Below are 113,349 nucleotides of genomic sequence, written 5' to 3'. Positions count from 1 at the left end.
CCCGTTCCAGGCTGACCTCAACGCCCCGCGCACCCGTGACGTCGCTGAATTGCTGGGCGCTCAGGTGATCAACGCCGGTGACTACGAACAGCGGCGCATGTCGAAAATCATCATCTGCGCCCGCACCGTGCTAAACACGCTGCAACTGCTGAAACCCGGCGTGCTGGTGGTCACACCCGGCGACCGCGACGACATCATTCTCGCCGTGAGCATGGCGACCATGAACGGCGTACCGCTGGCCGGTTTGCTGCTGACCAGCGACACCCGCCCCGATCCGCGCCTGATGGAGCTGTGCGCTGGCGCCCTGCAAGCCGGCCTGCCGGTGTTGTCGGTCAGCACCGGCTCGTACGACACCGCTAACCAGCTCAACGGGTTGAACAAGGAAATCCCCATTGACGACCGCGAACGTGCGGAAATCATCACCGATTTCGTCGCCAGCCACCTGGACGCCAACTGGCTGCATCAGCGCTGCGGTACGCCTCGGGAGATGCGCCTGTCGCCCGCCGTGTTCCGCTATCAACTGATCCAGCGGGCTCAAGCGGCCAACAAGCGCATCGTGCTGCCGGAAGGCGCCGACCCGCTCACTGTCCAGGCGGCCGCGATCTGTCAGGCCCGTGGCATCGCCCGTTGTGTACTGCTCGCCAAACCTGATGAGGTGCTGGCCGTGGCGCGCGCTCAGGGCATTGAATTGCCAATGGGTCTGGAAATTCTCGACCCGGATGACATTCGTGAGCGCTACGTCGGGCCGATGGTCGACCGGCGCAAGAACAAGAGCCTCAATGCGCCGATGGCCGAGCAGCAATTGGAAGACCCGGTCGTGATCGGCACCATGATGCTGGCGCTGGACGAAGTGGACGGCCTGGTCTCGGGCGTCGTGCATTCCACTGCCAACACCATCCGCCCTGCCCTGCAACTGATCAAAACCGCACCGGGCTGCACGCTGGTGTCGTCGGTGTTCTTCATGCTGTTTCCCGAGCAGGTGCTGGTGTACGGCGACTGCATCATGAACCCGCACCCGACCGCAGAAGAACTGGCGGAAATCGCGGTGCAAAGCGCGGATTCTGCCGTTGCCTTCGGCCTGTCGCCGCGCGTGGCGATGATCAGCTATTCCAGCGGCAACTCGGCCAGTGGAGAGGAAGTGGAGAAAGTGCGCGAGGCCACGCAACTGGCGCAGGAAACCCGCCGAAGCCTGTTGATCGACGGTCCATTGCAATACGATGCGGCAGCCAACGAGAACGTGGCTAGGCAACTGGCGCCGGACAGCCCGGTCGCCGGTCGTGCCAACGTGTTCGTGTTCCCCGACCTCAACACCGGCAACACCACGTACAAGGCCGTGCAACGCAGTGCGGACTGCGTGAGCCTCGGGCCGATGCTGCAAGGGCTGCGCAAGCCAGTGAACGACTTGCCGCGCGGCGCTCAGGTGGATGACATCGTCTACACCATCGCCCTCACGGCCATTCAAGCGGCGAACCTGCCTCAATAACGCCGGTCTGCAATATCAGTCATTCACAATAACGCCGCCGGGAACTCACCGGCGGCTGTCTTACCTTCGGAGTTCGATCCCTCATGGATTTCTTGCCCGCCCCTTTGCGCGGTGTTCTCGCCTCGCTGCTGTTGGCGCTCAACACCATTGTCTGCTGCACGCCGCTGTTCATCGTCGCAATCTTCAAGCTGTGCCTGCCCTTTCCGGCGGCGCAGAAAGTCACCGACTGGCTGATGAGCCACATACACGAGGCCTGGATCAGCAACAACAACGCCTGGATCAACCTGCTTGGCCACACCCGCTGGCACCTGAGCGGGCTGGAAGGTCTGGACTATCAGCACTCGTATTTGGTGACCAGCAATCACCAGAGCTGGGTTGACATCATGGTCTTGCAGTACGTGCTCAACCGGCGCATTCGCCCGCTGAAGTTTTTCCTCAAACAGGAGCTGATCTGGGTGCCCGTGATTGGCCTGGCGTGGTGGGCGCTGGGCTTCCCGTTCATGAAACGCTACAGCAAGGCCTACTTGGCCAAACACCCGGAAAAGAAAGGCAAGGACCTGGAAACCACTCGCCGCACCTGCGCGAAGTTTCGCAATAACCCGGTAGGGATTTTCAACTTCGCCGAAGGCACACGGTTCACCAAGGGCAAGCACGCTCAACAACAATCGCCGTTCCGTTACCTGCTGAAACCAAAAGCCGGCGGCATCGCGTTTGTGCTGGATGCCATGGGCGAGCAACTGGAATCGTTGATCAACGTGACCATTCATTACCCGGTGGGCCAGCCGGGCTATTGGGATTTGCTGTGCGGCAACGTGCGCGAGGTGGTGGCGCACTTTGAAGAAGTGCAGATTCCGCAGCAGTTCATTGGCAAAAGCTACGACCAGGACGAAGCGTATCGCGCGGAATTTCAGCGGTGGATCAATCGGCTGTGGGAAGAGAAGGATGCATTGCTGGGGCAGATGCATGAGCGGTATTCCCGGTAAATAACACCCCCGCCGGCCCTCATCCTCGCGACGCCGCCCCCCCCCCCCTGTAGGAGCGAATTTATTCGCGAAAGGCCGGTACACTCGATACAGGTGTGCCGGCCGTACGGGCGCCTCGCGAATGAATTCGCTCCTACAGGGAGATTGCGTTCGCAGAGCGAGACCGCAGCGACATTGAGCGTCGCTGCTGATCAAGCCCCGCTTTACTGGCGCTCTACACTCGCATCAATCGATGAGCGGGAGAGCGCCATGAACATTGACCATCAAACCCTGCGTGCCGAGCTGGCCTGCGCTTTTCGCTGGACGGCGCGGCTGGGGATGCACGAATCCGTTGCCAATCACTTCAGCGTCGCGGTATCGGCCGATGGGCGGGAGTTTCTGATCAATCCCTATGGTCGGCATTTTTCCCGGCTCAAGGCCAGCGACCTGTTGGTGATCGACGCCGACGACCCCGCCAGCCTCGACCGCCCGGATGCGCCGGACATCACCGCGTCGGCCCTGCACGGCGCACTGCATCGCAATCAGCCCCACGCCCGCTGCATCTTGCACACCCATTCGAAATACGCCACGGCGCTGGCGTGTCTCGCCGACTCGCGCTTGCCGCCCATCGAGCAGAACTCGATGCGTTTTTTCGAACGCGTGGTGATCGACGAAGGGTTTGACGGAATGGGGTTGGGCGAGGAAGCAGAGCGAGTCAGCCGCTTGCTGGGCGACAAGCCGATTCTGTTGATGGGCAATCACGGACTGCTGGTCGCAGCATCCAGCGTCGCCCAGGCGTTCGATGACCTGTATTACTTCGAGCGCGCCTGCGAGGTCTACATCACGGCGCTTTCGACGGGTAAACCGCTGCGCATCGCCAGCGACGACATCGCCCGCAAGACCGCGCAGCAATGGCGGGACTATCCGGGATTCGCGCACAAGCATTTCAGTGCGCTAATGGCGATTCTGGATGAAGAAGAGCCTGATTTCAGAGACTAAAGGGCATGACCTTATACCTGCATCGATGCAGCCCTCGAATCCCGCTTCTGTGCGAAGGCCGTAGGAACTGGCTTGCCTGCTCCTACGGCCTGCGGCCAGAATCAAAAGCAGGACTGCGTGTCAGTGCAATTCTGTATCGATCTCAGACACCCGCCCCAACGGCTGGCGCATCACCGGAGCGGTCCACACCTGACTACGATCCTCGCTCGGTGCGCAGCCGAATTTCGCGCGGTAGGTGCGGGAGAAGTGTTCCAGCGAGCCAAACCCGGCGCACGCCGCCACTTGCGCGACGCTCAGGCGCGTTTGCTGTAACAGGCTGTGGGCCTTGGCCAGTCGCAATGTCATATAGAACTTCAGCGGCGACAGCCCGGTGTGCTGTTTGAATTGCCGCTCCAGTTGACGACGCGACAACCCCACCTGACCGGCAATCGCCTCGCAGTCCAACGGCTCCTCCAGCGCCTGCTCCATCAATTGCACGGCCCGGCGCATTTTGCCGCCGTACAACGTTGCGTTGTTCAGGCCGTTTTCGTGCTGGCTGTCGGCCGGTTCGCGGACGCGGCCCATCAATAAATGCAGCGCGATTTCTCTTGCCAGGTCACTGTCGACGCTCTGCTTCATCCAGCTCACCAGCATGTCCAGCGTCGAGGTGGCTCCCGCGCACGTCAGGCGTTGCCGCTCCAGGGTGTACAGCTGCGCTCGGGCTTTGACTCGGGGGTAGCTCTCGCGAAAGCCCTGCAAATTGTCCCAGTGCAGCCGCTTCGAAACCGTCGAGCACCCCGGCAGCCGCCAGCAGTTCAGTGCCGGTTTCCACGCCCATCAGCACCGCGCCGAACAACGCCTGCTTACGCAGCCAGCTTTTCAACGAAGCATTGGCGCTGTGTTTGTGCACGTCGAAACTGGCGATCACCACGCACACATCAAACGCTTGCTCCGCGCTGAGACTCGCCTGCGCCACGCTCATCAACCCGTTGCTCGCCTGCACCGGCTGGCCGTCGAGGGATAACAGCGTCCATTCGAACAACGTGCGCTGGCTCAACCAGTTGGCGATCGCCAGGGGCTCGATGACAGCCGCCAGTCCAAAGTTGGAAAACGACGGCAGTAACACGATGGCAATACGTCGCGGCGTTGTTGCGTCAGGGCATCGGTTGATCGGAGTCGGCTGCACAGTCGTCGGTGTCATGGTGGTTACCGTGAACAAAGCGGTGGATCTGAAATGGTCTTCGCAGGCGAGCGCGCCCCTACAGAAACCGGCTCATCGCTGCCGGATTTCCCACTGCGGATGAATCCACACTGGCACCTCTTCAGCGGGCAAGGGGTCGAGTCCGCGAATCATGTCGCTGGCTTTCTCCGCGATCATCACCGTCGGCGCATTGGTGTTGCCGCTGACGATGACCGGCATGATCGACGCGTCCACCACCCGCAGGCCGTCCAGCCCCAATACGCGCAGTTGTGGATCGACCACCGCTTCGGGATCGTCCGCCACACCCATCTTGCAGGTACCGCTGGCATGGTAGCCGGTTTCGGTCACCTGCCGTGCCCAGGCGTCCAGTTGCGCGTCGGTGCGCGCGGCGGGTCCGGGCACCAATTCTCCACCCTTGAACGCCGCCATGGCCGGTTGCGCAATAATCTCCCGAACGAGACGAGCGCCTGCGCGCATGTCCGCTCGATCCTGCTCCGTTTTGAGGTAGTTGAACAGGATGCGCGGCGCTTCGTAGGGATTGGCGCTTTTCAGCGTCACGCTGCCCAGACTCGTCGGGCGCATCAAGTCGATGTGCACCTGAAACGCATGGCTTGGCACCAGATCGACGCTGCCCGGCTGCACCGCCAGAGGCATGAATGTCAGTTGCAGATCGGGATGTTCAACGCCCTCCCGAGAACGGATGAACGCCCCCGCTTCGAAGTGATTGCTCGCCGCCAGCCCGTCGTGCCGGACGAACCAACGAGCACCGATCCACCATTTGCCCGGCGCGGTGGTCCAGCGATAAATCGACACCGGTTGCTCGCACAGATATTGCACAACGGCGTCCGGATGATCGTTGAGCCGCCGACCGACACCGGGTAAATCCCGTTTCACGTCGATGCCCAGATCGCGCAATTCAGCGGCGGGCCCGATACCGGACAACAGCAACAGCTGCGGCGAGTTGATGGCACCTGCTGTCAACAGCACTTCACGGCGCACCAACGCCGTATGGACCTGGTCATTGTGGGCATACTCGATCCCTGTCGCCCGGTTGCCGTCGAACAGAATCCGCAGCGCCCTTGCCTGAGTCACGACCGTCACGTTGCCCCGCGCCAACGCCTCGCTCAGATACCCCCGCGACGTGCTCCAGCGTCGGCCATTGCGGGTCGTGCGATCCACCGGGCCGAAGCCTTCCTGTTGATAACCGTTGAGGTCGTCGCTCAGGGGATAACCGGCCTCTGCGCCTGCCCTCACGAATGCCGCACACAATGGCGTTTTCACGTTGCCGGGCGTGACATGCAAGTGCCCTGATCCACCTCGGTATTGGTCGCCGCCTTCGGCGTGGGTCTGTGCGCGCTTGAAATACGGCAGCACCTGTTGATAACCCCAGCCGATGCAGCCCTGCTCGGCCCAGTTGTCGTAATCCCGCGCATGGCCCCGGATGTAGACCATGCCATTGATCGACGACGACCCACCCAGCGTTCGGCCTCTGGGCGTGCCAATCCGACGATTGTTCAGATACGGCTCAGGCTCGGAGCTGTAGCTCCAGTTGTAAACGGTGCCGCCAACGACGATGCCCACCGCCGAGGGCATGTCGATGGTCCAGCTGTTATCCACAGGCCCGGCTTCGAGCAACAGAATCCGAACGCTCGGGTCTTCGCCCAGCCGGTTCGCCAGCACGCAGCCTGCGGAACCCGCGCCCACGATCACATAGTCGAATCTTTGTTCGGACATGATCCGATGCCTCCATCCCAAAGGTGCTCGAAAGACAATCAGCGAGCGCGCTCGCCGTGAATCCCGTTGAACACCAATCGATGGAAGTGATGCACCAGGTGCTCGCTTTCGTTGCTGCGCTGGGGGTCGATCATGTAGCGGCCCTGGTCGTAGCCCAGCGAGTGCAGACCCTTTTGCACCGAAATGTTGAGCGCGATGTCTTCCGGCCCCAAGTCCTCGTTCATCCACTTCATGCAGGCTTTGGAAACTTCCGCCGTTTCGGGGTTGGCGGAGTAGTAACCGAAGCGCAGGAGCGAGCGTTCGGCGTCCAGCGGGATCATCATGAACGAGCCCAAAAACTCGGAGAACGGGAAGGTGTAAAAGGTGTTGTTCGGCCACATGCCAATGTTGAAGAAACACTCGTCGGGGTTGAGGTCTTCGCGCAACTTCACCCCATACGCCTCGTTCATTGACAGATTGGCGGGGGCGATGTAAGTCCACCATTTATCGCGTTTGGTCAGCGCGTAGCCTTTGAAGTCGATCAGCTTTGCGAGGTCAATGTGGCACGGCCCTGACAGTTTGAAGTGATAGCCCTCGATGGAGTTGTCCATGATCACTTTCCAGTTGGCTGGAACGATCACGTCCTGCTCGTCGATCAGACGCATCTGATCGAGATTCGGAAACACCCGACGCATCTCTGCGTCAGCGCCGGGAAACAGCTCACGCAATGAAGGGGCTTCGGCGTCGAAATTAAAATAGATAAACCCACCCATTTCTTCCGTGCGCAGTTGCGGGATGTTGAACTGTTGCAGGTCGAAATTCTTCATCCGGTCGCAGCGCGGCGCGCCTCTCAGGCTGCCATCCATTTCGTAGCACCACGAGTGATACGCGCAACGAACGACGCCGCCTGTCGTGCCTCTCCGATTTTCCAGCAAGCGATTGCCGCGATGCTGGCACACGTTGTGAAACGCCCGGATTTCGCCCTGGCGGTTTTTCGCGATCACCACGCTCTGGTCGAACAGGTCCACCACCACGTATTGCCCCGGCTCCGCAAACTCATTGACGTGCCCCGCCACATGCCAGGCGTGCATGAAGATGTTGTCGCGTTCGGCCTTGAAAAGCGTGTCGTCGAAGAAATAACGCGATGGCAGCGTGAACGCCTCTTCGGGATCTTGCTGATCCCAGCCTTCCACCGGACTTTGCTGCTTCAGGACATGAATGGGTTGCATGGCGCTCTCCTCAACAGTGACGACCGCTCGGCTTGGCGGCTTGTGCTGGGACTTAATCTAGGGCGATGGCGGAGGTGGGGATTGATGGAAAGCGACGAGTTACGTGTGAGATTCATCAACGGTTCGCAAGGGTGACGACCCATGAAAGCGAATTTATTCGCGAAAAATCGGACATCCGATAAAGAGCCTACGGATGCACCACCGCATCGCGAATAAACTCGCTCCTACAAGGAATCTCCGTCAATCAGAAACCAAAAACCCCGGCACTCACGCCGGGGTTTTGGGTGTTACGCGTTTAGCTTATTGCTGCTGATACTGCTGACCGGGAATCGGCTTGAGGTTGACCTCTACGCGACGGTTCTGGGCGCGGCCGTTGACATCGGCGTTGCTGGCAATCGGCGAATCAGGACCGGCACCGCGAACCGACAGGTGGGACGCATCCACACCCTGGGACGTCAGGTACGTCGCCACACTTTGAGCACGCTGTTGAGACAGGTCCATGTTGTGCTGACGGCTGCCGGTGCTGTCGGTGTAGCCCACGATTTCAATGACGTTCTGGTTGTACTGTTTCAGCGAACCGGCGAGGTTGTTCAGCGGCGAATAGAAGCTGCTGGCAATCGCAGAGGAGTCGGTGGCGAACGTGATGTTGCCCGGCATCACCAGTTTGATAGTGTCGCCCTGGCGCTGCACTTCGACACCGGTGTTGGCCATGCTCGCCCGCAAGGCGGCTTCCTGCTTGTCAGCGTAGTAACCGTAACCGGCCGCACCGGCACCCACGACAGCCGCGCCGATCAGCGCGCCCTTGCCACGGTGGTTATGATCGATGGCAGCACCGGCGACGGCACCGGCCAACGCCCCCAGACCGCCGTATTTGGCGGTTTTGCTCACACCACCGGAGTTTTGCGCCTGCCCCTGATTGTCGTAAGGATTCTGCGTCGCACAGCCCGAAAGGACAGCCAACGCGGTAGCAGCGATGATCAAACGGCGAAAGGTAAACATCAAGGAAAGCTCCTGTTTTGCATGTCTACGGCCAACCACAGAGGCCGACGATATGCGCGATTAGAGCATGGAGACCGTCAAAAATTCCTTAACGCGGCCTGAACGATTTACGCCCTGACGAAAGTGTTTTCGCGCATTTCATCCCCCAATCGAGTGTCTGGCCCGTGGCCCGTCACCACCGTCGCCGCCTCGTCCAGCGTGTACAACCGCTCCTTGATCGAACGCACGATGGTGGCCTGATCGCCACCCCACAAATCCGTCCGCCCCACACCACGCTTGAACAGGGTATCGCCCGCGATCAACAACTTCGCGTCCTCGAACCAGAAACTCATCGACCCGGGCGTATGCCCCGGTGTGTGCAACGCCACTCCGCACCCGCAGGCCAATTCTTCGTCGTGCTCCAGCCACCGATCAGGCGAAGGCACCGGCACATAGGGAACACGAAACACCTGACACTGGGTTTCGAGGTTGTCCCACAAGAACTGATCCTCCTTGTGCAGATGCAACGTCGCCCCGGTCTTCTCCTTCAACTGACCCGATGCGAGGAAATGATCGAGATGCGCGTGGGTATGAATGATGCTCACGCACTTCAGACCGTGCGCTTCCAGCTTCGCCAGAATCAACTCGTGATTGCCGCCGGGATCGACCACGATGGCCTGTTTCGTGACCGGATCGCCGATGATCGTGCAGTTGCACTGCAACGGGCCGACGGGGAAGGTTTCGCGGATGAGGGTGGGTGTTGGGGGTTGCATGATGACCTGATCGTATTGGGTGAGGTGCGGGGTATGCCCTCGCAGCCGATACGCAAGGTTCGCCCGAAAAGCCTGATGGTTCAACCCGCCTTCACCCTGTAAAGCGCCGAGCAGCTCAGGTCAATCCCATACTCACCAACACCCCTCCCAACAATCCCACATACGCCCACGCATGCAGCCGATCCGGGATGCGCCCCACCCAACGTGCAGCCAGCCACATGCCGAACCAGGCGCCGAGGGTCAGGAGTGCGAAGGCGATGAGGTTGACGTAGCCGATGTAGCCCGCGCCCAGCCGTGTGTTGTCCAATGCGCCGGTGACCATGTAGGTGGCCGTGCCGACGAGGGCGACGGGTAGACTCAGCGGGTTGGCCATGGCGGTGGCCTGGGTCATGCTCAGGCCGCAGCGCCTCAGAAGCGGGACAGTCATGACGCTGCCGCCGACGCCCAAGAATGTCGCAATGGCGCCGATGAGAATGCCGCCGGGGCCGCGCGTCATTGTGCTCAGTGGGCGTGGTTCATTTTCAGCAGCGCGTGAAACGAATCCGCGTCTGAGCAGGCAATCGGCGATGGTGATTGCCAGATAAGCCATAAACGCTACGCGCAATACCAAGCCGTTGACGAAGCCAGCCGCGACGGCGCCGATCAGCGAGCCAATGCCAATGAAGCCGGCCAGTGGCCACAGCCAATCCTTGAGCAGCGTGCCCGAGCGGGCGGAGCGGCGGGTGCTCAATGAGGCGTTGACGATCATCACGCAGGTTGAGGTCGCCACGGCCACGTGCATCGCAACGGGCGCGCTCAAGCCGCCGACAGCTTCGTTGTTCAAGACTCCGTACAGCACCGGCACGACCACAAAGCCGCCTCCGAACCCGAACAGCACGGTCGTCACCCCGGAAAGACCGCCGAACAGCGCCAGCAAGAGATACGTCATCGCCCTGAACCCTCGAAAAAGAGGTGTTCACAATAAGCAGGCTGATCACGTCGAACTTGAGGATTCGGGCCATTCATGTTTGTGTTTCGGCCAGACTCTGGAAAAACACCATGCGCAACGTCTCTATCGAAACGCTCGATAACACCCCCCGCCCGGTCGTGGCGATTGGCAATGATTACGCCGATGGCTACCTGCTGCGTCGTCATCACCACCGCCGTGCGCAATTGCTGTACGGCTCGACGGGGGTAATGAAAGTCTCGACCCCTCAGGGCGATTGGGTGGTGCCGCCTCAACAGGCGGTGTGGATTCCGCCGCAGATGGAACACGAAGTCCTGATGCTCGGGGTCAGCACCCGCAGCCTGTATATCGAACCCTCTGCGGTGCCCGTCTTCAGACAGACTTGCGAGGTCATCGGAATCTCGCCCCTGCTGCGCCAACTGCTGATCGAGGCGGTGGAGATGCCGTTGACGTACGCAGTCGACGGCCGCGATGGGGTGCTGATAACGCTGGCCCTGCTGGAAATCGGGCAGGCCAGAACGCTGCCGTTGCACATTCCCCTGCCCGATGATCACCGCCTGCTCGCCCGCTGCCAGGCCTTCTTGCGACACCCGGACATTCATCAATCGCCCCAGGACTGGGCCCAGGATTTGTTCGTCAGTGAGCGCTCGTTCAGCCGTCTGTTTCGTGAACAGACGCAGATGAGTTTCGGCCAATGGCGGCAACAGGCTTGCGTGGTGTTGGCGCTGTCGCGACTGTCGAGCGGTGAATCCATTACCCGCATTGCGCTGGAGCTGGGCTATGAAAGCCCGGGCGCTTTTTCGACCATGTTCCGTCGTCTAACGGGTCGTTCCCCCAGCCACTATGCCCGCGACTAAGGAGAATCTAAGCATGCAAAAGGTTGAACTAGCGCCGGTTTTTTCCATACGGTCCGACAGTCTTTCGTTCAGCCTCTACACTCACCCGAGTGGGTTTTAACGAGGGGGCAGGACAACTCATCCATTTATTTTTGTTGCTCAACTTTCGGGGGAAATGAGCAATTCACGCTAACTGCCTGTTTAGTATGAACAAAGTCCAAAATGCCCTGTTTTAAGGGGTTTGTTTAACTCATATATTTTTCAAAAACCCGCTCATATACTGGCACTGCGCGACCATTGGAATGTGTGGCGTTCGGGATGATAAGAAGTCGACCCGATGAACCCGCAAGGCAGCACAGACCCGAAGCGAAGAACGAGCAAGCTCCATGCTAAGAAAAATCGCGGTCTCCGACCTGACGCTGGGTATGTACATCCATGAGTTTTGCCGCCCTCGTGTTCACGATCCGTTCTGGACCATGCACGTGGAACGCGAACTGCGCGACGAAGCCGTGCTCCAGCGCATTCAGGAATCGACGCGCGAGGTGTGGATCGACACCCGGCGCGGCAAGATCCCCGATGAGCAGACGCCGATTCTGGCTGTCGCCTCGACACACGTTCCCGCGCCTGACACCACCGCGAGTTCTATAGAGAAAGAGCTGGCGCGCGCCAAGATGATTTGTGGCCGAGCCAAAGATGCGGTGATGACCATGTTCACCGACGCCCGGATTGGCCGTGCGATGAACGCCGAAGACGTCGATTTGCTGGTCGAAGAAATCTCGACGTCGATCATGCGCCACCCTCACGCGCTGATCAGTCTTTCGCGTTTGAAAACGTCTGACGAATACACCTACATGCACTCGGTGGCGGTCTGTGCGCTGATGGTGGCGCTCGCCCGTCAAATGAATCTGAGCGAAGACCAGGTGCGCGATGCGGGCGTTGCGGGCTTGATGCATGACGTCGGCAAGATGATGATTTCCCCCGCCATTCTCAACAAACCCGACCGCCTGACCTTCGATGAATACGAAGCGATGAAGCATCACCCGCAGGCCGGGCTGGAAATCCTGCAAAATTGCCAGCAGGTCACCAACGCCGTGCGCGACGTGTGCCTGCACCACCATGAAAAGGTCGATGGCAGCGGCTACCCCCACGGCCTCAAAGGCGAAGAGATCAGCATCTTCGCCAAAATGGGCGCGATCTGTGACGTCTACGATGCGGTCACTTCAAATCGGCCTTACAAACGAGGCTGGGACGCGGCGCAGTCCATCCGCGAAATGGCGTCGTGGAAAGGCCACTTCGACGAGAAAATCTTCCAGCACTTCGTCAAGACGGTCGGCATCTACCCCATTGGCGCACTGGTCCGCCTGAAAAGCGAACGGCTGGGCGTGGTTATCGAGCAAGGCGAAAAATCGCTGCTGCACCCCAAAGTGAAGGTGTTCATGTCCACTCGGACACGCGTGACCTTCGAGCCGGAAGTCATCAACCTGGGTGATCCCGGTGCGCAGGACAGCATCGTCAAATTCGAGCTCGCGGAGGCCTGGGGCCTCGGGGATGTGGACGCGATGTGGGCGGGTGATGCGGCCCCGTGATGCGTCTCTGAAGATTCGTTCAGTACGCACTCAACTGCGCCGCAGCGGGACGATGCCTACCTGCATACCGAAAGGCCTGAACACGGCGTTGAGTGTCTGAAACGTAGGGTTTCCATCATCCTGTTCAATCTGGCGCAGCGTACGCAGGGATATTTTGCACATGGCGGCGAATTGCTCCTGGCGCAGCCCCGTCACATCCGTGCGCAAACGCTTTACAGCGCCTCCGATGCTGATAGTGCCCGCCGTCAATTGATCGCGAAGTTCATCCAGAAGGATGCCGCGCTGACGTATTTCGTCCTTCACATAAGCCCCCATGAAATGAACGTGCGCTCAAGCCGAGAGAGGGTAATCCTCGGATGCCTGAACGTTTGCTGAGGCAGGCCAATGTCGCTGAGAACATCGGGGAGCGCGATAAGTTTTCGAGCGTCAAGTTTGAGTCCTTCGAAAAGCCGATCGGGATCTACCCACTGCGACAATGATCGACAGGCGCCGAGCCAGTCGACCTCGCCCGCCCTTTCGATGGGTTCGGGCCATTTGGTTGTGCGCGTCACCCCTTCTTCATCCATGACCATGGGCGCCAAATCGTAGATAGGGGCGAGCGTCAGCCTGTGCGGATCTCGCAGAATGGCCGTGTTGCGCCCATGATTGTCACTGTTTCCCAACACCTGATTGATCAGATCGCGACGCAGGTATTCAGCCACCAAGTGAGGAATCTCGTCCTGCTGACCGTTGGCTGTCCAGGCATCGGCGAGCGCGGTCAGCGCCTGAACATGAGACATGTAGCTGCCGGGTCGTGTGATGTCTGCCAACGAATAAACCGACTCGACCGCCAGCCGAACAACAGCTTGCCCGTCCACCCTGCGGTCAAAACGCTTCATCCACAGGCTGGGCTTTCGCGCCTCCTCCAGACTCATGCCATCACAGGACACAACATTGAAGCCAAGCTGCTCCAGCGCCTGTTAATAGCAGAACTCACTCCTGAGAATCGTGCGGTCCGTCTCGTTACCCTTGTTCCGGGAGAACTTCACGAACCAATGCTGGCGTACATCCCGATCAAGCAGAGTTGCATCAGGATGCATCCTTCCTTGGGCATCCTCGGCCAACAACAGCTTGGGCGCTTCACCACCCGCCCCCGTCGCCCCACCTACTGCAGCACCCTGTTCATAGGCGTATTCGAGAAACCGGCTGTCGCGGGCGATGACCTCGTTCCTGTCAAACCCAATGCTGTGTCCCTGCGCGAGCGCTTCGACCGACTCTTTGATCCTGAGGTGCCCTATCGGCGCTGGCGTGCACCGTTGCAACAGCACCAGATCAGCGGCTTCGTCTGCGCCCTTGGGCATAGTAAGTCGCGCCAACAAAAAACGGCGTGCCGCACCAGCAGGCAAGATATCGAGCAGGAACGCCGGGACAGTGGAGGTTCGGTGAAGATCCCAGGTGACGGGAATTTTGGCGCTGACCGACTGTGCAGTGGTCGCCCCCAATGCGTCGAGATGGGCGAGCAAATAGGGTTGGTTATAAGCAAAGCTACAAGGGCTGGCTTGACCCTGCTCTGGCTTCTCGAACTCCAGACCCATAACGTCCTGCCACTCGCCAGCGGCGTAAAGTTGTAGGGTCAGATGCATGGTTTGGACTCGGCAATTTAATGCCTAAACCATAGAGGCAAATCAGAAAAAAGGCAATTTAATGCCTAAAATAGCACTCCACTTGAAATAATCAGCATTATAATGCCGATCACCCCAACAATCCCAATTCCTGCGCCCGCGCCACGGCCTGGGTTCTACGCTCGACGCCCAGCTTGCTGTTGATATGGCTGGCGTGGGTTTTGACCGTGTGCAGCGAGATGAACAGCCGTTCGCTGATTTCCTGATTGGAACAGCCTTGGGCAATCAACTGAAGCACTCCGAGTTCGCGGGCGCTGAGCGCGTCGGCACCGGGGCATGGGGCGGTGTCGTTGATGTCCCGCGCGCAGGGCAGGTCTTTGCTGACATGGGGCGACAGTTGATTAAGCAGGTAATCGACGAGTCGGCAACGGGGGCGTTTCAGCAATTGCTCGCTCAGCCAGTCCGGGTGTTGGCGAATGACGGGCAGCAGGGGCAGGATCGCACCACCGGTGGCGTTTTGAAGACTGCGGCCGAGCAACGTTTGTGCATGGGTTTTGTCTGCGGTGTCGAGCGCCAAAGTGAGCCACTGGCTCGTGGCGCTCAAGCCGAGTAGACCGGCGCCGATCTGTTGCGCATAAGTTTCCAGGCCCATCAGACGTTCGACGGATGCCTCCGTGCGGCCTTGTATCTGATCCAGCATGGCGCGCAGCAATTCGATGTGTTGCGGCATGAGCGGCATGCATTCCGGCGCGGCGGCGGGATGGTCACCGCCATAGGTTTGCCCCAGACGCAAAAGCCAGGCGTCGGCGAGGTCGATTCTTCCCTGCGCCAGCCATAGCTCGCATTTCGCCAGCGTGATCATCGCCAGGTAATACACGGGCGGCACGTCCCAGATGTGCATCAGCCGCTCGGCTTCGGCCAACTCCGCGAAAGCTTCGGCGAACCGCCCTTCCCGCCCCTCCATCCCGGCGATCACGCAATGACCGATCAGCACGCTGATGTCCCGGCACGCGCGCGCTTCGACCAGCCCGCTATTCAGTCGTTTGCGCCCGGCGTCGAACTGCAGGCATTGAACGAGCAAGTAGCCTTCATACAGCGTCAGCCGCGCACGAACCGCGTAAATACGTTGCGAGGACAAACCGTTCAAACGACGTAATCCCTGACGCACCTCTTCCAGAGAACGTAACGCTTCCCCCCTGGCCAAAAGCGTGCGCGCCCGGTCGTAGTGGGCCAGCGCCTCGAAGAGGGGATTGGCGACGCGTTGCGCCAGTTCCAGCGCATCGCGGTTCAACGCCCGTGCGCGCCATAAGTCTCCGTCGGCAATGGCAAGATTGGCCAGGGTGGACAGGCATAACAGCCGCTGGCCGTAGCGCTTTTGAGGAAGGCTCACGAGCGCCTCGCTGCAATAACGCTGCGCGGTGTCGCTGTCGCCGCGGCCACGGGCAATGATGCCGCTGAGGGCCAGCCACTGCGCCAGCATGGATTTCTGGGCAGTGGCCGAGGGTGCAGGCAGAAAGCGACTGAGGTGATTGCCCAACTCCTCGGCAGCATCGAGCTGACAGGCCAGGCCCAACGCCCACGCGTACAGCACGATCAAACGCGGCGTGCTGATCAGCAGGCTGTCAGGCAGGTCCATTTTCCAACGCAGCAACATGCCGACGTTTTGCTCGGCCAACAACTGCTCTTCGGACAGGTTCTGGACCAGATTGGCGGCGACATCGTGATGACCTGCGCGTAACGCTTGTTCGATGGCTTCGTCCAGCAGGCCTTGCTCGCTGAACCAGCGGCAGGCGTTCAAATGCAGACGTCTTTGTTGCGGCGCGACAGTGTTGCCCGCTCGGGCGCGCAGGAGATCGGAAAACAGGTGGTGATAACGGAACCAGCGCCCGTTCTCGTCCAACGGCACCAGAAAAACCTGATGTGCTTGCAAGAAAGCGATGATCTCCGTGCTGTCGTGACTGTCCCGCGCCGCGTCGCACAAGGGGCTGCAAAAGCGCTCCAGACAGGCAGTTTCATAGAGGAAGGCCTGGACGTCAGCAGGCAGGCAGTCGATAACCTCTTCGAGCAGGTAATCGCGGATCAGCCCTTCGCCGCCGTTCACCCCTTGAGTCAGGGTGTTACTGCCCGCCTCTGTCGCGGCGAGCAACCAGAAACGCAAACCGGCCACCCACCCTTCGCTGCGCTGCAGCAAATTGTGTAACGCTTCATCGGTCAACGAACTGCTGTGCTGATCCAGCACGGCCATCGATTCGTCGTCGGTCAGCCGCAGGTCGTTTTCGGAGAGTTCGAGTAATTGCCGAGACAACCGCAACCGCGCCAGGTGCCAGTCCGGGCGCTGTCGGCTGGTGACCATGACGATCAGGCCCGCAGGTAGGTGATTGAGCAGAAATTGCAGGCAGCGGTCGAGCACCGGGCCTTGCACAAGGTGGTAGTCGTCGAGCACCAGCAGCAGCGGTTTGCTCAACATCAGGTGCATCGCCAGTTCGTCCAGCAAACCGTCGAGCCACTCTTCAAAGGCAAAGGGCTGATGCCGCTGGCGCATTTTCAGCAGACCCAGCGCCTGATTGCCCAATTGAGGGAAGAATTGTTGAAGGCCTGACAGAAGACGTTCGAGGAAGCGACCGGGATCGCTGTCACGCTGGCTCAAGCCCAGCCAGAGGTTTTGCCATTGACCAGGAAGACTCTCGCAAAACTCCACTGCCAGCGAACTTTTGCCAAATCCGGCAGGCGCGCTGACCAGTAACAGCCGTCCTGACAACCCCGCACTCAGCCGCTCGCACAACCTGGGCCTGGGCACATAGCCTTCAGGCAGGGGTGGGCGGAAGAAACGTCCTTCCAACGCAGTGACTGCGTGATTTGCGATTCCTTGCAAACGCGACAGATCAGTCATGGCCGGCTCTTGTTAGAGGTGCTTGTTATTCGGCGTTCAGATGTCGGGAGACTAGCGGCTAAGTCAGCGCTTTTGAAGAATGTTCGACGAAAGACTGTAAGAAAACGTATCCCATCAACAGGGCGAATGTTGCTTTATATGTTTGGGGAGGGGGGGCCTTACGTTAATGCGATTCTGCACAAGAATTCAGATTTGGGTCATGCCCCCAGGCGAATCCGGATCATGCGGAGCGCCTGAAGCTTCGTGGCCGGTTGGTTTTGCTGCCGGTTCCCGGCAGATCGCAGGCAAGCCAGCTCCTACGGCCTGCGGCCAGAATCAAGAGCCAGAGTGCGCTGTACGACTGCTTCTGCCGAAGGCGTAGGAGCTGCCGGGGTGGCGCTCCACCTTGCCTGCGATCTGTTGCGCAGCGACAGCAAATCGGCTGTACGCGCTCCCGAACGTCCTGACGCCCGAATCCAAAGTAGCCTCAACCACACTCATTCGTCGCACAAAAAAACACCCCGAAAATTCGGGGTGTTTTTACGTGCAACCACGGGGTTCAGCCGTAGGGTAAAGCGGCGCAGGACAGCCCGTGCTCTGTAGCTGTGATCAACAATGCACGGCTCTGCGCCCATTCGTTTGCCTGATCAGCGCACGCCTTCCTGACGCAGCGCGTTAGGCTGGAAGTCGCTGATGGTGGCGGTGAAGCCGAAATCGTAGGCCTTTTTCTCTTCGTTCTTCATGCCCAGCGCCAGGTAGCGGCCGGATTGCAGGTCGTAGAGGGCTTCGAGGGCGTACCACGGCACTTGCTTGTCGTAGTAGTTCTCGGCATGGGCTTCAGCGACACGCCACAGTTGGCCGCGACCGTCGTAGTGGTCGATGACAGCGGCTTGCCAGGTGTCTTCGTCGATGAAGAAGTCACGCTTGGCGTAGATGTGGCGTTGGCCTTCTTTCAGGGTGGCGGTCACGTGCCAGACGCGACGCAGCTCGTAGCGCGCCAGGTCCTGGTTGATGTGGCCTGCCTTGATGATGTCGGCGTACTTGAGCTTCGGATCGTCGAGTTTGTAGCTGTCGGACGCAATGTACAGCTCTTGTTTACCGATCAGTTTCCAGTCGTAGCGATCCGGTGCGCCGTTGTACATGTCAAGGTTGTCGGAGGTGCGCAGACCGTCGGCGGCGGTACCTGGGCCGTCATAGGACACTTGCGGCGCACGACGCACGCGGCGCTGACCGGCGTTGTACACCCACGCTGCACGCGGCTCTTTCACTTGGTCGAGGGTTTCATGCACCAGCAGCACAGTGCCCGCCAGACGTGCCGGGGCGGTTACTTCTTGCTTGAAGTAGAACAGGATGTTGCCGGGATTCTTCGGATCGTAGTCCTTCATCTTGTCGCGGAAGACGAACTCGTCGTGGAAATACACTGGGTTGAACGAGCCGTTGGTTTGCGGCGTGGCTTGGGTGACCAGACGCGACACACTGCCGCCGCGATAGCGGGTGATGTGGTTCCAGATCACTTCCAGGCCATCTTTGGGAATCGGGAACGGCACCGCGGTTTCGAAGTTTTCCAGACCGTTGCCGCCACCGACCAGCTTGGTGTTGGTGGCGTTTTTCTTGATGGAAGCAAAGACATCGGCGGGCACGGTCGCGCCACGATGCGACGGGTAAACCGGCATTTTGAAGGTGTCCGGGTACCGTTTGAACATCGCGTACTGACCCGGTGCGAGCTTGTCCTTGTACTGATCGACGTTCTGCGCGGTGATGGTGAACAGCGGTTTTTCATTGGCGTACGGGTTGGCGAGGAAGCCTTTGTCATCCACCGCGCCCGCGCTGGTCGCCATCGGGGTCCACGCCGGAATGGTGCCAGCCGCGTTGCCGGCCTTCTCGGCGCCCATCGGCGTCAGCGTCGTGCCCAGCTTGGCCGCCTCGTCTGCGGAAACCGCTGCCATCACCCCGGTCGCCAGCAATGACAGACCCAGTACGCCGACGTGCAGCAGCCCCTTCGTGATTTTCATGTTCATGGTCATTCCTTAGAAGTTCATACCGAAGCTGAGGGCCACGAAGTCGCGGTCATCCACTGTGGTGTACTTGCCGTCGAAGAAGTTGGTGTAGGAAAGGTTGGCGGTGTAGGTGTTCTGATATTCCGCCTCCAAGCCCAGGCTCACGGCCTTGCGACCTTCTTCGAAGTTGCCGCCAGGGCCTGGCGAATAACCTTTGACGTCGTGGGACCACGCCACGCTTGGCTTGAGGTTCACGCCGGCGAACACGCTGTTGTAATCCCAGATGGCGCGGGCACGGTAGCCCCACGAATCGGTGGTGGTGAAACCGTCGTTTTCGCAGTAGCGGCTGAGGTTGTTGAGCGGCGCGCCTGCCAGGGTGCTGGCGTTGAGCGCGGTACATTGACCATTCGGCAACGGGCCAGGGCCGTAGCTCGGGTCACGTCCGTAACGCAGTTTGGACGTGCTTTCCAGGCCGCCGACGTGAGTCCAGCCCACCTCGCCCACCATGGTCAGACGTTCGGCACCCATCACCTGATCGAAGAAGTGCGTGAAGGTGGTCTGCGCCTGGCTGACTTCCTTGCGGCGGTAGCCTTTCTGGTCAGCGCCCGGCGTGCCTTGCAGCAACGCAACGCTTGGGTTCAGCGGCGTCAGGCCGGAATACAGAATGTCGGTGGTGTTCAGCTGAACCGGCGCGTTCGGGCGGTAGCTCAGCTCGCCGCTCCACGCCGTACCGGTAGGCAGCGTGGTGGAGAAGCTCAGGCCGAACAGGTGAATGTCTTCGGGGTATTCGACGTAATAGCTGGAGTTGGCCGCGACCACGACCGGCAGCAGCGTCGGCGCGAGGCTGGTCGCCACACCCAACGGTACGCCGCGGCTCGCCAGACCACCCACCAGACCGGCCGCACTGTAGGCGCTGGCCGGGCCACCCTTGCCACTGAAGATCGGCGAGCGGCTGTGGTAATTCATGTAATAGGCGCCGAACTCGGTGTCCAGCGGCTCGAAGTTGTAGTGCATGGCCAGGCCGTATTGGCCGCTGTCGCGGGCATCGCGATCAGGCCCGCGGGCTACGATGGCACCCTCGTCAGGGTTGCCGAAGTTGACGCCACGCGCCGCCAGTGTCGCTTGAACCGGCCCACGCAACGCGGCCGGCAAGGCAGCGTTCAGGCTGTTGCGAGTGCGCAGTACCGCCAAGTTGTTTTGGCAACCGTCGGCGATCACGTCAGGCTGCGAGAAGAAGGTGCCGCAGTTGTCGACGACCGTCTGATCCCACTCCAGCTGATAGAAGCCTTCGGCCGAGAGGTTCTCGGTCAGGCTTTGCGACAGGTAAAACATGTTGACCGGAATCAGGCCTTCCTTGATTTCCGAGCCTGGACGGCGAAACGCCGACACATCGATAGGGTTGATGCTGTTGATGCCGCCGCCGATAAAGGTGCTCTCACCCCAACTCACCACCTGCTTACCGAAACGCACGGCGCCAGGTTGATCAGCAATGGAATAGTTGTGGTAAACGAACGCGTCGAGCAGCTGGAATCCTGAGGACTTCGCGCCTTCTTTGCGGCCTGAATCGCTGATGTCCTTGAACTCGCGGCCTTCATCCTTGAGTTCGAAGTCGTACCAGTACTTGCCCCGCAGGAATACGCCGGTGTCGCCGTATTTCAGCTCCAGATCGTGAATGCCCTTGAAGATCTTCGAAAAGGTTTCCCCACTTTTGAAGTTCAGGTGGCCGTCATCGGAGGTTTGCGAAAGACCGTGTCCGCCGTTGTTGGAACCGATGAGGTTCTTGTTGGCGTTCTGGGTAGACCAACTGGCGCCAATGGAGAGCGACGAGTCGAAATTACCTTCGATTTCACCGATGTTGAAACTGACGCCGAACGCAGGACCGGCGAGCGTGGAAGCGAGGCTGACGGCCAAGGGCAATCTTGCCCGGCGCCAGAACGGGTTTGCTGATGTCATCGACGCTACTCCATGTGCTTTTATTTTTATGGCAGTGGGTGCTTCCAGAAACGACTCAGGCAGACAGATCCGCGATGCCTGGGTGTCAACGCGTGTCGGGCAGCCCATGTAAAGCTGCGAAACGAGGCGGCGTTTTTCTCCGGTTCCTACCTACTGCCGACTATAGCCAGCAGGTACAACGGCTTGATCCCTCTAAAGTGTGATTTACAGCGTCGACGCCTCTGATCCGCCGATTTCGACGGACTCACGCGTGCGGCAAAGGGAGGATGGCTGAATTTAGGAATTTGGCAAGCAGGACGTCTAGACGGCGGCTTCGCGACACATCGCCCGGGTCAGGACCCGAGCGATGCATGCGAGCAAAATGACTCAGAGAGTCGAGAGGAAAGTACTGTTGGTGCTCTGCCATTCGAGGATGTCGAGGCGGATTTTCTTCTTGTCGAGCTTGCCGACACTGGTCTTGGGAATTTCAGTAACAAGGGCGATCTGGCTCGGAATCGCCCACTTGTTAATGTGCCCCTGTTCCACGAAAGGTTTCAGGTGTTCTTTCAAGGCCTTGGCGTCGACCACATGACCTTCGCGCACCACCAGTAACGCAAAGGGGCGTTCACCCCATTGCGGATCGGCGACCCCGACCACGGCCACTTCGCGCACACCGGGATGGCGGCTGCACAGGTCTTCGAGCTCCAGCGAAGACACCCATTCCCCGCCCGTCTTGATTACGTCCTTGATGCGATCGCGAATGTCGATGCCGCCCATGCTGTCGAGCGTCGCCACGTCGCCTGTGTGCAGCCAGCCACCGGCCCACAGCTCGGCGCCTTTTTGCGGTTCGCGGTAGTAGCTCTCGGTCAGCCAGGGCGCCCGTAACACCAACTCGCCTTGGGTCTCGCCATCGGACGGCAGGAAATTACCCTCGCTGTCGACAATCGCGGCCTCCACCAAAACACCGGGTGTGCCGGCCTTGATCCGGTACGTGATGCGCTCGTCTTCGCTGCCCGCCATCAGTTCGTCGTTAAGGTGCGCCACCGAGACGAGGGGCCCGGTTTCGGACATGCCATACGCACCGGTCAGTTGAATGCCCTTGGCCTTGGCCGCTTCGTAGAGCGAACGGTTGAGCGAGCTGCCGCCGATGATGATGTTCCAGCCGGTGAAATCCACGTCTTTCGCGGCCTTGGCGTTGAGCACCATTTGCATGATGGTCGGCACGCAGTGGGAGAACGTGACCTTCTCCTTGCGCCATAGCTCGACCAGCAATTCCGGGTCATAACGACCGGGGTAAACCTGCTTCACGCCGAGCATGGTGGCCGCGTACGGCACACCCCACGCGTGCACGTGAAACATCGGCGTGATCGGCATGTAGACCTTGTCGCTGCACAGCTGCCCTTCGACGCTGCCCATAATCGTCGCGACGGCCAGGGTGTGCAGCACCAACTGACGGTGAGTGAAATACACACCTTTAGGGTTGCCCGTGGTGCCGGTGGTGTAGAACGTCGTCGCCACTGAGTTCTCGTCGAAATCCTCGAAACGGTAATGCGGGCTGGCAGCCGCCAGCAGCGTTTCGTACTCACCCACGAGGTTCGGGAGGTCGGCGGTCTTGTCTGCCGTGTCGGTGAGCAACAGGGTTTTCTCGACCGTGGTCAGCTTGCTCGCGAAGCAGTTATAAAGGGGAACGAACTCGCTGTTGACCAGCACGAACTTGTCTTCGGCGTGATTCATGGTGAACAGAATCTGATCCGGCGACAGCCGCACGTTGATGGTGTGGATCACCGCGCCAATCATGGGAATGGCAAACATGCATTCCAGATACCGATGGCTGTCCCAATCCATGACGGCCACGGTATCACCCGCTTTCACCCCCGCCTCGGTCAGCACATTGGCCAGTCTGCAGATGCGCTCGTTGAGGGTCAGATACGAATAGCGTGATTGGTCCCGGTAAACGATTTCCCGCGATTTCTCGTAACGACTGCCCGACATCAGCAGACTTTTGATCAACAGGGGGTACTGGTACGCGCCATCGGCTGGCGGAATCACGCGAGTCTGCAGCATAGGAATCCCTTTTCAAAATGCATGGGCGGTGCTGAAAATATGCACTCTAGAGCCTTCACTCGCCAGCCAAATCAGCCAAAGGGATGATTCGATTGACGAGTGACCATGCAGGCATTGCGCCATTTGACAGGGTGAAACGGCCCTAAGCGAGCTGAGGCGAGGGGTTTTCAGCCGGGGTGCGTGGGAAAACGGCCGCCGCAAGGAAGGTCAATGCCGCGAAGCCCGCAAGAATGAGGTATAGCCCCGCCAGCCCCTGTCGTGGCTCAACGTAGGCAATCAGCGGAATCGCTGTGGCACTCGCGCCGAAGGACAAGAAGTAACGCAACGCGAATACCCGCGACTGCCATTGCGGCGCGACGAAGTTAGCGACCATCGCATCGTTAACCGTCACCTGACCAAACACCACGAACATGAAACCTGCCCCCAGCATTATCACCGGCCAGCTGTCGACGTAGGCCAGCGCGAACAGAAACGGTGCCTGGCAAACAGTCAGGATCACGAAAGGCCACTTCAGGCTGAATCGGTCGAGGAAACGGCCGATGGTCAATTGCGCAATCGCCCCGAAGGCATAGGCCAGGCTGACGATGAGACCCAGCGTTTGCGGCGAGGCGAACAGGTCGTGCAGACGATCCTGAAACAGCTTCGGATACGTCATGGTGGTGGCGTTGAACACCACGCCGCCGGTTGCCGTGGCGACGGCCAGCACGGTGAAGACCATGGTCATGGAAATCCGCTGGCCCGATTTGCCTTTTGGCGCGGCGTGCGGCCGCACCGGGATCGGCTCGTCCTTGATCTGCCAGGCGAACGCCAGTCCGATCAGAATCGACACGCTGCCCGGCAGGATGAACGCCGAGCGCCAGCCAAATTGCGCGACGAGAAAGCCCGTCAGCAGCGCGGAAAATGCCACGCCCAGGTTACCCCACATGCCATTGACGCCGATTTCGCGGCCACGGTTCTGCGCGTAGGCCACCAGCATCGCGGTGCCGACGGGGTGATAGATGGCGGCGAACACGCCCACCAGCGTCATGCCGACCGCCAGCATGGTCGTGCTGGTGCTCAGCCCGGTGATGATCGAAGCGGCGCCGATCCCGAAGAAGAACAGCAGCATCATGTGCCGCCGACTCCAGCGATCACCGAGCCAGCCCGCCGGTAGCGAGCAGGCCCCGAAAGCAATGAAGCCGCCGAGCGACAGGCCGATGAGCTGCGCGTAGTCCAGCGCAAAGGCTTGGGTCATGCCCAGCACGGCCGCGGGGAAGATCAGCATGAACATGTGATCGATGACGTGGGCAGCATTGATGAAATGGATCACCCGTTGGGGTGAGTTGGATCGTTGGGATTGACTCATGGCAGCGCATCCTGAGGCTTGCAGTGAAGGTGGATGCTCATGCTAAGTTGGCGACAATTCGCATTTCAGACAACAAAGTCATCGAATCCGCCATGTTGATCAATCATCTCCGCCACAGCCCCGTGACTGCTCACCCTGCTGACTACCCCGAAGGCGGCTATCACCCGTGGCACATTCATGCAGAGGCGCAATTGCTCTATGCGGTCAGCGGCATGATGCGCCTGGTGACCAAAACCGGCGCCTGGGTGATTCCGCCGACGCGCGCCGTATGGATTCCGCCGATGGTAGAGCATGAGACGTTCATGTCCGGCGAGGTGTTGATGCGCTCGTTGTTCATTGCGGGCGAACACTGCCCACCGGGGTTGAATCAGTGCTGCGTACTGGCCGTTACGCCGCTGTTGCGCGAGTTGATCGTGCGGGCCACTCAAGGTGACGAGCATGCGGCCAATCCGCTGATTCAGCAGCTGATGCTGGAAGAAGTCGCCGGGCTGAAAAACCTGCCGCTGCACATCCCGATGCCCCGCGACCGGCGTCTGCACAGCATTTGTATGTCCGTGCTCAAGGCCCCGGATCACGGCAACACGCTGGAGGATTGGGCGCAGGAAGTCGGCGCCAGCTCACGCACACTGACGCGGCTGTTCAAACAGGAATTGGACCTGAGTTTCAACGCGTGGCGTCAGCAAGTGCGCTTGATGGAAGCGTTGCCGAGGCTGCTCGATGGCGAGAGTGTGCAGCGAGTGGCGAATGATCTGGGGTATGGCAGCGCACGCGCGTTCAGCGCGATGTTCAGCCGCCTCTTGGGAGAGAGCCCCCGGGAGTATCTGGGGGCGTTGCGGCAGTTGAGCCAGCTGAAGCGGTGATCCGATATGGAGGCCCAGGCGGGATAAACCTGTAGGAGCGAATTCATTCGCGATGCGGCTTTTCGGACGAAAAATGTGTATCGATTGTCCCGGCCAATCGCGAATGAATTCGCTCCTACAGAGGGTTCACCCTCCGGCTTCAGGAGGGGTTTTATCAATGCATCTCGGTCAGCGCGAGCTTCAGCCCCAGCGCCACCAACACCCCGCCCATCGCCCGATCGAACCAATGCCCCATGCGGGCGAAACCGGCCCGAACACGCTCCTGACTGAACAGACGCGCCACCAGACAAAACCAGACGCCGGTCGCGACGGCCAGATAAACGCCGTAACCCGCCTGAACCAGCAGCGGCGTATGTGGGTTGATCACGACAGTGAACAGCGACAGGAAAAACAGTGTCGCTTTCGGATTCAAACCGTTGGTGACGAAACCGGCGGTAAAGGCGCCTCGCGCCGTTCGCTCGCCCTTGGCAAGATCAACCGGTGCGTCCGATGCGTTCGCCGGTTTGGCGCGCAGGGCCTTGATGCCGATGTACAGCAGGTACGCCGCAGCGGCCCACTTCAACGCGTTAAACAGCACGATGGACTGCGACACGATCAGCCCGATGCCCAGCAGCGAATAGCCAACGTGCAGGAAAATCGCAGTTCCCACGCCCATGGCGGTGTAAGTCCCAGCCTTGCGACCGTGGGTCACGCTCTCGCGCACGACCACCGCGAAGTCCGGGCCGGGGCTGGCCACAGCGAGCAGGTGAATGAGGGCTACGGTGAAAAATTCCGTCCAGTACATCGAAGGGTCTCCAAGGCGCTTTGGCCAATGACATGCGCTGTTACGTTCGCTACCTTACGCTTCCTATCCAACGGACAAAAGGTACAGCTGATGTCGAGTCAACGCAGAGCAGTTTTCCTGGATCACACCTCACTGGATCTCGGCGATCTGGACCTGAATCCTTGGCGTGAAACCTTTGGTGAACTGGTCCTGCATTCCAGCACGACGGCTGATCAGGTGATTGAACGCCTCCAAGGTGCGCACGCAGTGATTTCCAACAAAATCATGATCGATGCCGCCACGTTCGCAGCGTGTCCGGACCTCAAGCTGGTACTCGTCACGGCCACGGGCGTGAACAACGTAGACCTCGACGCAGCGCGCAAACATGGCGTCGTGGTCAGCAACTGCCAGGGTTACGGCACGCCGTCCGTGGCGCAGCATGCCCTGATGTTGTTGCTGGCGATGGCCACGCGTCTGCCGGATTATCAGCAGGCGATTCAACAGGGTCAGTGGCAGAAATCGAAACAGTTCTGCCTGCTCGACTTCCCCATCGTGGAGCTGGAAGGCAAGACGCTGGGCCTGTTGGGCCATGGCGAACTGGGCGGCGCGGTGGCGAAACTCGCCGAAGCGTTTGGCATGCGCGTGATCGTGGGGCAGATTCCCGGCCGCCCTGCCCGGCCGGATCGCGTGCCGTTGCATGAACTGCTGCCGCAAGTGGACGCGCTGACCCTGCACTGCCCGCTCAACGAACACACCCGCGACATGATCAACGCCCACGAGCTGAGCCTGATGAAACCCAAGGCGTTCATCGTCAACACCGCGCGCGGAGGATTGATCAACGAACAGGCGCTGGCCGACGCCCTGCGCAACGGCCATCTGGGCGGCGCGGCCACCGACGTGTTGACTGTCGAGCCACCGGTCAACGGCAACCCGCTGCTGTCCGGCGACATCCCACGCCTGATCGTCACGCCGCACAGCGCCTGGGGCAGCCAGGAAGCCCGCCAGCGCATCGTCGGCCAAGTCAACGAAAACGCACGCGCGTTCTATGCCGGTGCGCCGATTCGGGTGATTGGCTGATCCACCCCGCACAGCAGATTGACTATCAATGCTGGCTGAAGGCGACTGCCACCCTTGGCCGCATTTGATTCTGCCCGAAGGGCGTGGGAGTTGGCTTGCCTACGATCTATTGCGCAGCAATAGCAAAACCTGAGGAGGCCGTAGGAGCGCGCTTGCCTGCGATGGCGGAGTGTCAGCGTGCACATGTGCTTCAGGAACACCGCCATCGCGGGCAAGCGCGCTCCTACAGTAGGTGTACCGGCCGTATCACCTGTTAAACTCCGCTCTTTTTTCAGGAGCCGATGATGGACCCGCGCAGTGAAGTGTTACTCCGTCAGGCCGAGCTTTTTCAGGGTTCGTTGCTGCTCGCCAATCTGCCCGCTGATGACCTGCTGGGCACACTGCCGAACGCCCGAGGCTGGAGCTGGCATGCCGGGGATTTCGCCGCGCTGGACACCCGCTTCAACGGTCGCACCCATTTCGGGACCGAAGCACCCGCCGAGCCTCTAGAGGCAGCGGTGCTGTTCTTGCCGAAAGCCAAAGACCTCACCGATTACCTGCTCAACGCCCTCGCCTCGCGCCTGGCCGGTCGCGAGTTGTTTCTGGTCGGCGAAAAACGCGCAGGCATCGAAGCGGCGGCCCGTCAGCTCAGCCCATTTGGCCGTGCGCGCAAACTCGATAGCGCTCGTCATTGCCAGCTGTGGCAGGTCAGCGTCGAGGACGCCCCTCACGCCATCGAATTGAACAGCCTCGCCAAACACTTCGACATCGAAGTACAAGGCGGCCTTTTGAAAGTCGTCAGCCTGCCCGGCGTGTTCAGCCATGGCCGTCTGGATCGCGGCTCTGCCCTGTTGCTGGACAATCTTGATCGCCTGCCCACCGGCCATTTGCTCGATTTCGGCTGCGGCGCGGGCGTCTTGGGCGCGGCGGTTAAACGTCGCAACCCTGACATGAACGTGACGATGCTCGATGTCGACGCCTTCGCCACGGCCAGCACCCGCTTGACGCTCGTCGCCAACGGTCTTGAAGCCGAGGTCATTACCGGTGACGGCATCGACGCCGCGCCGGAACATCTGGACGTGATTCTGACCAATCCGCCCTTCCACACAGGCGTTCATACTGATTACGCTGCAACTGAAAGTCTGCTGAGAAAATCCCGCGAACATCTGAAAAAAGGCGGCGAACTGCGCCTGGTTGCCAATAGCTTCCTGCGCTATCAGCCGATCATCGAGCAGCACCTTGGCGTATGTGCCGTCATGGCCGAAGGGAATGGGTTCCGGATTTACCGCGCCAAACGCGCCTGAAATTAACGCTTGCCGAACCGGATTCTCGAAGGCAGAATCCGCTCCGTCCTAGGGGAGTAGTCTCCCACGAGCGCCATGCTCGTCCGGCGTGCATCAACATACTTGGTCCTCAGACCATGGTGCGCGCGACCCGGAATCCGCATCAGACGGATCGGTGGTTTGACAAGACCTATGACACGAACATCCTGACCCGGGGCGGGGAGGTTGTACGTGTCATAGCCGTGTTGACCCGCCCCTTAGGAAAATCCTGATGCTGGAATCCCTGTTGGTCCCCACCGCGGTCGTCGCACTGGCCGAAATCGGTGACAAGACCCAACTCCTCGCGCTCATCCTCGCAGCCCGCTTTCGCAAGCCCTGGCCAATCATCGCCGGCATTGTTGCGGCCACGCTCGCCAACCACGCCGCAGCCGGTGCTGTGGGTGCCTGGTTCGGCAGTTTCTTCTCCGATGCCATGCTGCACTGGATTCTCGCCGCGAGCTTCACCGCCACCGCTCTGTGGACACTGGTTCCAGACAAAATGGACGACGATGAAGCGAACACCGCCCGTAAATTCGGCCCGTTCATGACCACGCTGATCGCGTTCTTTCTCGCGGAAATCGGCGACAAGACGCAAATCGCGACCGTCATGCTCGCGGCGCAGTATTCGTACCTTTGGCTGGTGATTCTGGGCACGACGCTGGGCATGCTGCTGGCCAACGTACCGGTGGTGCTGGCGGGTAACTTCGCGGCGGAAAAACTGCCCCTCACCTTGATCCGTCGCCTGGCAGCGGGGGCATTCTTCATTCTCGCCATCGTGGCGGTGTACAAGGCGATGCAGGTGAGCGGCTGGGTTTAACCCCGACCTGAAAATACCGCTTCACCCGTATTGGAATGCTATCCCTGTGGGAGCGGATTCATTCGCGATTGGCCAGTACATTCGATACATATCTGTCGTTTGTAAGCCCTGTTCTCGAATGAATTCGCTCCCACAGTTGGGATCGCGTCAATCATCAAATGAGGGTTACCCCTTCGGCGCTTGCTCGTAGAGCGGCATCACCTTTGGAATCGCCGCCTGCAACGAGGCAATCCGATTGGACGAAGCCGGGTGTGTGCTCATGAACTCCGGCTGCGACGCCCCCGCCTGAGCCTGCATCTTCTGCCACAGGGTGATCGCGGCGTTGGGGTTGTAACCGGCACGGGCCGACAGTTCCAACCCGATCAGGTCGGCTTCGTTTTCATTGGCACGGCTGTTCGGCAACGTCAGGCTGTAATTGACCACGGTGTCGGCCAGCGCCAGGCTGTCCTGCCCCAGACCGAGCAATGAGCCTGCGCCGGTCTTGGCCATCTGCACGCCATACGCCTTGGACATCGCTTCACGACCGTGCTCGCGCAAGGCGTGGGCGATTTCATGCCCCATCACCGCCGCCAATTCGTCATCGCTGAGTTTGAGCGTATCGATCAAACCGCTGTACACGATGATCTTCCCACCCGGGCCGCAGTTGGCGTTCAGCTCATCGCTCTTGATCAGGTTCACATCCCACTGCCACTGGGCGGCATCCGGACGCAGCTTCGGCGCCTGGGCGATCAGCCGCTGGGCAACGGCTTGCACGCGCTTGGCCTCGGCGCTGTCCTTATCCAACACACCCTTGGACGACGCCTCGCTGACCGTTTGCTGGTAGGACTGCGCGTACATCTGATTGACCTGATCAGTCGACAACATGCTGAACATGTACTGCTTGCGCTCGACGCCCACCGAATCTCCGCGGGTGGTGTTGACGGCTTGACAGCCTGCCACCAGCAACGCGGCGCTCAAGGAACAGAGAGTAAAGGCCTTACGCATGTTGTATCTCCTTGGAAACAAGGCGCTCATCCTAGGCCGTACGCCCGGTGAGTGCCATATAGCAGCCGATTGCCATATAAATAGCGGTTAAAAATTCGCACATTTGTAACAGAGATAAAACATTCCCCTTAGTTCCTGCATCAACGCTTCAAAAAGTTCGAAGGCCTTAGAAACCGTGGGCTGTGGGCGACATACCCAATTGCGACCTGAGCGATTCAAAAGCGGCCACTTCGTCGGTTTCGCCTCAATTAAGTGCGAGACAAGGCGATATCTCCTTCAGGCGTAATTCCACGTCCGGAGCCACTATGAAGTTCAAATCGATCCAGTTTTCAGTTGCGGCACTGGCGGGTGCCATCGTGCTCAGCGTCGTGGCTGCCCTCGTGCTTTATTCCTTGTTTTCCGGGGCCCGAACTCAGGAACTGGTGGACAAGCGCACCACCGCACAATTCGAACAGGCCATCCAGCAGCGCCTGACCGCGATTGCGCGGACCCAGGCCAGTGAAATCCAGCGCGAACTGGAAGCGCCGTTACACACGGCAGCCGGCCTCGCGACCATGAACGCCACGTTAGGCATGAAAGACAGCAAGGGCGAACCGCTGCTGAAAGTCAGCCGCGAGCAATTGCTCAACGTGCTGCACGAAACCGTCGTGCGGAACCCGAAAATTCTCGGTTCCTACATCGGCTGGGAAAAAGACGTACTGGATCACAACGATGCCGCGTATGCCGAGACGCCCATCACCGGCGTCGATCCGAAGGACGGCCGCTTCATGGCCTGGTGGTATCGCAAGCCGGACGGCACGTTCAATCTGGAAAAACTCGCCAGCCTCGAAGACACCAAAATCCTCTCCACGGGCATTCGCTCCAGCGAGTACTACCTGTGCTCACGAGAAACCCGCAAACCCTGCGTGATCGACCCGGCCCCTTATAAAGTCGGCGACAAAATGGTCATGCTGTCGTCGTTCATCGAGCCGATCATGCTGGAGGGCAAGTTCCAGGGCATCGTCGGCGCCGACCTGTCAGTGAACTTCATCCAGGACATGCTCGAAGGCGCTGACAAAAAGCTCTACGAGGGCGCCGGTGACATGGCGCTGATCGCCACCAACGGTCGACTGGTCGCCTACACCAGGGACACCAGCAAGCTCGGCGAGAAGGCCAGCGACATCCTCGACGCCAACGAAGTCGCGAACCTGAACACCATTACCAAAGGCGAAGTGCGTTACGACATCGACAAGGAACACGGCCACATCGAGCTGTACATGCCATTCGGCATCGGCGACACCGACGCGCGCTGGACCCTGATGATTCGCATGCCCGTCAACGCCGTGATGGCCGACCTGCAAAAGCTGCAAAGTGATTTGGCGCACCAGCGTGAAACCGACATTTTCGGCATGACCATGGTCGGCCTGCTGATCGCAGCATTGGGCTTGTTGATTGTCTGGTTTGTGGGTCGCGGGATTGCCCGTCCGTTGAAACAGATGGTGGTGATGCTCGACGACATCGCCAAGGGCGAAGGCGACCTCACCCGCCGCCTGACCAGCGACCGTGCCGACGAACTCGGTGCCATTGCTACCGGCTTCAATACCTTCCTGAGCAAGTTGCAGGTGATGATCAGCCAGGTAGTGACCTCGGTGCAGAAAGTCAGCGACTCGTCCGAACACACCGCCGACATCGCCATTCGCACCAACAAGGGCGTGCATAAACAAATGGCCGAGATCGATCTGGTCGCCACGGCCGTGCATGAAATGACCGCCACCGCTCAGGACGTCGCACGCAACGCCACTCAGGCCGCACAAGCCGCGAACCATGCCGATGATGCCGCCAATCAGGGCATGCGCATCGTCCACAACACCTCGAACTCCATCAGCGAACTGGCGGTGGAAATCGGCCGCGCCGTGGGCGTGGTGCAGACGCTGGCCAAGGACAGCGAGAACATCAACGCGATCCTGACGGCCATTCGCGGGATTGCCGAGCAGACCAATCTGCTCGCCCTGAACGCAGCTATCGAAGCGGCCCGCGCAGGTGAGCAAGGCCGAGGCTTCGCCGTCGTGGCCGATGAAGTGCGAAATCTGGCGCAGAAGACGCAACAGGCCACCGAAGAAATCCAGAGCATGATTCAAGCCCTGCAGACCGGCACGCGGCAAGTGGTCAAGGTCATGGAAGACAGTCAGACCAAGACCGACGAAAGCGTGGGCCATGCGGCGGAAGCAGCGCAGGCACTGGAAAGCATTACCAAGGCCGTGTCGGTGATCAACGACATGAACACCCAGATCGCCAGTGCCGCCGAGGAACAGAGCGCCGTGGCCGACGACATCAACCGCAACGTGATCAACATTGGTCAAGTGGCGAACGAAGTGGCGGGCGGCGCGGACGAATCGAGTCAGGCGAGTGCCGAGTTGACCAAATTGGCGGAGCAACAGCGCCGGTTGATCAATCAGTTCAGGGTTTGATGCAAAAAATGCGGCGTGCCTGACACGCCGCATTACTCACTGTAGGAGCGAATTCATTCGCGAAGAAGGGTCGGGCAACAGAGATGTGTCGGATGTACCGACCATTCGCGAATGAATTCGCGCCCACAGGACTTGTGCCTGGACTCAATGGATCAGCGCAACATTCAGAGCGGGGTCAAACACTCCGGTGCGTTAAGCTTCGGATCATTCACCAAATTCGCCAATGGCCGCTCACGCAGTTGCATCTGCGGCGCAGCCAGCAGCGATTGCAACGTCGGCATCGACGCCTCGGGGTCGAGCCAGGCGGCTTGCCCTTCGGCATCGAGTATCAGCGGCCTGCGTTGACTCATTGCCGCTTGCGTCACCACCGCCACACTCAGGTACACGTGCCCCTCCACCGGATACGCTTCCCAGATCGCGGCAAAAAACAGCGCCGAACCTTCACCCGGCGTCAGCCAGAAAGGCCGCTTGCGCACCGTTCCACGCCATTCGTAAAAGCCGTTCGCGGGCAGCAGACACCGTCGCTCACGAAACGCCTGACGAAACATCGGTTGTTCGGCCAGGGTTTCGGCCCGTGCGTGCGCTGGGGTTTTCGACATGTCCGTGAGCCAGGACGGCGTCAGCCCCCAACGTGCCCGCGCCAGTTCACGATCGCCCTCCTCGCCCTGCGCTGCCCGCATCATCAGCACCGAATCGGCAGGCGAAATGTTCCACTGCGCCTGCTGGTCTGCCGGGAATCCGGGCAAGGCCGCAAAAGCGGGCGTCCAACGAAACAGCGCATAACGTCCACACATGGGCTCAGGGCAACTCGTCTGTAAAGCCATTCAAATGACGCGGCGCCGGTTTCAGCACAACAACACGTCGGGGTAGCTGTCGGGTTCGTCGCCCGACAACGGAAAGGCGCCATTGTACTCAGTGATCAACTGGCGCGCGCGTTCGGCCTGTTCATCGTCCACCGCGAGGCCCAACAGACCGAACACCGGCAATTCGCCGATCCCTCCCAATAAATGACGCCCGGTGATGTGGGACTCGATGCCTTCGCTGGCGAGCATGGCCTGCAACAACTCGCCTTCCATCATGTTTTCCGGCTCGTAGATTTTGCGCATCATTCGTTCTCGGCACGGACTTCCAGGTCCCATTGCTCGCCATCGGTTTCCAGATGAAATTCGATCGGGCGACAGCACACGTGACAATCTTCTATGAAATGATGATCCCCCTCCGAGAGGTCAAGAAGGGTCTCTCCCGGCTCGCCGCAGTAGGGGCACTCGTAAGGCGCTGCTGGTTGTATTTCGTGCATCACAGTCTCCGAGAGCAGTTTTGCGTATAATCGCCGACTCGTTTGCAGGCCGGGTTTCATTCTTCAGTATTCGCCCGACCTACCATTACCCTAGCCGTTTCCAACAAGAGAGCATGATGGGCGAATTCGATGCCATCCGACCGTACGACGACACCGAAGTAAAAGCCGTACTCAATCGGCTGCTGGGTGACAAGGCGTTCCTCGCGATTCTCACGCATTTCCGTTTTCCACGTCTGGCCGGCTCCCTCGGCTGGATCTTGCAGCCCGCCATCGCGCGCAAGCTGCGTCGCCAGTTCGCGGGCATCGACTCGGTCGCGGCCTTGCAGGACAAGGTCGAACATTACGTTGACCATACGATCGAGCGCGCCACCGATGGTGTGACCTATACCGGCGTTGAGCAGTTCAAGTCCGGGATCGCCTATCTGTTTCTCGCCAACCACCGGGATATCGTGATGGACCCGGCCTTCGTCAACTATGCCGTGTACCACGCAGGCTTGCCGACGCCGCGTATCGCCATTGGCGACAACCTGCTGCAAAAGCCTTTCGTCAGCGACCTGATGCGCCTGAACAAGAGCTTCATCGTGCACCGCTCCATTGCCGGGCGTCGCGAGAAAATGGCGGCATACCAGTTGCTGTCGGCGTACATCAACCACTCGATCCGCAACGATTGCGCATCGATCTGGATCGCCCAGGCCGAAGGCCGCGCAAAGGACGGCGACGACCGCACTGAATCGGCGATCCTCAAGATGTTCCACATGAGCCGCAAGGACGAGCCGTTCGGCGAAGTGATTCAGTCGTTGAATCTGACGCCAGTGTCCATCAGCTACGAATACGACCCGTGCGATCACGCCAAGGCGCGCGAGCTGTTCATCCGCGCCACCACCGGCAGCTACACGAAAGCACCTGGCGAGGACGACGTCAGCATTGCTTTGGGCATCACGGGGTATAAAGGCCGCGTGCACGTCAACTTCGCGCCGCCGATCACCGAAGTGTTCGAAGACACCAAGCAGTTGGCGATTGAGATGGACAAGCAGATCCTCGGCGGCTATCGCCTCTTCCCGGTGCATTACCTGGCGTATGCGCAGTGGGCCGATGCCGATCCGAGCCTGAACGTGCCGACGGCCGCCGAGGTGTTTCCGGCGGATGAACTGGAGCGTGCGAAGGAGGAATGGCAGCGTCGTCTGGACGGCTGCCCTGAAACGCACCGGCCTTATCTGGTACTGCAATACGCGACGCCGGTCCGCAATCAGTATCGAGTCAAGGCGGGATTGCCGCTCTGATGACTGCTCCATGAAAAAACGGCGCCTGATCAGGCGCCGTTTTTATTCCCGGCCATGGCACGCCGGCGATGCAAAACCTGTAGGAGCGAATTCATTCGCGATTCGTCACTACAGTCGATACACATCTGCCGCCTCTACGGGCGCCTCGCGAATGAATTCGCTCCTACAGAAGCTCATTTGCGCTGCGAAGCCTGAGTCAGCCGCTCCTACAGCCGCTATCCATAGCCGTCAGATTTTCGTGCTCACCCACGACAACACCAACGCAAACGCCAGGCACCCGGCGCCGATCCGGTAGCTCTGGCGAATCATGCGCAGTGTTGGCACGTCCATCAGGTGCATCGGCTCATCGATCGGGGCTTGTTCGGTCAGGTTGTTGAGGTGCGTGGTTTCTCGCTGTTCACGGCTGCGCGTGGTGTACAGCAGCCAGATACCAGGGCCCGCCGTCAGCAGCGCGAACAGATTGATGACCATCCCGGGGGAGTGCTGGATGAGCGACATGGGGCCTCAATGGCACGCGATCGATGGCGCGCCGTGTCTTCGGTGGGATCTGCCGAATACGGTATCGCCTGTCACCTTAACGTCACCTGAACCGGTCACTGTGTAGCGCCTCGAACGCCCCCATTCAGACGCGGAGCCCGTCATGCTGCACGCCCACAACCAGGATCGCCTTTACCTCATTGCCCCCAGTGACGAGCAACAAGCCTTGATCGATGGCCTGGCGTTCAACGTGCAGGACCGTCATTGGCTGGTCTATTGCGCACTGGGCGGCCATCAGCATAACGACCTGCCTGAAGTAGACCTGGTGACCGGGTTCAGCTTTCTGGATTTTTATCAGGCGGCGTGAGATTGCCTCACGCCTGAAATACACGTCTGGCGAACGACCCGAAACCTGTGAGAGCGAATTCATTCGCGAGACGGCGGTACAGACGACAGATATGTAGCGAACATACCGGCCAATCGCGAATGAATTCGCTCCCACAGATGTAGTCATGCATTCCCCCACAAAAAAGCCCCGGCATCTCGCGATACCGGGGCTTTTTTGTATCAACCGAAAGCGTTACTGACCCAACTGGCGACCGATGGTCTGGTCCTGGAACACGCGGGTCAACGCGTCGCTGAGGACGTCGCCGATCAGCTTGGTGTTGTTTTTTCTTTTTTCAGGCCATTTCAAGACCGAAATCATAAGCGATGAGCTAAAAAAACTCGCCCATATAGATAATACGATTAAACAAGAATTATTTAGAACCATTTCGAATTAGTCTGATTCCTCCTACAGCACCATAGGAATTTTCCAAGTGCTTTAGTAGCACAAAAAGCATTTCGCCGGAGAGATTTAAACTAAGTTAACCTGAACATTAGCGAAAATCTTATAGCGAGCAATGTTGAATAAACAAACACCCGAATCGGAGTTAAGTTAGTTATACACACTGTGGAAATCTTGTTCATTGACTACTGACACCGCAGCCAGCTACCGTATATTGATTGACGATAGCTTCAAAGTTTTGAGGTATATATCAGTGCGAAAGATTCTAGTGAACGCAGAACCGACTCCATCATGTCCGGCGTCCTGCAGCATGTGCCCAAGAAGCGCAATCAAAGACTATGGTTTTATGTCTTTAGACACAATGGAAACAATAGTAGCGCAAGTTGATTCGAGTTTCGTATGGGAACTGGACCTCGCGGGCCGAGGCGAGCCGACTATACATCCAGAATTTGATAGCCTTCTAAAAATTCTAGGTCAAGCAACTGTCCCTACGGCAGTTACCACAACCGGAGTGACTTTAAATCAGAAAAACCTTGATGCTTTAGTAGCGGAAGTCGACTTTATTAGGCTGTCTGTAAGTTCGATAAACGAAGCAACCTTTAACGCAGTCCATATTGGGCTTGATTATAAAAAGATTTGGCGAAATGTAAGTTCGCTGGCTGAAGCGGCGCCAGACAAAGTTATCGTTCATCTCACAGGCGGACCGGCAATATACAAACATCTACCTCAAACAGTAGATTATTTAAAAAACATTGGCCTGAAGAAATTGAATCTGTTTCCTCTATGGAATAGAGGCGGAGACATAATCGCTAAGCAGGAAAATTATGCGAGACAACAGCTTATAAGCATGCATAAATTGAATACATCAGAAGGTGAGTACTCAGCGAGCTCAAATAAACTTGAATATTTTTCACACATTCTGAGAAGCTGGATTATAAACCCAAATTTTTGTCACGTAGGCGATGGCAGTGTCAGCATCGGTTACCGCGGAGAAATTCTAGGATGCTTTCAAGATTTCGGCCACAAGTCTTTAATGGGGAATATCGAGACGATCAACCTTAAAGAGTGGGTGAGGAAACGGCATTACACCCTGGGTAATATGAAGATCTGTGAAGGATGCAATGCACGAGAGGCGGTTTTTAAATGGCCTGCTTTATTCGGTAGAAACAGGAGCTAGAAGGACTATGAAAGCATCTACCAAGACTATAAATGTGGCGATCTGGATGTACCAGAACGATAATGGACGAGTCCCGCTGAATGCATTAAGGACAAAGCTCGAAGAAAAGGGTGCCAATGTATTTAGTGAGTTTGACTTAAGAACCTGCTATGCATTAAATGGGAAAGTATATACAGCAAGTGGGGTAAACCTGTCCAAATTTGACTTTTTATTCCACATGAATGCAGACGAGCAATCGGATCATCAACGAGATATGTTAAAGGCAATCGAGGAAGGAGGTACAGCAGTACTGAATGACTGTTCAACTTTCTTCGCTTGCCAAGATAAGTTTGTAATGAACAATATGTTACGTTCGGCAGGTATCAATGTGCCTGAATCATTGCTGTTCTGCAAAAGCATCGACCAGTCAATTTTAAAGAATATACTGCATCGATGGAGATCTTGGCTGATAAAACCCCGTAAAGGACACGGAGCCAAAGGAATTGTAAAATTCTGCGACTGTGAGCAATTTATAGATTTTATCGAAGCTATGACCGATGATAATTCGGGATATTACATTGAGCAATTTATTGAATTCGGAGAGCGGGATTTTCGAGTGGAAATATTCAACGAGAACGTGATAGGGGGTTACAGCAGGATCAAAAGTCATGACTTTAAGACCAACATATCCGCAGGCGGCCGAATGGCGCCGTCTGAAATGGGCCCAGAAGTGGAGATAGCGCTGAATGCCGCAAAAGCGTTGGGCGTAACAGGCACAATTGTGGATATGGTTAAAGGAATTAATGACCACCAATTTTATGTATTGGAAGTTAATCCAACATTGGGAATCTTCGTAGAGTCCGCAATGATGGCGGGAACGAGAATGCCTCCCCAAAAAGCACATGAATCATATGCATACGACGATGCCAAAGTAGATGAAATAGTCAAGTATATCTTCCGCCCAGAAATATGCAAATCATGACAGCCGCCCCACACATATTGATAACAACTAGTAGAACATACGTGCCTGTAAACCATTCTAAAAATCAGCTCCTCACGTATGCTTCAAGCGCCGTTATTGAAATAATTTCCAACCTTGGCTGCGTACCAGTGTTGCTTCCTAATACCGTGAAACCTGTAGAAGCAAGAAAACTGATACACCGGTTTGATGGGCTCATTTTGAGCCCTGGAGAGGACATTGCACTTGAAACAACTAAATTTTCAGGACTGGACCATGTGATTGCCCCAGAGACTGATGGGGAAAGCCGGCGCCCGATCGGGCCTGACTATGCCAGAGATCGATTGGAAATTGCTTTATACAATGCAGCGATAACAAGCCGTATCCCCATTCTAGGGATATGTCGGGGAATGCAAATAATTAATGTCGCCGAAGGTGGAACATTACATCAGCATCTAATGGACGCGGGCAGGGTGGGACATAACATAGAAGAAGATGGCTGGATAAACTACCACGACATACGTATAAAAGATAAATCCTTGCTCCGAAAAATACTAAAAGCGGACTCTACAATAATATCCAGCATTCATCATCAGGGCATCGACAAGCTAGGTGATAACTTGATCGCCTGCGCGCACTCTGATGACGGATTGATAGAAGGTATAGAATTAGATAATGAAAATACTTTTGTGCTGGGCTTACAAGGCCATTTTGAGAAAGGCCTGAAGAACCAGTCTATCCTAAAAAATATTTGGACCGCATTCGCACAAGCAGCAAAAGAGCACCGATTTAATGCATGACAGTCTCTTCAACACCCCCATTTACATGCCTTATATAGAATCCGCAAAAATATTTCTAACGGGTGGAGAACCCCTTAACGTTCCGTACTTGGAGAAAAAGAATCTCCAAAGCTGTTTTCCCTCTGGCTTCAGAACCCCTGCTCTAAGCGAAGCAATTAGTGCAGGATCCGTCGAATACGCCAGTACCTCCGGCTCATCAGGGGAGAGACTTCCATTGATCAGGAGCCCGAGTTGGTGGCACGATGAGTACCGTGAGGCTTACACTGAGAACCATATATTGAAGGGAATTAGTTATAAAGAGTGCAACATCGCGGTGCTCACAAGCACTTTATGTTCTGGTAACAGCTGTGGCATGGTAGACACTAATTTTGATGCGCGGAAAGATAGGAACACGCTATATCTAAACACTAGCAACAATCCACATGACTGGACTCCGTCTGACATAAAGAGAATAGTCAGAGAGCTAAACGAGTTTAAGCCCGACATTCTCCAAGTCAATCCGAGTTATCTTGCAATCTTTATTAATAAGCTACGACATTTTGATGTCGCAAAACCTGTGCACAAACCAAGAAAATTATTGTCTTCTTACGAGTTTCTCACGTTAGGACTGCGCAGATGCATTGAGAACTTTTTCGATATGAACATTTTGGACATGCTTGGCTCTTCTGAGCTAGGGGTTCTTTTTATTCAGCTTGAAAACGAAACTTATACGCGTTGCCCGCACGCCAGTTTGATTGAGCTATGCCCTATATATCCCGAGGAAAACATCTATGAACTAATAGTCACTTCATGGAGAAACCCCCTCATGCCCCTTTTGCGATATCGAACTGGAGATCTAGTTGAGATTAAAGATAAAGCTGCCGCGGCAAAAACATGGCGTGAGGGTGAAATTTTTTGCATCGACCATTTGCATGGGCGACGTTCCGACTCGGCTATATTTTCAACTAAAAAAAAGATAGTAACAACGCTGAAGCTTGATAACGCAATTGCCCTGTGTGAATGGCAACCGGAATTTTATTGTTTGGAAAAATCTAATGAATTTGCAACCTTGTACTATTCTCGAACATGCCAAGAAGATAACTTATCTCCGGCGCATTTAAATTTTAAGGCGCTAACGAAGCTGCTAGCACCAACCAAGTTGGTATTTCAAAAATCACATATGATTCAACCTGCTCCGTCGGGCAAGTTTGTGACGCTGCGGAGTATTTCCGATGATTGACACGTACCCACCTGAGACTTCAAGAACAGGCATAGCGCGAAATGCCTTCCCCCAGCTTAGCTCAGCCGGACTTGTATATTTTGATAACGCATCGACTGCATTAAAGCCGAATCATGTCATCAGTGCTGTAGGAAACGTAATGAGGAGTATCTCAAATGTAGGGCGCTCCAAACATAAATACTCTGAGCGCACGACGGCCGAATTTGAGCGCGCTCGGGAGCGAGTATCGATTTTCTTAAATTGCTCGCCGCTAGAAGTCTTGTTTACACAAAATTGCACTGATAGTATTAATTTGATTTGTAACGGTTTAAGACTTGAAAAACATGATCGAGTAATTTTGTCGACACTCGAGCATCACGCCAACCTGTTACCTTGGTTGGAGCGTGCAAACGTAGAATTCGTAAGATTAGACAATAGTGGTCTCGTAGATCTGAACCACCTCCAAGATCTGCTGAGTATTCCTGCCAAGCTTGTAGCTGTTTGCCAAGTTTCGAATGTCACAGGGAACATTCAACCTGTTTCTGCGATTTGCAGGTTGGCTCGAGCCCATGGAGCACTTTCATTAGTAGACGCTGCACAGGCCGTGGGTCACATTCCTGTTAACGTCAAGGAACTAAGCTGCGATTTTTTGGCGTTCTCTTCACACAAGGCTTTTGGCCCATCAGGGGTCGGAGGTCTTTACATAAGGCAAGATTCCCAGCATCTCGTAAAGAATTTTAGATATGGCGGAGGAATGGTAGACCAGGTCTCAGCCGATAGCATCCGATATAAAACAGGGCTAGCTAGGTTTGAAGCTGGCACTCCAAATATAGAAGGAGTCATTGGAACAGGGGCAGCCTTCGATTTCATTACGACCATCAGCTTAGCTATGATCGAACAGCATAATAGATATCTAGACAATTATGCGCTTGCACAACTCAAAAAAATAGATTACTTGACGTTCCCGTTCATCGCGAGTGCTAACCGGGTGCCAATCATCACCTTTAACATTGAAAGAAATATAAACATTCATCTGCTATCAAGCATACTTTCAGACAACTATGGAATTGCAATAAATTCTGGATACCAATGCAACCAAAAGCTCTATCGTGAAGCGGGCTTGCAAGGCGGAATACGAGTATCCCTTCACATGTATAACACCACCGTCGAAATAGACGAACTTATATTTGCCATAACAGAAATTTTTAGATAATCCGGACATCGCGATAAATGCGAGGGATACGCATGGACAAATCGATCAGCTTTGAGATCTGCTGTCACTATTTTGAAGAATGCATAACCGAATCTCATTGCTTAAGGGCGGGTGTGGAGTATGAAGTCATTTTGATGAGCCGTGCCAGCCGCACACAACTACCCTACTGGGGCAAACAAGGCATCAGACAGTTATTACTGCAATTGAATCAAAGAGGATATCAAGGAGTTTATGAGGACGGACTTATTATCGGCTTGAAGGACGCTGCAGTATGTATATCTTTAGAACCTGGTGGGCAGCTGGAGTTTTCAGGAGCCCCGCATGAAAAAATCTCTGTCCTCTATAACGAACTGTGCAGATTCCTAGCATTGCTAAATTCGGTATGCCAACCGATGGGAGTAGATATCCTATCCATGGGCTGCAATCCGATTAATACGGTAAGCCAAGTTGAACTAGTACCCACAAAACGTTATCAAGCGCTGATGCCCTCCCTCCATCACGAAAAAAATGGAAGCGGCTGCCAAAAACTCACAGCATCTATGCAAGTGTCTCTAGACTACTTTTCAGAAACCCATGCTGAGAAATGTCTAAGAGTCGGTTTGCAAGCGCAACCGTTGATTGTTGCGGTGTGTGCCAACTCCCCTATTGCTGGAGGCGTTCGTACGGGATGGAAAAGTTACAGAAGTAAAATGTGGATGGACTTCCCTAATGACCGTCGAGGGATACCGGACTTTATGCTTGACCGTAGTGTCGGAGGCATATTCCAAGCTTATACCGCTTGGGCATTTGATCGCCCGCTACTGTACTTCGTAAGGGATAACATAGCGATCCAGCCAACAAACTTGACTTTTTCCGAGTTTGTAAACTACGGATATCGTGGAAGTGAACCAACCATTGACGACTGGTACCTGCATTTGAGCAGCCTCTACCCGGAAGCAAGATTAAAAAATGTAATAGAAATGCGCTCCGCAGACACATGCTCCGCGCTATATGCGGCAGCGCTAGCATCATTCTGGAAAGGAATTTTTTATTCTAACGAAGCGTTAACTGCTGCCGACGATCTTCTAAACTTCATCAACCCGGCATCTCTTTTAGACTTTTACGTCAATTGTGCAAAACAGGGATTGGATGCAGTTACAGATGAGAACCTCAAAGCCTCTACACTTCTAATTGAGTTACTTAACATTTCACGGCATGGCCTTAGCGCCCAAGGAGGAGACTGCTGTGAGCTTTCATACCTTGATAAATTCTATGTAGCGGCTGGGCTTCATAATGCCGAGTTACTGATATAGCAAAAGCTAGACAATTGAATGGCGCATAATGCCCCAGAACTGCCCCACACCACCAAGTCAAAACTAGCGTATAACTAGGAAGTAAATCATGTTTGAGTCTGAGTTTAAAAAATTTGAAGCCAAATGGATTGATAGATGGAAAAACCACAAAGCTTATAAGGTGCATGCAGATGTGAACAAGCCAAAATATTACTGTCTCGACATGTTTCCTTATCCTTCCGGCGCGGGCTTACACGTCGGGCACCCTCGAGGATACATCGCGTCTGACGTATTCAGCCGATATAAAAAGATGATGGGCTTTAATGTTCTTCATCCATTAGGGTTCGATTCGTTCGGCTTGCCAGCAGAGCAGTATGCTATTGAAACAGGACAACACCCCTCTGTAACCACCAAAATAAATATTAAAAAATTCAAAATGCAACTAACTAAGCTCGGACTTAGTTATGATACAGATCGTGAAATTAATACATCCGACCCCGCCTACTATCGCTGGACACAATGGATTTTCTTAAAGCTTTTTAATTCATGGTATGATCCTGTAGAGCAGAAATCAAGACCCATATTTGAACTCATAACCATTCTCCAAACTGGCGGCACAAGTTCATTGGACCACCATTTGGCAGCATCCACTCCGCGGATTAGCAGCGATATCTGGAATCAATTATCCAAACGAGAAAAAGAAGAGTTCCTCGGTCACTACAGAATGGCATATAGAGCAGAGACCGTAGTCAACTGGTGTCCTTACCTTGGCACCGTTCTTGCGAACGACGAAATTGTAAATGGTCGCTCAGAGCGCGGGGGCCATCCTGTAACCAAAAAAAAAATGTCACAGTGGCTGCTTCGTACAACCGCTTATGCCAACCGACTGCTTGATAACTTAGACACGCTTGATTGGCCAGAGCCCGTTAAAGCCATCCAAAGAAACTGGATTGGTCGGACTACCGGCCAGTACTTAAGTTTACCATGCTATTTTAACAGCTTAATGGTAACTGTATTCTGCGCCGACATCGACAACAATGAAGATGCTAGGTTTGTCGTAATCTCCCCAGACTATCCACAGTGGAGGGAAATCCTTAAAGATGTTGAAGACTCAAAAGTCGATTGTTTTCTGAAACATTGCACCCTGTCTGATCCCGAGTGCAAACTAAGCCCTCCCACCTTAAGTGCCCTGTTCACTGGAAACTATGCGCATTTGGGCAATGACACAATGCTTCCAATTTTTATATCGAGCTACATATCTCAATTAGGATTAAACAGTAAGCTTGGGATCCCGAACGCGGGAACCATCCACGAAAGATTTTGGAATGAGTTCTGCTTCTTAACAGACAAAGAAACAGCTTCTACTTGTTGTGAAAAACCAACAAGAGCTTTGTCAGCTGAAAAAGCAACTTTCAAATTACGTGATGCGGTATTTGGACGCCAACGTTACTGGGGCGAACCTATACCGATTTATTACGATTCGGACGGAATACCAACCGGCTACAAGGAATCCAGTCTCCCCCTAATGCTACCGGAGGTAACTTCATTTACACCAACGCAGCTGGGTGATGCCCCGCTTGCAAGGCTTGAAGATTGGAAATACAGAGACTACCAGATTGAGACCACGACAATGCCTGGATGGGCAGCATCGAGTTGGTATTTTTTACGGTTTGCCGATCCGCATAACGGCCATTCCTTTGCAAGCAAGGAGAATACATCATATTGGAATTCAGTAGACATGTATATCGGAGGTGTAGAACACGCTACTGGACACCTGATCTATGCGCGTTTCCTAACAAACTTCCTATACGATATAGGAGAAATCGATTTTTGCGAGCCGTTCAAGCGCTTAGTCTGCCAAGGAATGATATTAGGACTTTCCGCCATAATTTTTCGCGATAATGCGTCCGGTAAATTTGTTTCCGCGGACCTATCTGACGAAAAGGAACTGCAACCTGTCTATATTGACACTAAGTTCGTAGACGAGCATAACGTCGTTGATATCGAAAGACTTCGTAGCTGGCGTAAAGATTTCGCCGAGGCTAAGTTTCAGCTAAACGCTGGGGTTTTCTTGTGCCGTAGGCTCACTGAGAAGATGTCCAAATCTAAACATAATGTAATTTCGCCTGATGACGTCATTGCTAAATATGGCGCGGATTGCTTCCGTCTTCACGAGATGTTTTTAGGTCCTATCGATCAAACAATGACATGGTCGACGGATACTATAGAAGGACCTTTCCGATTTTTGAGCCGCTTATGGAGACTCTTTTATAACGACTCTGGAGAGTTAATGGTTGTTGATGACATGCCTAGCGCGGCAAGCCAAGCTTTAATCAACAATACCATTATTTCAGTCAGCAACCAAACTGCCGAACTTTCCTTTAATACCGCGATCGCAACGATGATGTCCTGCGTAAAGGAACTAACAAAAAATGCGATCTTCAACTCTATCATCTTGGAAAAATTGCTTCTAATTTTGCACCCTTTTGCCCCGTTTATAACATCTGAGCTATGGCAGCGAGCGCTACGGAAACAGTCGGACATAACACTAGGCCCTTATCCTTCGGCCGTATCAATTTCAACCTCGGAAATGAATCTTCTTCCTGTTGCAATCAATGGAAAAACTAGATTTTACATTCACACTCCACAAGGAGCACACGCCAAATCAGTGCAAGCATTAGTCATGTCGGATGAGAATTCTAAAAAATGGCTGGTCGTACCGGCAAAGCGTGTCATATTCATTCCCGGAAAAATCATCAACTTTATCCTAGACCCGCAGTAAGTTAGTCACGACGCCGAAGGATAGTTTTGTGTGGCTCTCTGCTGCATGGCCCGATGGAGGTTTTATCACCTGCCATCACTACTGGTAGCTATTAATTTGTACGATATCCGTGGCTGCTAAGCTGACAACAAATATAGGACGCCACTCATAGGAGAGAAAAAGCCCCGGCATCTCACGATACCGGGGCTTTTTCGTATCAACCGAAAGCGTTACTGACCCAGCTGGCGACCGATGGTCTGGTCCTGGAACACGCGGGTCAATGCGTCGCTGAGGACGTCGCCGATCAGCTTGGTGTTGGTCTCTTCGTTCGGCGCCATGCCAAAACGCTGATCCAGCGAAGCGGCGTAACGGCCGTTGTAGCTGCGACCGTTGTTCTGCACATCCGCACGGAACGTCGCACTGATGTTGGCTTCTGTCACGTACAGACCTTCTTTCGGCGACTGGTACTTCAGCTCAGCCAGGGTGACGGTCAACTGAGGGCCATTGCCGCCCTGAACCGGCGTGAAGCCCAGCAAACGCACTGCCGCTTCGGCTTGGGCCTGCAGCTGCGGGACCAATTGCTGACCGTTGACAGTGATCGAACTGGTTTCAGGGTACAGGCCGCCACGGGTTCCGAGGGTCTGCGAAGGACGACCATCGACCACGCGAACCGTCACTTGCTGGCCGTGACCGACTGGTGCCAGTTGGGCATTCAGTTTCGGTTGCGGGTTAAGTGATTGCGGGCTGTGGGCGCACCCCACCAGCGTCAGACTGCCGACTGCAAGCAAACCGAACAAAACACGACGCAACATGCTCATCTCTCCATGGGCCAAGGCACAAATTGTGCCGCAGTATAACGACCTCCGGAGGTCGCTCACTAGCGTAAAGATACGACAAAGTGCCCTCGTCGCGGTTCCCACCCTCCTGTTTGCCGGTCTGCCCCATCGATGACAGACATCATCGAGCAACACCAGCGTCACAGCCGTGTCATCGGCGCACGACATACTTTTCACAACCACCCAAACAAGGAGTCCTCGCGATGGACTTTCTCTGGTCTCTGTTCTCGCTACGCCGCCGTTATCGCCACTACGCTCGCCTGGACCACCTTGGCATCTGCCTGTCGTTCAAGCACTGCGCCGTTGCGCCGGAAGGGCACGCCTGGGTGGAAGTCCATGAACCGAAGCTGTGCTGGCTGCACCATCCATTGCCCGCCAGCGCCCGCGTCAGCCCGCGAGTACGCGCAATGACAGCCCGGCATTTGCTCAGCATCTGAACACCAGTTTCATCGCGACATCCATTACCCGAAAGAACGTCCTTCGCCCAAGGGGCGCCGGCGTGAAAAAAGTGTTATCCCTTTCTGAAAATCGGGCCTGGCGGCCCCTCCCCCGCGCGAATCCCTCCCCGCCTCTCCTCGTTCCGCTGTCGCCAGAATGCAAGGCTGAACACAGCCTATGATAGGCAGCCGACACTGACTCGCTACCCCCAAAGACAATGACGATGGGCTATTCAAATCAATTTTTCGAAGCGCTTGGCCTCAACGGAGAGTTCGCGCAAGAGATCAAATCAGCTGCTGAAAAAACAGGCATTCCTGTCGCACGACTCAACCATTACAGCGAATCCAATACCCTGCCTTCCGGCGAGTATCTTAGAAAATCGAAGAGCACTACGGCGTATCAGAGCTCCAGCTAAAACTGAAAACGGGCCGTATTGATAGAGAAGCGCCCGCCCTCATTCAGGCGCACTCGGAAGATCCCCTCTCGTCAAAAAAAGAGCGAGAAGCCCGAGGGCTCTGGACGGCCGAGTCAGCGGCAACAAAACATAAAGCGAAAACCGATGCCCTCCAGATACCGGACGGGGTCGGCCCGCTCTAGTAAGCCCTGTGGTAACCGTGCGCCTGCGGGCGTCCGCGCATGGCGCCGCTTCGGCCTGTCACACAGTCGACCCAACGGTGTGACAAAGTGCTGGACGTCGATCCGAGCATGGTTATGTGTTGCGGCATCCAGCCCCACCGCTCATAATCTCCCCCCGATTATAAGGACGTCTCCTGATCGGGCCTCGCAGCACCGCTGATCCACAAAATCAGCACCTTCGTAACGCCCACAGAGAGCCTTCCACACAGACATGTGCTGCCCGGTATGTCGCCTTGCGAGCGTGAGATGGTCGATGCACTCGAACCTTTCTTGCCCACCATTGCCCACACTGGGTCCGAACCTGATCTGTCGGAGCTGCCATCGCGCAGCCCCTTTTTGAGGTTCGCGTCTCCAAAAGAGCGTGAAAAAAACGGGTTTTCACAACTTCACAAGAGTGTGGCGAGCAAATGAATAGTTACGCGTTTGTACATGCACCATTAGCGTCTGACCCAGCCCCCTTGCACAGGACCGACTGCCGCGCAGCCTCCACAACCGGAGCTTGAAGCCTGTCCGCTACGGATTTGGTTGCGTGCCCCGGATGTCTTGACGATGGTCGAATGGCTGTCCAGGCCGAAAAATGAGTTCATGCTTTCCATAAAAGCATCAACCAGGCCCTCTCAAGGCGTGCGCTGACATGCAAAAAATTGCGAAGAATCGGACATGACGCTCCCGGTCGGGTGGTACGAGGCATTGCGCGATAACGCGCCGCCCGCCCCCCGGCAACTGACCTCGGGATCTCATGCCGTCAATTTGGTGCAGCAGATTTTTGGAGACGCGTTAATGGCGCAGAACGAAGCAGTCGATGTGGTATTGGTCGGGGCAGGCATCATGAGTGCCACCCTCGCCGTACTGCTAAAGGAGCTCGACCCGAGCCTGAAAGTCGAGGTCGTCGAGCTGATGGATTCCGGTGCCGCCGAGAGTTCCAACCCCTGGAACAACGCCGGTACTGGCCACGCGGGCCTGTGCGAGCTGAACTACACGCCGGAAGCGGCGGATGGCTCCATCGACACCAAGAAAGCGATTCATATCAACACACAGTTTGAAGTCTCGAAGCAGTTCTGGGCCTACCTGGCTCGCAAGGGCACTTTCGGTTCTTCGCGCTCGTTCATCACTCCGGTTCCGCACCTGAGCTATGTCGAGGGTGAAAAAGGTGTGACCTACCTGAAAAAACGCTTCGAAGCGCTGAGCAAGCACCACGCGTTCTCTTCGATGGAATACACCGAAGACAAGGCCAAACTGGCCGAGTGGATGCCGCTGATGATGCCCGGCCGTCCTGCCGACCAGAAAATCGCCGCGACCCGTGTCATGCACGGCACCGACGTCAACTTCGGCAACCTGACCAATCAGCTGCTCAAGTACCTGTCGAGCGCGCCCGATGCGCAGGTCAAATACTGCAAGCGCGTGACCGGCCTGAGCCGTAAAGGCAGCGGCTGGAGCGTGACCATCAAGGACGTCAACAGCGGCGGCACCCGCGAAATCGACGCCAAGTTCGTGTTCCTGGGCGCTGGTGGCGCGGCATTGCCGCTGCTGCAAATGTCCGGCATCGAAGAAGGCAAAGGCTTCGGCGGTTTCCCGGTGAGCGGCCAATGGCTGCGTTGCGACAACCCGGAAGTGGTCAAGCGCCACCAGGCCAAGGTGTACAGCCAGGCTGCGGTGGGTTCGCCACCGATGTCCGTGCCGCACCTGGACACCCGCGTCGTCGACGGCAAGACCTCCCTGCTGTTCGGCCCTTACGCCGGCTTCACCACCAAGTTCCTCAAGCACGGCTCGCTGATGGACCTGCCCTTGTCGATTCGCGCTGCCAACATCGCGCCGATGCTGGCCGTGGCCCGCGACAACATGGACCTGACCAAGTACCTGATCAGCGAAGTGCGGCAGTCGATGGAACAGCGTCTGGATGCCTTGCGTCGCTTCTACCCGGAAGCGAAAGCCGAAGACTGGCGCCTGGAAGTGGCCGGTCAGCGGGTGCAGATCATCAAGAAGGACCCTAAGAAAGGCGGCGTTCTGCAATTCGGCACCGAATTGGTCTCGGCCAAAGACGGTACCCTCGCGGCGTTGCTGGGTGCCTCGCCAGGTGCGTCGGTCACCGTTTCGATCATGCTCGACCTGATCGAACGCTGCTTCCCGGAAAAAACCAAAACCGAGTGGGCTGCCAAACTGAACGAAATCTTCCCGGCTCGGGAAAAAGCGCTGGAAACTGACGCGCAGCTGTATCAGCGCGTCAGCGCCGAAAGCGACGAGAGCCTGGATCTGGTTCCGAACAGTCCGGCAGCAAGCTTCGCTTGATTCAGAACCCTTTCTGAGTCTGTGAAAACTGAAAGCCCCGCCCACGCAGCGGGGCTTTTGGTTTCTGTGGCAGGCAAAACGGTGTTAACTCATCCTGACGCGTACGCTGTAAGCCTCCATAGACTTGAGCCCCTTGATCACCGATGCACTGCAACGGGTAGGTATCGTCCCCGTGGATTTTGCAGTGGCGAACTTGTCAGGCGCAGGGCTGAGCCCGAACCATGAGAAGACCTTTTCATGGCCCAACGTGAATTTGCATTCCCGTGCCCCGCTCCTCAAACGAAAAATAGCGGAATCGTTCATGGGGTTGTTGAGCGTCAAGCCAAAATGCGCCGTCTGGGCGTTTTGTGGAATGACTGATGCGCTGAGGTCTGTCCCGGCGGCCAACCATGACGCCGTCGTGAAATTGAGCTGTGTCCCGGTGTCATTCCAGATCTCCACCGTCACGGCCATTTTTTTAGGGTAAGCCGCCTGAGACAGGGGCGATATCAGCATCGCCATGCACAGTAACGCCCCGCGGTATTTCATCCTTACTGTAGTGTTCATGCAGCTCCCTTCATTATTCGATCAGGCGACGACTGCGGTGTATGTCCCACAGTCCACACAAGCGCGATCGACAGCCTTAGCTATTCATTCAATAAGAAAAAGCACGTTCATACTCTTCTCGTAATCCCAATCAATGACCTCTGCGGAACACGTGGCAGGTGTGTTGCCAATACTTCTACCCTGTGGCCAGACATGTGGCCCGGTCAGCTTGATGGCGCCCTGCACGAAAGACCGATTGCCGTACCTAAGGTCGTATAAGCACAGCACCCTGTCTTTGCCCGCCCCACCCGTTAGTGCGAAGCCAATCTCCGCACGGTGCGGGTGTGCAGAAAATCTGAACTTGACGTGTTCGTCCGGCTCTACGATCAAGTCTTCCGGTTCATAGGCTCCCACATCCCAACTGGGATACACGACGCTCACTTCACGGCTCAGGAAGTTTTTGATTTCACCGTCGAACTGCATTTGCTCTTGTGCGTGCACGCTCGTCAGAGTCAGAGCAGCCAAGAAGATCAATGATATTTTCGAGTACATCGCGTAAATTCCCTTTCACCCAACTGGGTATTTCATCGGCACTAAAGCCGTTCGAGTGACGCGCTCAGTCACTGGATGACGAACCGCAGGTCATATCCTTTGCCCTGCTCTTTTTTCTTGATGGAAGACGTGCAGTACGCATGAAAATTGCCCACCGACTCGGTCTTCGACCAACTGAAAGTCTCCCATGTCGGGATGATCCAGCCTGCGCCACGTCGCTGATCGATCCCACCGGAGAATTTGCAAGTCTTGTCTCCCGTGGTGTACCCGAAGATCACGCGCCCCTTCTGTTCATCCCACGTGTTGATTCGAAAGAATCCGGTATGGTGTTTGGGGATCTGATAATCCTCCGCGGTGAAATTCCCAAACGGCCATGATGCTCTTCTGAGTTCAAGTTCTTCCCTCGTCTCATTGACGACGGTGATATCCAGTACGATGGGATCAGCGGCCTGCGCCCATCCAGCAAGCAGTGTAAGTACAAAGACCCATACCGCATGCGGTACATATTTATTCATCGAGAAATTCCATTTCAATACAGCGTCCATGATATGCGCACTGTTCGGCGCGGCTGTAAGTATGGACTTAGCCAGTATCTATTAATGGAGCGAAAAGGAGATGTATAAAGCAGGAAATTTCAGAAGAGTGTGTAAGCGTCGTTGATGTCGGGCGTGCTTGAACCCATTTGAAGCAAGTGCCTGTCGCCAGGCACCGATGGAGCAAGCAATCAGGCGCGAGCTTTTTCGATCAGGTCGATATAGTCCTGAGCGTTGCGTTGATCCTTGATCAAGGCAATGAAGTCGTTGCCGTGCTCATCTTTGCCATCCAGGTCGTAGCCTGCTTCTTTGAAGAACACCAGAAAACGCTCAAAATCATCGACCCGCAGACCGCGGTAGCCTTTGATCAGCTTGTGCAGCGATGGCGACGTGGCATCGACCGGCTCAAAATCCAGGAACAGCTTGATCTGGGCGTCGCCGATTTCATCGCCAATCACCTGCTTCTTATCTTTACGCATTGCTGACTCCAACTGACTTGCGGGACATTTTCACAGGCGGGCAGTTTACCCCTCGCCCGGCCACGGGCTCAACGCGCGCGTACGCTGCCGGTGTGCAAGTCAGCCCAGACGTGGCCGTTGGCGTAGCTAAGGAACTGGCAATAGACCTTTTCGTTGCGCAGCAGGTCCACGAGCACACGGTATTGGCTGGCGGGGTAAAAAAGGGTCAGGGTGCGGCTCGGCTCGTCATAGGCCGGTTTTTTCAGGCTTTTGCTTTCGCCGTCGAAGTGGATCACGACTTCCGAGATCGTCGCGCCCTTGTTCATGGGTTTGCCTTTGAGGCGCAAACTCAGGGGCGAAGTGACAGGAATGGGTTGTTGATTCGATTGACGCTGGCTGCCGGCGACGACGGTGTAGTCGGTGATTTGCAGCAATTGCTGCTGCTCGGGCTCGCCTTCGCGCACGGACAATTCGTCAGGCGGGAGGTATTGGGCGTGCATGGGTTCGGCGAGTGCGGGGAGCGGCAGGGTCAACAGCAACATCAACGCAGCTTGACTACGAAACGATAACGTCATGGGTGCCTCCCGGAAAAAGTGGGAGGCACTCTAGCATGTGAGCATCGTTCTTCTGCCGGACACCGCATAACCAGTAGGAGCGAATTTATTCGCAAGGGCATGTCAGCCAAAACATTTCTTCGCCTGAAATACCGCTTCGCGAATGAATTCGCTCCCACAGAAGCTCATCTGCGCTGCGAAGTCTGAGCCAGGCGCAGGCTCACCTGTGGGAGCGAATTCATTCGCGATTCGTCGGTACAAGCGATGCACATCTGTCGCCTGGTCGGCCGTCTCGCGAATGAATTCGCTCCTACAAGGGTCAAGCAGGGCGTCTGTTACATCCCTTTTACGGCATAAATCCCGGCAGCGTTGCGCCAGTAGCCTTTGTAATCCATTCCATAACCGAAGATGTAGCGGTCGATGCACGGCAGGCCGACGAAATCGGCTTTCAGGTCAGGGCGCGCCTTGCGGTCGTGATCCTTGTCGATCAATACGGCAGTGTGCACGGCGCTGGCACCGGCGTGTTTGCAGAAGTCGATGATCGCGCCCAGGGTGTGACCTTCGTCAAGGATGTCGTCGATGATCAGCACGTCACGGTCGATGAACGAGACTTCAGGCTTGGCCTTCCAGAACAGCTCGCCGCCGCTGGTTTCATTGCGGTAGCGGGTGGCGTGCAGGTAAGACGCTTCCAGCGGGAAGTTCAGGTGGGTCAGCAGCTTGCCCGCGAAGATCAGACCGCCGTTCATCACGCAGAACACGACCGGGTTGCGGTCGGCCAATACGCTGTTGATTTGCTCGCCGACGCGGGCAATGGACGCCTCGACTTCGTCGTTCGTGTACAGGCAGTCAGCCTCGCGCATGACTTGACGGATGTGATCGAGATCAGCGGACATGACGCTCTCCAAGGGGGGTGCTTAAGGAAAAGCGGGCAAAGGTACGCATCCGCCTTAGCCAGAGCAAGTGTTTCTGGACTAACGTTGCACTGACGTCCCATTAATGTAAGAAACGCGAACCTAACCGGTAAGACAAGTTACAGCGTAATAGATTAATCTAAGCCGTTTTTTTTGCCCGCCCGCTGGAGCCTTCCCCTTATGTCCATTCGTGAGATCCGCCATCCGCTGATCCGTCACAAGCTCGGCCTCATGCGCCGTGCCGATATCAGCACCAAGAATTTTCGTGAACTGGCGCAGGAAGTCGGCTCGCTGCTGACCTATGAAGCGACCAAGGACCTGCCACTGGAAAGCTACGACATTGAAGGTTGGGCAGGCACCGTTCAGGTCGAGAAGATCGCGGGCAAGAAGATTACCGTGGTGCCGATCCTGCGCGCGGGCATTGGCATGCTCGAAGGCGTGCTCAGCCTGATTCCGGGCGCCAAGGTCAGTGCCGTGGGCGTAGCGCGCAACGAGGAAACCCTTGAAGCCCACACGTATCTGGAAAAGCTTGCACCGGAAATCGACCAGCGTCTGGCGCTGATCATCGACCCGATGCTGGCCACCGGCGGCTCGATGGTCGCCACGATCGACCTGTTGAAAAAAGCCGGTTGCCGCGACATCCGCGCCATGGTGCTCGTGGCCGCGCCGGAAGGCATCGCCATCGTCGAGAAAGCGCACCCGGACGTGCAGATCTACACCGCGTCCATCGACCAGCGCCTGAACGAACACGGCTATATCATTCCGGGCCTGGGCGACGCCGGTGACAAGATTTTCGGCACCAAACAAAAGGACGCCTGATGAAACAGGATGAGTTCAACGATCCACTGTGGCGCACCGTACTGTCGGGCGCCCAGATGCTGTTCGTGGCATTCGGCGCCCTGGTGCTGATGCCGTTGATCACCGGCCTCGACCCCAACGTCGCGCTGTTCACCGCAGGTTTGGGCACATTGTGCTTCCAAGTGGTGACAGGCCGTCAGGTGCCGGTTTTCCTGGCCTCCAGCTTCGCGTTCATCACCCCGATCATTCTCGCCAAAGGCCAATTCGGCCTGGCGGCGACCATGGGCGGCGTGATGGCGGCGGGCTTCGTCTACACCTTCCTCGGCCTGGCCGTGAAGATCAAAGGCACCGGTTTCATTGACCGTTTACTGCCCCCGGTGGTGATTGGCCCGGTGATCATCTCCATCGGTCTTGCGATGGCACCCATTGCCGCCAACATGGCCATGGGCCGGACCGGCGACGGCGCAGCCGAGCTGATTCCGTACCACACGGCCATCACGATTTCGATGGCGGCGCTGCTGACCACGTTGATCGTTGCCGTGTTCGGCAAAGGCATTTTCCGTCTGGTGCCGATCATTTCTGGCGTGTTGGTGGGCTTTGCGCTGTCGTTCTATTTCGGCGTGGTCGACGTGGCGAAAATTGCTGCAGCGCCCTGGTTGGACATCCCGCACTTCACAGCGCCGGAATTCAACTGGCAGGCGATCCTGTTCATCGTCCCGGTGGCGCTGGCCCCGGCCATCGAGCACATCGGCGGCGTGATCGCGGTCGGCAGCGTAACCGGTCGCGACTACCTGAAGAAGCCCGGCCTGCACCGCACCCTGCTCGGTGACGGCATTGCGACCACGGTCGCAGGCGCCTTTGGTGGCCCGCCCAACACCACCTACGCCGAAGTGACCGGCGCGGTGATGCTGACCAAGAACTACAACCCGAAAATCATGACCTGGGCGGCGATCTTCGCCATTGCCCTGGCGTTCATCGGCAAGTTCGGCGCGCTGTTGCAGAGCATTCCAGTGCCGGTGATGGGCGGGATTCTGTGCCTGCTGTTCGGCTCCATCGCGGCAGTGGGCATGAACACGCTGATTCGCCACAAGGTTGATCTGGCCGAAGCGCGCAATCTGGTGATTGTTTCGGTGACGTTGGTGTTCGGCATCGGCGGCGTGCTGATCGGCACTGGCAACGGGCCTGACGATTTCGGCATGAAAGGCATTGCGCTGTGCGCGGTGACCGCGATCCTGCTGAACCTGATTCTGCCGGGCAATGACAGCTGGAAGAACAAGCATCTGGATGATCAGTTGCCGTAGTTTTTTCATGCCATGAAAAAAGGGGCCCCATCTTCATGTGGCCCCTTTTTTGTACGTGTACGTCCATCTCCTGTGGGAGCGAATTCATTCGCGAGACGGCGGCTTGGGCGGCGTATTTGTGTCGAGTGTACCGGCCTATCGCGAATGAATTCGCTCCCACAGTTCAGATCAGAGTGATCCATCAAACCATCGCAGGCGCACGCTCGCACAGCGTATTAAGCGCCTTCGCCCAATTCGGGTCGTCATTCAGGCACGGGATCAGCACCAGCTCTTCGCCCCCCGCTTCCTTGAACTGCTCCGCCCCGCGATCACCGATTTCTTCCAGCGTCTCGATGCAGTCCGCGACGAACGCCGGGCACATGACCAGCAGCTTCTTGACGCCCTGCCCCGCCAGTTCGGCCAGGTGCGCTTCGGTGTAGGGTTCAATCCATTTGGCGCGACCGAGCCGGGACTGAAATGACACGGACCATTTGCCGTCGGGGATACCCATCAACTTTGCGAACTCCGCCGATGAGCGCATGCACTGTGCCCGATAACAGACGGCCAGCACCTCGGGCGACGCCGTTTCACAGCAGTTGCCGTTCTTGAAGCAGTGGTTTCCAGTGGGGTCGAGTTTGTTGATGTGCCGCTCGGGGAGGCCATGAAAGCTCAGCAGCAGGTGATCGTAATCTTGCTCCAGGTGCGGCTTGACGCTCTGTACCAGCGCGTCGAGGTATTCCGGCTGGTTGAAGAACGGTGGCAGCAGTGCCAACTCAAAGCTCAGCTTTTTATCGCGAGCCACCCGCCGAGCTTCTTCGACGACGGTGGTCACCGTACTGTCGGCAAACTGCGGGTACAGCGGCGCCAGCGTGACCTTCTTGATGCCCTGCGCCGCCAGACGGGTCAAGACCGTTTCAATCGACGGCTCGCCGTATCGCATCGCCAGCTCGACCGGGCCGTGGGCCCATTCCTTCGTCATCGCCTGTTGCAGACGCTTGCTCAATACAACGAGGGGCGAACCTTCGTCCCACCAGATCGAAGCGTAAGCGTGGGCCGATTGCTCGGGGCGTTTGATCAGGATCAGCGACACCAGCAAGCGGCGCACCGGCCACGGCAGATCGATAACGTAAGGGTCCATCAGGAACTGATTGAGGTAGCGGCGAACATCCGCAACGTCGGTGGAGGCTGGCGAACCCAGGTTTACCAGCAGTAACGCGTGATCGGTCATGCAACACCTTGATGTCAGTGGCGGCCCAACAGGTCTTCCAGGGCCGCGTGCAGATCGGTGAATCGGAACGTGAATCCGGCTTCCAGCAACCGGTTCGGGCGAGCGCGCTGGCCGCCCAACAACAGAATCGACAGTTCGCCCATCAGGACCCGCAGCGCAATGGCCGGCATGGGCATGAACGCAGGACGGTGCAGAATCCCGGCGAGTGTCTTGGCGAAATCACGGTTACGAACCGGTGATGGCGCGCAGGCATTATAGGGGCCCTGTGCGTCCTCTCGGTTCAACAGAAAATCAATCGCGGCGATTTGGTCGTCGATATGGACCCACGGCATCCATTGGCGTCCGTTGCCGATCGGTCCGCCCATGCCCATTTTGAACGGCGGCAACAGGCGCTGCATCATGCCGCCGTCGCGGGCCAGCACCAGACCGGTTCGCAGCAACACCACGCGAATGCCAAAGGCCTCGGCGCGCTGGGCCGTTTCTTCCCAGGCGATGCACAGGCGGCTGGCGAAATCTTCGCTGACGGGTTGCGAAGTTTCGTCCAACTCCCGCTCACCACCGTCGCCGTACCAGCCCACGGCTGATCCCGAGATCAATACGCCGGGCTTTTGCTCACGACGTTCAAGCCAGGTGATGAGTTGTTCGGTGAGGGTGATGCGGCTGTCCCACAGCAGCATTTTGCGCTTGCGGGTCCAGGGACGGTCGGCAATCGGGGCGCCGGCCAGGTTGATGACGGCATCGACCGGTTCGCTGCTAAGGTCATCGGGATGAGCGATGCCGCGCACGCCGGCACCGCAAAGACGCGGCACATCGTCGGGCTTGCGGCTCCAGACTGTCAGTCGATGGCCTTGATCGAGCCAGTGTCGGCATAGGCGACGGCCTATCAAGCCTGTACCGCCGGTCAGCAAGATGTGCATGAGTGTCTCCCTCGCGTGGCGTTCGTCGCAAATCGGTAGTCTATTTCTTCACAAACAACGCGCTTGTGAAGGGAGAGTAGGCCACGCTATAGAGAACGGCTTCTGAACCGTACGTTCGATTAATCCGTTCGCGCAGTTGAACGATTCCAAGCAGGCGTCACACTGAAGAACATCACACTCAAGATGGATCGCGAGACGATCAACGTCCTGAACGTCGAGGGACGATAAGTTATACCGAAAAACAGCATTGTACAGGTTTTGACGTCGGCGTAGTCTGTGCAGACAAGGTAACGAGGCCCCTATGACTGTACCCATCGCAATCATCGGTACCGGTATCGCCGGACTCTCTGCCGCCCGCGCATTGCAAGCTGCCGGGCATGGCATCCACCTTTTCGACAAAAGCCGTGGCAGCGGCGGACGCATGTCCAGCAAGCGCAGCGATGCGGGTGCCCTGGACATGGGCGCGCAATATTTCACGGCCCGTGATCGTCGCTTCGCCGCTGTGGTTCAACAGTGGCAGGCCGAAGGTCACGTCGCTGAATGGAAACCCAAGCTCTACAACTTCCAGAATGGCGCGCTGAGCCTGTCCCCGGACGAGCAAGTGCGTTGGGTTGGCACACCGCGCATGAGCGCGATCACCCGGGCGATGCTCAGTGACATGCCGGTCACGTTCTCCTGCCGTATCACCGAGGTCTTCCGGGGCGAAGAGCACTGGCACTTGATCGACGCTGATGGCCGCAATCATGGGCCGTTCAGTCAGGTGGTCATCGCCATTCCCGCCCCTCAAGCGACAACGCTGCTGGCTGCGGCACCGAAGCTGGCGAGCGTCGTGGCCGGGGTGAAAATGGAGCCGACCTGGGCCGTGGCACTGGCGTTCGACACACCGCTGGACACCCCATTGGAGGGCTGCTTCGTGCAGGACAGCCCCATCGACTGGCTCGCCCGCAACCGCAGCAAACCGGGGCGCGACAGCACGATGGACACTTGGGTCTTGCATGCGACCAGCGCTTGGAGTCGTCAACATCTGGACATGCCTCGCGAGCAGGTCATCGATCATCTGCACGGCGCGTTCGCCGAGCTGATCAACTGCGCGATGCCCGCCCCGGCGTTCACCCTCGCCCACCGTTGGCTATACGCCAGACCGGCGGGTGGACGCGAAGTCGGCGCACTGTCCGATCCGGATCTGGGCCTTTATGTGTGTGGCGACTGGTGCCTGTCCGGGCGAGTCGAAGGGGCCTGGCTCAGCGGTCAAGAAGCTGCGCGCCGTTTGCTCGAACACCTCAAGTGAATCGCCTCAACCCGCGCAAACTGCTGCTGTCGAAATGGACAGCAGCCCATCCCCGCCATCGCGAAAAACACTTTCTGGTAACCGAACTCTTTCGCGACGGAGAAGGCACGGTGCTGGAAATCGAGTTGCAGGCGGTGCTGACCCAACGCAGCGAACGTTTCGCCTGGCAAGCGTTGCAGGACGATGAACGCTGGTTGATGGGGTGGAAGTGATTCATCCCGCCGTCTGACTGGCCGAATGACAGACCTTGTACAAATCATTTGACTTGTACAACCTCAAACCTATGATGAACAGAAGTTGTACAGCGCTGTCAGTCTGTACAAGAAAGTTTATCGAGGTTTGTCCATGTCCGTACCCGCCGATCAATCGCCGGAACAGAAATCCAAACCCAAATTGGGCGTCAGCGCCTGCCTGATGGGCGTAGAAGTTCGGTACAACGGCGGCCATAAAGAATCACACCTGCTGACCCGGGCTCTGCACGAGTATTTCGATTTCGTTCCCGCGTGCCCTGAAGTCGCCATCGGCATGGGCATCCCACGTGAAGCGATCCGGCTGGTGGGCGACCCGGAGCATCCGCAAGCCGTGGGCAGTGTTCATGAAGACATGAACGTGACCCAGCCGCTGGCCGATTACGGCGCACACATGGCTGAGGAAATGAGCGACATCTGCGGCTACATCTTCATGCAGAAATCGCCCTCCTGCGGGCTGGAGCGGGTCAAGGTTTATCGCGACAACGGTGCGCCGTTCGATGCGGGCGGTCGCGGCATTTACGCACAGGCGTTCTGCGCCCGACACCCCAATCTGCCCGTGGAAGAAGACGGTCGCCTGAACGACCCGGTGCTGCGCGAGAATTTCATCACCCGCGTCTACGCCTACGCCGCCTGGCAACAGTTGCTGAAAGAAGGCGTCACCCGTCGCGCCCTCACCGAATTTCATTCCCGCTACAAATACCAACTGATGGCCAATGACCCGATTCAGTACAAGGCGCTGGGCAACCTGCTGGGCAACATGGGCCGCTGCGATCCCAACGACATCGCGCCGCGCTACTTCAGCGAACTGATGGCGGCCCTGAAAAAACCAGCCACGCGCCGTACCCATACCAACGTGCTCCAGCACATTTGCGGGTATCTGCGCGAAACCATCAGTGCCGCCGACAAGCAGGAAATCCAGGCCGTCATCAACCAGTACCACCAAGGCATCGTGCCGCTGGTAGTGCCGCTGACGCTCCTCAAACACCACTTTCGCCAACACCCGGACCCGTACATCGCGCTGCAGGTGTACCTGCAACCGCATCCGGAAAACCTCAGCCTGCGCAACGCGATTTAAACCATGAAAGAAACAGAACCGCTGAATGACACGCAGGACTATGCCCATGCTTTGGAAGAAGGCTGGCTGCCGATCCGCGAAGTGGCCCGGCTGACCGGGGTGAACGCCGTGACCCTGCGCGCCTGGGAGCGCCGCTATGGCCTGATCGTTCCCCATCGAACGCCCAAGGGCCACCGTCTCTACAGCACGGCCCATGTGGACCGGGTGCTGACCATCCTCACCTGGCTCAATCGCGGCGTGTCGGTCAGTCAGGTCAAGCAGTTGATCGACGATCAGCAGGCACCGCCGCCGAGCATTGAAAGTGATTGGGATCAGCTCCGGCAGACGCTCTTGCAAGCGATCACGACCCTGTCGGAACGGCGACTGGACGACACGCTCAATCAGGCCATGTCGCTCTACCCGCCGCGCACCCTCTGCGAGCAACTGTTGCTGCCGTTGCTGGCGACGCTGGAACAACGCTGGCAAGGCCAGTTCGGCGCGCAGTTGGAACGAGTGTTTTTCTTTTCCTGGCTACGGAGCAAATTCGGGGCACGGCTTTACCACAACAATCGTCAAGTCAGCGGCGCACCCGTCTTGCTGATCAATCAGTCCGATGTGCCACTCGAACCGCACCTGTGGCTGACGGCCTGGCTGGTGAGCAGCGCCGACTGCCCGGTGGAGGTCTTCGATTGGCCGGTGCCGGCGGGGGAATTGGGCCTGGCGTGCGAACACCTCAAGCCGCGCGCGGTGCTGTTCTACTCCAGCAAGCCGCTGAACCTGAGCCAGCTGCCCCGCCTGCTGAATGCCATTGACTGCCCGAAATTGATTATTGGTCCGACCGTGCGCATCCATTCGGCCGAGTTATCCGTATCTGTCAGTGAGGTCGCCGGACTCACTCTGGCCGAAGACCCCTTGACCGCCCAGACCGCACTTCAACGTCTGGACCTCATTTAAGGATTCAAGAGCATGCAATTGATCTGGCTGCGCACCGACCTGCGCGTACACGACAACACCGCCTTGAGCGCTGCGATGAAGCAGGGGCCGACGCTGGCTGTGTACATGATCAGTCCCGCGCAGTGGCAGAGCCATGACGATTCGCCGAACAAAGTCGATTTCTGGCTGCGCAATCTTGAGGCGTTGAAGCACGAACTGAACGCCCTCAATGTGCCGCTGCTGATCGTGCACGCCAACACGTGGGACAAGGCGCCGAAAGCGCTGCTGGACCTGTGCACGGCCCACGACGTCGAGCATGTGCACATCAACGAAGAATACGGCGTCAACGAAGATAACCGGGACAAGGCCGTCGAAGCGGCGCTTGATAAACACGGCATCGGCTTCACCCGTCACCTCGACCAACTGTTCTTCCCGCCGGGAAGCGTGCTGACCAAGACCGGCGGCTACTTCAAGGTCTACACCCAGTTCCGCAAAGTCTGTTACCAGCGTCTGCATCATTCGATGCCGTCGGTGATTCGCTTGCCAAGTAAACAGTCGAATGTGCATGTGAAAAGCGACGCCGTGCCTGATCACGTCAAAGGCTTCGCGGCACCCTCTGACGCGGTGCGCAAACTCTGGCCCGCGGGTGAAGACGAAGCGCGCAAACGTCTCGAACACTTCACCGACGACCAGGTGCATTACTACAACGACGAGCGCGACTTCCCCGCCAAGCCTGGCACCAGCCAGCTCTCTGCGTACCTGGCGGCGGGCGTAGTGTCGCCCCGTCAGTGCCTGCATGCGGCCTTGCGCAGCAACAACGGCGAGTTCGAGACCGGCAACGTCGGCTCGGTGACCTGGATCAACGAGCTGCTGTGGCGCGAGTTCTACAAGCACGTGCTGGTCGGCTTCCCGCGTGTCTCCCGCCATCGCGCGTTCCGGCCTGAAACCGAAGCCTTGAAATGGCGTCACGCGCCCAAGGAGCTGGAAGCCTGGCAACAAGGCCGCACCGGGATTCCCATCGTCGATGCAGCGATGCGGCAATTGGTGCACACCGGCTGGATGCACAACCGCCTGCGCATGATCGTGGCGATGTTTCTGACCAAGAACCTGCTGCTCGACTGGCGCGAAGGCGAGCGGTTCTTCATGCAGCATTTGATCGACGGCGACTTGGCAGCGAACAACGGCGGCTGGCAATGGAGTTCGTCCACCGGCACTGATTCCTCGCCGTATTTCCGCATCTTCAACCCGCTGAATCAGTCCGAGCGATTCGACCCGGAAGGCCTGTTCATCAAGTATTGGGTGCCGGAGCTGAAAGACCTGAACAAGCGCGACATTCACGACCCGTCGTCACTCGGAGGGCTGTTCGGCGTCGAAGGTTATCCCTCGCCCATCGTCAACCTGAAGGCCAGCCGCGAGCGCGCGCTCACGGCGTTCAAATCCCTGCCCCATCGACAAGCAGAGACTCAAGATCATGAGTGAATTCCTGCGCGATTACGCCCGGCGCTTCGCCGAACTCGACAAAGACAACCTGCATCTGCTGGATGAGCTGTACAGCGCGGACATTGACTTCGCCGACCCGCTGCACGAGGTCCACGGCCTGCCCGAGCTGCACAGGTATTTCGCCGAGCTGTACGCCAACGTTCGGGATTTGTCATTCGAGTTTCACGCCTTCGACCAAGTGCGCGAGGGCAAGGGCTATTTGCGCTGGACCATGACCTACCGCCACCCGCGCCTCAACCAGGGCGAGCCGATTGCCGTGCAAGGCTGCTCGCACCTGCTGTGGGCGGAGAACAAAGTGTTTCAACACCGCGACTATTTCGACGCAGGCGCCCTGCTCTATGAGCATCTGCCGGTGATGGGCCGCATGATCGGCTGGCTCAAAAGGAGGCTCGCATGAAGCGCCGTATCTGGTTGACCGGCGCCAGCAGCGGAATCGGCCTGGCATTGGCCGAAGAGCTGCTGAACGCCGGCCACGAGGTCGCGCTGACGGCCCGCAGCGTCGCGCCGCTGGAGGCACTGGAGCAGCGATTCCCCGATCAGGTATTGCTCGCACCCGGCGACGTCACCGACTTGCAACAGGTGACGGCGATTGGCGAACGCATCGCCCAGGTCTGGGGCGCGCTGGACACCGCGATCCTCAACGCAGGGACCTGTGAATACGTCGACACCCACCACTTCGATGCGCGGCTGGTCGAGCGGGTGGTGAAAACCAACCTCATCGCCACCTCGTACTGCGTTCAGGAAGCGCTGATTCTATTGCGCCTCGGGAAACGCCCGCACCTCGTCGGCGTGGCCAGCTCGGTGGCGTTTCTGCCGCTGACCCGCTCGGAAGCCTATGGCGCGTCGAAAGCCGGGTTGCGCTACCTGTTTCAATCGCTGCGCATCGACCTGGCCCACGAAAACATCGACGTCACGTTGATCAACCCCGGTTTCGTCGATACGCCGCTCACTGCGAAGAACGATTTCGCGATGCCGTTGCGCTGGTCTGCTCCAAAAGCCGCTCACTTCATTGCGCAGCGTCTGGAGAAAACCCGGCGCCCTCTGGAGATTTCCTTCCCGTTCCTGCTGATCCTCACGCTCAAGACCATGGCGATTCTGCCCGGTCGTCTGCAGCTGGCGCTGAGCAAACGCATGGTGCGCGCTTCTGGTTCGGCTCCCGGCCAACGCGAGGGCGCGCAATGAAGATCGCGATCATCGGCAGCGGAATTTCCGGCCTCACCAGCGCCTGGCTGCTCAACCGCGTGCATGACATTACCGTGTTCGAGGCTGACAGCTGGATCGGCGGGCACACGCACACGGTGAACGTGACGGTGAACGGCAAGACCCACGCGATCGACACAGGGTTCATCGTCTTCAACGACTGGACCTACCCCAACTTCATCAAGCTGCTCGGCAAGCTGGGCGTGGCGTTCAAACCCACCGAGATGAGTTTTTCGGTGTGCGATCCGCACAGCCAGACCGAGTACAACGGCAACAACCTCAACAGCCTGTTCGCCCAGCGCAGTAACCTGCTGTCGCCGACCTTCTGGGGCATGCTCCGGGACATTCTGCGCTTCAATAAACAGGCGTTCGCCGACCTGCAAAGCCAGCGCATCGCCGCCGACACCACCCTCGGCGCCTACTTGAAATCCGAAGGCTATGGCCAACGCTTCACCGACCATTACATCGTGCCCATGGGCGCGGCGATCTGGTCGATGTCGTTGAAAGACATGCTGGGCTTTCCACTGCAATTCTTCGTGCGATTCTTCAAGAATCACGGTTTGCTGTCCGTCAGCAACCGGCCGCAATGGTGCGTGATCGAAGGGGGGTCAAGCCGCTACATCGAGCCATTGACGGCCTCGTTCCGGGAACGCATCCGCCTGCAATGCCCGGTCAGCCGCGTCGAGCGCGACAGCGACGGCGTGACGGTTCACAGCGCCAGCGGCAGCGAGCGTTTTGACAAGGTGATTTTCGCCTGTCATAGCGATCAGGCCCTGGCGATGCTGGCCGAACCCAGCACCAACGAGCGCGACATTCTCGGCGCCCTGCCCTACGCCGACAACGACGTGGTGCTGCACACCGACACCCGCCTGCTGCCCAAACGCCCGCTCGCCTGGGCCAGCTGGAATTACCGGCTAGGCGGCGCGGGCGATCAATCAGCCGCCGTCACCTACGCGATGAACATTCTGCAAGGCATCGACAGCGACACCACGTTTTGCGTCAGCCTCAACCAGACCCCGGCCATTGACCCGAGCAAAATCCTCGCCCGCTATCGCTACGCCCACCCGCAATACAGCCTCAAAGGGATCGCCGCCCAAGCCCGGTGGCAAGAACTGTTCGGCGCCCAACACACTTATTACTGCGGCGCCTACTGGGCGAGTGGCTTTCATGAAGACGGTGTCGTCAGCGCGCTGCGCGTGGCGTCCGCCTTCGGGGAGTCGCTGTGAGCAGCCTGCCGATGAACAGCGCCCTTTACAGCGGCCTGATCACCCATCGGCGTTTTGCGCCGAAGGCCCATGCGTTCACCTACCGCATCGGCATGCTGTACCTAGACCTCGATGAACAGGACGCCGTGATGCGCCTGTCTCCGCTCGCCGGGGTTGGGCGTCTGGCGCCGTTTTCGTTTCGGCCCAATGATTACCTGCGCGAATACACCCGCCGGGGCATTTCACTGACCGGCGCCGTGCGCGAGATCATTCGCCAATCCCTGGGCCGCGCGCCACTGGGCCGTATCTGCCTGCTGACCCAGGCGCGCAGTTGGGGCCTGTCGTTCAACCCGGTGAGCTTTTTCTACTGCTTCGAACTGGACGGCACGCTGGCCGCGATTGTCTGCGAAGTCACCAACACGCCGTGGCGCGAGCGTTATCACTACGTGCTGCCCGCCAGTGCCGCCGAGGGCCATCAGCATTTCGCCGTGGCCAAAGCGTTTCACGTATCGCCGTTCTTGCCCCGGGATCTGGAATACCGCATGAGCTTCAGCCAGCCCGACGAGCGCCTCGGCGTGCACATGGCCGACTGGCAGGGCGACGAAAAGATGTTCGACGCCACCCTGAATTTGCAGCGCCAGCCGTTGAGCCGCTCGACCTTGCACCGACATCTGCTGAGTTTCCCGTGGATGACTGCCAAGACATGCCTCGCCATTTATTGGCAGGCGCTGCGGCTTTTCATCAAACGCATACCGATTTTTTCCCATCAGGCCGCCGAAGGCTCGTACCGCATTGCCGCCGCTCAACAGAAGGAACGACGTCATGAAAAGCAGTAGCGTATCTGCCGGGTTCGGCGCCAACAGCCTGACCTCCAACCTGCTGCGACGCGGCGTACTGCGGCAGCTTGAGCACCTGCGCTACGGCCAGTTGGTGGTCTACGAAAACGACAACCGCCACGTGTTCGGTGCGGCAGGCGCGGCGCTGCAAGGTGAAATTCACGTGCAGGACGCGGCTGCGTGGGGGCTGGTCGCCAGCAATGGCTCGATTGGCGCGGGCGAGGCGTTCATTCATGGTTACTGGACCACCCCGGACCTGACCGCCGTGGTCCGCGTGTTCGTCAGCAATCTGGACGTCCTCGATGCAATGGAAGGCGGGCTGGCGCGACTGAGTCGGCCATTCGTGCAAGGCCTGCACTGGCTCAACCGCAACACCCGCAAGGGGTCGCAGAAAAACATCGCCGCCCATTACGACCTGGGCAACGACCTGTTCGAGCAGTTTCTCGACCCGACGATGATGTACTCGGCGGCGCAATTCCTCAGCCCCGACGACACGCTGGAACAGGCGCAGTTGAACAAGCTGGAGCGCATCTGTCAGAAACTCGCGCTCAAGCCTTCCGATCATCTGCTGGAAATTGGCACCGGCTGGGGCAGCATGGCGATTTACGCTGCGCAGCAGTACGGCTGCAAGGTCACCACCACGACCCTTTCGAAAGAGCAGTTCGCGTACACCGAAAAACGCATCGCCGAACTGGGCCTAGGCGAGCAGATCACGTTGATGCTCAGTGACTACCGCGACCTGACGGGCCAGTTCGACAAACTGGTGTCCATCGAGATGATCGAGGCGGTGGGCCATCGCTTTCTGCCGACGTATTTCAAGCAATGCACGCGGTTGCTCAAGGACGACGGCCTGATGCTGCTGCAGGCGATCACCATCCGCGAACAGCGTTATGTGCAGGCCATGCGCAGTGTGGATTTCATTCAGCGTTACATTTTCCCCGGCGGCGCGCTGCCCTCAGTTACCCGGATGTTGGACATCGTCAGCAAAGACACCGACATGAACCTGCTGCACATGGAAGATTTCGGGCTGCATTACGCGCGCACGCTGCGCATGTGGCACGACAACTTCCGCCACGCGGCCGGCTACCTGACCGAGCTTGGCTACGACGATTACTTCCTGCGTTTGTGGGAGTTTTACCTGTGCTACTGCGAGGGCGGTTTTCTGGAGCGCACCATTGGCACCGCGCAATTGCTGCTGGCCAAACCCCGTGCGATGACGGCGCCGCTGTTGGGACGGTTCGATGCTTAAAAAGCTGGCCAACGCGGCGCTGTTTCAAATCGGCTGGTTCACCTGTGTGTTGGGTGGAAACAGCGGGTGGCTGTTGCTCGTGCTTGCGATTTTGCTGATCCATTTGTGGCTGATCGGCTCTTGGCAGGCCGAGGGCAAATTGCTGATGACGGTGTTCGCGCTGGGCTGCGTGATCGACAGTGCGCTGATCAAAGTCGGGGTGTTCGATTTTGGCGAAGCCGGTCGAGTCATTCCATTGTGGCTGGCCTTGCTCTGGCCCTTGCTCGCGACAACTTTGGGGCACTGCCTGGGGTGGACCGCCCGGCCCTGGTGGCTCGGCAGCGCGCTGGGAGCGGTCGGCGGCCCGGCGTCCTACATCGCGGGCTCTCACCTGACCTATGTTCATTTGCCATTGGGCGTGTGGCCAAGCGCATTGATCATCGGCGCGATCTGGGCGGTCGTCTTCCCGCTCCTGCATTGGCTGGCGGCGTGGTTCCGTCAAGCGCACCGCCACGAAGCGTCCGCTTGAAAGCCGCGTCCGTCAGACCAGCACCCGATGCACCAGCCGCTGCTTTACACTGCGGCCCATGACTGCCATCCCCCTGCTTCAACTCCCCGTCACGCCTGCCGAGCCTGCGGTAACGTGCTCAACCTGCGCCGCCTGCTGCTGTCAGCTGGAAGTGATGCTGATCACCGACACGGGCGTGCCCGAACGCTTCATCGACACTGACGACTGGGGCGGTGAGGTGATGCTGCGCCTGGATGATGGCTGGTGCGCGGCACTGGATCGCGACACGATGCGGTGCACGATCTATGACAGACGGCCACTGATCTGCAGGGAATTCGAGATGGGTTCGCCGGAATGCATCACCGAGCGAGAAGGGATTGCGACGGCGTATCTGTGACCCGCGCGTTGATACGACAGTTGCGTAACCTGTGGGAGCGAATTCATTCGCGAAGGATCGAAAGGTCGACAGCTGAATGTCGGCTGTATCGACCCATTGCGAATGAATTCGCTCCCACAGGGTGTGTAGCAACGGGTACTGCGTTAGAACGGCATCGTGTAATGGATGGCGTAGCTTTCGATACCATCGTTGTCGCTGGTCATGCCGCCGTTGGAATAGTGAGTGGCGCGCAGGCCCACTTCATGTCCACCGGCGAAACGCAGGCCGAAACCGATACGGTCTTCGAACTGAAAGGCGCTGCCCATTTTGTTCCCTTCGACTTCGGTGCGCTGGAATACAGCACCACCGATACCGGCTTCGATATAGGGTTTGACGCTGTCGCCAGCGAACTCATAAACGAACACCGGAGAGAACGACAGGCTGTTGTTGCTTGCGCTCTTGTCGCCTTCCCAATAGGTATAGGCGCCACTCCAGTAACCGGTCAGACGACCGACGCTGGTCTGCCACCAGCTTTTATCCCAATCAAACTGCGCGCCCAGACGGTAGGTCATGGTCGACTCGCCAGTGTGCCCCACTGAGAACTCAACCCCATCAGCCTGTGCAATCGCACTTTGCCCCGACAACGCAGCCGCAATCGCAGCCAAACAAAACAGTCGCTTCATCTGAAACTTCCCATTTCCGAGTGCAGTTAGAAATTTTTATATCAACAGACCGGGTGTAGAAATCTGCCGGTGAACATAAGTTCAGCGCGGAACAGTGCTATTCACGTTTTTTTCACGAGACGAAGCTTCGCACACTGTCAGATTTTTTCCATAGTAACGGTAGGATGTTTCTGAAATTTTCCGGACTGCCGCTCGTCCAGAACTGCGTTGGCAGAGGCCTTCCGCTGGCGAGAAGGTCCCGCTGACTGAGTAGCCGCTGGAGTTGACGGGCAACTGCAGCGCCCGTATCGATCAGGGTGATCGACGCCGGAATCATCTCGCGCAGCAGCGGTTTGAGGAATGGATAGTGGGTGCAACCAAGGATGATGGTGTCGCAACCCGCTGCCAGTAGTGGGTCCACATAACCCTGCAATAACAGGCGAATGGCCGGGCTGACCAGGTCGCCGGTTTCGATCAGCTCGACAAGACCCGGACACGGTTGGGTAATCACGTGAACGTCAGCCGCGAACCGATCCAGCAGCGCTGCGAACTTGGCGCTTTGCAGTGTCCCGGTGGTTGCCAGGACGCCCACTACGCCGCTTTTAGTCGCTGCCGCAGCGGGTTTGACCGCAGGCTCCATGCCGACCAGCGGCCAATCCGGGTAACGCTGACGCAGATCGGCGACCCCTGCCACAGTGGCCGTGTTACAGGCGATCACCAAGGCCTTGGCGCCCTGTTCGCGGAAAAATCCTGCGATATCGACGCAACGCTGGCGAATGAACTCTGGGGTTTTTTCGCCGTAGGGGATATGCCCGCAGTCGGCAACGTACAGCAGGGATTCATTAGGCAGCAGTTGATGAATTTCACCCAGCACCGACAGTCCGCCGACGCCGGAATCGAACACACCCACCGGCGCGTCGTTGTCTCTAGCCATGTTCGACCGTTCTAGCCATGGGCTGCACCGCAGACACTGCAACCCGGATCACGTTTGACTTTCAGTTCGCGGAATCGCGTGCCCAAGGCGTCGATCAACAGCAACCGCCCCACCATCGGATCGCCAAAACCGGCCAGCAGTTTAAGCGCTTCAAGGGCTTGCAGGCTGCCCACCAGCCCGACCAGCGGACCGATGACACCGGCTTCGCTGCACGTCAGTTCGCTCTCACTCCCGTGCCCATACAAACAGTGGTAGCACGGACTGTCGGCGCGACGCGGGTCGAATACCGAGAGCTGCCCTTCCAGCCGAATCGCAGCGCCACTCACCAGCGGCTTAACCGCAGCGACGCATGCCGCGTTGACGGCCTCGCGGGTGGTGAAATTGTCGGAACAGTCGAGCACCAGATCTACGGCGTCGACCGCCGCAACCAGCGAATCTTCATCCAGCGCCACACGATGGGGCACCAGTTTCACGTCCGGGTTGATCGCGGTCAGCCGGGCCATCGCAGAATCGACTTTGCCCTGCCCGACGCTCTGGGTGTCGTGAATGATCTGACGTTGCAGGTTGGTCAGATCGACCGTGTCGAAGTCCGCGAGGTGCAACTCCCCGACCCCGGCAGCGGCCAGGTACAGCGCGACCGGCGAACCCAGTCCGCCGACGCCGATGATCAGCGCACGACTCTGCTTGAGGCGCATCTGGCCGTCGATATCAACCTGTTGCAGCAGAATCTGCCGACTGTAGCGCAGCAGTTCTTCGTCGCTCAGCACGGCACGCGCCCGAAAGTGATGCGTTCGTGATCCCCCAGATCGCGGCGGGTCTGGATCTGTTCGAAGCCATGGGTGTTGAGCAGATCGCGCACTGCGGCGCCCTGATCGTAGCCATGTTCCAGCAACAGCCAGCCACCTGCTGCTAAATGGGCTGGCGCCTGTGACACGATCAGACGCAGATCGTCGAGGCCATCGGTGCCCGAGACCAGCGCGCTACTCGGCTCGAAGCGCACGTCGCCTTCTACCAAGTGAGGATCGTTGGACGCTATATAGGGAGGGTTGCTGAGGATCAGGTCGAACCGCTGGCCCTCGACGGCGCTGAACCAGTGGCTGCGCAGGACATTGGCGTTATCCAGGTGCAGACGCTGTCGGTTGCGCTCGGCAAGCTCCACCGCTTCATCCACCCGATCCACCGCCGTGACGTTCCACTGCGGACGGTCCTTGGCCAGCGACAGCGCGATGGCCCCCGTGCCCGTTCCAAGGTCGAGCAAGCGATGGGGAATCGCCCCCGGCAGCAACTCCAATGCGGTTTCCACCAGCATTTCGGTTTCCGGCCGGGGAATCAGCGTGTGCGTCGCGACTTCAAGGTCGATGTTCCAGAAACCCTGTTGCCCCAAAATGTACGCCACCGGCTCCCCCGTGCGACGACGCTGCAGATAGCCGTCGAACGCTTGGGCGGCTTCGGTGCTGACAATACGCTCCGGCCAGGTGTGCAAAAAGCTGCGCGGCTTGCCCAAGGCAGCCGCCAACAGCAGTTCGGCATCCAGACGGGCTGTCGGAGAATCCGGCAGTTCAGCGTTTCTTAACAAGCTGGCGATGATGGTCATTTACTCACCCAGTGCCGCAAGTTGATCTGCCTGATACTCGGCAAGCAACGGTTCTATCACTGCATCGACCCCGCCGGCCAAAACTTCATCCAGCGAATACAAGGTCAGGTTCACACGATGATCCGTCACCCGCCCCTGTGGAAAGTTATACGTACGAATCCGCTCCGAACGGTCACCCGAACCCACCAGCAATTTACGCTCGCTGGCGATGGCGTTGGCGGCCGCTGCGGTTTGCTGATCGTTGAGTTTGGCCGCTAACCAGGACATGGCCCGGGCGCGGTTCTTGTGCTGGGAACGCTCTTCCTGGCACTCGACGACGGTGCCGGTTGGCAAATGCGTGATACGAATCGCCGAGTCGGTGGTGTTGACGTGCTGACCGCCGGCGCCCGATGAGCGGAACGTATCCACGCGCAAATCCGCCGGATTGATCTCGATCGCCTGCTTCTCGTCCGGCTCAGGCAACACCGCGACCGTGCAGGCCGACGTGTGAATGCGCCCCTGAGATTCAGTCTCGGGCACTCGTTGCACGCGGTGCGCACCCGATTCGAACTTCAGTTTGCCGTAGACATTGTCGCCTTCGACCCGGGCGATGACTTCTTTGAAGCCACCATGCTCGCCTTCGTTTTCGGAAAGGATTTCCACCCGCCAGCCCCGGCGCTCGGCGTAACGCGAATACATGCGGAACAAGTCGCCCGAGAAGATCGCTGCCTCGTCACCCCCAGTGCCCGCGCGGATTTCCAGAAAGACGTTGCGACCGTCGTTGGGGTCTCTGGGCAGCAGCATTTTTTGCAGTTCGCCCTCCAGCACCACCTGTTGTTCCTTGGCTTCGCGCACTTCTTCGACTGCCATTTCACGCATGTCCGGGTCGCTGTCCTTGAGCAGCGCCTGGGCGCCTTCGAGGTCGCTCTGCACTTTTCGCAGCTGCGTATAGACCTGAATCACCGGCTCGACTTCCGCGTATTCACGGGAATAGGCACGGAATCTGGTCTGATCGGAAATGACTTCGGCGTCGCCCAGCAGCGCGGTCAATTCTTCGAATCGGTCGCTGAGCACATCCAGCTTATTGAGCAGTGAAGCTTTCATTGCGGGGGTTTATCCGTGGAGCCCTCATTGAGGGCAAAGAGTTCCTGGGCCATGGCCAGCGCATCGACGCGGCCTTCGGCGGACAGCTTCTTTAGTTGCACGCTTGGCGCATGCATCAGTTTGTTGGTCAGGCCACGTGCCAGCGCCATCAGTACCTCTTCCGCATTGCTGCCGTTGGCGAGCATGCGTTGCGCTTTCTGCAGTTCTTCGTCTCGCAGGCGTTCGCTTTGCTGACGATAGGCCCTCAGCACATCGACCGCCGCCAGTTCGCGCAGACGCGACATGAAATCTTCCACGCCGACGCTGACCAGTTCCTCTGCCGCCTGGGCTGCACCTTGGCGACTCTTGAGGTTTTCCGCGACAACTTCGTGCAAGTCATCCACGGTATACAGGTAAACGTCGTCCAGCTCGCCTACTTCCGGCTCGATGTCGCGGGGAACGGCGATGTCGACCATGAAAATCGGCTTGTGCTTGCGCAGTTTCAGCGCGCTTTCCACCGCGCCCTTGCCCAGAATCGGCAACTGGCTGGCAGTGGAACTGATGACGATGTCGCTGTTGACCAGTTCGGCAGGGATATCAGCCAACAGGACCGCGTGAGCGCCAAACTCTTCCGCCAGAATGCTCGCGCGCTCCAGCGTCCGGTTGGCGACCACGATACGCTTGACCCCCAGATCGTGCAGGTGTCGGGCGACCAGCGTGATGGTCTCCCCCGCACCGATCAGCAAGGCCTGGCTGCGTTGCAGGTCACTGAAAATCTGCTTGGCCAGGCTGACGGCGGCAAACGCGACAGACACCGGGTTTTCGCCGATGGCCGTGTCGGTGCGCACCTGTTTGGCCGCGCTGAAGGTCGCCTGAAACAGTCGCCCCAGTAATGGACCGATGGTTCCGGCCTCACGAGCCACGGCGTAGGCGGATTTCATCTGCCCGAGAATCTGCGGCTCGCCCAGCACCAGCGAATCCAGCCCCGAAGCCACGCGCATCATGTGGCGCACGGCGGCGTCTTCCTCGTGCACGTAAGCACTGGCGCGGAGTTCGTCGACATTGAGGTGGTGATAATCGGCCAGCCAGCGCAGCACGACGTCAGCGGTAAGCTGGTCCTGCTCTATATAAAGCTCGCTGCGATTACAAGTCGACAGGATGGCGGCTTCGCGGCTCTGGGTCAGACGACACAGTTGCTGCAATGCTTCAACCAGCTGCTCAGGCGTAAATGCCACGCGCTCGCGGACATCCACTGATGCAGTCTTATGGTTGATACCCAGAGCAAGAAAGGCCATTCAAGGTCGCTGATGGTGACGTGAAGCCGGCAATTGTCCTACTTCAATAGATTCAGAACAACCACCGCAATACATTCAGAACGTCCGGGACAGTCTATTGTCCCTATAGAGATTCGCTTTACGGCGATGCCCCTGCGACAAATTGTCCAAGCGCGGGCTGTAAATAGCGGGTTCTGGTTTTCAAGTGGGCTGTGGGTTTGCTCCCTGCCTTGTGTCATGATGCTTTCAAACCGCAGGTAAGCCGCCCTCTCTCCTATATGAATAAATCCTCCGCGTTGTTCCTTGCCCTTGTCGTTCTTGGTGGCTGCCAGTCTACGGCCTCCGTTTCGCCACAGCCTGCTGCTGCGACGAAAGAAGCGACGCCCGCTCCTGAGGCCAAGCCCCAGGTCTACGGATCGTTTACCCAGGACACGGTCGTCAGCCTGCTGACCGCCGAACTGGCCGGACAACGCAATCGCTTCGACATTGCGCTGGATAACTACGTGACCCAGGCGATCCAGACCCAAGACCCCGGCATTTCGGAGCGGGCATTCCGCATTGCCGAATACTTGGGCGCTGATCAGGCGGCACTGGACACCTCGATGATCTGGGCCAGAAATGACCCGGACAACCTTGAAGCACAACGCGCCGCCGCCATTCAACTGGCCCGAGCCGGACGCTACGACGACTCCATGCGGTATATGGAGAAGGTGCTTCAAGGTCAGGGCGATACCCATTTCGACTTCCTCGCGCTGTCGGCAGCTGAAACCGACTCCAATACGCGCAAGGGGCTGCTCAACAGCTTTGATCGCCTGCTGGCCAAATACCCGAAAAACGGTCAGCTGATTTTCGGCAAGGCCCTGCTGCTGCAACAAGAAGGTGACAGCGCCGCATCGCTCAAACTGCTCGAAGACAACCCGCCCGGCGAAGGCGAAGTCGCGCCGATCCTCCTCCGCGCCCGTCTGCTGCAAAGCATGAACCGTGGCAAGGAAGCGATGCCGCTGCTGGAAAAAAGCATCAAGAAATACCCGGACGACAAGCGCCTGCGCCTGACCTACGCCCGCATGCTGGTTGAACAGAACCGCATGGAAGACGCCAAGGTCCAGTTCTCCAGCCTCGTCCAGCAATACCCGGACGACGACGAGTTGCGTTATTCGCTGGCGCTGGTGTGTCTGGAAAACAAGGCGTGGGATGAAGCGCAGGGCTATCTGGAAGACCTGGTCGCCCGTGGCAGCCACGTCGATGCGGCGCATGTGAACCTTGGCCGTATTTATGAAGAGCGCAACGATCCCCAAAACGCTCTTGCCGAATACGCACAAGTGGGCCCGGGCAACGATTATCTGCCCGCTCAACTGCGCCAGGCCGACATTCTGATGAGCAACGGCAGTACCGCCGAAGCCTCGAAACGACTGGCCCAGGCCCGCGCGGACCAGCCCGACTACGTGATTCAGCTGTACCTGATCGAAGCCGAAACCCTGACCAATAACAATCAGAGCGATCGTGGCTGGCAGGTGCTGACTCAGGCACTCAAACAGTATCCGGACGACCTGAACCTGCTTTATACCCGCGCCATGCTGGCTGAGAAACGTAACGATCTGAAGCAGATGGAAACCGATCTGCGGGCGATCCTCAAGCGTGAACCGGACAACGCCATGGCCCTTAACGCCTTGGGCTACACGCTGTCCGACCGCACCACCCGCTACGCCGAAGCGAAAGAATTGATCGAGCATGCGCACCAATTGAACCCGGATGATCCGGCTGTCCTCGACAGTCTGGGCTGGGTCAATTACCGCCTCGGCAACCTCGACGAAGCCGAGCGCCTGCTGCGTGAGGCGCTGGAGCGCTATCCCGATCACGAAGTCGCCGCGCACCTGGGCGAAGTGCTCTGGGCCAAAGGCCAACAGCGCGAAGCCCGTAAAGTCTGGGGCAAGGCCCTCGAACAACAACCTGACAGCCCGGTCCTGCGCAGCACCCTCAAACGCCTGACCGGCTCCGAGAACCTCTGATTTATGTCACTGCGCCACGTAATTGCATTCAGTCTCATCGCCCTGCTCGCCGGTTGCGCCGGCATCACCTCCCGTGAAGCCGTGCAGGGCACCGGCGACGCCAACAAATGGCAAGCCAACAAGCAACAGCTCGCGAGCCTCGACGGCTGGGAAATCAACGGCAAAGTGGGGATTCGCGCTCCGAAAGACTCTGGCAGCGGGACCCTCTACTGGTTGCAGCGTCAGGATTACTACGACATTCGCCTCTCCGGCCCTCTTGGTCGTGGTGCCGCTCGATTGACCGGTCGCCCTGGTGCCGTGTCGCTGGAAGTCGCCAATCAGGGCCGCTACGACGCGCCGGACCCCGAAACGCTGCTCAAAGACCAACTGGGCTGGAAGCTGCCCGTCTCGCATCTGGTCTGGTGGGTTCGCGGCCTTCCTGCACCCGACAGTAAAAGCAGCCTGACCCTGGACGGCGACAGTCGCCTGTCCAATCTGGATCAGGACGGCTGGAAAATCGAATACCTGAGCTACACCGAACAGAACGGCTACTGGCTGCCTGAGCGGATGAAACTGCACGGCCAGGACCTCGACGTCACGCTGGTCATCAAGGACTGGCAACCGCGCAAACTGGGGCAATGATCATGTCCCGGCAACCATTGACACTCCCCGCGCCCGCCAAGCTGAACCTGATGCTGCACATTCTTGGCCGTCGCCCGGACGGCTATCACGAACTGCAAACGCTGTTTCAGTTTCTGGATTACGGCGATGAGTTGAGTTTCGCACTGCGCGAGGACGGCGAAGTTCGCCTGCAAACGGAATTAGCTGACGTCCCCCACGACAGCAATCTGATTGTCAAAGCCGCCCGCGCACTGAAAGAGCAATCGGGCTCGCCACTTGGCGCTGATATCTGGATCAAGAAAGTGTTGCCCATGGGCGGCGGTATCGGTGGTGGGAGTTCGGATGCGGCGACGACATTGCTCGGGCTCAATCACCTGTGGCATCTGGGTTGGGATGAGGATCGCCTGGCAGCGCTGGGGCTCAAGCTCGGGGCTGACGTCCCGGTTTTCGTGCGCGGACACGCCGCGTTTGCCGAAGGCGTGGGCGAAATCCTGACCCCTGAAGACCCCGAAGAACCTTGGTATGTGGTGCTTGTGCCGCAAGTCTCTGTAAGTACAGCAGAAATTTTTTCAGATCCACTGTTGACACGTGACACGCCGCCCATTAAAGTGCGCCCCGTTCCCAAGGGAAACAGTCGAAATGACTGCTTACCGGTTGTAGCAAGGCGTTATCCAGAAGTACGTAACGCATTGAATTTGCTAGGTAAATTTACCGAAGCAAAGTTAACCGGAACTGGAAGTTGTGTGTTTGGGGCCTTCCCAAGCAAAGCTGAAGCTGATAAAGTCTCGGCCCTTCTTACAGAGACCCTTACAGGGTTTGTGGCAAAAGGCAGCAACATCTCGATGTTGCACCGAAAGTTACAGACACTGCTCTAAGAGAACCGAGTGCCAGGCACTCGTGCAACAGATACAGGGGCGTCGCCAAGCGGTAAGGCAGCAGGTTTTGATCCTGCCATGCGTTGGTTCGAATCCAGCCGCCCCTGCCATTTTCCTATAGTCATCCAGGCATACCCTAAGCCTCCAGGTACTGCGCGTGTCCAAGATGATGGTCTTTACGGGGAACGCCAACCCCGATCTGGCTCGGCGTGTCGTACGTCAGCTGCATATCCCTCTCGGTGACATCTCTGCCGGTAAGTTCTCCGACGGCGAGATTACCGCTGAGATCAATGAAAACGTTCGCGGTAAAGACGTCTTCATTATTCAGCCGACCTGCGCGCCGACCAACGATAACCTGATGGAACTCGTCGTGATGGCTGATGCCTTCCGCCGTTCCTCGGCTACTCGTATCACCGCTGTTATCCCTTACTTTGGTTATGCCCGCCAGGATCGCCGTCCGCGTTCCGCTCGCGTGGCCATCAGCGCCAAAGTGGTTGCGGACATGCTCACCGTTGTCGGTATCGACCGTGTGCTGACCGTTGACCTGCACGCTGACCAGATTCAGGGCTTCTTCGATATTCCTGTAGATAACATCTACGGCTCCCCTGTTCTGGTGGATGACATCGAAGACCAGCGTTTCGAAAACCTGATGATCGTTTCCCCGGATATCGGTGGCGTCGTGCGTGCACGTGCCGTAGCCAAGTCTCTGGGCGTCGATCTCGGGATCATCGACAAACGCCGCGAGAAAGCCAATCACTCTGAAGTGATGCACATCATCGGTGATGTCGAAGGTCGTACCTGTATTCTGGTCGACGACATGGTCGATACCGCCGGCACCCTGTGCCACGCGGCCAAGGCCCTCAAAGAACATGGCGCTGCCAAGGTCTTTGCCTACTGCACACACCCTGTGCTGTCGGGTCGCGCAATCGAAAACATCGAAAATTCCGTGCTGGACGAACTGGTGGTCACGAACACCATCCCGTTGTCCGCTGCAGCACAAGCCTGTGACCGTATCCGCCAACTGGATATCGCACCGGTAGTCGCTGAAGCGATGCGTCGCATCAGCAACGAAGAATCGATCAGCGCGATGTTCCGTTAAGGGCCCTGCCCTCTCGAAACCTCCGTTGACGAAAAGCGCCCCGCCCCAACAGTGACTGTTGGGGCGGGGCTTTTTTGCCCATATCGAGTTGGCGCTGGTCGCAAACGCCGCTCGATGATGGCTATTTTGGAGATACAAAATGACTGACTTTACTCTGAACGCCCAAGCGCGTACTGACCTGGGGAAAGGTGCGAGCCGCCGCCTGCGTCACGCCGCCAGCATCCCTGCCGTTGTTTACGGTGGTAACAAGGCTGCTGAATCCGTGACCATCGTGGCCAAGGAAATCGCCAAACTGTTCGAAAACGAAGCGGCTTTCAGCCACGTTATCGAACTGAACGTTGATGGCGCCAAGCAGAACGTGATCGTTAAAGCGATGCAACGTCACCCTGCCAAGCAATTCATCATGCACGCTGACTTCATCCGTGTTGTTGCTGGCCAGAAACTGACCGCAACCGTACCGGTGCACTTCATCAACGAAGAAGCTCCGATCAAGAAAGGCGGCGAAATCTCGCACACTACCACTGAACTGGAAGTGTCCTGCCTGCCTAAAGATCTGCCTGAGTTCATCGAAGTTGACCTGGGCGCGCTGGAAATCGGCGACAACGTTCACCTGTCCGACGTTAAAGCACCTAAAGGTGTTGAATTCGTCGCTCTGGCACACGGCAAGGACCTGGACATCGCAAACGTCCACGCTCCACGTGTCGTCCAGGAAGAAGAAGGCACCGCAGAAGGCGAAGCAGAGTAATCATTACTCGCTAGCCGGTTGAACCCGTGATGGTGCCCGGCACCATCACACTCGACCCAAGGAAGAGCCCCTGACGTGACCGCCATCCAACTGATCGTCGGCCTGGGAAACCCCGGCCCCGAATACGAACAGACCCGGCATAACGCAGGGGCTCTTTTCGTTGAACGTATCGCCAGCGCACAGCGCGTCAATCTGACGGCTGACCGCAAGTATTTCGGTCTGACGGCTAAATTCAGCCATCAAGGCCAAGACGTTCGTCTGCTGATTCCCACCACGTACATGAACCGCAGCGGCCAGTCTGTCGCAGCGCTGGCGGGTTTCTTCCGGATTCCTCCGCAGGCCATACTGGTGGCCCACGACGAACTCGACCTGCCTCCGGGCGTCGCCAAACTCAAACTGGGCGGCGGACACGGCGGGCATAACGGCCTGCGCGACATCATCGCGCAGCTCGGCAATCAAAACGGCTTTTATCGCCTGCGGCTTGGCATCGGCCACCCCGGCGATGCCAGCCTGGTCTCCAACTTCGTACTGGGTCGTGCGCCACGCGCCGAACAGGAAAAACTGGACGCCAGTATCGACTTTGCCCTCGGCGCGCTGCCGGATGTCCTCGCAGGCGACTTCGCCAAAGCGATGCGTGTCCTGCACAGCCAGAAGGCCTGACATCACTGAGGGGAAACACCATGGGATTCAACTGCGGCATCGTCGGCCTGCCCAACGTCGGCAAGTCCACCCTGTTCAACGCCCTGACCAAATCCGGTATTGCGGCGGAGAACTTTCCCTTCTGCACCATCGAGCCGAACAGCGGCATCGTGCCCATGCCCGATCCACGTCTTCAGGCGCTGGCCGACATCGTCAACCCGAAGCGCATTCTGCCGACCACGATGGAGTTCGTTGACATCGCGGGCCTCGTCGCAGGCGCGTCAAAAGGTGAAGGCCTGGGCAACAAGTTCCTCGCCAACATTCGCGAAACCGACGCCATCGCTCACGTGGTCCGCTGCTTTGAAGACGAGAACGTGATTCACGTCTCCAACAGCGTCGACCCGAAACGCGACATCGAAATCATCGACCTTGAACTGATCTTCGCCGACCTCGACAGTTGCGAAAAACAGCTGCAGAAAGTCACCCGCAATGCCAAGGGCGGCGACAAAGACGCAGTCGTCCAAAAAGGCCTGCTGGAACAACTCATCGCCCACTTCACCGAGGGCAAGCCTGCGCGCAGCCTGATGAAGAACATGGGTGCCGATGAGAAAGCCGTGATCAAGGGCTTCCATCTGCTGACCACCAAACCGGTCATGTACATCGCCAACGTCGCGGAAGACGGCTTCGAAAACAACCCGCACCTGGACGTGGTTCGCGCCATCGCCGAAGAAGAAGGCGCGATGCTGGTGCCGGTCTGCAACAAGATCGAAGCCGAAATCGCCGAGCTGGACGACGGCGAAGAGAAGGACATGTTCCTTGAAGCCCTGGGCCTCGAAGAGCCTGGCCTGAACCGCGTGATCCGCGCAGGCTACGAAATGCTGCACTTGCAGACCTACTTCACCGCCGGTGTCGAAGAAGTCCGCGCCTGGACCGTCCGCGTCGGCGCCACCGCGCCACAGGCTGCGGGCGTGATCCACACCGACTTCGAAAAAGGCTTCATCCGCGCCGAGTGCGTCGCCTACAACGACTTCATCCAGTACAAGGGCGAAGCGGGTGCCAAGGAAGCCGGTAAATGGCGCCTGGAAGGCAAGGACTACATCGTCAAGGATGGCGACGTGCTGCACTTCCGGTTCAACGTTTAATCCGAGGCTTCCTGCCCGATTAGCACGCCTTTGAAAGCCCCCGCCTGGGGGCTTTTTGTTGCTCGTTTCCTTACGCCTCTACCCGCCCATCACGCCTTCGGATAATTCGACGGAAACAGCGCGCGCTTCGCTTGTTCGTCCATGTCTTTCTTGAACGCCAACTCTTTCCCCACATTTCGAGCACGCTGAGCAGCAGGGCGGGCTTCGATGCGCTGGAACCAGCGTTTGAGATGCGGGAAATCAGCGAGCGCATCTTCCGAGCCTTTCATCACGCGAGGCGCCCTGATCAGCCAACCCCACGTGGAGATGTCGGCGAGGGTGTATTCGTTGCCGACGATGTATTCGCGGTCTGCCAGGTGCGTATCAAGCACTTCGTAGTGACGCTCGATTTCGCGACGGTAGCGGTTGATGGCGTAGTCGTTGCCCTCGGGGGCGGCGTATTGGAAGTGCACCGCTTGCCCGGAAAACGGCCCCAAGCCCGACGCGATGAAGAACAGCCAGGACAGCAGTTCAGCCTTGTCTTCAGGAGCGCCCATGAACTGACCCGTCTTTTCGCCCAGGTACAGCAGAATGGCGCTGGAGTCGAACACGCGCACTTCTTTGCCGCCCAAGCCGTCGGTGTCGATGATCGCCGGGACTTTGCCGTTGGGGTTTACGGCGCGAAATTCGGGCAGATGCTGCTCGCCCTTGCTGGTGTCCACCGGCACCACCTCATAGGCCAGACCTGACTCCTCCAGGAACAACGCAACTTTGGCCGGGTTAGGGGTCGGGTGAAAATAGAAACGAATCATGGCGGTCATCTCTGAAAGGTCGAGGTCGGGAAAAAACAGGTTTTAGTTTTAGAACGACTGTTTTAGATTAGGCGAACTACGGAGCAAGACGCAACGCCCGCGTTTGCCCCTGAGAGGACATCAGCGATGGCAAGACCAAGAGAATTCGATGAACAGGCTGTGCTCGACGCCGCGATCCAGTGCTTTTGGGCAAAGGGTTTCGAAGCGACGTCGATGCGTGACCTGATCGAATGCATGGGGATCACCGGCGCCAGCGTCTACAACGCATTCGGTGACAAACGCGGCCTTTACCGCAGGGCATTGGCGCACTACCTGGAAAGCAGTTTTGGTGAACGGGTGGTGCGGCTAGAAAGAACGCTTGCTCCGCGCCTGGCGATTGAAACTTTCTTCGTCGAAATCATCGACCGCTCGATGAGTGATGTTCATCACCGCGGCTGCATGATGGTGAACTCGGCCCTTGAGGCCGTACCAGACGCGCCTGATGCACAGGAAATCATCGATGACTTCCTGACGCGGGCCGAAGCGTTTTTCTACCGTTGCGTGGCAGCGGGCCAGGCTGACGGCAGTATTTCCCGGTCGCTTTCGGCTATGGATGTCAGCGGTCTGTTGCTCGGCGTATTGCTCGGCATCCGCGTCCTGGCCCGCGCCCGGCCACAGCGCCCCTTGCTGGAAAGCGTCGTAAGGCCCGTGCTTGCTTTGCTCGACGCAAACACATCCCACACACATGCAACTCCCCTTCCCTCGTTTGCCACGGAATCTCAGCGATGATCGAGCTTTACTACTGGCCAACCCCCAACGGTCACAAAATCACTCTATTTCTCGAAGAGGTCGGGCTGGAATACCGCATTCATCCCGTCGATATCAGCGCCGGGGATCAGTTCAAACCCGACTTTCTGGCGTTCTCGCCGAACAACCGGATGCCCGCGATCATCGACACGGCCCCTGCTGACGGTGGCGAGCCGCTCACGGTTTTCGAATCGGGCGCGATTCTGCTCTACCTGGCAGAGAAAACCGGCGAGTTCCTGCCAACGGATGTGCGCGGCAAGAAAACCGTCACCGAATGGCTGATGTGGCAGATGGGCGGGCTGGGGCCCATGGCGGGTCAGAATCATCATTTTGGCGTGTATGCCCCGGAGAAGTTGCCCTACGCCATCAACCGCTACGTCAACGAGACCAACCGCTTGTATGGCGTCCTGAATCGCCGCCTTGAGGGTCGTGTATTTATTGGCGGCGACGAATATTCCATCGCAGACATGGCCGCGTATCCGTGGGTGGTGCCGTGGCAACGCCAGCAACAGAATCTGGACGACTTTCCGAACCTGAAACGCTGGTTCCAGACGATTCAGGCACGCCCCGCGACCCTTCGGGCCTACGCGCAGGGAGAGGCGCTGTCGCAGAACCGCGCCACCGTCACCGAGGAAGGCAAGAGGATTCTGTTTGGCCAGACCGCCACGAACGCGCCGAAAGCCGACTGATCACACGGCTGAACAAAACGCTTAGCCCAAGGCTTTTTGCTCACAGGCATGAAGCCACGCAACAGCCTTGGGCACATCGCCCAGCGGATACAAATGCAGGCGAGCCTCTCCGAGATTTCGCTGCTCCAGCGCCTGCATCAGTTCAGTCAGAAAGCGTTCAGGCCCTTCGGTGCCCAACAGCGATGTGACGTGCCGGCCATAGCGCTGGAGCAACTGGGCTGACGTTCCGACCCGGCATTGTTTGGCGAACCGCAAAATGCCAGTCAGCGACGATGGGCTGGGAATGCCGACGCGAATCGGAACATTCAGACCAGCCTGTCGGACTTTTTCAATCCACGTGACCACTGCTTCGCTGTCGAATGACAGCTGAGTGGTAATTTCGACGTCGAAGCCTCTCTCGCGCAGCGCAGCGATTTTCCGCGTCAGGTAATCCCACAAGACCTCATCCCGGATATGCGGGTGGCCTTCCGGGTAGCCAGGCACGCCGACCATCTGCACGTCGAGCCCGTCCAGGAGCCCGCTGCCAATCAGCTCCAGCGAGTCGCGGAACGGCCCTTGCGGCACCTGCGGATCACCCCCCACCAGAAATATCCCCGTTAACGGCGCACTGACCATCGCCTGCTCCAGAAATGACTGAAGCACGGAGTGCGAGGTAATTCGTCGAGAAGAAATAATCGGTCTTGGGCTAACACGGCCTGAGATCAACGCCTGAACAGCTGCCAGCCGTTGCTCGAAACTCTCGCTCCCCAAGAAAGCGATATTGACGGGTGTTCCAGGGGGTAGAGCCGCCATGGCCCGGCCCATCTGCACAGCGTCTTTGGCGGTCGTCTCCAGTGAAAAGCCCTGAAATAGGCTTGTCCGGATCGACGGAATCGTCACAGCATTCATCTTTTTATTGTGCTCTTGAGACATCACCATTGAATGGCTCAGACAATCGGTTGCGCTGCGCGAAACAGCAATACACATCCTTCACGCTTGAGGGTCACGTCACGGAAGTGTTCGCGCAGACGGCCCTCGAACCCAGCTTCGGTGTCGTGCCGATTACCAAAAATGCCCTTTTTGTTGTAGACGGCCATGAGCTTGCGGCCAAAGGCATTGTGCCCGGCCTCATCCCCCAGAATCGTCGCGCCGAACAGCACGCCGTCCGGCTGCAAATTGTGCTTGAGGTGGCCGAAGATCGCCGCCTTGGCATCCAGCGGCCCCGGCAGACAATGCAGCAAGTAGAAAAGGGAAATCGAATCGAAACGCTCGTCGCCCGGGATGGGCTTGAAGACGTCGTGCTGGATCGTGCGCGTCCCCGGTCGAGCGATGCGCCGTTTAGCGGCTTCAAGGCTGCTGGGGTTAAGGTCGAGCAGGGTGATCTGGGTTTGCGAAGAGAGTTGCGTCTTTGCCAGGTAGTAGCCCGTGCCCACGCCGATGTCCAAATGACGCGGGCGCACGTTGGCGCGAAAGAACGGCAGCAACGCAGTTTGGGTCGGACAACGCCATGCATAGCGATTGGAGATTCCGAGCACCCATGCGTCATACAAAGCCAACGTTAGCGGCGAATACACCGCGGCGCCGGCGGCACTACTGTCAGTCATGAGGGAAGCCTTGAATGAATGAGTCAGCGGCGATAAAACCGATGACTCACCCCCATCGTCAAGACTTTTTGTATTTCAACCTCGCCGTGTCGCGTCGGCCGGACACTGGACGGGTCATCCCAACTGAAACCTCGACGTGTTATCGCTCAACGCCCGACTGCCTTTGCTCAGGGTGTCAGCGGCGTGATTCACCGCCCGCGCGCCATCGAGCAGACGCCCGGCCGCCTGGTCAACCTGCTGGATGTTGCCGCTGACTTCATCGGCCGTGGCAGCTTGCTCCTCCACGGCGGTGGCGATCTGCGCCAGCGTGTCGGTGACGATCTGCACCGCACTGGCAATCTCGCCCAGACGCTCGCCAAGACCGGTGACCGATTGCGCGTCGGTAATCGCCTGGCCACAGGCGGCTTCCATCAAAGTCACCGCCTGGCTCACCGTGGCGCGCAGACTGTCGACTGTCCCGGCGATCTGCGCGGTGGAGGCCTGCGTGCGTTGCGACAGGCTGCGCACTTCATCTGCCACGACCGCAAAACCACGGCCCTGCTCGCCCGCCCGGGCCGCTTCGATGGCGGCATTCAGTGCCAGCAGGTTGGTCTGTTCGGCGATGCCGCGAATGGTGTCGACCACTGACTGAATTTGCTGACCTTGCTCACTGACTTTGCCCAGCGCGTTGGCGGTATCGGTCAGGCGCTGATTGAGTTGCTGGATGCTGGCGGTGGTGCGCACGCTGTCACGGCTGCTGTCTTCGGCAATGCGGCGGGTCTGCTGAGCACTGCCAGACGCTTCCTCACAGCTCTTGGCGACACCGAGAGAAGTCGCCGCGAGTTGAGTGGCGGCAGCGGCGATCTGGCTGATCTGCTGTTGTTGATCTTCGACTTCGTTCAACGTGCTGCCCGCCTGCGAGTTGAGCGTGACCACCGCCGAACCCAACTGCTGCGTTTCATGGTTGACGCCCAGCAGGCTAGCGCGCAGCTGCACCACCGCCACGTTCAACGCCGTGCTAATGGCCGCCAGCTCGTCACGGCCCTCAACAGCGACTTCGACACACAGGTTGCCGTCACGCAGAGACTCCGCCAGGGTGGTGATGCCTTTGGCGCTGCGACGAATCGACGCCTGCAAACACATGAACAGGTACAACGCGGCCAGCGCCAGGACGCTGAAGATTGCCGCGACCGGGATGAACTGCTTGATCGCCCGGTCGTGGTAGTAATCCAGACGACTGTCGAGGGCGTTCAACGACTGATTGCGCAACATCGAGAGGGCTTCGAGGACACTATCAACACTGCGCTCGAACCCGGCGGTGTCGAGCTTGATGCTCCCGCCGAAGACGCCGTCATCCAGCACTTTCAGCTCGGCGTCGAGGCGCTGGAGGCTGTCGTTGTAGACCCGGGTCCACGGCTCCATGCCGGGGTAAGCTTTCGCCTGGAGCGACGCAGCGGCCTTGACCAATTGGTCGCGAGCATCGGTGATGCGCCCGCGAAGATCGCGCATCTGCAAACGGCTTTGCAGGGTGAACTGGCCCGACGCGATGGAGGACTGACCGATACTGGCCATGCGACCGATACGCTCGATCAAATCAGGCGCCTGTTGCGTGGAGACTTGCATCAGCAGGTAGGTTTCGAGCCATGGATCAAGAATCAGGCCGTTGTCCATGGCGATCTGCTCACGCAGGCTCTGCAACCCTGTCAACGCGGAAGTGAAGCGGTCGTAACCGTCCGGCCACCAGCCAATGGTCCGCAGAGATTCGGAATCCATCCCCTTCACCAGCGCCTGCAACGCCTTAAAGCGCGCCAGCGTGTCCGGGCCAGCCTTACGCGCATTGAGCTCATCGCCCACTTTGGCAAGCGTTTGCATCAGGACCGGGTTGCCCGCATCCAGCGCCGCCATGGCGGCTTTGGCTGCCGGGGTTGGATCGTGGAGGATATCGGCCGCCTTCCAGCGGGCGGCGAGATTGCGCTGAGACGTCAGTTGCGCATCCAGTGCATCCAGCGCCAGCAATTGGCGCACCCCGGATTGCTCGCCGGAAATGACCGCCAGTTTGCTGCGGTAATCCTGTCCAATCATCCATAAGCTGCCGGCCAGCGGCAGCATGAACAGGAAGAAAAGCACCTGAAACTTGCGTGCAAACCCGAAACGTCCGAGCAGGCGGATTCCTGGCGACAAAAGACTTTGCATGTCCGACGACTCCTCACGGACAACCCGCTGTCGCGGCTTGTGACCACTACAGCTGCTGCCTCACATTCTTACCGGCAAAATGCCATGTCTTTGTTTCAAAAACGACAACCACCCGTCCCCTATGCCGGGGATCGATCGGCGGTGTCAAATCAATGCGCCAACGCCCCGCACCAGGGCTAGCCATAGAGCAGGCATAAGCAAGAAACGGACCGATAGCAAGACGCCATCTAATTGGGCGCACGAACAAAGACAGTGCACTTCACGTGCACAAAAGTGGGGCAAAAACACACAAGCCGCGCTGTAAAGATGTCACCCGGTGACGGCCGCTCAGCGTTATGCGCAGAGGATTCGGGCTGAAAACCCTAACCGCTTGATCACACGCATAAATTTTTTGGAGAGAAGCTTGACACATCTTCAATCTGAGCGAATAATGCGCGCCACTTGGCTACATAGCTCAGTTGGTTAGAGCATAGCATTCATAATGCTGGGGTCCGGGGTTCAAGTCCCTGTGTAGCCACCAAGTACCTCAACAAAGCCCGCCTCGTGCGGGCTTTGTTGTTTCTGGGTGTCCGACACGTGCCGCTCATGGCCTTGTCGGTCCAGACATCTCTGGTCCAATCAGCCCATCACCCTGTCTCTTCCGAGGTCGAATTCATGCGCTTCACACTTCCTGCACTGGTTTTAGGTCTTCTGATTTCCCAAGCCGCGATGGCAGGCAGCACCAACACCGCGATTGGTGGCGGTCTGGGCGGTGCGCTGGGGAACGTCGTCGGTCAAAAGATGGGCGGCAGTAATGGCGCGGTCGTCGGTGCGGGCCTGGCAGGCGCGGCGGGCAGTGCCGTCGGCGCGAAAAAAGGCCACAAGACTCGCGCCGCCATCGGCGGCGGCCTGGGCGGCGCGGCCGGTTCAGTCATTGGCAACAAGTTGGGCGGCAGTACGGGCGGGACCATCGGCGCAGGTTTAGGTGGCGCAGCGGGTGGTGCTCTGGGCGGTAAATAATTTACCCTCCTTCGCGAAACGCCGGATGCGCGTTTCGCGATCAAACCCGTTAATGAAGCAATGGATGTTCAATGTCTGATTCCCACACCGACGTAGCAGCGCCTGCACTCGCCTCCAAGCAGGCTTACGAAGACGCCATCAATCTTTCACAGCATGTGCCGCAGGCGAAAACCATCAGCGAAATGGTCCTCGACGCCTTTCATAGCGCCAAGGAAAGCGATCAGATTCGTGAATTGCGCGCCGCCATCCGTCAGGCCCACGACCGTTTTGATGACGATCAGGCCTACGAATTGATGGGTCAGCTGAAACAGTTGAAAGACGCTGAAGCCGCCGACATGGCCGCTCTGGAAGACCTGAGCACGAAATTCCCGATCAGCCGGATTCTGTCCAGTTACAAGGATGACCCGAGCTTTCAAGAGTTGGTCTACAGCCTGGCGCTGAAAGTCCTGAACCAGACGCATCAGGCCGTCAGCAACCCGAGCGGCGGCAAGAGCAAGGCCGCGCGGGTCAAAAAAGAAGCCGAAGTGTTCATCATCAGCAAGGACGGCGCCAGCGTCACCCTGCCCCTGCGCACCCCACGCTCCAAGGCTAACGCCGACCGCGAAGCGTTCGAGTTCCTCGGTTTCTCTTTCGTTGGTGAAGGCGACGAAGCCGAATTGCAGAACGAAATGTTCGTCGACAAAGAGGGCAACGAGCAGCCTGCCACGCGCAAGAACATCGTCACTGCAATTCAGCAGCAGACGGCGTTCGAAGGGTTTAGCGCGGTTCAGCAATAAGCTTGAATACAGTGACATGACCGCTGTAGCAGCACGGCTTGCCGGCGGTGGCGGTGTCAAGGAAGCCACCGTCGGCAAGCCGTGCTGCTACAGCTAGCCTCCCACGCCTCTCCCCATCCCCCGCATACCAGCTATGCACCCCATGCTATTCGCCCTACCCCGCGGCTCTCACATACTCGCCCCATGATGTCGCCGCCTGTGGGCATCTATCCAGATTCCAATAACAACAGCGCAGCAGCGCAATGGAGTATCTATGTCGTGGTACGGCAGTATGGCGCCCAGCCAGAAGCGAACGTTTTGGGCGTGTTTCATGGGGTGGGCGCTGGATGCGATGGATGTCCAGCTGTTTGCCTTCGTGATCCCCACCTTGCTCGCGGTCTGGGGCATGACCAAGGCCGAAGCGGGTGTAATCGGCACGTCGGCGTTGATCGCTTCGGCCATCGGCGGTGTGATTGCTGGCCTGTTGGCTGATCGCATCGGTCGGGTCAAAGTCCTGAAGCTGGCAATCCTTTGGTTTTCCTTGTTCACCGGCCTCTCGGCCTTCACCGACTCCTTCCATCAACTGTTGCTGACCCGCAGCCTGCAAGGCCTGGGCTTTGGCGGCGAATGGGCGGCGGGCGCGGTGTTGATTGGTGAGGTGGTCGATAAACGCATTCGCGGTCGCGCGGTGGGATCGGTCCAGGCGGGCTGGCCTGTGGGTTATGCGCTGGCCGCCTTGGCGTACTGGGTGACGTTCAACCTGTTGCCTGAACACGACGCCTGGCGCGTGCTGTTTCTGATCGGGCTGCTGCCGGGCTTTCTGGTGCTGTGGATGCGCCGCAACATCGCCGAATCCGAGGCTTTCGAAGCCGCTGCGCAATACCGGGCGACGACGTCCCTGTGGACCAACTTCGCGCTGATCTTTTCGCCCGGGGTCTTCCCGCTGACGGCGATGGCCTCGCTGATGGCCGCAGGCGCACTGGGTGGCAACTACACGATTCTCACTTGGCTGGTCACTTACCTGCGAGAGACCCAGGGCCTGACCGTGAGCATGACCACGTTGTACCTGGCCGTGAACATCTTTGGCTCGTTCTGCGGTTACGTCGGCATGGCGTACCTGAGCGATTACCTGGGGCGGCGCAAGACCTTCGCCCTGTCCGCCGCCGGTGCAACCGTCACCGTTCTGGTCTACACCCAATTGCACCTGCCGATGTGGAGCCTGCTGTTGCTGGGCTTCCCACTGGGGTTGTTTCAGTCCGGCATCGTGTCGGGAATGGGCGCCTGTTTCACCGAGCTGTTCCCGGCGCAGATTCGCGGTACTGCCGGTGGCTTTTCCTACAATTTTGGTCGCGGAATCGGCGCGTTGGTGCCGGCCGGTGTCGGCCTGACCAGCGCCTCATTCGGGCTTGCGGCGTCGATTGGCGTATGGGCTGCTTGCTCGTATGTGCTGGTCTTCCTCGTCGCTCTCGTTCTGCCGGAAACCCGTAACAAGGAACTCGAAATCCATGTCTGATTCCAAAGCACCGCGTAATGGCGGCCAGATTCTCGTCGAAGCGCTGATCCGAAACGCCGTCGACACCCTTTATTGCGTTCCAGGCGAAAGCTACTTGCCGGTGCTCGACGCGCTGCACGACGCTACGTCCATCCGCACCATCGTCACCCGTCACGAAGGCGCCGCCTCGAACATGGCCGACGCATACGGCAAGCTCACCGGGCGCCCCGGCATCTGCTTCGTGACACGCGGCCCTGGCGCTACCCACGCCAGCAATGGCGTGCACACCGCCAAACAGGACTCGACGCCGATGATTCTTTTCGTCGGCCAGATCGAGAGCCGCTTCAAGGGACGCGAAGCATTTCAGGAAGTCGATTACATGCAGATGTTCGGTGGCCTGGCGAAGTGGGCCACCGAAATCGACAGCATCGAGCGCATCCCGGAAATCGTCAGCAAAGCCTTCAGCATCGCCCTGTCCGGCCGACCGGGGCCGGTGGTCATCGCCCTGCCTGAAGAAGTGTTGTTCGGCTCCGCCGATGTCGCTGACGCGCAGCCAGTGCGTGTCACCCATGCTGCGCCCGACGCCGCTGCGCTCGCTGAATTGCGCGATCTGCTCGCAGCGGCGAAACAGCCGTTGGTGATCGTCGGCGGCACCGGATGGGACGCCGGCTCGACGCAAGCCCTGCAGCGCTTCGTTCACGCCAATCACTTGCCGGTGGCCGCCTCGTTTCGTCGGCAGGACCTGTTCGATAATCGCGATCCACACTACGTCGGCCAACTCGGTCTGGGCACCTCGCCAAAGCTGCTGGAGCGGGTCAAGACCAGCGACCTGTTGCTGGTGATCGGCTCGCGGCTGAGCGAAACGGTGTCCCAAGGCTACACGCTGATCGAAAGCCCGACGCCGAAACAGCCGATGGTGCATGTGCATCCCGACCCGCAGGAGTTGAACCGGGTTTACCGTGCACAGCTGCCGATTCTGTCCTCACTGGGCACCTTCGCCCACGCGGCCGCGGCCCTCGAACCTGTCGCCAGCGGCGCCTGGAAAAGCTGGACCGACGCCGCCCGCGCCGATTATCTGGAGCACTCCACCCCGCCGCTGCCGCACCCGCAATTGGCGGGCGTGGACATGGGCTCGGTGGTCGCACACCTGAACGAGGTGCTGCCGGACGACGCTGTCATGACCAACGGCGCCGGGAACTACACGGTCTGGGTGCATCGCTTCTACCGCTATCGCCGGCCCGCCACCGAACTGGCCCCCACTAACGGCGCCATGGGCTACGGTTTACCCGCCTCCATCGCCGCGAAACTGCACTCCCCCCAGCGCACGGTGGTCTGCTTCGCTGGCGACGGCTGTTTCATGATGTACCCTCAAGAGCTGGCCACAGCGCTGCAATACAACGCGCCGATAGTGATCATTGTGGTAAACAACGGCATGCTTGCGACCATTCGCATGCACCAGGAGCGCGAATACCCGGGGCGCGTATCAGCCACCGAGCTGGCCAACCCGGACTTTATCGCCCTGGCCCAATCCTTCGGGGCTCATGCCGAGCGGGTCGAACGCAGCGAAGATTTTCCTGCTGCCTTCCAGCGCGCACAAAAAGCAGGCGTCGCGGCGCTGATCGAGTTGCGCGTCGACCCTCGGCAGATCACCCCCCAGGCTCGTCTTGATTAAGAGGTGTTGCGCACATGCAGATTCTTGGTGAAACGATCATCGGTCAACGGGCCGTACGCGGCCAGGCAGGCGAGGTGTCCGCCCTCGCCGCGACAACGGGCGAGCAACTGACCCCGTCCTTCGGTGCCAGCACAGCGCAAGATGTCGATGCCGCATGCGAGCTGGCCGAGGCCTCGTTCGACCGCTACCGGCAATTGGGCGATGAACAACGCGCCGTCTTTCTCGACGCGATCGCTCAGGGTCTGCTGGAGTTGGGCGACACGCTGATCGAGCGCGTTCACCTGGAAAGCGGCCTGCCCAAGCCCCGACTGGAAGGCGAGCGGATGCGCACTGTCAATCAGCTCAAGCTCTTCGCCAGTCTGCTTCGCGACGGGCGTTGGCACGGTGCGGTGATCGATACAGCCCTGCCGGATCGCCAACCGCTGCCCCGTGCTGACTTGCGCCAGCGGCGTATTGCCGTAGGCCCGGTGGCCGTGTTCGGCGCCAGCAACTTTCCGCTGGCGTTTTCGGTGGCAGGGGGCGATACCGCCTCGGCGCTGGCCGCGGGTTGCCCGGTGATCGTCAAGGCGCACCCGGCGCATCTGGGTACCAGTGAACTGGTCGCCCGAGTCATTCAGAAAGCCGCCAAGGACACCGGCATGCCGGAAGGCGTGTTCTCGATGCTGATCGACAAGGACATCGCCGTGGGTCAGGGACTCGTCAGCCACCCGGCCGTCCAGGCGGTGGGCTTTACCGGATCGCGTCGCGGCGGCCTGGCCCTGGTCGCCGCTGCGCAAGCGAGGCCTGTGCCGATCCCGGTCTACGCCGAGATGAGCAGCATCAACCCTGTGTTTTTGCTGCCAGCGGCGTTGTCTGCGCGGACCGAAAACATTGCCAGGGGATTCGTCGACTCGCTGGTGCTAGGCGCAGGCCAGTTCTGCACCAACCCCGGCATTCTGCTCGCCCTTGAAAGCGATGCGCTGGAACGCTTTGTATCTGCGGCTGCCACGGCGCTGTCTGACAAAGCGCCCAGCACCATGTTGACGCCCAATATTCACGGCGCCTACTGCAACGGCCTGAACAATCTGCACAAGGCTGCTGGCGTGACCTTGGTCGCCGAGGGCAGAGAGGCCGAAGGCGCGTTTCAGGCGAAACCGGCATTTTTTCGCACCGACTCGGCGACCTTCCTCGCCAATCCGGGGCTGGAAGACGAAAACTTCGGCCCCAGCGCACTATTGATTGTTTGCAAGGACGCCGCTGACCTGCAAAAAGTCGCCGCGAAGTTCGACGGCCAACTGACCGTCACCCTCCACTACGACGAGGGCGACAACGCCATCGCGCAGGCACTGCTGCCGACACTGGAGCGCAAGGCCGGGCGCATCCTGTTCAATGACTGGCCGACCGGCGTCGAGGTGAGCTACTCGATGGTGCACGGCGGGCCGTTTCCCGCGACATCGGACAGCCGCAGCACGTCTGTCGGTGCGACAGCCATCGACCGCTTCCTGCGCCCAGTCTGTTATCAAAACGTGCCGGACGCCCTGCTGCCACCGGCGTTGCAGCAAGGCAATCCGCTGCACACCTGGCGTCTGGTCAACGGCCAACTGATCACGGATTGATCAGCGTCGCTCCCGGCCACGCGCCCTGCTCGACCATGTCAGCGGCTCGTTGCCGGATAATCTGCGTCACCGCCCACAGACCGTCGGCGGTGACGCGATTCTTCGGCCAGACAATCGCCACGGTGCGATGGATTTCCGGATCCTCCAGACGATAGCTTTTCAGCCGCCCCGCCTTCACTTCTTCAACCACCGCCGCCTCCGGCAACACGGTGCACCCGCAATTCTCCAGCACCAGGCGCTTTGTGATGGAGATCGAGCCATCGCATTCCAGCGCGATATTCGCCGAGAAGCCGTAACGGTTCGCCAGCGACTCGACCATCATTCGCAGGCCGTGATGGGTGCTGGGCAAAATCAGCGGAATATCGCCCAGATCACGTACGGAAATCGCGTCACCCTTGAGCGGATAATTGGCAGGGGTGATCAGTTGCACGCCTTCGCTGAGCAACGGATCGAACTGCAACGCGCCGGGATGCTCCGGCAGGTACAGGATTGCGATGTCCACCGCGCCATCGCTCAACCGATTGAGAATGTCCGCCGCCAGCCCCTCGACAAAATGCACCTGCGTCAGCGGATAGCGCGCCTTCAGCGCATGCCCCAGGCTGCCAAACAGAATCCGCGCGATGGTCGGCTGCGCTGCGATGCACAGCTTGGCCGGGCCTTGCTCGGCACTGTCGCGCATGGCCCGCTCGGCCTCGGCCAGGGTGTCGTTCAACGTAGTGGCATAGCCCAGCAGTTGCTGCCCTCGCGCGGTCAACGTCACCCCACGCCCGCTGCGATGAAACAGCCGCACCCCCAGCTCCGCCTCCAGCAACCCCACCCGCCGACTGACCGTTGACTGGTCCGCCCCCAGCTCCATCGCAGCCCGTGAGATGCTGCCGTTTTTGGCGACTTGAGCGAAGAGGGCGAGATCGTCTGAGTTCATGGGGGCTCCTGCGGAGGGGATGGCATCGCGGCGACAGGGAATTTATCCGATGCCATTCAACGTTGCTTCATGTGATTTCAGCGGTTTCCTACAAAACTATGGGCCGCGATTGACAGACGCCTCTGAACCTCAGCGCTCCAGCACCTTCCCCACCACCTCATCCCCAATCACCAAAAAATGCCCACCCGCGACGTGGTGCAGAGTGCGCCGAGCGTCATGACCCTCAAAGTGCCAGTGGCCGTCGGAGAACACGCGCTCGTCCGCCCACGCGGCGACGACTTCGCCGATGAACAGGTCGTATTGATTCTGGTTGTGCGGTTCGGGCATCAGGCGACATTCGAGCCATGCGGCACAGCCTTCCAGCAACGGCGCCTGAACGATGTCGCCGTTGAAGGTTTCGAGACCGTACGCTTTGAACTTGTCCTGCTCATTTTCCCGGGAAATTTCCAGTCCCGAGGTTGAGCCAACCGTTTCGACGATATCGAGCTGGCTGACCGTGGGCACATTGATCACGAACGTCCCGGAGCCTTCCAGCAGTTGCCGCGTCCAGACCGACTTATCCAACACGACGGTGACTTTCGGCGGCTGAAAATCCAAAGGCATGGCCCACGCGGCGGCCATGATATTGCGTTGTCCGTTGTAGGAAGCGCTGACGAGCACGGTAGGGCCGTGGTTGAGCAAGCGATAGCATTTGGCGAGGGGAACGGAGCGGCGATGGGTGGCGGACATGAATCTGATCCTGAAATACAAACGATGTCCTGAAGCTACAGGGTTTTGTTCTCGCCGCAAAACGCAGGCATTCCCCTCCTGTCGCCAAACTGTCGCAATCCTGAACCGTCCCCAAAAAGCCCTTCCCTGCGGCCTAAAAATAGTGATGTAATACTATAACAAAACATTTCAGGCACTTTCTTCCGTGAAATCCACACCTCGACTTTCTCCGAATATCGCGTCGTCCGCCCTCGCTCAGTCCGCAGGCAAGCGGGTGCTGGTTTCATTGGCGCTGCTCGCGCTGCTGTGGGTTGGCATCGCGTGGGCGGTGGCGATTCCATGAGCGCAGCGATTGATCTGCATGACCTGACCGTGACGTATGAGCGCCGCCCTGCGGTGCATCACGTCAGCGGACGCTTTGCAGCGGGCAGCCTGACGGCGATCGTCGGGCCAAACGGCGCGGGCAAATCCACGCTGATCAAAGCCATCGCGGGCACTTTGAAGCCTGCCGTCGGGCGTGTGGATCGCGGCAGTCTGGCAACCCGACACATCGGCTATCTGCCCCAGGCGGCGGAGATTGATCGCAGCTTTCCGTTGAGCGTCGCAGACACCGTAATGATGGGCGCCTGGCGCAGCATCGGGGCGTTTCGTGGCGCCACCCGCCAGCACGCCGAACAGGCGCGCCAGGCCTTGCTGGCCGTGGGCCTGGAAGGCTTCGAGCAACGCAGCATCAGCTCATTGTCGTCCGGACAATTTCAGCGCGTGCTGTTCGCCCGCCTGTTGTTGCAAGACGCTTCAGTCATTCTGTTGGACGAACCTTTCACCGCCATCGACGCCCGCACCACCCGCGACCTGCTCAAGCTGATCAGCGGCTGGCACGGTCAGGGCCGCACCGTGATCGCCGTGCTGCATGACATCGAGCAGGTGCGCCAGCATTTCCCCAGCACCTTGCTGCTGGCGCGGGAAACCATCGCCTGGGGCAACACCGCCGACATCCTTCACGCCGACAACCTGCGCCGCGCCAAAAACATGGCCGAGCACTGGAATCCCGACGCGCAGCCCTGCGAAGTCGACGAGGAGGAGACGCTTTGACGCTCTATAGCTTGCTGATTCAGCCCTTTGTCGATTTCGGCTTTATGCGTCGTGCGCTCGTCGCCTGCCTCGCGCTGGGCATCGGTTCCGGCCCGGTAGGCGTGCTGCTGATGCTGCGCCGCATGAGCCTGGTGGGTGACGCGATGAGCCACGCCGTGTTGCCGGGCGCCGCAGTGGGCTTTCTGTTCGCAGGCCTGTCTCTGCCCGCCATGGGATTCGGTGGGTTGATCGCCGGGCTGGCCGTAGCGTTGCTGTCGGGTCTCGTGAGCCGCTTCACCACCTTGAAAGAGGACGCCAGCTTCGCGAGCTTCTACCTGACGTCGCTGGCGGCGGGTGTACTGATCGTCTCGTTGCACGGTTCTAACGTCGACCTGCTGCACGTGCTGTTCGGGACGATTCTAGCCATCGACGATCAGGCAATCTTCATGGTCGGCGCCATCGCGTCGTTCACCTTGATCCTGTTGGCGCTGATCTATCGGCCCTTGATTCTGGAGTGCTTCGACCCCGGCTTTCTGCGCGCCATCGGCGGGCGCGGCTCGCTGTATCACGTGTTGTTTCTGCTGATGGTGGTGCTCAATCTGGTGGCCGGGTTCCAGGCCCTCGGCACCCTGATGGCGGTGGGCATGATGATGCTGCCCGCCACCGTCGCACGCTTCTGGTCGAACTCTCTGACCGGGATGATCGTGATTTCCACCGTGGTTGCCACACTTTCGGGTTTCATCGGCCTGATCGTTTCGTACCACGCCAGCGTTGCATCGGGCCCGGCCATCGTCCTGACGGCCAGCGCCTTCTACCTGTTCTCACTGTTCTTTGGACGCAGCGGTTTCCTACGCCGACTGTTCCCGAGGGTTCACCTGTCCGGCTGATCGTTCGCTCATCTCAAGGAAAACACCATGAAACGTTTGACGCTTCTGACCGCCGCTCTGGCGTTGTCGGGCCTGGCCAACTTCGCCCAGGCAAAAACCCTGGAAACCGTTGCATCGTTCACCGTTATCGCCGACATGGTGCATAACGTCGGCGGCGATCACGTGCACGTGACCTCGCTGATCGGCCCCAATGGCGACCCACACGTCTACGAACCCACCCCCAACGACGCCCAGTCGCTGAAAAAGGCCGACGTGGTCTTCGTCAGCGGCCTGCACCTGGAAGGCTGGCTGGATCGGTTGATCACGGCATCGGGCTACAAGGGCGAACCGGTGGTGCTGTCCAACGGCATCATGACCCGCAGCATGGAAGAGGACGGCGAGAAAATCACCGATCCCCATGCCTGGAACAGCGCGGTGAACGGCGTCGTCTACGTCAGAAATATCATCAAGGCTCTACAGAAAGCCGACCCGGACAGCGCAGCCGATTACAAAGCCAACGGTGAGAAATACATCACTCAGTTGCAGGACATGGACGCCTACGCTCGCGCTCAAATCAACGCCATTCCCGTCGCACAGCGCAAAGTGCTGACATCCCACGACGCGTTCGGTTATTTCGGTGATGCGTATGGCGTGACCTTCCTGTCGCCCCTGGGCTTTTCCACCGAAACCGAAGCCTCGGCCGCGGACGTGGGCAAGCTGATCAACCAGATCAAACAGGAGCATGTCAGCGCTTACTTCTTCGAAAACTCTGGCGATCCACGCCTGGTACAGCAGATCGCCAAAGCCAGCGGCGCGCACCCTGGGGGCGAGTTGTACGTGGAATCGCTGTCCCCGGCGAACGGGCCTGCCACGACGTACGTGAAGATGTTTCGCTACAACGTCGACAAGCTGACAGCGGCGATGAAAGGGAAATAATCCCTCCGCGGCTCCTGCGGCGGAACAATCCCTCCGGTTCTGCCGCCGTGCATTTTTTCATCTGTGGGAGCGAATTCATTCGCGAGACGTTGGCACACCCGACACATCTCTATCGGCCGTCCGATTTTTCGCGAATGAATTCGCTCCCACAGGTTGATCTCACCGTTTCAGATATTCCACGACGCGTCGTTTTCAACCTCAATCCCATACCGGTCGATCACCTGCGCCGCGACTTCCGCTCCCAGTTTCCCCTCTCCCACCAACGCCGTCACCGCCGCCAGCACGATGTGGTAACGATCCACTTCAAAGAAGCTGCGCAGCCTCGCACGGGTGTCACTGCGGCCAAAGCCGTCTGTGCCCAGCACTGTGTAATCGCTCGTCACGTAGGACCCGATCAACTGCGGCACCGCTCGAACGTAGTCGGAAACCGCCACGATTGACGCGCCCGTTGGCAGGCATTCGTCGAGGTGGCTGACACGTGGAACGTCCCGGGGGTGCAGCCGATTCCAGCGTTCTACCTCACGCGATTCGCGCGCCAGCTCGGTGTAGCTGGTGACGCTCCAGACCTCACTTTCGATCTGCCAGTCCTGCGCCAGCAGATCGGCCGCTGCAATCGCCTCACGCAACAACGTGCCTGAACCGAGCAACCGCACCTTGCCGACAGCGCCCTCCGCCGAGCGCTCGTCAAACCGATACAGGCCGCGAATAATCGACGCCTCGACACCCTCCGGCAACGTCGGCTGTGCGTAGTTTTCGTTCATCAGCGTGACGTAATAAAACTCGTCCACATCGCGCTCCAGCATCTGGCGCATGCCGTGGTCCAGAATCACCGCAAACTCCCCCGCGAACGCCGGATCGTAGGCGCGGCAGTTCGGCACGGTCGACGCCATCAAATGACTGGAGCCGTCCTGATGCTGCAGCCCTTCGCCGCCCAGCGTCGTGCGGCCTGCCGTGGCCCCCAGCAGAAAACCGCGAGCACGCTGATCGGCAGCCGCCCAGATAAGGTCGCCGACCCGCTGAAACCCGAACATCGAGTAATAAATGTAAAACGGCAGCATGCGCAGGCCGTGGGCGGAATAGCTGGTTGCCGCCGCGACCCACGAACTGATCGCACCCGCCTCGCTGATGCCCTCCTCCAGAATCTGCCCGTTGGTGGCCTCGCGATAACTGAGGATCGAGCCGATGTCTTCCGGCTCGTAGCGCTGGCCCACGCTGGAGTAAATCCCGATTTGCTTGAACAGATTGGCCATGCCGAACGTGCGCGCTTCGTCGGCCACGATGGGCACGACGCGCGGGCCGAGCTGTTTGTCTTTCAGGAGATTGCCGAGCATGCGCACGAACGCCATGGTCGTCGACATTTCCTTGCCATCGGCTTGAGTCGCGAAGCTGGCGTACTGTTCGCGATCAGGCACTGCAACATTTTGCGCGACGTTGCTGCGACTTGGCATCGACCCGCCCAACGCCTGCCGGCGCTGGTGCAGGTAGCGCATTTCAGCGCTGTTTGCGTCGGGTTTGAGGAAGCTCAAATCGGCGGCTTCATCGTCGGTGAGTGGCAGATGAAAACGGTCGCGGAAATTGATCAACGCCTCACGATCCAGTTTCTTCTGCTGGTGCGTGGTCATCTTGCCCTGACCCGCCTCGCCCATGCCGAAGCCCTTCTTGGTCTGCGCGAGGATCACCGTGGGTCGGCCTTTGTGCAGCGTCGCAGCCTGATAGGCAGCGAAGATTTTCACCAAGTCATGACCGCCGCGTTTGAGCCGGTCGATCTGTTCGTCACTCAAACCTTCCGCCAGTTTGCCGAGTGCGTCGCTCTGACCGAAAAAGTGTTCGCGGTTGTAATGCCCATCCTTCGCCGCGAAGGTCTGAAACTGGCCATCGACGGTTTGCGACAGCGCACGCACCAGCGACCCATCGTGATCCCGCGCAAACAACGCGTCCCAATCCGAGCCCCAGACCAGCTTGATGACATTCCAACCCGCCCCGCTGAACAGCGCCTCCAGTTCGTCGATGATTCGCCCATTTCCTCGCACCGGCCCGTCAAGCCGCTGCAAGTTGCAGTTGACCACCCACGTCAAATTGTCGAGCCGTTCGCGGGCGGCCAGCGTCAGCGCCGACATGCTCTCCGGCTCGTCCATTTCGCCGTCACCGAATACGCCCCAGACGTGTCGCGTCGAGGTGTCCTGCAAGCCGCGATGCTCCAGATAACGCATGAACCGCGCTTGGTAAATCGAGCTGATTGGGCCAATGCCCATCGAGCCTGTGGGGAATTGCCAGAAGTCCGACATCAACCAAGGGTGTGGATAACTTGAAAGCCCACGCGCATTGGCCTTGGGCCCTCCGATTTCCTGACGGTAGTGAGCCAGATCGTTTTCGCTCAATCGCCCTTCGAGAAACGCCCGCGCATAAATGCCCGGCGCCGAATGCGGCTGGTAGAACACCAGATCGCCGCCGTCATGCCCGGTGTTAGCGCGGAAGAAGTGATTAAAGCCGACCTCGAACAAGTCCGCTGCACTGGCATAGCTGGCGATATGCCCGCCCAACTCGCCATAGGCCTGGTTGGCGCGGACCACCATCGCCAGCGCATTCCAGCGCATCAGCGAGGCCAAGCGCTCTTCGACGGCCAGATCGCCCGGAAACGCAGGCTGCTGCTCGACAGGAATGGTGTTGATGTAAGGCGTGCCCGGCGCCGGCTGCCAGCCGATCTTCGGACCACGTGCCAAATGAGTGAGCATGTCGAGAATCTCGCGAGCGCGCTCGGGCCCGGCATGCTCGACCAGCGACAGCAGCGCGTCATGCCACTCGGTCATCTCCAACTGATCGTCATGGTTTCGTTCGACAGCGGCTGCAGGAATGCGAGATACGAAATGGCTCATGGACACCTCCGGTTCAATGAGGAAAAGTCTATGCTTGCGCACGCAAATTTAATGACCGATTTGCCCGACACAATCGCTGATCGGCAGCATAAAAAACTCCAAAAACGGCAGACGAAAGCACGATGAACTTCGACAGCATTGATCTGAAAATCCTTCGGGAACTGCAACGGGACAGCAGCCTGTCCAACGTCGAACTCGCCAAACGGGTTCATTTGTCGCCCTCGCCGTGCCTGGCGCGGGTCAAGGCGCTGGAAGCGTCGGGCTGCATCCGCGAGTACGTCGCCCTGCTCGCCCCTGAACATTTGGGACTGCGCCTGAACGTGTTCATCTCCATCAGCCTGAAAGAGCAAAGCCGCGAGGCCCTGCAGAATTTCGAGCGCCGCGTGTGCGAGTGCGAAGAAGTGATGGAGTGCTACTTGATGACCGGGGATGCCGACTACCTGCTGCGCGTGGTCATGGCCGACATGCAAGCGCTCGAACATTTCATCATCGAACGCCTGTCGCCAATGCCGGAAGTCGAGAAAATCCGTTCCAGCCTGTCGCTCAAGCAGGTGCGCTACAAGACTGCACTGCCGTTGCGGCCATGACCCGCCGCCTGCGTGCAGCGAACGCGAGGACCTTCACACGCGGGTTCAGGTCCATCTTCTATGCTGCTCCTATTCGCCAGCACTGCACCTGCAAGGACAACTGATGACCGCACTCTCCTTCGCGCCGTTCCAGGACCTGGCTGACAAGCTGCTGCCGCACACCATTGCCGAACGGGCCGACGGCTCTCACGACGTCTCGCATCTGCATCGCGTCTGGACCAACGTCTGCGCCATTCGCAACAAAGAAGGGGGCGATCCCGAGATCCTGATCGCGGCCACCTTGTTGCACGATTGCGTGTCGGTGGAGAAAAACTCGCCCTTTCGCTCCAGCGCGTCCCGCCTGGCCGCTGCGAAAGCGGGGGAACTGCTGTCGGAAATGGGCTGGGACGAAGAACGAATCGACGCCGTCGCACACGCCATCGAAGCCCACAGCTATTCGGCGAACATTGCGCCCACCACCCTCGAAGCCCGCATCCTGCAAGACGCCGACCGCCTCGACGCCATCGGCATGATCGGCGTCGCCCGCCTTTTCTACGTTTCGGGCCGCATGGGCAGCCACCTCTACGACCCGATTGATCCTCAAGCGCGAAACCGAGAACTGGACGACAAACGGTACGCCACCGACCACTTCACAACCAAACTCTTCACCCTTGCCCAAGGCTTCCAGACGGCCACAGGAAAACAGATGGCACAGATTCGACACGAGCGCGCCGAGCGGTTTTTGCGAGAGTTTATGGAAGAGGTGGGAGCGCCCAAATGCTAAAAATGCACCCGAGGCTTCGTCCTCAATCGTCCACACAATCACAACAAATCTGAAATATTTCGACTGGATGTCATAAAGACATCACGGAACATCTCTATAACGAGGTCTCCGGTGTATTCGTCGATGAGATTCGAGTAGTGAAAAGGTCATTGCGTGGGTTGTTCCGTCCTTCGTCCAAGCCAGCGTTCCTGCGACGCTTTCGGATTGCTCAGCGTCTGGTGCTGTGTTTCGGCATCACCGCGCTGTTGCTGGTGGCGCTGGGCGTGTTCTGTCTATTGCAGATGCAGAGCATTCGCGATCAGGGCGCGGCGGTGGAAAGTGGCGCAATGCCGAGTATGGCCATGGCGGATGCCATCGCGATCGACCTGATCAAATTGCGCGGCGAGAGCGCTCGTCTGATTGCCAACGCGGACGATCCGGGCGCGGTCGTCAACAGCAAGATCAACGTCGAGCAACTGAAAAACGAAGTGGAGAATAGCTTTAGCGATTACCTCGCCCATGCGACTGACAGCACGGAACGCGACTCCATCAAGGCCCTGCAAGACGCTTACAAGGCGTTCATGCCGGGCCTGCATGACGAAATCGGCTTGATCGAACAACGCAAACTCGACGATGCACGGATGCTGCTCAACACGACATTGAGCTTGCAAGGCGACTTGATGGACATGCAGGTGCAATTGCTGCGTGAACTGAATAAACAAAGCGCTGCCGCCGCAGTGGACGGCGCGGGCAGTCGCTTCCAACAGACGCGCATCATCGCGCTCAGCGCCATCGTGATCGCGCTGGTGTTGACCCTGTTGTTGGCGTGGCGCTTGAGCGTGAGCATCATCCGGCCGCTGCGCCAATCGCTGCAGATCGCCAGCACCATCGCCGAAGGCGATCTGAGCCCGCAACCGATCCCGGAAGGCAAGGATGAAACGGCGCAGCTGCTGAAAATGCTGGGCCAGATGCGCGGAAATTTGCACGGCACCATCGATCAGATTTACGCAGCGGCCAGCCAGTTGAGCCAGTCGGTGCAGGAAATGGGCGCGATTGCCGAGGCCAGCGCCAAAAACCTGCAAGCGCAGAACGACGAAATCGAGCAGGCGGCGGTGGCGGTCAATCAGATGAGCCAGGCGGCGGTGGAAGTCGCTGACAACGCCAGCAACACGTCCACCGAATCGAAAGCGTCGAACGAAGCGGCCGCCGAAGGCCGCATGCGCCTGACGGGCACCATCGATTCAATCAGAGAGCTGACTGACAATGTGCTCGATTCGTCTCATCAGGCTGATGGTCTGGCCGAGCGCACACTGAGCATCAGCAAGATTCTCGAAGTGATCCGCGCCATCGCCAACCAGACCAACCTGCTGGCGCTCAACGCGGCGATTGAAGCAGCGCGTGCAGGCGAAGCGGGCCGTGGATTCGCCGTGGTGGCAGACGAGGTCAGGTCACTCGCGCAACGCACCAGCGCTTCGACCACTGAAATCGAAGGCCTGATCAACGATGTTCAAAAGAGCACTCAGGACACCGCTGAAACCCTGCGCGTCACTGCCGCCCAGGCCAGTCAGACACTGGAGCAAGCCGCAGCCACCAGTCAGGCGTTGACCGTGATCATCAGCTCAACCTCGACCATCAGCGACCGCAACATGCTGATCGCCAGCGCCGCTGAACAGCAAGCCCAGGTCGCCCACGAGGTGGACCGTAACCTGAGCAGCATTCGCGACCTGTCGACGCAATCGGCCTCCGGTGCCCAACAGACCACGGTGGCCAGCAATGCCTTGGCGATGCTGGCCACCGATCTCAACTCGATGGTGCAACGCTTCGTGCTCTAACCTTCCGGACTTCGTAGCAGCATGGCCTGTTGGCGGTGGCGACTTTCAAATCGTCAATGCCAGCAGGCCGCAATGCTAATGAGCGATTTCAGATTTAATGTATTTCTTGTCATGTCCAGATGTTTCATTATTGAAACACACCCGCGCAGACGGGTGCCCACGCCAACAAGGACATGAGCATGAAGAAAACCGCAGCATTGAGCGTTGCACTCACCGCTTTCGCTCTCAGCTTGACCGCCCACGCAGACGTCGACGTCAGCCTGGGCAGCAAGGACCGCGTCACCCGCCTCTTCGCGTATCCCAACAACTGTAACGTCATCTGCTTCCGTAACTGGACGCTGGAGCAGACGGTCCAGCATTACCTGACGCAAAGCGTTCAGCGCGACGGCTACCCGACCGCCAACGTCAGCGTGACCAACGACAACGATCAGCTGCACGCCAAGATCACCGGCGTACCGGATGGCTATGACAAGCCGCTAACAAGTCTGTTGAACGCGGGCGATCTGGCTTACGCCGGCGCGAGCAAACTCAACGCGGATGGCAAATTCGCCTATAACTGGTACCTGTTCCTGCCGCTGGGCATGGCGCTGGAAAATCGCAAAAGTGTCGAGCTGCTGCATTTCCCGCCCGATTATTCGCTGACTCAAGCCCAGGATTACCTGCGCTCGGCGACCACTGACCGCTGGGCCGAACTCCTGACCGATAACGGTATTCCAGCGGATCAGACCCCGGCGTATCAGACCATCATCGACATCGCCCCAATTGCTGCGCCGTCCAATGCAGGCAGCGATCTGGAAGGCGTCTACAGCTATTTCAATGACTACCAGACCACCATGGTCAAGGACGTCAGCCAGAGTTCGGCGGGCACCTCGCTGCCGATGGTCGCGTTCGGCGCGCCGGTGCGCAACTGGCTGAAAGCGCAGTACAACGTCAACGTGCCGGTGCTGGGCCTGGCGACGATCAGTCCGACGACGGGGCAGACTGTATCGGTGATCGGCTCCAACCACCCGAGCTACATCTGGTACGCGGCGGACAAAAGCAACTACGGCGGCGATGAGGCCAAGGCTGACGCAGCAGGTTTGAAAGTCATGGGGCAGGATTTGAGCGCCGCGTGCTGGCAGGCGGGGATGGGGCAGAAACCGGGTTCCGACGCAGCGGCCCTGTTGAGCCAGTGCACGACCAACTGGCAGGTGACCAACAAAGTCGAGACCTGCAAGCTGTTCTACACCTCGATTCGCAACCTGACGCCTGACCAGGCGGCTGCAAAATGCCGGACCGGTTCGGTGGGTCGGCAGCTGGATCAGCTGCGCAAGCCGTTGCCCGAGATGGTCAAAAAGCCCGCATAACCGCTAGCTGAAAACCTTACCTCCTGTAACAGTCCGGCTTGCCGGCGGTGGCGTTCTTGAGATCGTCACCGTCGGCAAGCCGTACTGCTACAGGGAATTTAGCGAGGTCACTCCCCCAACGGACGCAACCGATACTGCGGCGGCAACTGCTCAAAACCGCTGATCGTCGTGTTCAGGCTCTTCCAGCGTCCGTCCTTGATCCCGTAGATGCAGCCGTGGATCGACAGCTTCTGCCCGCGATGCCAAGCGTTCTGCACAATGCTGGTGTGACCAACGTTGGCCACCTGCTGAATCACGTTCAGCTCGCAGAGCCGATCAACTTGCTCTTCTTCGGTCGGCAGCTTGCTCAGCAACTCACGGTTCTCGTAATACAGATCGCGAATAGTCCGCAGCCAGCCGTCGATCAGGCCGAACTGACGGTCCTGCATCGACGCGCGCACGCCGCCACAGCCGTAGTGGCCGGTGACGAGGATATGTTTGACCTTGAGGACATCGACGGCGTACTGAATCACCGACAGACAATTCAGGTCAGTGTGCAGCACGACGTTGGCCACGTTGCGATGAACGAACAGATCGCCCGGCAGCATGCCGACGATTTCATTCGCGGGGACGCGCGCGTCCGAACAACCGATCCAGAGGTATTCCGGCGTTTGCTGACGGGCCAGCTTGGCGAAGAATTCAGGGTCTTCTTCCTTGATGGCGGCTGCCCAACGTTCGTTGTTATCGATCAGATCTTGTAATTCGTTCATACGTTGATGCCTCGGAAATGATGCCCAGCTATGACAGGCGCTCGACGGTCGGGGTCACGCCATTTCGCCACGACCGATGGAGAATCTGAGTGAATCTTCATAACGCCCCCCGGTCCACCTCATTAAGACCGCTCACAATGAGGATTTGCCATGAACGATCCACGCCGCCCTTTCGGCGCTACCCAGCCCGAACCCATCGACGATAACGAAGATCGCATGGGCTCGATGGAAGAGCTTAACTTCAATGACAGTAACGAACCCAGCGGACGGATCGGTGACACCATCCCTGCAGATGAGCTGGAAACGTACATTCCTGACGATCGCGTGCGGGAAGCGGGCATGACCGGCGCATCGACGGACGATCACAACCCGACAGACGATGACATGAGTCCTGAAACGCTGATCGACGAAGACGGCTCACGCTCGGCCCGCGAGCAGGGTGAAGGCGGCCCGGCAGACTTTGATTTGAGCATCGTCGACGAAGACGAAATCGGCGCGGGCGGCGGGCTGGATGAAGAGGAAATGGCGATTTTCGACCCGCTGGATGGCAAGCCGGAGATTTAACGCGTCTCTTCAGGCAGGTGAAACCCTGTAGGAGCGAATTCATTCGCGAGAGGCTGGTACAACCGATGTATATCTGTCGGCTCTGCCATTTTTCGCGAATGAATTCGCTCCCACAGGTGTAAGTGTCAATCCGTCAGGGTGCAGGCCATGACCAGCGCGTCTTCGCGGCCACCCACCGCCGGGTAGTAATCACGACGCCGACCCACCTCGTTGAAGCCGTACCGCTCGTACAACCGATAGGCCGACTGATTGCTCGCCCGCAGCTCAAGGAAGCACTCGCGGCCATTCATCTCATACGCGCGCTTCATCAACTGATCCAGCAACAACAGCCCCAATCCCCGGCCTTGGCTTTCCGGCTTGACCGTGATGTTCAGCAGATGCGCCTCATCGATGATCACGTTGATCACGCCATGCCCCACTTGCTGATTGCCTTCGAACATCAACCAGATTTCATAGGATTTGAGGCCGTCCAGAAAGATGCCCCTCGTCCACGGGTGGCTGAATGCCGCGTATTCAATCTTCAACACCGCATCGAGATCGGCTTCGGTCATGCGGCGAAACGTTACGGCATCACTCATTTACGCTCTTCCAACGTCCCATCAATTGACGCATGGCACGCCACACATCGGCCTTGCGCTGAGGCTCGTCCATCAGGAGTTCCAGACCCGGCAGCGCCCAGGCCGATCCCAGACCTTCGACCTGGAATTCAAGATTGTAGGATTCGGCGTCAACTTCCCCGGCAAAACGTATCGCCGGCAATCCGATCAGCCACAAACAGGTGCAAGGCTCCTCCTCCGTCCGGGCATACAGAAAACCCTGAACGAAATCACGAGCCGCCTCGGGGCCTTGATCCATCTGGCCGCGTACCAGCAGCGGCCAACGCACAGGCTCGCCGATGATCTGCGGACTATCAGGCAAACCGGCGGCGCGCAGCATGTCCTTGAGCAAGAGATAAGAAGGATCGCGACTCTGGAAAGGCTCGCCCGTTGCCAGCTCAACCAACAGCAAACAACTGCCCGCACGAAGCAATTGCAGCGAGAAGCGCGGCGGCGGCACAACCGGCGCTTTCACGACTTCCGGGGCTGGCTCGTCGTCCACCGGCTTGACGGCTGGTTTGGCAGCGGAGGAAGGACGAGGCATTTCGATCTTCGGCCGATCCACTGTGCGTGCCGCAGGGGCTGCGCCGTTCGGGCCCTCGTTGCGGGAGACCGCAGGGGCCACCGATGGCAGCGCCTGCGCAACCTCGTCCTCAAACACCGGCAACGGCGCGAGCAACTCCGGACGCGAAGGCGCAGCAAAAGGCAGATCGGTGCGCGGCAGCCAACTGACCACCTGCATGGCGGTCAAATAAGCGCGGCGGCGAGGCTCGTTGAGCAAGGGGCAGCCACCTGTGGATAAAGTCAGGACGGGGATTCTACAGACGTTCGAGACTTCACGCCGCAGTTGATCGACTGAGGGTGAAAACCAACCCCCGCGATGCAGTACAATCGCCGCTTTTATTTGCCAACCTGCGGCCCTCCGATGATCGAACCTAAGCGCGTCCTGCGCGCCCTTGCCGAACACTGGGCGCTTCTTGAGCCTCTGTGCGAGCACTTCGACCAAGGCACCCTGAGCCTGAGCGAACTGCGCCTGCAACTGGCCGCCCAGCAACTGGAAAGCACACCCCAGGACATCACCCACCTGCTGGACGTGTGGATTCGCCTCGATATTCTGGTTCCCGTGGCCAAAAGCCCGAACCGTTTCGAGCTGAACGCGCAGATCCACGATTTCCTGTCGTACCTGCGCCGCGAGCACCGCCTGGGCCTGTGCCTAGAGATCGAAGCCTATCTGCGCCATCTGGAGCGACTGGCCGGTTACATTCAGGAAGCGTTCGACGCCCGCGATGCCAATGACCTCGCCCGCCAGTTGCGCCTGCTCGACATGCGCGTGCGCGACGTGCTGAAAAAGCTCGCTAACGATGAACAGGCGCTGGTCGCCGTGGCCGAACGTGCCAAGACCAGCGACCGCCAGATCCCGCTGCGTCAGCGCTATGCCGAAGTGCTGGCGACCTGGGATGAGTACGTCGAGCCTATGATCCAGCTGGTCAACGCCGACGGCGCCTTCGAACAAGGCGTGCGCAAGGTCGAAAACGTCTTGCTACGCATGCTCACCGATCAGCAGCGCCTTGGCCACCTGGTCGACGACGACATGCTGCTGCGCACTCACGCGCGGATTCTGGAAATGCAGACCAGCGCGCAACTGACCCTGCGTCATGCCCGCGAACTGCTGCTGCCATTACGCGAAGAGGCGCGTCGCCACAACGCCGTGACCCGTGGCGCCGCGCTGGCCCTTTCGGCCATTCGCCGCAAGGGCATCGACGCCGTGCCCCAGGCCGCGATGCCGATGTTCACCCGTCCGCAAAGCACCTTCCTCGGCAGCGCAAACCAGGTAGAAGCTTACGTTTATGCTTTGGCCCGTTTCGAGCCGAAACCGGCACGCTTTCCCAAGGCCAACGTCACCCGCAAGGGCGAGCCGCCTCGGGCGCCGCGCACCGTCAAGGAAATGGTCGAGCGCTGCGAAGAGGCCCTGCCGATGCCAGATCTGATGGTCTGGCTGCTGGAGCAGGAGCCGACCGGCGCCACCGACGAATTGCTGTATTGGTTCTCGCGCCTGTCGCGGGAAAAACGCTTCAAACGCGAGCGTCTCGAACGCCGTGAATATTTGACCCAGGAGCACCGTGTCAGCCTGCGCTCCTTCGCCCTGCTCTCAAGCAAAGACGCCACCCCAGAGAATTCCGAGGGCACCGCCCATGCATCTTGATCTATCCGAACTGTCCCAGCTTGCGCCGATCTTTCGCGAGCTGTTCAAGGGCTACCACGTCAGCCGTCGCGACCCTGAGCTGTATGCGCAACTGTCCAACTTTCAGGACCAGTACCGCACCCTGTTCAAAGCGCTGGGTTTCGAGCTGATCTGCGACACTCGTGGCTTCTACTATTTCGTGCCGGACCTGGCCGCCGCGCAGGTCAACAAGACTGCACAGCGTCTGGCCTTGTTCACGTTCATCCTCGTCGAGCACCTGGCCGACCAGGGCCGCGACCCGGTGGCCGTTCTCGATGGTGGCAGTCTGGGCCGCGACGAACTGCCCTCACTGCTGGATAAATACCGCGACCTGTTCTTGCAAGCCGAAGTGCAGACCCAGGAAGAACTGGAAGAGAAAATCATGCGCCGCATGACCCAGCTCGGGTTTGCCTCCGAAGAAGTGGGTATCTATCGCTTCCTGCCGCCGATGCACCGATTTCTGGATGTATGTCTGTCGGTTCAGCAAGACCGCGACCTGGCCGCCAGCCTGCACAGCGACCTGCCATTGCCAACGCCGGTGCTGATCGACGACGACAGCGACGAGAAGCTGCTACAGACCGACGACCCGCTCGACCTGGCGGAATTTGACGACACCGACGAAAGCGAAGAGCAGGCCTTGGCTCGCGCTATCGCCGAAGAACAGGAACATGACGCATGAGCCAGGAACGCTATGGCATCCGCCGCTTCGCCCTGCTGAATACCGCCGGTTACAGCTTGGGCCTGTTCCCGCTGGAGCACCCGTTGTCGGTGTACGGCGCGAACAACCTCGGCAAGAGTGCTTCGATCAACGCACTGCAATTCCCGATTCTGGCGCGCATGTCGGACATGTCCTTCGGTAAATACAGCCTCGACCAGTCCCGTCGTTTCTACTTTGCGTCAGACACCAGCTACATCCTCGTCGAAGTCGCCCTGCCCCACGGTCCGCACGTCATTGGCGTGGTCGGTCGAGGTCCGGGCGGCGGCTTTGGTCACCAGTTTTTCGCCTATGCGGGAAAACTGGACCTCGCGCACTACCAGAAGAACGACACCTGCCTGCGCCAGAAAGAGCTGTTTACCAATCTGGAAAGCCAAGGCCTCAAAGCCTACGAGCTGAAACCGGACGAACTGCGTCGCTTGCTGGTCGGTGGACACACCTCGATCCCGCTGGACCTGACACTGATCCCGCTGCGCTCCACCAGCGAACAGAGCCTGAAAACGTTCCGCGCGTTGTTCATCAACCTGCTGCACATGCGCGAAATCACTGCTGCCAAGCTCAAGCAACTGTTCCTCGACGCGTTCGAGCACAGCCTGCGTTCCGGTAGCGTGGATTACATCGCCGCGTGCGAAGAAGCCTTCCGTGACGTACGTCGCATGGAACAGGACTACAACGCGCTGGTGCTCGCAGGTCCTTTGGTCGAAGCCCTGGCGAACGGCGTCAAACAGCGCGACATCCTGCGTGGCAAGTTGCATCGCCTGTCGCCCTTGCTGGACTCGTTGCTTGGCACATGGCAGGACTACTCCAACGCACGCAAGGAAGAGCTGGTCATTCAGGCCGAGCACTACCGCGGCGAGCAGGATGCCCTCCAAAACGATCAGCGCGGCGGCACTCAGGAGCTGATGCGCCTTGAGCGTGAGATTAGCGACCTGCAACGCTGGATCGGCGAATTGGCCGTGCTGAAGAACCGCTTTGCGCTGGTGGACGACGTTCGCGTTCTCGAACAGCAACTGCTGGCCGCCAAAGATGCCCACGACGAACTGGCCGGTGCGCTGGCACAGTCTCGTCAGTTCAGCGCTGAAGACCTGGACGAACGCCTGCGCGATCTGGAAAAGCGTCTGAAATCGGTGAAGCAGCAGCTCGATCATGCGGACAACAACAGCTACGCCCGACTGCGAGAAGAGTTCTCGCAACCGGACGTCGAACGCCTGATGCGACTGTTCAACAGCTCACTGTTTAGCCTGCCGCTCGGCGAACAAGGCATCGCGCTGGATGACGGTGATGCATGGGTCAAATCGCTGGAGGCCATTCTGGATGGCTTCAAAGGTGAGCGTTTTGAAGTGCCGGGCCTGTCGATCAACCTGTCGCACATCGAGCCTCCCGCGTTGCAGGCATTGGCTGACCGCGCAGCGTTGCGCGATCAGAAAGAGCGTCTGGAAAAAGAACTCAAGCAACTGAAAACCCAGCAGGCTGTTGCGGCAGACCGGGCGGCGAGCAAAACCCAGACTGAGGCCCTGTATCAGCAAGTGCTGGATGCGCAGAAAGCGCTGGAAGATTTCCGTCGCACCCAGACCCTGAGCGCCGAAGAAGGCGAGAAGCTGGAACAACTGGCTCAGATGGAAGCGGCGCAGGACGAACTCAAGCGTTCCAGCGATGCCTTCACCGAACGTGTTCAGCAACTGTCAGCGAAGCTGCAATTGGTAGGGCGTCAGATCGGCGATCTGGAATCTAAACAACGCACACTGGATGACGCCCTGCGTCGCCGTCAGCTGCTGCCTGCTGACTTGCCATTTGGCACGCCGTTCATGGAGCCTGTCGACGATTCGCTGGACAATCTGCTCCCCCTCCTCAACGACTACCAGGACAGCTGGCAAGGTCTGTTGCGTTGCGACGGTCAGATTGAAGCCTTGTATGCGCAGGTACGTTTGAAGGGGGTGGCCAAGTTCGACAGCGAAGACGATATGGAGCGCCGTCTGCAATTGCTGATCAACGCCTATGCGCACCGTACTGATGAAGCGCTGACTTTGGGCAAGGCACGTCGTGCAGCCGTCACCGACATTGCGCGGACCCTGCGCAACATTCGCAGCGACTACGACAGCCTTGAGCATCAACTGGCGTTGTTCAACCGCGAGATCAACCGACGCCAAGTCTCCAACCTGGAAAGCTTCCGCATCGTGCTGGCACCTAACAAAGAAGCGCTCAAGCACATCGACCAGATCATCCACAGCGCCGGTCAGTACGAAGAAGGCGAAACACTGTCGGTCTTCGACCTGAGCAACAGCGCAGAGCAAGACAACAAGAACGAAGAGGCCAAAGAGTACTTGGCGCGTCTGGTGGCAGCGAACCATAACCAGCTGGGTCTTAAAGATCTGTTCGAGCTGGCGTTCGAAATCACCAAGGTCAACGGCCAGCCGGTTATCCACACCGACATCGATGGCGCCGCGTCAAACGGCACGACCATGACCATCAAAGCGCTGACCAACATGTACCTGTTGCTGCACTTGATGGACCGCGATCTGGCCGGTCGTGTGCGCCTGCCTTACTACCTCGACGAAGCAGCAGACATCGACGAACGTAACCAGGCAGCGTTGCTGGAAACCAGCCTGCAATTGGGCTTCGTGCCAATTCTGGCGAGCGTTAAGCCGCAAGTGTCCGCGCATGTCGCGATCGACCTTGAAGGCGGCAGCAGCCCTGCGGGTATCTATATCGATGAAGCTGACTGGAAATACATTCGTCGTCGCGATGAAGTGAGTACGGTGAAGGCTGTGGAAGCGGCGGAGGCTGCTGCTGAATAGTCCTTATTCAGGTGGTAACGAAAAGCCCTGCAGCGATGCGGGGCTTTTTTGTGGGCGCAGTTCTATCTCGATGTAATCACATATCTCTATAGCAGTCCGGCTTCCCGGCGGTAGCGCCATTGAGATCGCAGCCATTGTCGAGCCGTGCTGCGACGTAAAGGAGTCGACCAACCTGTGGGAGCGAATTCATTCGCGAGACAGAGGTTCAGGACATGCATGTCTATCGTCTGTACGGGCCAATCGCGAATGAATTCGCTCCTACAGGTTCTCTCATAGGCGAGGTCGGGGCTGGCTTTTTTCCGCGCGCAAAAACAAAACCCCATCTGCTTTCGCAAATGGGGTTCTGGAATTTAATCTTGACGATGACCTACTCTCACATGGGGAAACCC

Annotated in this window: 106 protein-coding genes, 2 tRNA genes, 3 pseudogenes and 1 riboswitch (1 of these 112 only partly in view); of the genes and pseudogenes, 66 read left to right on the top strand and 45 right to left on the bottom strand. The window is 58.5% G+C overall.

Annotation, left to right across the window (positions count from 1 at the left end; all coding sequences use genetic code 11):
• The 3 genes from pta to ACIQAL_RS23710 all read left to right on the top strand — a co-directional run.
• On the top strand, positions 1-1,483 hold the 3' portion of the coding sequence (gene pta, locus ACIQAL_RS23720) for a phosphate acetyltransferase (protein ID WP_401149939.1). 611 nt of this gene lie to the left of the window's left edge; the window shows 1,483 of its 2,094 coding nt (coding positions 612-2,094); the start codon falls outside the window, past its left edge; its stop codon occupies positions 1,481-1,483.
• 83 nt (positions 1,484-1,566) lie between these two features.
• Positions 1,567-2,466 (top strand): acyltransferase, encoded by a 900-nt coding sequence (locus ACIQAL_RS23715; protein ID WP_401149937.1) that lies wholly within the window; start codon positions 1,567-1,569, stop codon positions 2,464-2,466.
• A gap of 249 nt (positions 2,467-2,715) precedes the next feature.
• Entirely contained in the window at positions 2,716-3,444 is a 729-nt protein-coding gene (locus ACIQAL_RS23710; protein ID WP_401149935.1) for a class II aldolase and adducin N-terminal domain-containing protein, read from the top strand.
• A 120-nt stretch (positions 3,445-3,564) separates the two neighbouring features.
• Here ACIQAL_RS23710 and ACIQAL_RS23705 read toward each other — a convergent pair whose 3' ends face one another.
• From ACIQAL_RS23705 to ACIQAL_RS23675, 7 genes are all read right to left on the bottom strand, one after another.
• Positions 3,565-4,062, bottom strand: coding sequence for a helix-turn-helix domain-containing protein (locus tag ACIQAL_RS23705; RefSeq protein WP_401149934.1), 498 nt, complete (start codon positions 4,060-4,062; stop codon positions 3,565-3,567).
• The gene (locus ACIQAL_RS23700; protein WP_401149932.1) at positions 4,040-4,624 is read right to left on the bottom strand and encodes an AraC family transcriptional regulator; all 585 of its coding nucleotides are present in this window, start codon (positions 4,622-4,624) and stop codon (positions 4,040-4,042) included. Before ACIQAL_RS23700 ends, ACIQAL_RS23705 begins: the two co-directional genes overlap by 23 nt.
• A gap of 72 nt (positions 4,625-4,696) precedes the next feature.
• A complete protein-coding gene (locus ACIQAL_RS23695) occupies positions 4,697-6,358 on the bottom strand; it encodes a choline dehydrogenase (protein ID WP_401149931.1) in 1,662 nt (553 codons plus the stop codon).
• A 38-nt stretch (positions 6,359-6,396) separates the two neighbouring features.
• The gene (locus ACIQAL_RS23690; RefSeq protein ID WP_401149929.1) at positions 6,397-7,566 is read right to left on the bottom strand and encodes an aromatic ring-hydroxylating dioxygenase subunit alpha; all 1,170 of its coding nucleotides are present in this window, start codon (positions 7,564-7,566) and stop codon (positions 6,397-6,399) included.
• A gap of 300 nt (positions 7,567-7,866) precedes the next feature.
• Positions 7,867-8,565 carry an OmpA family protein gene (locus ACIQAL_RS23685; RefSeq protein ID WP_401149928.1) on the bottom strand — a complete coding sequence of 233 codons (699 nt, stop codon included), beginning with the start codon at positions 8,563-8,565 and terminating at the stop codon, positions 7,867-7,869.
• A gap of 107 nt (positions 8,566-8,672) precedes the next feature.
• A complete protein-coding gene (locus tag ACIQAL_RS23680; RefSeq protein WP_401149927.1) occupies positions 8,673-9,317 on the bottom strand; it encodes an MBL fold metallo-hydrolase in 645 nt (214 codons plus the stop codon).
• Between the two features lie 115 nt (positions 9,318-9,432).
• The gene (locus ACIQAL_RS23675; RefSeq protein WP_401149925.1) at positions 9,433-10,245 is read right to left on the bottom strand and encodes a sulfite exporter TauE/SafE family protein; all 813 of its coding nucleotides are present in this window, start codon (positions 10,243-10,245) and stop codon (positions 9,433-9,435) included.
• A 110-nt stretch (positions 10,246-10,355) separates the two neighbouring features.
• On the opposite strand from ACIQAL_RS23675, the gene ACIQAL_RS23670 reads away from it, so the two are divergent.
• Entirely contained in the window at positions 10,356-11,120 is a 765-nt protein-coding gene (locus ACIQAL_RS23670) for an AraC family transcriptional regulator (protein ID WP_401149923.1), read from the top strand.
• Between the two features lie 365 nt (positions 11,121-11,485).
• Positions 11,486-12,685 (top strand): HD-GYP domain-containing protein, encoded by a 1,200-nt coding sequence (locus ACIQAL_RS23665; RefSeq protein WP_401149921.1) that lies wholly within the window; start codon positions 11,486-11,488, stop codon positions 12,683-12,685.
• 30 nt (positions 12,686-12,715) lie between these two features.
• On the opposite strand, the gene ACIQAL_RS23660 is transcribed toward ACIQAL_RS23665, so the two are convergent.
• From ACIQAL_RS23660 to ACIQAL_RS23630, 7 genes and pseudogenes are all read right to left on the bottom strand, one after another.
• The gene (locus ACIQAL_RS23660; protein WP_401150144.1) at positions 12,716-12,988 is read right to left on the bottom strand and encodes a helix-turn-helix domain-containing protein; all 273 of its coding nucleotides are present in this window, start codon (positions 12,986-12,988) and stop codon (positions 12,716-12,718) included.
• Positions 12,985-14,307, bottom strand: a pseudogene (locus ACIQAL_RS23655) (type II toxin-antitoxin system HipA family toxin). The gene ACIQAL_RS23660 and the pseudogene ACIQAL_RS23655 overlap by 4 nt, the downstream one beginning before the upstream one ends.
• Positions 14,308-14,416: 109 nt before the next feature.
• Positions 14,417-17,176, bottom strand: coding sequence for a LuxR C-terminal-related transcriptional regulator (locus tag ACIQAL_RS23650; protein WP_401149919.1), 2,760 nt, complete (start codon positions 17,174-17,176; stop codon positions 14,417-14,419).
• Positions 17,177-17,802: 626 nt separating this feature from the next.
• Entirely contained in the window at positions 17,803-19,167 is a 1,365-nt protein-coding gene (locus tag ACIQAL_RS23645) for a DUF1329 domain-containing protein (protein ID WP_401150143.1), read from the bottom strand.
• Between the two features lie 15 nt (positions 19,168-19,182).
• Positions 19,183-21,105, bottom strand: coding sequence for a DUF1302 domain-containing protein (locus ACIQAL_RS23640; RefSeq protein WP_401149918.1), 1,923 nt, complete (start codon positions 21,103-21,105; stop codon positions 19,183-19,185).
• Between the two features lie 366 nt (positions 21,106-21,471).
• Complete coding sequence (locus ACIQAL_RS23635; RefSeq protein WP_401149917.1) at positions 21,472-23,148, bottom strand: fatty acid--CoA ligase; 1,677 nt, start codon at positions 23,146-23,148, stop codon at positions 21,472-21,474.
• A gap of 142 nt (positions 23,149-23,290) precedes the next feature.
• Positions 23,291-24,493 (bottom strand): MFS transporter, encoded by a 1,203-nt coding sequence (locus ACIQAL_RS23630; protein ID WP_401149915.1) that lies wholly within the window; start codon positions 24,491-24,493, stop codon positions 23,291-23,293.
• Positions 24,494-24,585: 92 nt separating this feature from the next.
• Between ACIQAL_RS23630 and ACIQAL_RS23625 the strand changes: the two genes are divergently transcribed.
• Positions 24,586-25,353 carry an AraC family transcriptional regulator gene (locus tag ACIQAL_RS23625; RefSeq protein WP_401149913.1) on the top strand — a complete coding sequence of 256 codons (768 nt, stop codon included), beginning with the start codon at positions 24,586-24,588 and terminating at the stop codon, positions 25,351-25,353.
• A gap of 154 nt (positions 25,354-25,507) precedes the next feature.
• On the opposite strand, the gene ACIQAL_RS23620 is transcribed toward ACIQAL_RS23625, so the two are convergent.
• Positions 25,508-26,137 carry a LysE family translocator gene (locus ACIQAL_RS23620; protein ID WP_166597221.1) on the bottom strand — a complete coding sequence of 210 codons (630 nt, stop codon included), beginning with the start codon at positions 26,135-26,137 and terminating at the stop codon, positions 25,508-25,510.
• 90 nt (positions 26,138-26,227) lie between these two features.
• On the opposite strand from ACIQAL_RS23620, the gene ACIQAL_RS23615 reads away from it, so the two are divergent.
• The 3 genes from ACIQAL_RS23615 to ACIQAL_RS23605 all read left to right on the top strand — a co-directional run bounded on the left by ACIQAL_RS23615 (position 26,228) and on the right by ACIQAL_RS23605 (position 29,311).
• A complete protein-coding gene (locus ACIQAL_RS23615; RefSeq protein ID WP_401149911.1) occupies positions 26,228-27,193 on the top strand; it encodes a 2-hydroxyacid dehydrogenase in 966 nt (321 codons plus the stop codon).
• Between the two features lie 284 nt (positions 27,194-27,477).
• Positions 27,478-28,476 carry a methyltransferase gene (locus ACIQAL_RS23610; RefSeq protein ID WP_401149909.1) on the top strand — a complete coding sequence of 333 codons (999 nt, stop codon included), beginning with the start codon at positions 27,478-27,480 and terminating at the stop codon, positions 28,474-28,476.
• A gap of 39 nt (positions 28,477-28,515) precedes the next feature.
• Positions 28,516-28,702, top strand: a riboswitch (yybP-ykoY riboswitch).
• Positions 28,703-28,726: 24 nt separating this feature from the next.
• A complete protein-coding gene (locus tag ACIQAL_RS23605) occupies positions 28,727-29,311 on the top strand; it encodes a TMEM165/GDT1 family protein (RefSeq protein WP_341962085.1) in 585 nt (194 codons plus the stop codon).
• Positions 29,312-29,476: 165 nt separating this feature from the next.
• On the opposite strand, the gene ACIQAL_RS23600 is transcribed toward ACIQAL_RS23605, so the two are convergent.
• Positions 29,477-30,295: a M48 family metallopeptidase gene (locus ACIQAL_RS23600; protein ID WP_401149907.1), complete on the bottom strand. Its 819-nt coding sequence runs from the start codon at positions 30,293-30,295 to the stop codon at positions 29,477-29,479.
• A gap of 305 nt (positions 30,296-30,600) precedes the next feature.
• Here ACIQAL_RS23600 and ACIQAL_RS23595 point away from each other — a divergent pair.
• Positions 30,601-31,884, top strand: a pseudogene (locus ACIQAL_RS23595) (HAMP domain-containing protein); the annotation flags it as partial.
• Between the two features lie 15 nt (positions 31,885-31,899).
• Positions 31,900-32,742: a methyl-accepting chemotaxis protein gene (locus ACIQAL_RS23590; RefSeq protein ID WP_401150141.1), complete on the top strand. Its 843-nt coding sequence runs from the start codon at positions 31,900-31,902 to the stop codon at positions 32,740-32,742.
• Positions 32,743-32,906: 164 nt separating this feature from the next.
• Here the strand turns inward: ACIQAL_RS23590 and ACIQAL_RS23585 are convergent, their stop codons facing one another.
• From ACIQAL_RS23585 to ACIQAL_RS23575, 3 genes are read right to left on the bottom strand one after another with little or no spacing between them, the layout of a single operon-like run.
• On the bottom strand, positions 32,907-33,536 hold the full coding sequence (locus ACIQAL_RS23585) for an SOS response-associated peptidase (protein WP_401149905.1): 630 nt from the start codon (positions 33,534-33,536) through the stop codon (positions 32,907-32,909).
• A 51-nt stretch (positions 33,537-33,587) separates the two neighbouring features.
• Positions 33,588-33,848, bottom strand: a complete 261-nt coding sequence (locus tag ACIQAL_RS23580; RefSeq protein WP_401150140.1) for a DUF2007 domain-containing protein — start codon at positions 33,846-33,848, stop codon at positions 33,588-33,590.
• Positions 33,848-34,039, bottom strand: coding sequence for a CPXCG motif-containing cysteine-rich protein (locus ACIQAL_RS23575; protein ID WP_166597229.1), 192 nt, complete (start codon positions 34,037-34,039; stop codon positions 33,848-33,850). Before ACIQAL_RS23575 ends, ACIQAL_RS23580 begins: the two co-directional genes overlap by 1 nt.
• A 116-nt stretch (positions 34,040-34,155) precedes the next feature.
• Here ACIQAL_RS23575 and ACIQAL_RS23570 point away from each other — a divergent pair, with 116 nt between their 5' ends.
• A complete protein-coding gene (locus ACIQAL_RS23570; protein WP_178115752.1) occupies positions 34,156-35,319 on the top strand; it encodes a 1-acyl-sn-glycerol-3-phosphate acyltransferase in 1,164 nt (387 codons plus the stop codon).
• 228 nt (positions 35,320-35,547) lie between these two features.
• Here the strand turns inward: ACIQAL_RS23570 and ACIQAL_RS23565 are convergent, their stop codons facing one another.
• Positions 35,548-35,817, bottom strand: a complete 270-nt coding sequence (locus ACIQAL_RS23565) for a hypothetical protein (protein ID WP_401149903.1) — start codon at positions 35,815-35,817, stop codon at positions 35,548-35,550.
• A gap of 142 nt (positions 35,818-35,959) precedes the next feature.
• On the opposite strand from ACIQAL_RS23565, the gene ACIQAL_RS23560 reads away from it, so the two are divergent.
• The 8 genes from ACIQAL_RS23560 to ACIQAL_RS23525 all read left to right on the top strand — a co-directional run bounded on the left by ACIQAL_RS23560 (position 35,960) and on the right by ACIQAL_RS23525 (position 45,961).
• Positions 35,960-36,163, top strand: a complete 204-nt coding sequence (locus ACIQAL_RS23560; RefSeq protein WP_341962076.1) for a hypothetical protein — start codon at positions 35,960-35,962, stop codon at positions 36,161-36,163.
• 673 nt (positions 36,164-36,836) lie between these two features.
• A complete protein-coding gene (locus ACIQAL_RS23555; RefSeq protein ID WP_401150139.1) occupies positions 36,837-37,760 on the top strand; it encodes a radical SAM/SPASM domain-containing protein in 924 nt (307 codons plus the stop codon).
• Positions 37,761-37,767: 7 nt separating this feature from the next.
• Positions 37,768-38,721, top strand: a complete 954-nt coding sequence (locus tag ACIQAL_RS23550; RefSeq protein ID WP_401149902.1) for a RimK family alpha-L-glutamate ligase — start codon at positions 37,768-37,770, stop codon at positions 38,719-38,721.
• Positions 38,709-39,497: a gamma-glutamyl-gamma-aminobutyrate hydrolase family protein gene (locus tag ACIQAL_RS23545; protein WP_401149901.1), complete on the top strand. Its 789-nt coding sequence runs from the start codon at positions 38,709-38,711 to the stop codon at positions 39,495-39,497. Before ACIQAL_RS23550 ends, ACIQAL_RS23545 begins: the two co-directional genes overlap by 13 nt.
• 637 nt (positions 39,498-40,134) lie before the next feature.
• Entirely contained in the window at positions 40,135-40,716 is a 582-nt protein-coding gene (locus tag ACIQAL_RS23540) for a hypothetical protein (RefSeq protein ID WP_401149899.1), read from the top strand.
• The gene (locus ACIQAL_RS23535; RefSeq protein WP_401149897.1) at positions 40,709-41,908 is read left to right on the top strand and encodes an aminotransferase class V-fold PLP-dependent enzyme; all 1,200 of its coding nucleotides are present in this window, start codon (positions 40,709-40,711) and stop codon (positions 41,906-41,908) included. Before ACIQAL_RS23540 ends, ACIQAL_RS23535 begins: the two co-directional genes overlap by 8 nt.
• A gap of 32 nt (positions 41,909-41,940) precedes the next feature.
• Positions 41,941-43,200, top strand: coding sequence for a glutamate-cysteine ligase family protein (locus tag ACIQAL_RS23530; RefSeq protein WP_401149896.1), 1,260 nt, complete (start codon positions 41,941-41,943; stop codon positions 43,198-43,200).
• 88 nt (positions 43,201-43,288) lie between these two features.
• A complete protein-coding gene (locus ACIQAL_RS23525) occupies positions 43,289-45,961 on the top strand; it encodes a class I tRNA ligase family protein (protein WP_401149894.1) in 2,673 nt (890 codons plus the stop codon).
• A gap of 209 nt (positions 45,962-46,170) precedes the next feature.
• Here the strand turns inward: ACIQAL_RS23525 and ACIQAL_RS23520 are convergent, their stop codons facing one another.
• Positions 46,171-46,752 (bottom strand): YajG family lipoprotein, encoded by a 582-nt coding sequence (locus tag ACIQAL_RS23520; RefSeq protein ID WP_166597233.1) that lies wholly within the window; start codon positions 46,750-46,752, stop codon positions 46,171-46,173.
• A 227-nt stretch (positions 46,753-46,979) separates the two neighbouring features.
• Between ACIQAL_RS23520 and ACIQAL_RS23515 the strand changes: the two genes are divergently transcribed.
• The 3 genes from ACIQAL_RS23515 to mqo all read left to right on the top strand — a co-directional run bounded on the left by ACIQAL_RS23515 (position 46,980) and on the right by mqo (position 50,136).
• Complete coding sequence (locus tag ACIQAL_RS23515; RefSeq protein ID WP_401149893.1) at positions 46,980-47,213, top strand: hypothetical protein; 234 nt, start codon at positions 46,980-46,982, stop codon at positions 47,211-47,213.
• A 224-nt stretch (positions 47,214-47,437) separates the two neighbouring features.
• A complete protein-coding gene (locus ACIQAL_RS23510) occupies positions 47,438-47,629 on the top strand; it encodes a hypothetical protein (protein ID WP_401149891.1) in 192 nt (63 codons plus the stop codon).
• Positions 47,630-48,630: 1,001 nt separating this feature from the next.
• Positions 48,631-50,136 (top strand): malate dehydrogenase (quinone), encoded by a 1,506-nt coding sequence (mqo, locus tag ACIQAL_RS23505; protein WP_401150138.1) that lies wholly within the window; start codon positions 48,631-48,633, stop codon positions 50,134-50,136.
• An 84-nt stretch (positions 50,137-50,220) separates the two neighbouring features.
• Here the strand turns inward: mqo and ACIQAL_RS23500 are convergent, their stop codons facing one another.
• The 6 genes from ACIQAL_RS23500 to ACIQAL_RS23475 form a co-directional block, all read right to left on the bottom strand.
• Positions 50,221-50,682, bottom strand: coding sequence for a hypothetical protein (locus ACIQAL_RS23500; protein ID WP_401149889.1), 462 nt, complete (start codon positions 50,680-50,682; stop codon positions 50,221-50,223).
• Positions 50,683-50,766: 84 nt separating this feature from the next.
• Positions 50,767-51,213: a hypothetical protein gene (locus ACIQAL_RS23495; protein ID WP_401149888.1), complete on the bottom strand. Its 447-nt coding sequence runs from the start codon at positions 51,211-51,213 to the stop codon at positions 50,767-50,769.
• 68 nt (positions 51,214-51,281) lie between these two features.
• On the bottom strand, positions 51,282-51,758 hold the full coding sequence (locus ACIQAL_RS23490; protein ID WP_401149886.1) for a hypothetical protein: 477 nt from the start codon (positions 51,756-51,758) through the stop codon (positions 51,282-51,284).
• A 179-nt stretch (positions 51,759-51,937) separates the two neighbouring features.
• Positions 51,938-52,225, bottom strand: coding sequence for a PA4642 family protein (locus ACIQAL_RS23485; RefSeq protein WP_166597237.1), 288 nt, complete (start codon positions 52,223-52,225; stop codon positions 51,938-51,940).
• Positions 52,226-52,293: 68 nt separating this feature from the next.
• Complete coding sequence (locus ACIQAL_RS23480; protein ID WP_401149885.1) at positions 52,294-52,779, bottom strand: hypothetical protein; 486 nt, start codon at positions 52,777-52,779, stop codon at positions 52,294-52,296.
• Positions 52,780-53,093: 314 nt separating this feature from the next.
• On the bottom strand, positions 53,094-53,651 hold the full coding sequence (locus ACIQAL_RS23475) for a hypoxanthine-guanine phosphoribosyltransferase (RefSeq protein ID WP_401149883.1): 558 nt from the start codon (positions 53,649-53,651) through the stop codon (positions 53,094-53,096).
• Between the two features lie 198 nt (positions 53,652-53,849).
• On the opposite strand from ACIQAL_RS23475, the gene upp reads away from it, so the two are divergent.
• Positions 53,850-54,488, top strand: a complete 639-nt coding sequence (gene upp / locus ACIQAL_RS23470) for a uracil phosphoribosyltransferase (RefSeq protein WP_166597240.1) — start codon at positions 53,850-53,852, stop codon at positions 54,486-54,488.
• A complete protein-coding gene (locus ACIQAL_RS23465) occupies positions 54,488-55,768 on the top strand; it encodes a uracil-xanthine permease family protein (protein ID WP_401149882.1) in 1,281 nt (426 codons plus the stop codon). Before upp ends, ACIQAL_RS23465 begins: the two co-directional genes overlap by 1 nt.
• 181 nt (positions 55,769-55,949) lie before the next feature.
• On the opposite strand, the gene hemH is transcribed toward ACIQAL_RS23465, so the two are convergent.
• Entirely contained in the window at positions 55,950-56,975 is a 1,026-nt protein-coding gene (gene hemH, locus ACIQAL_RS23460; protein ID WP_401149880.1) for a ferrochelatase, read from the bottom strand.
• 14 nt (positions 56,976-56,989) lie between these two features.
• The gene (locus tag ACIQAL_RS23455; RefSeq protein ID WP_401149879.1) at positions 56,990-57,892 is read right to left on the bottom strand and encodes a TIGR01777 family oxidoreductase; all 903 of its coding nucleotides are present in this window, start codon (positions 57,890-57,892) and stop codon (positions 56,990-56,992) included.
• Between the two features lie 301 nt (positions 57,893-58,193).
• On the opposite strand from ACIQAL_RS23455, the gene ACIQAL_RS23450 reads away from it, so the two are divergent.
• The 12 genes from ACIQAL_RS23450 to ACIQAL_RS23395 all read left to right on the top strand — a co-directional run bounded on the left by ACIQAL_RS23450 (position 58,194) and on the right by ACIQAL_RS23395 (position 68,292).
• Positions 58,194-59,180, top strand: a complete 987-nt coding sequence (locus ACIQAL_RS23450; RefSeq protein WP_401149877.1) for an NAD(P)/FAD-dependent oxidoreductase — start codon at positions 58,194-58,196, stop codon at positions 59,178-59,180.
• Entirely contained in the window at positions 59,177-59,392 is a 216-nt protein-coding gene (locus ACIQAL_RS23445) for a TIGR02450 family Trp-rich protein (protein WP_401149876.1), read from the top strand. The genes ACIQAL_RS23450 and ACIQAL_RS23445 overlap by 4 nt, the downstream gene beginning before the upstream one ends.
• Before the next feature lie 133 nt (positions 59,393-59,525).
• Positions 59,526-60,506 (top strand): YbgA family protein, encoded by a 981-nt coding sequence (locus tag ACIQAL_RS23440; protein WP_401149874.1) that lies wholly within the window; start codon positions 59,526-59,528, stop codon positions 60,504-60,506.
• 3 nt (positions 60,507-60,509) lie between these two features.
• Complete coding sequence (locus ACIQAL_RS23435) at positions 60,510-61,439, top strand: MerR family transcriptional regulator (protein WP_401149873.1); 930 nt, start codon at positions 60,510-60,512, stop codon at positions 61,437-61,439.
• A gap of 12 nt (positions 61,440-61,451) precedes the next feature.
• Positions 61,452-62,897 (top strand): deoxyribodipyrimidine photo-lyase, encoded by a 1,446-nt coding sequence (phrB, locus tag ACIQAL_RS23430; protein WP_401149872.1) that lies wholly within the window; start codon positions 61,452-61,454, stop codon positions 62,895-62,897.
• Complete coding sequence (locus tag ACIQAL_RS23425) at positions 62,890-63,315, top strand: nuclear transport factor 2 family protein (protein WP_166597249.1); 426 nt, start codon at positions 62,890-62,892, stop codon at positions 63,313-63,315. The genes phrB and ACIQAL_RS23425 overlap by 8 nt, the downstream gene beginning before the upstream one ends.
• Entirely contained in the window at positions 63,312-64,100 is a 789-nt protein-coding gene (locus ACIQAL_RS23420) for an SDR family NAD(P)-dependent oxidoreductase (RefSeq protein ID WP_401149870.1), read from the top strand. Before ACIQAL_RS23425 ends, ACIQAL_RS23420 begins: the two co-directional genes overlap by 4 nt.
• Entirely contained in the window at positions 64,097-65,344 is a 1,248-nt protein-coding gene (locus ACIQAL_RS23415) for an NAD(P)/FAD-dependent oxidoreductase (protein WP_401149868.1), read from the top strand. Before ACIQAL_RS23420 ends, ACIQAL_RS23415 begins: the two co-directional genes overlap by 4 nt.
• Before the next feature lie 11 nt (positions 65,345-65,355).
• Positions 65,356-66,159 carry a DUF1365 domain-containing protein gene (locus tag ACIQAL_RS23410; protein WP_401150137.1) on the top strand — a complete coding sequence of 268 codons (804 nt, stop codon included), beginning with the start codon at positions 65,356-65,358 and terminating at the stop codon, positions 66,157-66,159.
• A complete protein-coding gene (locus ACIQAL_RS23405; protein WP_341962051.1) occupies positions 66,146-67,408 on the top strand; it encodes a cyclopropane-fatty-acyl-phospholipid synthase family protein in 1,263 nt (420 codons plus the stop codon). The genes ACIQAL_RS23410 and ACIQAL_RS23405 overlap by 14 nt, the downstream gene beginning before the upstream one ends.
• Entirely contained in the window at positions 67,401-67,916 is a 516-nt protein-coding gene (locus ACIQAL_RS23400) for a DUF2878 domain-containing protein (protein ID WP_401149867.1), read from the top strand. Before ACIQAL_RS23405 ends, ACIQAL_RS23400 begins: the two co-directional genes overlap by 8 nt.
• Before the next feature lie 58 nt (positions 67,917-67,974).
• Entirely contained in the window at positions 67,975-68,292 is a 318-nt protein-coding gene (locus tag ACIQAL_RS23395; protein ID WP_401149866.1) for a YkgJ family cysteine cluster protein, read from the top strand.
• A gap of 143 nt (positions 68,293-68,435) precedes the next feature.
• On the opposite strand, the gene ACIQAL_RS23390 is transcribed toward ACIQAL_RS23395, so the two are convergent.
• The 6 genes from ACIQAL_RS23390 to hemA all read right to left on the bottom strand — a co-directional run bounded on the left by ACIQAL_RS23390 (position 68,436) and on the right by hemA (position 73,818).
• Positions 68,436-68,954 (bottom strand): acyloxyacyl hydrolase, encoded by a 519-nt coding sequence (locus ACIQAL_RS23390; protein WP_166597255.1) that lies wholly within the window; start codon positions 68,952-68,954, stop codon positions 68,436-68,438.
• 112 nt (positions 68,955-69,066) lie between these two features.
• Complete coding sequence (gene murI, locus ACIQAL_RS23385) at positions 69,067-69,867, bottom strand: glutamate racemase (protein WP_401149865.1); 801 nt, start codon at positions 69,865-69,867, stop codon at positions 69,067-69,069.
• Positions 69,868-69,878: 11 nt separating this feature from the next.
• Positions 69,879-70,634 (bottom strand): molybdopterin-synthase adenylyltransferase MoeB, encoded by a 756-nt coding sequence (locus ACIQAL_RS23380; protein WP_401149863.1) that lies wholly within the window; start codon positions 70,632-70,634, stop codon positions 69,879-69,881.
• Entirely contained in the window at positions 70,628-71,461 is an 834-nt protein-coding gene (gene prmC, locus ACIQAL_RS23375; protein ID WP_166597258.1) for a peptide chain release factor N(5)-glutamine methyltransferase, read from the bottom strand. The genes ACIQAL_RS23380 and prmC overlap by 7 nt, the downstream gene beginning before the upstream one ends.
• Positions 71,462-72,544 (bottom strand): peptide chain release factor 1, encoded by a 1,083-nt coding sequence (gene prfA / locus ACIQAL_RS23370; RefSeq protein ID WP_401149861.1) that lies wholly within the window; start codon positions 72,542-72,544, stop codon positions 71,462-71,464.
• Positions 72,541-73,818, bottom strand: coding sequence for a glutamyl-tRNA reductase (hemA, locus tag ACIQAL_RS23365; RefSeq protein ID WP_166597260.1), 1,278 nt, complete (start codon positions 73,816-73,818; stop codon positions 72,541-72,543). Before hemA ends, prfA begins: the two co-directional genes overlap by 4 nt.
• A gap of 257 nt (positions 73,819-74,075) precedes the next feature.
• On the opposite strand from hemA, the gene ACIQAL_RS23360 reads away from it, so the two are divergent.
• From ACIQAL_RS23360 to ychF, 8 genes are all read left to right on the top strand, one after another.
• Positions 74,076-75,803 (top strand): tetratricopeptide repeat protein, encoded by a 1,728-nt coding sequence (locus ACIQAL_RS23360; protein WP_401149859.1) that lies wholly within the window; start codon positions 74,076-74,078, stop codon positions 75,801-75,803.
• Between the two features lie 3 nt (positions 75,804-75,806).
• A complete protein-coding gene (lolB, locus tag ACIQAL_RS23355; protein ID WP_401149857.1) occupies positions 75,807-76,424 on the top strand; it encodes a lipoprotein insertase outer membrane protein LolB in 618 nt (205 codons plus the stop codon).
• A 2-nt stretch (positions 76,425-76,426) separates the two neighbouring features.
• Positions 76,427-77,278 (top strand): 4-(cytidine 5'-diphospho)-2-C-methyl-D-erythritol kinase, encoded by an 852-nt coding sequence (ispE, locus tag ACIQAL_RS23350; RefSeq protein ID WP_401149856.1) that lies wholly within the window; start codon positions 76,427-76,429, stop codon positions 77,276-77,278.
• Positions 77,279-77,313: 35 nt separating this feature from the next.
• Positions 77,314-77,388: transfer RNA gene (locus ACIQAL_RS23345), tRNA-Gln, on the top strand.
• Positions 77,389-77,435: 47 nt separating this feature from the next.
• Positions 77,436-78,377, top strand: a complete 942-nt coding sequence (locus ACIQAL_RS23340; protein ID WP_401149854.1) for a ribose-phosphate pyrophosphokinase — start codon at positions 77,436-77,438, stop codon at positions 78,375-78,377.
• 139 nt (positions 78,378-78,516) lie between these two features.
• Positions 78,517-79,122 (top strand): 50S ribosomal protein L25/general stress protein Ctc, encoded by a 606-nt coding sequence (locus tag ACIQAL_RS23335; RefSeq protein WP_166597264.1) that lies wholly within the window; start codon positions 78,517-78,519, stop codon positions 79,120-79,122.
• Between the two features lie 75 nt (positions 79,123-79,197).
• The gene (gene pth, locus ACIQAL_RS23330; protein WP_166597265.1) at positions 79,198-79,782 is read left to right on the top strand and encodes an aminoacyl-tRNA hydrolase; all 585 of its coding nucleotides are present in this window, start codon (positions 79,198-79,200) and stop codon (positions 79,780-79,782) included.
• 20 nt (positions 79,783-79,802) lie between these two features.
• Positions 79,803-80,903, top strand: a complete 1,101-nt coding sequence (ychF, locus tag ACIQAL_RS23325; RefSeq protein WP_166597266.1) for a redox-regulated ATPase YchF — start codon at positions 79,803-79,805, stop codon at positions 80,901-80,903.
• Positions 80,904-80,992: 89 nt separating this feature from the next.
• On the opposite strand, the gene ACIQAL_RS23320 is transcribed toward ychF, so the two are convergent.
• Positions 80,993-81,694, bottom strand: a complete 702-nt coding sequence (locus tag ACIQAL_RS23320; protein ID WP_401150135.1) for a glutathione S-transferase family protein — start codon at positions 81,692-81,694, stop codon at positions 80,993-80,995.
• 159 nt (positions 81,695-81,853) lie between these two features.
• On the opposite strand from ACIQAL_RS23320, the gene ACIQAL_RS23315 reads away from it, so the two are divergent.
• Both ACIQAL_RS23315 and ACIQAL_RS23310 read left to right on the top strand, forming a co-directional pair.
• Positions 81,854-82,462 (top strand): TetR/AcrR family transcriptional regulator, encoded by a 609-nt coding sequence (locus tag ACIQAL_RS23315; RefSeq protein WP_401149852.1) that lies wholly within the window; start codon positions 81,854-81,856, stop codon positions 82,460-82,462.
• Complete coding sequence (locus ACIQAL_RS23310; RefSeq protein ID WP_401149851.1) at positions 82,459-83,169, top strand: glutathione binding-like protein; 711 nt, start codon at positions 82,459-82,461, stop codon at positions 83,167-83,169. The genes ACIQAL_RS23315 and ACIQAL_RS23310 overlap by 4 nt, the downstream gene beginning before the upstream one ends.
• A 21-nt stretch (positions 83,170-83,190) precedes the next feature.
• Here the strand turns inward: ACIQAL_RS23310 and ACIQAL_RS23305 are convergent, their stop codons facing one another.
• From ACIQAL_RS23305 to ACIQAL_RS23295, 3 genes are all read right to left on the bottom strand, one after another.
• Positions 83,191-84,087, bottom strand: a complete 897-nt coding sequence (locus ACIQAL_RS23305; protein WP_401149850.1) for a methylenetetrahydrofolate reductase — start codon at positions 84,085-84,087, stop codon at positions 83,191-83,193.
• Between the two features lie 8 nt (positions 84,088-84,095).
• Positions 84,096-84,752 carry a class I SAM-dependent methyltransferase gene (locus tag ACIQAL_RS23300; RefSeq protein WP_401149848.1) on the bottom strand — a complete coding sequence of 219 codons (657 nt, stop codon included), beginning with the start codon at positions 84,750-84,752 and terminating at the stop codon, positions 84,096-84,098.
• 114 nt (positions 84,753-84,866) lie between these two features.
• Positions 84,867-85,874, bottom strand: coding sequence for a methyl-accepting chemotaxis protein (locus tag ACIQAL_RS23295; RefSeq protein ID WP_401150133.1), 1,008 nt, complete (start codon positions 85,872-85,874; stop codon positions 84,867-84,869).
• A gap of 1,493 nt (positions 85,875-87,367) precedes the next feature.
• On the opposite strand from ACIQAL_RS23295, the gene ACIQAL_RS23290 reads away from it, so the two are divergent.
• The 6 genes from ACIQAL_RS23290 (at position 87,368) to ACIQAL_RS23265 (ending at position 93,437) form a co-directional block, all read left to right on the top strand.
• A tRNA-Met gene (locus ACIQAL_RS23290) sits at positions 87,368-87,444 on the top strand.
• A gap of 134 nt (positions 87,445-87,578) precedes the next feature.
• A complete protein-coding gene (locus ACIQAL_RS23285) occupies positions 87,579-87,923 on the top strand; it encodes a bacteriocin (RefSeq protein ID WP_341962022.1) in 345 nt (114 codons plus the stop codon).
• A 71-nt stretch (positions 87,924-87,994) separates the two neighbouring features.
• A complete protein-coding gene (locus ACIQAL_RS23280) occupies positions 87,995-88,699 on the top strand; it encodes a hypothetical protein (protein WP_401149846.1) in 705 nt (234 codons plus the stop codon).
• Positions 88,700-88,952: 253 nt separating this feature from the next.
• A complete protein-coding gene (locus tag ACIQAL_RS23275; RefSeq protein WP_401149845.1) occupies positions 88,953-90,191 on the top strand; it encodes an MFS transporter in 1,239 nt (412 codons plus the stop codon).
• The gene (locus ACIQAL_RS23270; RefSeq protein WP_401149843.1) at positions 90,184-91,842 is read left to right on the top strand and encodes a thiamine pyrophosphate-binding protein; all 1,659 of its coding nucleotides are present in this window, start codon (positions 90,184-90,186) and stop codon (positions 91,840-91,842) included. The genes ACIQAL_RS23275 and ACIQAL_RS23270 overlap by 8 nt, the downstream gene beginning before the upstream one ends.
• A gap of 14 nt (positions 91,843-91,856) precedes the next feature.
• Positions 91,857-93,437: an aldehyde dehydrogenase (NADP(+)) gene (locus ACIQAL_RS23265; RefSeq protein WP_401149842.1), complete on the top strand. Its 1,581-nt coding sequence runs from the start codon at positions 91,857-91,859 to the stop codon at positions 93,435-93,437.
• Here the strand turns inward: ACIQAL_RS23265 and ACIQAL_RS23260 are convergent.
• Positions 93,427-94,359 (bottom strand): LysR family transcriptional regulator, encoded by a 933-nt coding sequence (locus ACIQAL_RS23260; protein WP_166597278.1) that lies wholly within the window; start codon positions 94,357-94,359, stop codon positions 93,427-93,429. The genes ACIQAL_RS23265 and ACIQAL_RS23260 overlap by 11 nt on opposite strands.
• Positions 94,360-94,488: 129 nt before the next feature.
• Entirely contained in the window at positions 94,489-95,088 is a 600-nt protein-coding gene (locus ACIQAL_RS23255; RefSeq protein WP_401149840.1) for a flavin reductase family protein, read from the bottom strand.
• A gap of 184 nt (positions 95,089-95,272) precedes the next feature.
• Here ACIQAL_RS23255 and ACIQAL_RS23250 point away from each other — a divergent pair, with 184 nt between their 5' ends.
• The 4 genes from ACIQAL_RS23250 to ACIQAL_RS23235 are packed head-to-tail and all read left to right on the top strand — an operon-like array spanning position 95,273 to position 97,940.
• Positions 95,273-95,410, top strand: coding sequence for a hypothetical protein (locus ACIQAL_RS23250; protein ID WP_401149839.1), 138 nt, complete (start codon positions 95,273-95,275; stop codon positions 95,408-95,410).
• Positions 95,407-96,159, top strand: coding sequence for a zinc ABC transporter ATP-binding protein AztA (gene aztA, locus ACIQAL_RS23245; RefSeq protein ID WP_166597281.1), 753 nt, complete (start codon positions 95,407-95,409; stop codon positions 96,157-96,159). The genes ACIQAL_RS23250 and aztA overlap by 4 nt, the downstream gene beginning before the upstream one ends.
• Positions 96,156-97,025: a metal ABC transporter permease gene (locus ACIQAL_RS23240; RefSeq protein WP_166597282.1), complete on the top strand. Its 870-nt coding sequence runs from the start codon at positions 96,156-96,158 to the stop codon at positions 97,023-97,025. Before aztA ends, ACIQAL_RS23240 begins: the two co-directional genes overlap by 4 nt.
• Positions 97,026-97,052: 27 nt before the next feature.
• Positions 97,053-97,940: a metal ABC transporter substrate-binding protein gene (locus ACIQAL_RS23235; RefSeq protein WP_401149837.1), complete on the top strand. Its 888-nt coding sequence runs from the start codon at positions 97,053-97,055 to the stop codon at positions 97,938-97,940.
• Positions 97,941-98,107: 167 nt separating this feature from the next.
• Here ACIQAL_RS23235 and mdeB read toward each other — a convergent pair whose 3' ends face one another.
• Complete coding sequence (gene mdeB, locus ACIQAL_RS23230) at positions 98,108-100,813, bottom strand: alpha-ketoglutarate dehydrogenase (protein WP_401149836.1); 2,706 nt, start codon at positions 100,811-100,813, stop codon at positions 98,108-98,110.
• A gap of 122 nt (positions 100,814-100,935) precedes the next feature.
• Here mdeB and ACIQAL_RS23225 point away from each other — a divergent pair, with 122 nt between their 5' ends.
• The 5 genes and pseudogenes from ACIQAL_RS23225 to ACIQAL_RS23205 all read left to right on the top strand — a co-directional run bounded on the left by ACIQAL_RS23225 (position 100,936) and on the right by ACIQAL_RS23205 (position 105,320).
• Complete coding sequence (locus ACIQAL_RS23225; RefSeq protein WP_074759287.1) at positions 100,936-101,400, top strand: Lrp/AsnC family transcriptional regulator; 465 nt, start codon at positions 100,936-100,938, stop codon at positions 101,398-101,400.
• Between the two features lie 103 nt (positions 101,401-101,503).
• Entirely contained in the window at positions 101,504-102,163 is a 660-nt protein-coding gene (locus ACIQAL_RS23220) for an HD domain-containing protein (protein ID WP_401149835.1), read from the top strand.
• Between the two features lie 137 nt (positions 102,164-102,300).
• Positions 102,301-103,116, top strand: a pseudogene (locus ACIQAL_RS23215) (MCP four helix bundle domain-containing protein); the annotation flags it as partial.
• Positions 103,099-103,974, top strand: coding sequence for a methyl-accepting chemotaxis protein (locus ACIQAL_RS23210; RefSeq protein WP_371928644.1), 876 nt, complete (start codon positions 103,099-103,101; stop codon positions 103,972-103,974). The pseudogene ACIQAL_RS23215 and the gene ACIQAL_RS23210, both read left to right, overlap by 18 nt.
• Positions 103,975-104,153: 179 nt before the next feature.
• Positions 104,154-105,320 carry a hypothetical protein gene (locus tag ACIQAL_RS23205; protein ID WP_401149833.1) on the top strand — a complete coding sequence of 389 codons (1,167 nt, stop codon included), beginning with the start codon at positions 104,154-104,156 and terminating at the stop codon, positions 105,318-105,320.
• Positions 105,321-105,427: 107 nt separating this feature from the next.
• Here ACIQAL_RS23205 and can read toward each other — a convergent pair whose 3' ends face one another.
• Positions 105,428-106,069: a carbonate dehydratase gene (gene can, locus ACIQAL_RS23200; protein ID WP_110949859.1), complete on the bottom strand. Its 642-nt coding sequence runs from the start codon at positions 106,067-106,069 to the stop codon at positions 105,428-105,430.
• 150 nt (positions 106,070-106,219) lie between these two features.
• Here can and ACIQAL_RS23195 point away from each other — a divergent pair, with 150 nt between their 5' ends.
• The gene (locus tag ACIQAL_RS23195; RefSeq protein WP_401149831.1) at positions 106,220-106,633 is read left to right on the top strand and encodes a serine kinase/phosphatase; all 414 of its coding nucleotides are present in this window, start codon (positions 106,220-106,222) and stop codon (positions 106,631-106,633) included.
• 125 nt (positions 106,634-106,758) lie between these two features.
• On the opposite strand, the gene rimI is transcribed toward ACIQAL_RS23195, so the two are convergent.
• Positions 106,759-107,211, bottom strand: a complete 453-nt coding sequence (gene rimI / locus ACIQAL_RS23190) for a ribosomal protein S18-alanine N-acetyltransferase (RefSeq protein WP_166598746.1) — start codon at positions 107,209-107,211, stop codon at positions 106,759-106,761.
• Positions 107,204-108,010 (bottom strand): energy transducer TonB, encoded by an 807-nt coding sequence (locus ACIQAL_RS23185; protein ID WP_401150131.1) that lies wholly within the window; start codon positions 108,008-108,010, stop codon positions 107,204-107,206. Before ACIQAL_RS23185 ends, rimI begins: the two co-directional genes overlap by 8 nt.
• Positions 108,011-108,154: 144 nt before the next feature.
• On the opposite strand from ACIQAL_RS23185, the gene mksB reads away from it, so the two are divergent.
• From mksB to mksF, 3 genes are read left to right on the top strand one after another with little or no spacing between them, the layout of a single operon-like run.
• The gene (gene mksB, locus ACIQAL_RS23180) at positions 108,155-109,432 is read left to right on the top strand and encodes an Mks condensin complex protein MksB (protein WP_166598745.1); all 1,278 of its coding nucleotides are present in this window, start codon (positions 108,155-108,157) and stop codon (positions 109,430-109,432) included.
• Complete coding sequence (mksE, locus tag ACIQAL_RS23175; RefSeq protein WP_401149829.1) at positions 109,422-110,129, top strand: Mks condensin complex protein MksE; 708 nt, start codon at positions 109,422-109,424, stop codon at positions 110,127-110,129. Before mksB ends, mksE begins: the two co-directional genes overlap by 11 nt.
• Positions 110,126-112,960 carry an Mks condensin complex protein MksF gene (gene mksF / locus ACIQAL_RS23170; protein WP_401149828.1) on the top strand — a complete coding sequence of 945 codons (2,835 nt, stop codon included), beginning with the start codon at positions 110,126-110,128 and terminating at the stop codon, positions 112,958-112,960. Before mksE ends, mksF begins: the two co-directional genes overlap by 4 nt.
• Positions 112,961-113,349 lie beyond the last annotated feature (389 nt).

Origin of the sequence: Pseudomonas sp. NPDC088368, from assembly GCF_044753445.1 — a bacterium.
GTDB classification, from domain to species: Bacteria; Pseudomonadota; Gammaproteobacteria; order Pseudomonadales; family Pseudomonadaceae; genus Aquipseudomonas; species Aquipseudomonas bambusae.
This window is presented reverse-complemented; position numbering and strand designations above follow the sequence as displayed.

What these genes read in the sequence shown, in the direction of transcription:
- ACIQAL_RS23305 (WP_401149850.1), bottom strand. Translation starts at nt 84,087, where the DNA reads ATGGTGATGTCTCAAGAGCACAATAAAAAGATGAATGCTGTGACGATT.
- aztA (WP_166597281.1), top strand. Translation starts at nt 95,407, where the DNA reads ATGAGCGCAGCGATTGATCTGCATGACCTGACCGTGACGTATGAGCGC.
- ACIQAL_RS23695 (WP_401149931.1), bottom strand. Translation starts at nt 6,358, where the DNA reads ATGTCCGAACAAAGATTCGACTATGTGATCGTGGGCGCGGGTTCCGCA.
- ACIQAL_RS23575 (WP_166597229.1), bottom strand. Translation starts at nt 34,039, where the DNA reads ATGCACGAAATACAACCAGCAGCGCCTTACGAGTGCCCCTACTGCGGC.
- ACIQAL_RS23535 (WP_401149897.1), top strand. Translation starts at nt 40,709, where the DNA reads ATGATTGACACGTACCCACCTGAGACTTCAAGAACAGGCATAGCGCGA.
- upp (WP_166597240.1), top strand. Translation starts at nt 53,850, where the DNA reads ATGTCCATTCGTGAGATCCGCCATCCGCTGATCCGTCACAAGCTCGGC.
- prmC (WP_166597258.1), bottom strand. Translation starts at nt 71,461, where the DNA reads ATGACCATCATCGCCAGCTTGTTAAGAAACGCTGAACTGCCGGATTCT.
- ACIQAL_RS23685 (WP_401149928.1), bottom strand. Translation starts at nt 8,565, where the DNA reads ATGTTTACCTTTCGCCGTTTGATCATCGCTGCTACCGCGTTGGCTGTC.
- mdeB (WP_401149836.1), bottom strand. Translation starts at nt 100,813, where the DNA reads ATGAGCCATTTCGTATCTCGCATTCCTGCAGCCGCTGTCGAACGAAAC.
- ACIQAL_RS23675 (WP_401149925.1), bottom strand. Translation starts at nt 10,245, where the DNA reads ATGACGTATCTCTTGCTGGCGCTGTTCGGCGGTCTTTCCGGGGTGACG.
- ACIQAL_RS23475 (WP_401149883.1), bottom strand. Translation starts at nt 53,651, where the DNA reads ATGTCCGCTGATCTCGATCACATCCGTCAAGTCATGCGCGAGGCTGAC.
- ACIQAL_RS23500 (WP_401149889.1), bottom strand. Translation starts at nt 50,682, where the DNA reads ATGAACACTACAGTAAGGATGAAATACCGCGGGGCGTTACTGTGCATG.
- ACIQAL_RS23220 (WP_401149835.1), top strand. Translation starts at nt 101,504, where the DNA reads ATGACCGCACTCTCCTTCGCGCCGTTCCAGGACCTGGCTGACAAGCTG.
- prfA (WP_401149861.1), bottom strand. Translation starts at nt 72,544, where the DNA reads ATGAAAGCTTCACTGCTCAATAAGCTGGATGTGCTCAGCGACCGATTC.
- ACIQAL_RS23275 (WP_401149845.1), top strand. Translation starts at nt 88,953, where the DNA reads ATGTCGTGGTACGGCAGTATGGCGCCCAGCCAGAAGCGAACGTTTTGG.
- phrB (WP_401149872.1), top strand. Translation starts at nt 61,452, where the DNA reads ATGCAATTGATCTGGCTGCGCACCGACCTGCGCGTACACGACAACACC.
- hemH (WP_401149880.1), bottom strand. Translation starts at nt 56,975, where the DNA reads ATGACCGATCACGCGTTACTGCTGGTAAACCTGGGTTCGCCAGCCTCC.
- ACIQAL_RS23715 (WP_401149937.1), top strand. Translation starts at nt 1,567, where the DNA reads ATGGATTTCTTGCCCGCCCCTTTGCGCGGTGTTCTCGCCTCGCTGCTG.
- ACIQAL_RS23605 (WP_341962085.1), top strand. Translation starts at nt 28,727, where the DNA reads ATGCTGGAATCCCTGTTGGTCCCCACCGCGGTCGTCGCACTGGCCGAA.
- ACIQAL_RS23400 (WP_401149867.1), top strand. Translation starts at nt 67,401, where the DNA reads ATGCTTAAAAAGCTGGCCAACGCGGCGCTGTTTCAAATCGGCTGGTTC.
- mksB (WP_166598745.1), top strand. Translation starts at nt 108,155, where the DNA reads ATGATCGAACCTAAGCGCGTCCTGCGCGCCCTTGCCGAACACTGGGCG.
- ACIQAL_RS23420 (WP_401149870.1), top strand. Translation starts at nt 63,312, where the DNA reads ATGAAGCGCCGTATCTGGTTGACCGGCGCCAGCAGCGGAATCGGCCTG.
- ACIQAL_RS23280 (WP_401149846.1), top strand. Translation starts at nt 87,995, where the DNA reads ATGTCTGATTCCCACACCGACGTAGCAGCGCCTGCACTCGCCTCCAAG.
- ACIQAL_RS23480 (WP_401149885.1), bottom strand. Translation starts at nt 52,779, where the DNA reads ATGACGTTATCGTTTCGTAGTCAAGCTGCGTTGATGTTGCTGTTGACC.
- ACIQAL_RS23530 (WP_401149896.1), top strand. Translation starts at nt 41,941, where the DNA reads ATGGACAAATCGATCAGCTTTGAGATCTGCTGTCACTATTTTGAAGAA.
- ACIQAL_RS23515 (WP_401149893.1), top strand. Translation starts at nt 46,980, where the DNA reads ATGGACTTTCTCTGGTCTCTGTTCTCGCTACGCCGCCGTTATCGCCAC.
- ACIQAL_RS23565 (WP_401149903.1), bottom strand. Translation starts at nt 35,817, where the DNA reads ATGTCGCTCATCCAGCACTCCCCCGGGATGGTCATCAATCTGTTCGCG.
- lolB (WP_401149857.1), top strand. Translation starts at nt 75,807, where the DNA reads ATGTCACTGCGCCACGTAATTGCATTCAGTCTCATCGCCCTGCTCGCC.
- ACIQAL_RS23335 (WP_166597264.1), top strand. Translation starts at nt 78,517, where the DNA reads ATGACTGACTTTACTCTGAACGCCCAAGCGCGTACTGACCTGGGGAAA.
- ACIQAL_RS23705 (WP_401149934.1), bottom strand. Translation starts at nt 4,062, where the DNA reads ATGAAGCAGAGCGTCGACAGTGACCTGGCAAGAGAAATCGCGCTGCAT.
- ACIQAL_RS23630 (WP_401149915.1), bottom strand. Translation starts at nt 24,493, where the DNA reads ATGAGTCAATCCCAACGATCCAACTCACCCCAACGGGTGATCCATTTC.
- ACIQAL_RS23610 (WP_401149909.1), top strand. Translation starts at nt 27,478, where the DNA reads ATGGACCCGCGCAGTGAAGTGTTACTCCGTCAGGCCGAGCTTTTTCAG.
- ACIQAL_RS23485 (WP_166597237.1), bottom strand. Translation starts at nt 52,225, where the DNA reads ATGCGTAAAGATAAGAAGCAGGTGATTGGCGATGAAATCGGCGACGCC.
- ACIQAL_RS23195 (WP_401149831.1), top strand. Translation starts at nt 106,220, where the DNA reads ATGAACGATCCACGCCGCCCTTTCGGCGCTACCCAGCCCGAACCCATC.
- ACIQAL_RS23580 (WP_401150140.1), bottom strand. Translation starts at nt 33,848, where the DNA reads ATGCGCAAAATCTACGAGCCGGAAAACATGATGGAAGGCGAGTTGTTG.
- ACIQAL_RS23490 (WP_401149886.1), bottom strand. Translation starts at nt 51,758, where the DNA reads ATGGACGCTGTATTGAAATGGAATTTCTCGATGAATAAATATGTACCG.
- murI (WP_401149865.1), bottom strand. Translation starts at nt 69,867, where the DNA reads ATGGCTAGAGACAACGACGCGCCGGTGGGTGTGTTCGATTCCGGCGTC.
- ACIQAL_RS23300 (WP_401149848.1), bottom strand. Translation starts at nt 84,752, where the DNA reads ATGACTGACAGTAGTGCCGCCGGCGCCGCGGTGTATTCGCCGCTAACG.
- ACIQAL_RS23295 (WP_401150133.1), bottom strand. Translation starts at nt 85,874, where the DNA reads ATGTGTTTGCAGGCGTCGATTCGTCGCAGCGCCAAAGGCATCACCACC.
- ACIQAL_RS23235 (WP_401149837.1), top strand. Translation starts at nt 97,053, where the DNA reads ATGAAACGTTTGACGCTTCTGACCGCCGCTCTGGCGTTGTCGGGCCTG.
- ACIQAL_RS23665 (WP_401149921.1), top strand. Translation starts at nt 11,486, where the DNA reads ATGCTAAGAAAAATCGCGGTCTCCGACCTGACGCTGGGTATGTACATC.
- ACIQAL_RS23465 (WP_401149882.1), top strand. Translation starts at nt 54,488, where the DNA reads ATGAAACAGGATGAGTTCAACGATCCACTGTGGCGCACCGTACTGTCG.
- ACIQAL_RS23440 (WP_401149874.1), top strand. Translation starts at nt 59,526, where the DNA reads ATGTCCGTACCCGCCGATCAATCGCCGGAACAGAAATCCAAACCCAAA.
- ACIQAL_RS23205 (WP_401149833.1), top strand. Translation starts at nt 104,154, where the DNA reads ATGAAGAAAACCGCAGCATTGAGCGTTGCACTCACCGCTTTCGCTCTC.
- ACIQAL_RS23285 (WP_341962022.1), top strand. Translation starts at nt 87,579, where the DNA reads ATGCGCTTCACACTTCCTGCACTGGTTTTAGGTCTTCTGATTTCCCAA.
- ACIQAL_RS23615 (WP_401149911.1), top strand. Translation starts at nt 26,228, where the DNA reads ATGTCGAGTCAACGCAGAGCAGTTTTCCTGGATCACACCTCACTGGAT.
- mqo (WP_401150138.1), top strand. Translation starts at nt 48,631, where the DNA reads ATGGCGCAGAACGAAGCAGTCGATGTGGTATTGGTCGGGGCAGGCATC.
- ACIQAL_RS23635 (WP_401149917.1), bottom strand. Translation starts at nt 23,148, where the DNA reads ATGCTGCAGACTCGCGTGATTCCGCCAGCCGATGGCGCGTACCAGTAC.
- ACIQAL_RS23450 (WP_401149877.1), top strand. Translation starts at nt 58,194, where the DNA reads ATGACTGTACCCATCGCAATCATCGGTACCGGTATCGCCGGACTCTCT.
- ACIQAL_RS23310 (WP_401149851.1), top strand. Translation starts at nt 82,459, where the DNA reads ATGATCGAGCTTTACTACTGGCCAACCCCCAACGGTCACAAAATCACT.
- ACIQAL_RS23570 (WP_178115752.1), top strand. Translation starts at nt 34,156, where the DNA reads ATGGGCGAATTCGATGCCATCCGACCGTACGACGACACCGAAGTAAAA.
- ACIQAL_RS23520 (WP_166597233.1), bottom strand. Translation starts at nt 46,752, where the DNA reads ATGTTGCGTCGTGTTTTGTTCGGTTTGCTTGCAGTCGGCAGTCTGACG.
- ACIQAL_RS23510 (WP_401149891.1), top strand. Translation starts at nt 47,438, where the DNA reads ATGGGCTATTCAAATCAATTTTTCGAAGCGCTTGGCCTCAACGGAGAG.
- ychF (WP_166597266.1), top strand. Translation starts at nt 79,803, where the DNA reads ATGGGATTCAACTGCGGCATCGTCGGCCTGCCCAACGTCGGCAAGTCC.
- ACIQAL_RS23395 (WP_401149866.1), top strand. Translation starts at nt 67,975, where the DNA reads ATGACTGCCATCCCCCTGCTTCAACTCCCCGTCACGCCTGCCGAGCCT.
- ACIQAL_RS23645 (WP_401150143.1), bottom strand. Translation starts at nt 19,167, where the DNA reads ATGAAAATCACGAAGGGGCTGCTGCACGTCGGCGTACTGGGTCTGTCA.
- ACIQAL_RS23260 (WP_166597278.1), bottom strand. Translation starts at nt 94,359, where the DNA reads ATGAACTCAGACGATCTCGCCCTCTTCGCTCAAGTCGCCAAAAACGGC.
- ACIQAL_RS23210 (WP_371928644.1), top strand. Translation starts at nt 103,099, where the DNA reads ATGCTGGGCCAGATGCGCGGAAATTTGCACGGCACCATCGATCAGATT.
- ACIQAL_RS23700 (WP_401149932.1), bottom strand. Translation starts at nt 4,624, where the DNA reads ATGACACCGACGACTGTGCAGCCGACTCCGATCAACCGATGCCCTGAC.
- ACIQAL_RS23545 (WP_401149901.1), top strand. Translation starts at nt 38,709, where the DNA reads ATGCAAATCATGACAGCCGCCCCACACATATTGATAACAACTAGTAGA.
- ACIQAL_RS23680 (WP_401149927.1), bottom strand. Translation starts at nt 9,317, where the DNA reads ATGCAACCCCCAACACCCACCCTCATCCGCGAAACCTTCCCCGTCGGC.
- can (WP_110949859.1), bottom strand. Translation starts at nt 106,069, where the DNA reads ATGAACGAATTACAAGATCTGATCGATAACAACGAACGTTGGGCAGCC.
- mksF (WP_401149828.1), top strand. Translation starts at nt 110,126, where the DNA reads ATGAGCCAGGAACGCTATGGCATCCGCCGCTTCGCCCTGCTGAATACC.
- ACIQAL_RS23255 (WP_401149840.1), bottom strand. Translation starts at nt 95,088, where the DNA reads ATGTCCGCCACCCATCGCCGCTCCGTTCCCCTCGCCAAATGCTATCGC.
- ispE (WP_401149856.1), top strand. Translation starts at nt 76,427, where the DNA reads ATGTCCCGGCAACCATTGACACTCCCCGCGCCCGCCAAGCTGAACCTG.
- ACIQAL_RS23600 (WP_401149907.1), bottom strand. Translation starts at nt 30,295, where the DNA reads ATGCGTAAGGCCTTTACTCTCTGTTCCTTGAGCGCCGCGTTGCTGGTG.
- ACIQAL_RS23525 (WP_401149894.1), top strand. Translation starts at nt 43,289, where the DNA reads ATGTTTGAGTCTGAGTTTAAAAAATTTGAAGCCAAATGGATTGATAGA.
- ACIQAL_RS23670 (WP_401149923.1), top strand. Translation starts at nt 10,356, where the DNA reads ATGCGCAACGTCTCTATCGAAACGCTCGATAACACCCCCCGCCCGGTC.
- ACIQAL_RS23620 (WP_166597221.1), bottom strand. Translation starts at nt 26,137, where the DNA reads ATGTACTGGACGGAATTTTTCACCGTAGCCCTCATTCACCTGCTCGCT.
- rimI (WP_166598746.1), bottom strand. Translation starts at nt 107,211, where the DNA reads ATGAGTGATGCCGTAACGTTTCGCCGCATGACCGAAGCCGATCTCGAT.
- ACIQAL_RS23650 (WP_401149919.1), bottom strand. Translation starts at nt 17,176, where the DNA reads ATGACTGATCTGTCGCGTTTGCAAGGAATCGCAAATCACGCAGTCACT.
- ACIQAL_RS23415 (WP_401149868.1), top strand. Translation starts at nt 64,097, where the DNA reads ATGAAGATCGCGATCATCGGCAGCGGAATTTCCGGCCTCACCAGCGCC.
- ACIQAL_RS23625 (WP_401149913.1), top strand. Translation starts at nt 24,586, where the DNA reads ATGTTGATCAATCATCTCCGCCACAGCCCCGTGACTGCTCACCCTGCT.
- ACIQAL_RS23435 (WP_401149873.1), top strand. Translation starts at nt 60,510, where the DNA reads ATGAAAGAAACAGAACCGCTGAATGACACGCAGGACTATGCCCATGCT.
- ACIQAL_RS23590 (WP_401150141.1), top strand. Translation starts at nt 31,900, where the DNA reads ATGATCAGCCAGGTAGTGACCTCGGTGCAGAAAGTCAGCGACTCGTCC.
- ACIQAL_RS23425 (WP_166597249.1), top strand. Translation starts at nt 62,890, where the DNA reads ATGAGTGAATTCCTGCGCGATTACGCCCGGCGCTTCGCCGAACTCGAC.
- ACIQAL_RS23265 (WP_401149842.1), top strand. Translation starts at nt 91,857, where the DNA reads ATGCAGATTCTTGGTGAAACGATCATCGGTCAACGGGCCGTACGCGGC.
- ACIQAL_RS23320 (WP_401150135.1), bottom strand. Translation starts at nt 81,694, where the DNA reads ATGATTCGTTTCTATTTTCACCCGACCCCTAACCCGGCCAAAGTTGCG.
- ACIQAL_RS23225 (WP_074759287.1), top strand. Translation starts at nt 100,936, where the DNA reads ATGAACTTCGACAGCATTGATCTGAAAATCCTTCGGGAACTGCAACGG.
- ACIQAL_RS23410 (WP_401150137.1), top strand. Translation starts at nt 65,356, where the DNA reads ATGAACAGCGCCCTTTACAGCGGCCTGATCACCCATCGGCGTTTTGCG.
- ACIQAL_RS23405 (WP_341962051.1), top strand. Translation starts at nt 66,146, where the DNA reads ATGAAAAGCAGTAGCGTATCTGCCGGGTTCGGCGCCAACAGCCTGACC.
- mksE (WP_401149829.1), top strand. Translation starts at nt 109,422, where the DNA reads ATGCATCTTGATCTATCCGAACTGTCCCAGCTTGCGCCGATCTTTCGC.
- ACIQAL_RS23710 (WP_401149935.1), top strand. Translation starts at nt 2,716, where the DNA reads ATGAACATTGACCATCAAACCCTGCGTGCCGAGCTGGCCTGCGCTTTT.
- ACIQAL_RS23360 (WP_401149859.1), top strand. Translation starts at nt 74,076, where the DNA reads ATGAATAAATCCTCCGCGTTGTTCCTTGCCCTTGTCGTTCTTGGTGGC.
- ACIQAL_RS23495 (WP_401149888.1), bottom strand. Translation starts at nt 51,213, where the DNA reads ATGTACTCGAAAATATCATTGATCTTCTTGGCTGCTCTGACTCTGACG.
- ACIQAL_RS23640 (WP_401149918.1), bottom strand. Translation starts at nt 21,105, where the DNA reads ATGACATCAGCAAACCCGTTCTGGCGCCGGGCAAGATTGCCCTTGGCC.
- ACIQAL_RS23560 (WP_341962076.1), top strand. Translation starts at nt 35,960, where the DNA reads ATGCTGCACGCCCACAACCAGGATCGCCTTTACCTCATTGCCCCCAGT.
- hemA (WP_166597260.1), bottom strand. Translation starts at nt 73,818, where the DNA reads ATGGCCTTTCTTGCTCTGGGTATCAACCATAAGACTGCATCAGTGGAT.
- ACIQAL_RS23390 (WP_166597255.1), bottom strand. Translation starts at nt 68,954, where the DNA reads ATGAAGCGACTGTTTTGTTTGGCTGCGATTGCGGCTGCGTTGTCGGGG.
- ACIQAL_RS23455 (WP_401149879.1), bottom strand. Translation starts at nt 57,892, where the DNA reads ATGCACATCTTGCTGACCGGCGGTACAGGCTTGATAGGCCGTCGCCTA.
- ACIQAL_RS23585 (WP_401149905.1), bottom strand. Translation starts at nt 33,536, where the DNA reads ATGTGTGGACGTTATGCGCTGTTTCGTTGGACGCCCGCTTTTGCGGCC.
- ACIQAL_RS23540 (WP_401149899.1), top strand. Translation starts at nt 40,135, where the DNA reads ATGAACATTTTGGACATGCTTGGCTCTTCTGAGCTAGGGGTTCTTTTT.
- ACIQAL_RS23690 (WP_401149929.1), bottom strand. Translation starts at nt 7,566, where the DNA reads ATGCAACCCATTCATGTCCTGAAGCAGCAAAGTCCGGTGGAAGGCTGG.
- ACIQAL_RS23270 (WP_401149843.1), top strand. Translation starts at nt 90,184, where the DNA reads ATGTCTGATTCCAAAGCACCGCGTAATGGCGGCCAGATTCTCGTCGAA.
- ACIQAL_RS23550 (WP_401149902.1), top strand. Translation starts at nt 37,768, where the DNA reads ATGAAAGCATCTACCAAGACTATAAATGTGGCGATCTGGATGTACCAG.